The organism is Paenibacillus sp. 1_12, assembly GCF_900114475.1.
GTDB lineage: Bacteria > Bacillota > Bacilli > Paenibacillales > NBRC-103111 > Paenibacillus_S.
In genome coordinates, this window is sequence record NZ_FOTE01000001.1 from 1 (window position 1) to 115,343 (window position 115,343).

The 115,343-nt window shown below is 44.4% G+C and carries 90 protein-coding genes; 18 read left to right on the forward strand and 72 right to left on the reverse strand.

The window, feature by feature from the left end:
- Nucleotides 1-356 precede the first annotated feature (356 nt).
- The 4 genes from BM210_RS00005 to BM210_RS00020 form a co-directional block, all read right to left on the reverse strand.
- On the reverse strand, nt 357-1,955 hold the full coding sequence (locus tag BM210_RS00005; RefSeq protein WP_091163370.1) for a response regulator: 1,599 nt from the start codon (nt 1,953-1,955) through the stop codon (nt 357-359).
- 9 nt (nt 1,956-1,964) lie between these two features.
- Complete coding sequence (locus BM210_RS00010; protein WP_091163372.1) at nt 1,965-3,785, reverse strand: sensor histidine kinase; 1,821 nt, start codon at nt 3,783-3,785, stop codon at nt 1,965-1,967.
- Nucleotides 3,786-5,186 carry an ABC transporter substrate-binding protein gene (locus tag BM210_RS00015; RefSeq protein WP_091163374.1) on the reverse strand — a complete coding sequence of 467 codons (1,401 nt, stop codon included), beginning with the start codon at nt 5,184-5,186 and terminating at the stop codon, nt 3,786-3,788.
- 98 nt (nt 5,187-5,284) lie between these two features.
- Complete coding sequence (locus BM210_RS00020; protein WP_091163375.1) at nt 5,285-6,877, reverse strand: hypothetical protein; 1,593 nt, start codon at nt 6,875-6,877, stop codon at nt 5,285-5,287.
- Nucleotides 6,878-7,150: 273 nt separating this feature from the next.
- On the opposite strand from BM210_RS00020, the gene BM210_RS00025 reads away from it, so the two are divergent.
- Entirely contained in the window at nt 7,151-7,351 is a 201-nt protein-coding gene (locus tag BM210_RS00025; RefSeq protein WP_256223227.1) for a transposase, read from the forward strand.
- Nucleotides 7,352-7,757: 406 nt separating this feature from the next.
- On the opposite strand, the gene BM210_RS34180 is transcribed toward BM210_RS00025, so the two are convergent.
- The 4 genes from BM210_RS34180 to BM210_RS00045 all read right to left on the reverse strand — a co-directional run bounded on the left by BM210_RS34180 (nt 7,758) and on the right by BM210_RS00045 (nt 17,354).
- Nucleotides 7,758-13,583, reverse strand: a complete 5,826-nt coding sequence (locus BM210_RS34180; protein WP_143100967.1) for a fibronectin type III domain-containing protein — start codon at nt 13,581-13,583, stop codon at nt 7,758-7,760.
- 793 nt (nt 13,584-14,376) lie between these two features.
- Nucleotides 14,377-15,078, reverse strand: a complete 702-nt coding sequence (sigK, locus tag BM210_RS00035) for an RNA polymerase sporulation sigma factor SigK (RefSeq protein WP_091163377.1) — start codon at nt 15,076-15,078, stop codon at nt 14,377-14,379.
- A 555-nt stretch (nt 15,079-15,633) separates the two neighbouring features.
- Complete coding sequence (locus BM210_RS00040) at nt 15,634-16,893, reverse strand: discoidin domain-containing protein (protein WP_091163379.1); 1,260 nt, start codon at nt 16,891-16,893, stop codon at nt 15,634-15,636.
- Between the two features lie 56 nt (nt 16,894-16,949).
- Nucleotides 16,950-17,354 carry a response regulator transcription factor gene (locus tag BM210_RS00045; protein WP_091163380.1) on the reverse strand — a complete coding sequence of 135 codons (405 nt, stop codon included), beginning with the start codon at nt 17,352-17,354 and terminating at the stop codon, nt 16,950-16,952.
- Between the two features lie 474 nt (nt 17,355-17,828).
- On the opposite strand from BM210_RS00045, the gene BM210_RS00050 reads away from it, so the two are divergent.
- From BM210_RS00050 to BM210_RS00060, 3 genes are all read left to right on the forward strand, one after another.
- Nucleotides 17,829-19,001 carry a sensor histidine kinase gene (locus BM210_RS00050; protein WP_091163382.1) on the forward strand — a complete coding sequence of 391 codons (1,173 nt, stop codon included), beginning with the start codon at nt 17,829-17,831 and terminating at the stop codon, nt 18,999-19,001.
- Nucleotides 18,994-19,683 (forward strand): response regulator transcription factor, encoded by a 690-nt coding sequence (locus BM210_RS00055; RefSeq protein WP_177237561.1) that lies wholly within the window; start codon nt 18,994-18,996, stop codon nt 19,681-19,683. The genes BM210_RS00050 and BM210_RS00055 overlap by 8 nt, the downstream gene beginning before the upstream one ends.
- A gap of 218 nt (nt 19,684-19,901) precedes the next feature.
- Nucleotides 19,902-20,900 (forward strand): ABC transporter substrate-binding protein, encoded by a 999-nt coding sequence (locus BM210_RS00060; protein WP_091163385.1) that lies wholly within the window; start codon nt 19,902-19,904, stop codon nt 20,898-20,900.
- 62 nt (nt 20,901-20,962) lie between these two features.
- Here BM210_RS00060 and BM210_RS00065 read toward each other — a convergent pair whose 3' ends face one another.
- From BM210_RS00065 to BM210_RS00160, 19 genes are all read right to left on the reverse strand, one after another.
- The gene (locus tag BM210_RS00065) at nt 20,963-22,048 is read right to left on the reverse strand and encodes a Gfo/Idh/MocA family oxidoreductase (protein ID WP_091163387.1); all 1,086 of its coding nucleotides are present in this window, start codon (nt 22,046-22,048) and stop codon (nt 20,963-20,965) included.
- Nucleotides 22,049-22,138: 90 nt separating this feature from the next.
- Nucleotides 22,139-23,245 carry a rhamnogalacturonan acetylesterase gene (locus BM210_RS00070; protein WP_091163389.1) on the reverse strand — a complete coding sequence of 369 codons (1,107 nt, stop codon included), beginning with the start codon at nt 23,243-23,245 and terminating at the stop codon, nt 22,139-22,141.
- A 43-nt stretch (nt 23,246-23,288) separates the two neighbouring features.
- A complete protein-coding gene (locus BM210_RS00075; RefSeq protein ID WP_091163391.1) occupies nt 23,289-23,645 on the reverse strand; it encodes a hypothetical protein in 357 nt (118 codons plus the stop codon).
- Nucleotides 23,646-23,850: 205 nt separating this feature from the next.
- Complete coding sequence (locus tag BM210_RS00085) at nt 23,851-24,258, reverse strand: YxlC family protein (protein WP_091163394.1); 408 nt, start codon at nt 24,256-24,258, stop codon at nt 23,851-23,853.
- The gene (gene sigY, locus BM210_RS00090) at nt 24,245-24,784 is read right to left on the reverse strand and encodes an RNA polymerase sigma factor SigY (protein WP_091163395.1); all 540 of its coding nucleotides are present in this window, start codon (nt 24,782-24,784) and stop codon (nt 24,245-24,247) included. The genes BM210_RS00085 and sigY overlap by 14 nt, the downstream gene beginning before the upstream one ends.
- A 314-nt stretch (nt 24,785-25,098) precedes the next feature.
- Nucleotides 25,099-25,944, reverse strand: coding sequence for a carbohydrate ABC transporter permease (locus tag BM210_RS00095; RefSeq protein ID WP_091163397.1), 846 nt, complete (start codon nt 25,942-25,944; stop codon nt 25,099-25,101).
- A gap of 1 nt (nt 25,945) precedes the next feature.
- Nucleotides 25,946-26,845 (reverse strand): carbohydrate ABC transporter permease, encoded by a 900-nt coding sequence (locus BM210_RS00100; protein ID WP_091163399.1) that lies wholly within the window; start codon nt 26,843-26,845, stop codon nt 25,946-25,948.
- Between the two features lie 156 nt (nt 26,846-27,001).
- Nucleotides 27,002-28,042 carry a S66 family peptidase gene (locus BM210_RS00105; RefSeq protein ID WP_091163401.1) on the reverse strand — a complete coding sequence of 347 codons (1,041 nt, stop codon included), beginning with the start codon at nt 28,040-28,042 and terminating at the stop codon, nt 27,002-27,004.
- A gap of 349 nt (nt 28,043-28,391) precedes the next feature.
- A complete protein-coding gene (locus BM210_RS00110) occupies nt 28,392-29,732 on the reverse strand; it encodes an ABC transporter substrate-binding protein (RefSeq protein ID WP_091163403.1) in 1,341 nt (446 codons plus the stop codon).
- Nucleotides 29,733-29,936: 204 nt separating this feature from the next.
- Complete coding sequence (locus BM210_RS00115) at nt 29,937-31,265, reverse strand: ABC transporter substrate-binding protein (protein WP_091163404.1); 1,329 nt, start codon at nt 31,263-31,265, stop codon at nt 29,937-29,939.
- Between the two features lie 106 nt (nt 31,266-31,371).
- A complete protein-coding gene (locus BM210_RS00120) occupies nt 31,372-32,922 on the reverse strand; it encodes a response regulator transcription factor (protein ID WP_091163406.1) in 1,551 nt (516 codons plus the stop codon).
- A complete protein-coding gene (locus tag BM210_RS00125; RefSeq protein WP_177237562.1) occupies nt 32,915-34,702 on the reverse strand; it encodes a sensor histidine kinase in 1,788 nt (595 codons plus the stop codon). The genes BM210_RS00120 and BM210_RS00125 overlap by 8 nt, the downstream gene beginning before the upstream one ends.
- A 228-nt stretch (nt 34,703-34,930) precedes the next feature.
- Nucleotides 34,931-36,508, reverse strand: coding sequence for an extracellular solute-binding protein (locus BM210_RS00130; protein WP_091163408.1), 1,578 nt, complete (start codon nt 36,506-36,508; stop codon nt 34,931-34,933).
- Nucleotides 36,509-36,666: 158 nt separating this feature from the next.
- On the reverse strand, nt 36,667-39,009 hold the full coding sequence (locus BM210_RS00135) for an AraC family transcriptional regulator (protein ID WP_091163409.1): 2,343 nt from the start codon (nt 39,007-39,009) through the stop codon (nt 36,667-36,669).
- A gap of 121 nt (nt 39,010-39,130) precedes the next feature.
- Nucleotides 39,131-39,997, reverse strand: coding sequence for a carbohydrate ABC transporter permease (locus BM210_RS00140; protein ID WP_091163411.1), 867 nt, complete (start codon nt 39,995-39,997; stop codon nt 39,131-39,133).
- Nucleotides 39,998-40,030: 33 nt separating this feature from the next.
- The gene (locus BM210_RS00145) at nt 40,031-40,945 is read right to left on the reverse strand and encodes an ABC transporter permease (RefSeq protein ID WP_256223228.1); all 915 of its coding nucleotides are present in this window, start codon (nt 40,943-40,945) and stop codon (nt 40,031-40,033) included.
- Nucleotides 40,946-41,015: 70 nt separating this feature from the next.
- The gene (locus BM210_RS00150) at nt 41,016-44,372 is read right to left on the reverse strand and encodes a glycosyl hydrolase (RefSeq protein ID WP_091163414.1); all 3,357 of its coding nucleotides are present in this window, start codon (nt 44,370-44,372) and stop codon (nt 41,016-41,018) included.
- A gap of 190 nt (nt 44,373-44,562) precedes the next feature.
- Nucleotides 44,563-45,300 carry a DUF429 domain-containing protein gene (locus tag BM210_RS00155; RefSeq protein WP_091163416.1) on the reverse strand — a complete coding sequence of 246 codons (738 nt, stop codon included), beginning with the start codon at nt 45,298-45,300 and terminating at the stop codon, nt 44,563-44,565.
- Nucleotides 45,301-45,314: 14 nt separating this feature from the next.
- Nucleotides 45,315-45,989, reverse strand: coding sequence for an HD domain-containing protein (locus tag BM210_RS00160; protein WP_091163417.1), 675 nt, complete (start codon nt 45,987-45,989; stop codon nt 45,315-45,317).
- Nucleotides 45,990-46,121: 132 nt separating this feature from the next.
- On the opposite strand from BM210_RS00160, the gene BM210_RS00165 reads away from it, so the two are divergent.
- Entirely contained in the window at nt 46,122-46,784 is a 663-nt protein-coding gene (locus BM210_RS00165; protein WP_091163419.1) for a hypothetical protein, read from the forward strand.
- Between the two features lie 380 nt (nt 46,785-47,164).
- Here BM210_RS00165 and BM210_RS00170 read toward each other — a convergent pair whose 3' ends face one another.
- The 13 genes from BM210_RS00170 to pdhA form a co-directional block, all read right to left on the reverse strand.
- Nucleotides 47,165-48,994 (reverse strand): hypothetical protein, encoded by a 1,830-nt coding sequence (locus tag BM210_RS00170; protein ID WP_091163421.1) that lies wholly within the window; start codon nt 48,992-48,994, stop codon nt 47,165-47,167.
- Nucleotides 48,991-50,145 (reverse strand): ABC transporter permease, encoded by a 1,155-nt coding sequence (locus BM210_RS00175; RefSeq protein ID WP_091163423.1) that lies wholly within the window; start codon nt 50,143-50,145, stop codon nt 48,991-48,993. Before BM210_RS00175 ends, BM210_RS00170 begins: the two co-directional genes overlap by 4 nt.
- Nucleotides 50,126-51,331, reverse strand: a complete 1,206-nt coding sequence (locus BM210_RS00180) for an HlyD family secretion protein (protein WP_091163425.1) — start codon at nt 51,329-51,331, stop codon at nt 50,126-50,128. The genes BM210_RS00175 and BM210_RS00180 overlap by 20 nt, the downstream gene beginning before the upstream one ends.
- 27 nt (nt 51,332-51,358) lie before the next feature.
- On the reverse strand, nt 51,359-51,952 hold the full coding sequence (locus tag BM210_RS00185) for a TetR/AcrR family transcriptional regulator (protein ID WP_091163426.1): 594 nt from the start codon (nt 51,950-51,952) through the stop codon (nt 51,359-51,361).
- A gap of 245 nt (nt 51,953-52,197) precedes the next feature.
- The gene (locus tag BM210_RS00190) at nt 52,198-52,569 is read right to left on the reverse strand and encodes a response regulator (RefSeq protein WP_091163428.1); all 372 of its coding nucleotides are present in this window, start codon (nt 52,567-52,569) and stop codon (nt 52,198-52,200) included.
- 65 nt (nt 52,570-52,634) lie between these two features.
- On the reverse strand, nt 52,635-54,332 hold the full coding sequence (locus BM210_RS00195) for an ATP-binding response regulator (protein ID WP_177237563.1): 1,698 nt from the start codon (nt 54,330-54,332) through the stop codon (nt 52,635-52,637).
- A gap of 5 nt (nt 54,333-54,337) precedes the next feature.
- Entirely contained in the window at nt 54,338-54,883 is a 546-nt protein-coding gene (locus tag BM210_RS00200) for a heme NO-binding domain-containing protein (RefSeq protein WP_091163431.1), read from the reverse strand.
- A gap of 1 nt (nt 54,884) precedes the next feature.
- Nucleotides 54,885-55,946, reverse strand: a complete 1,062-nt coding sequence (locus tag BM210_RS00205) for an HD domain-containing phosphohydrolase (protein WP_091163433.1) — start codon at nt 55,944-55,946, stop codon at nt 54,885-54,887.
- A 22-nt stretch (nt 55,947-55,968) separates the two neighbouring features.
- Nucleotides 55,969-58,413, reverse strand: coding sequence for a bifunctional diguanylate cyclase/phosphodiesterase (locus tag BM210_RS00210; protein WP_091163434.1), 2,445 nt, complete (start codon nt 58,411-58,413; stop codon nt 55,969-55,971).
- 206 nt (nt 58,414-58,619) lie between these two features.
- Nucleotides 58,620-60,038: a dihydrolipoyl dehydrogenase gene (lpdA, locus tag BM210_RS00215; RefSeq protein ID WP_091163436.1), complete on the reverse strand. Its 1,419-nt coding sequence runs from the start codon at nt 60,036-60,038 to the stop codon at nt 58,620-58,622.
- A 3-nt stretch (nt 60,039-60,041) separates the two neighbouring features.
- Nucleotides 60,042-61,451 carry a dihydrolipoamide acetyltransferase family protein gene (locus BM210_RS00220; RefSeq protein ID WP_091163438.1) on the reverse strand — a complete coding sequence of 470 codons (1,410 nt, stop codon included), beginning with the start codon at nt 61,449-61,451 and terminating at the stop codon, nt 60,042-60,044.
- A gap of 168 nt (nt 61,452-61,619) precedes the next feature.
- Nucleotides 61,620-62,600, reverse strand: coding sequence for an alpha-ketoacid dehydrogenase subunit beta (locus BM210_RS00225; protein ID WP_076231752.1), 981 nt, complete (start codon nt 62,598-62,600; stop codon nt 61,620-61,622).
- Nucleotides 62,601-62,619: 19 nt separating this feature from the next.
- On the reverse strand, nt 62,620-63,693 hold the full coding sequence (pdhA, locus tag BM210_RS00230; protein ID WP_091163439.1) for a pyruvate dehydrogenase (acetyl-transferring) E1 component subunit alpha: 1,074 nt from the start codon (nt 63,691-63,693) through the stop codon (nt 62,620-62,622).
- Between the two features lie 210 nt (nt 63,694-63,903).
- Between pdhA and BM210_RS00235 the strand changes: the two genes are divergently transcribed.
- Nucleotides 63,904-64,629, forward strand: coding sequence for an alpha/beta hydrolase (locus BM210_RS00235; RefSeq protein ID WP_091163441.1), 726 nt, complete (start codon nt 63,904-63,906; stop codon nt 64,627-64,629).
- A gap of 678 nt (nt 64,630-65,307) precedes the next feature.
- Here BM210_RS00235 and BM210_RS00240 read toward each other — a convergent pair.
- Both BM210_RS00240 and BM210_RS00245 read right to left on the reverse strand, forming a co-directional pair.
- Nucleotides 65,308-66,153: a lipoate--protein ligase family protein gene (locus BM210_RS00240; protein ID WP_091163442.1), complete on the reverse strand. Its 846-nt coding sequence runs from the start codon at nt 66,151-66,153 to the stop codon at nt 65,308-65,310.
- Between the two features lie 75 nt (nt 66,154-66,228).
- A complete protein-coding gene (locus BM210_RS00245; RefSeq protein WP_091163444.1) occupies nt 66,229-66,657 on the reverse strand; it encodes a MarR family winged helix-turn-helix transcriptional regulator in 429 nt (142 codons plus the stop codon).
- 249 nt (nt 66,658-66,906) lie between these two features.
- Here BM210_RS00245 and BM210_RS00250 point away from each other — a divergent pair, with 249 nt between their 5' ends.
- The 7 genes from BM210_RS00250 (at nt 66,907) to BM210_RS00280 (ending at nt 76,186) form a co-directional block, all read left to right on the forward strand.
- Entirely contained in the window at nt 66,907-67,341 is a 435-nt protein-coding gene (locus BM210_RS00250; protein WP_091163446.1) for a MarR family winged helix-turn-helix transcriptional regulator, read from the forward strand.
- 24 nt (nt 67,342-67,365) lie between these two features.
- Nucleotides 67,366-68,019: an HlyD family secretion protein gene (locus BM210_RS00255; protein WP_091163447.1), complete on the forward strand. Its 654-nt coding sequence runs from the start codon at nt 67,366-67,368 to the stop codon at nt 68,017-68,019.
- A 37-nt stretch (nt 68,020-68,056) separates the two neighbouring features.
- Nucleotides 68,057-69,664 (forward strand): DHA2 family efflux MFS transporter permease subunit, encoded by a 1,608-nt coding sequence (locus BM210_RS00260; RefSeq protein WP_091163448.1) that lies wholly within the window; start codon nt 68,057-68,059, stop codon nt 69,662-69,664.
- A gap of 44 nt (nt 69,665-69,708) precedes the next feature.
- Nucleotides 69,709-70,938, forward strand: coding sequence for an efflux RND transporter periplasmic adaptor subunit (locus tag BM210_RS00265; RefSeq protein WP_091163450.1), 1,230 nt, complete (start codon nt 69,709-69,711; stop codon nt 70,936-70,938).
- A gap of 27 nt (nt 70,939-70,965) precedes the next feature.
- Nucleotides 70,966-72,714, forward strand: coding sequence for a hypothetical protein (locus tag BM210_RS00270; protein ID WP_091163452.1), 1,749 nt, complete (start codon nt 70,966-70,968; stop codon nt 72,712-72,714).
- Nucleotides 72,715-72,977: 263 nt separating this feature from the next.
- On the forward strand, nt 72,978-73,847 hold the full coding sequence (locus tag BM210_RS00275; RefSeq protein ID WP_177237564.1) for a diguanylate cyclase domain-containing protein: 870 nt from the start codon (nt 72,978-72,980) through the stop codon (nt 73,845-73,847).
- Nucleotides 73,848-73,915: 68 nt separating this feature from the next.
- Nucleotides 73,916-76,186, forward strand: coding sequence for a cellulose biosynthesis cyclic di-GMP-binding regulatory protein BcsB (locus BM210_RS00280; protein WP_091163456.1), 2,271 nt, complete (start codon nt 73,916-73,918; stop codon nt 76,184-76,186).
- Nucleotides 76,187-76,320: 134 nt separating this feature from the next.
- On the opposite strand, the gene BM210_RS00285 is transcribed toward BM210_RS00280, so the two are convergent.
- The 7 genes from BM210_RS00285 to BM210_RS00315 form a co-directional block, all read right to left on the reverse strand.
- On the reverse strand, nt 76,321-76,947 hold the full coding sequence (locus BM210_RS00285; RefSeq protein WP_091163457.1) for a fumarylacetoacetate hydrolase family protein: 627 nt from the start codon (nt 76,945-76,947) through the stop codon (nt 76,321-76,323).
- An 18-nt stretch (nt 76,948-76,965) separates the two neighbouring features.
- Nucleotides 76,966-77,751: an SDR family oxidoreductase gene (locus BM210_RS00290; RefSeq protein WP_091163459.1), complete on the reverse strand. Its 786-nt coding sequence runs from the start codon at nt 77,749-77,751 to the stop codon at nt 76,966-76,968.
- Nucleotides 77,752-77,886: 135 nt separating this feature from the next.
- On the reverse strand, nt 77,887-78,642 hold the full coding sequence (locus BM210_RS00295; RefSeq protein ID WP_091163460.1) for an SDR family NAD(P)-dependent oxidoreductase: 756 nt from the start codon (nt 78,640-78,642) through the stop codon (nt 77,887-77,889).
- Between the two features lie 67 nt (nt 78,643-78,709).
- A complete protein-coding gene (locus BM210_RS00300; RefSeq protein WP_091163462.1) occupies nt 78,710-79,684 on the reverse strand; it encodes an NAD-dependent epimerase/dehydratase family protein in 975 nt (324 codons plus the stop codon).
- A 47-nt stretch (nt 79,685-79,731) separates the two neighbouring features.
- Nucleotides 79,732-80,481, reverse strand: a complete 750-nt coding sequence (locus BM210_RS00305) for an amino acid ABC transporter ATP-binding protein (protein WP_091164600.1) — start codon at nt 80,479-80,481, stop codon at nt 79,732-79,734.
- A gap of 37 nt (nt 80,482-80,518) precedes the next feature.
- Nucleotides 80,519-81,175, reverse strand: coding sequence for an amino acid ABC transporter permease (locus BM210_RS00310; RefSeq protein ID WP_091163463.1), 657 nt, complete (start codon nt 81,173-81,175; stop codon nt 80,519-80,521).
- Between the two features lie 42 nt (nt 81,176-81,217).
- Nucleotides 81,218-82,054 (reverse strand): substrate-binding periplasmic protein, encoded by an 837-nt coding sequence (locus BM210_RS00315; protein ID WP_091163465.1) that lies wholly within the window; start codon nt 82,052-82,054, stop codon nt 81,218-81,220.
- A 591-nt stretch (nt 82,055-82,645) separates the two neighbouring features.
- Between BM210_RS00315 and BM210_RS00320 the strand changes: the two genes are divergently transcribed.
- The gene (locus tag BM210_RS00320) at nt 82,646-83,377 is read left to right on the forward strand and encodes an IclR family transcriptional regulator (protein WP_177237565.1); all 732 of its coding nucleotides are present in this window, start codon (nt 82,646-82,648) and stop codon (nt 83,375-83,377) included.
- A 182-nt stretch (nt 83,378-83,559) separates the two neighbouring features.
- Nucleotides 83,560-84,963, forward strand: coding sequence for a dihydroorotase (locus BM210_RS00325; RefSeq protein ID WP_091163469.1), 1,404 nt, complete (start codon nt 83,560-83,562; stop codon nt 84,961-84,963).
- A gap of 209 nt (nt 84,964-85,172) precedes the next feature.
- Here the strand turns inward: BM210_RS00325 and BM210_RS00330 are convergent, their stop codons facing one another.
- The 6 genes from BM210_RS00330 to BM210_RS00355 all read right to left on the reverse strand — a co-directional run bounded on the left by BM210_RS00330 (nt 85,173) and on the right by BM210_RS00355 (nt 92,657).
- Nucleotides 85,173-85,715 carry a GDYXXLXY domain-containing protein gene (locus tag BM210_RS00330; RefSeq protein ID WP_091163470.1) on the reverse strand — a complete coding sequence of 181 codons (543 nt, stop codon included), beginning with the start codon at nt 85,713-85,715 and terminating at the stop codon, nt 85,173-85,175.
- Nucleotides 85,708-86,937 (reverse strand): DUF2157 domain-containing protein, encoded by a 1,230-nt coding sequence (locus BM210_RS00335; protein WP_091163472.1) that lies wholly within the window; start codon nt 86,935-86,937, stop codon nt 85,708-85,710. The genes BM210_RS00330 and BM210_RS00335 overlap by 8 nt, the downstream gene beginning before the upstream one ends.
- Before the next feature lie 345 nt (nt 86,938-87,282).
- Nucleotides 87,283-87,648 (reverse strand): response regulator, encoded by a 366-nt coding sequence (locus BM210_RS00340; protein ID WP_091163474.1) that lies wholly within the window; start codon nt 87,646-87,648, stop codon nt 87,283-87,285.
- Between the two features lie 28 nt (nt 87,649-87,676).
- Nucleotides 87,677-88,168: a chemotaxis protein CheX gene (locus BM210_RS00345; protein ID WP_091163475.1), complete on the reverse strand. Its 492-nt coding sequence runs from the start codon at nt 88,166-88,168 to the stop codon at nt 87,677-87,679.
- Between the two features lie 2 nt (nt 88,169-88,170).
- Nucleotides 88,171-90,753, reverse strand: a complete 2,583-nt coding sequence (locus BM210_RS00350) for an ATP-binding protein (protein WP_091163478.1) — start codon at nt 90,751-90,753, stop codon at nt 88,171-88,173.
- A gap of 86 nt (nt 90,754-90,839) precedes the next feature.
- Nucleotides 90,840-92,657 carry an APC family permease gene (locus tag BM210_RS00355; RefSeq protein WP_091163479.1) on the reverse strand — a complete coding sequence of 606 codons (1,818 nt, stop codon included), beginning with the start codon at nt 92,655-92,657 and terminating at the stop codon, nt 90,840-90,842.
- Nucleotides 92,658-93,023: 366 nt separating this feature from the next.
- Here BM210_RS00355 and BM210_RS00360 point away from each other — a divergent pair, with 366 nt between their 5' ends.
- Together BM210_RS00360 and BM210_RS00365 are read left to right on the forward strand one after the other, a co-directional pair.
- Nucleotides 93,024-94,064, forward strand: a complete 1,041-nt coding sequence (locus tag BM210_RS00360; protein WP_091163481.1) for a metallophosphoesterase family protein — start codon at nt 93,024-93,026, stop codon at nt 94,062-94,064.
- A 41-nt stretch (nt 94,065-94,105) separates the two neighbouring features.
- A complete protein-coding gene (locus BM210_RS00365) occupies nt 94,106-95,029 on the forward strand; it encodes an NAD-dependent epimerase/dehydratase family protein (RefSeq protein ID WP_091163483.1) in 924 nt (307 codons plus the stop codon).
- A gap of 113 nt (nt 95,030-95,142) precedes the next feature.
- Here BM210_RS00365 and BM210_RS00370 read toward each other — a convergent pair whose 3' ends face one another.
- From BM210_RS00370 to cymR, 16 genes are all read right to left on the reverse strand, one after another.
- On the reverse strand, nt 95,143-97,314 hold the full coding sequence (locus BM210_RS00370; RefSeq protein ID WP_256223178.1) for a methyl-accepting chemotaxis protein: 2,172 nt from the start codon (nt 97,312-97,314) through the stop codon (nt 95,143-95,145).
- 375 nt (nt 97,315-97,689) lie between these two features.
- The gene (locus BM210_RS00375) at nt 97,690-99,696 is read right to left on the reverse strand and encodes a methyl-accepting chemotaxis protein (RefSeq protein WP_371263409.1); all 2,007 of its coding nucleotides are present in this window, start codon (nt 99,694-99,696) and stop codon (nt 97,690-97,692) included.
- A 383-nt stretch (nt 99,697-100,079) separates the two neighbouring features.
- On the reverse strand, nt 100,080-101,360 hold the full coding sequence (locus BM210_RS00380) for a peptidase U32 family protein (RefSeq protein WP_091163486.1): 1,281 nt from the start codon (nt 101,358-101,360) through the stop codon (nt 100,080-100,082).
- Between the two features lie 38 nt (nt 101,361-101,398).
- Entirely contained in the window at nt 101,399-102,328 is a 930-nt protein-coding gene (locus BM210_RS00385; protein ID WP_091163487.1) for a peptidase U32 family protein, read from the reverse strand.
- Between the two features lie 26 nt (nt 102,329-102,354).
- Nucleotides 102,355-103,440 (reverse strand): endolytic transglycosylase MltG, encoded by a 1,086-nt coding sequence (mltG, locus tag BM210_RS00390; RefSeq protein WP_256223179.1) that lies wholly within the window; start codon nt 103,438-103,440, stop codon nt 102,355-102,357.
- Between the two features lie 93 nt (nt 103,441-103,533).
- Entirely contained in the window at nt 103,534-103,839 is a 306-nt protein-coding gene (locus BM210_RS00395; RefSeq protein WP_091163489.1) for a DUF1292 domain-containing protein, read from the reverse strand.
- 27 nt (nt 103,840-103,866) lie between these two features.
- Nucleotides 103,867-104,178, reverse strand: a complete 312-nt coding sequence (locus tag BM210_RS00400) for a DUF1292 domain-containing protein (RefSeq protein WP_091163490.1) — start codon at nt 104,176-104,178, stop codon at nt 103,867-103,869.
- Between the two features lie 5 nt (nt 104,179-104,183).
- The gene (gene ruvX / locus BM210_RS00405; protein WP_091163492.1) at nt 104,184-104,603 is read right to left on the reverse strand and encodes a Holliday junction resolvase RuvX; all 420 of its coding nucleotides are present in this window, start codon (nt 104,601-104,603) and stop codon (nt 104,184-104,186) included.
- A 56-nt stretch (nt 104,604-104,659) separates the two neighbouring features.
- On the reverse strand, nt 104,660-104,923 hold the full coding sequence (locus BM210_RS00410) for an IreB family regulatory phosphoprotein (RefSeq protein ID WP_076231688.1): 264 nt from the start codon (nt 104,921-104,923) through the stop codon (nt 104,660-104,662).
- A gap of 104 nt (nt 104,924-105,027) precedes the next feature.
- Nucleotides 105,028-107,664, reverse strand: a complete 2,637-nt coding sequence (gene alaS / locus BM210_RS00415) for an alanine--tRNA ligase (RefSeq protein ID WP_091163493.1) — start codon at nt 107,662-107,664, stop codon at nt 105,028-105,030.
- A 39-nt stretch (nt 107,665-107,703) separates the two neighbouring features.
- The gene (locus BM210_RS34190; RefSeq protein ID WP_143100969.1) at nt 107,704-108,036 is read right to left on the reverse strand and encodes a hypothetical protein; all 333 of its coding nucleotides are present in this window, start codon (nt 108,034-108,036) and stop codon (nt 107,704-107,706) included.
- Nucleotides 108,037-108,707: 671 nt separating this feature from the next.
- Entirely contained in the window at nt 108,708-109,778 is a 1,071-nt protein-coding gene (locus tag BM210_RS00420) for an AI-2E family transporter (RefSeq protein ID WP_256223180.1), read from the reverse strand.
- Nucleotides 109,779-110,051: 273 nt separating this feature from the next.
- A complete protein-coding gene (locus BM210_RS00425; protein WP_076231682.1) occupies nt 110,052-110,249 on the reverse strand; it encodes a hypothetical protein in 198 nt (65 codons plus the stop codon).
- Between the two features lie 11 nt (nt 110,250-110,260).
- A complete protein-coding gene (locus BM210_RS00430; RefSeq protein WP_091163495.1) occupies nt 110,261-110,785 on the reverse strand; it encodes a PRC-barrel domain-containing protein in 525 nt (174 codons plus the stop codon).
- A gap of 50 nt (nt 110,786-110,835) precedes the next feature.
- Nucleotides 110,836-111,984: a cysteine desulfurase family protein gene (locus BM210_RS00435; RefSeq protein ID WP_371263395.1), complete on the reverse strand. Its 1,149-nt coding sequence runs from the start codon at nt 111,982-111,984 to the stop codon at nt 110,836-110,838.
- A gap of 25 nt (nt 111,985-112,009) precedes the next feature.
- On the reverse strand, nt 112,010-112,429 hold the full coding sequence (gene cymR / locus BM210_RS00440; RefSeq protein WP_076231676.1) for a cysteine metabolism transcriptional regulator CymR: 420 nt from the start codon (nt 112,427-112,429) through the stop codon (nt 112,010-112,012).
- A gap of 169 nt (nt 112,430-112,598) precedes the next feature.
- Here cymR and mnmA point away from each other — a divergent pair, with 169 nt between their 5' ends.
- Nucleotides 112,599-113,690, forward strand: a complete 1,092-nt coding sequence (gene mnmA, locus BM210_RS00445) for a tRNA 2-thiouridine(34) synthase MnmA (protein ID WP_091163496.1) — start codon at nt 112,599-112,601, stop codon at nt 113,688-113,690.
- 115 nt (nt 113,691-113,805) lie between these two features.
- On the opposite strand, the gene BM210_RS00450 is transcribed toward mnmA, so the two are convergent.
- Nucleotides 113,806-115,146, reverse strand: a complete 1,341-nt coding sequence (locus BM210_RS00450) for a hemolysin family protein (protein WP_091163498.1) — start codon at nt 115,144-115,146, stop codon at nt 113,806-113,808.
- Nucleotides 115,147-115,343: the final 197 nt, after the last annotated feature.

Here is a 115,343-nt window from a genome sequence, read left to right on the forward strand (position 1 = left end):
AGCAATTTTTTTTTCTTAGGCTTCCCGTTATTTACGCACAGTCGCCGACTTATCCTGCCGCTACGTGCTTCACGCTTTCGCATTTGGGTCTGCACATCCGCTTGCGGATCTCTCGATTTCCCGCATCTCCTTCAGACAAGTACCTCGCGATATTGCCCTAGATTAAGCTTCTCAAGTCGTACCAGAAAGCTTGAGGAAGGACTCTCACCTTCGAGAAAGTAACTTTCCAAGTTCTCGGCTCGTATTTACCAAGGTAACGTCACCGCCGCTTGTATTCGTTTACTCATAGCACTAAAGCGCTAAAGTTGCGACTGCCCGTCGCACATAAAAAGCAGTCCAATTAACGGACTGCTTCACTACTTCTGGTGGTTCCGGTATTCTTGAGGGGTCTGTCCTATTACTCTTTTAAAAATCTTGCTGAAATAATAGGCGTCAGGATAACCAACCCTTACACCGATCTCATATACTTTGCTGTTGGAATGTTTAAGTAAATGTTGTGCCTGCTCGATCCGAACTTGAATGAGAAAATCGATAAAATTTTCATTGGTTCCCCTTTTAAACAACGAACTTAAATAATTCGGCGTAATGTTGAGGCAATTCGAAACCGACTTTAAGGAAATATCCTTATCATAGTTTTCCAGAATAATTTTTTTGGCGCGAAAAACTATATTTTTTGCATCGTCAATTTGGAGCAATACCGAAATAACCTTAGCTTTAAGCTCGAGAATCCAGTTGCGAAAATCATCCAGCGTCCGAAACTGTTCCAATCGCGATAAGGGTACGGTCTTATCCAAATCCTCCTCAGTGAATTCTTTGCACCTAACAGTGACCATAAACGTTAATGACCAGCAAATTCCACGCAAAGTGTCTTCCGATTTATTAAAGCGTCCGTCATCGATTTTTTGGACGAATTGATCGAAGGCGTTCGTGATCAATCCCCCATCAAGCACATGAAACGCCTTTTCTATGTTTTTAAATTCCTCTTCAAAACCGATAGTATGACTGGAATCGAATGTTTGTTGAAAATGATGAATGGTTTGTTTAAGCTCCGAGAATCCTTGATTCAGCGCCTCGCTTGCTTGGCGGTAGGCGGTTTTCAACTTACGGAAATGAGAGCAGACTTCGCTGATGCCGATGCTGCACTTAAAATTCAAATATGTTTTGAGAGCATTCTCCACGTGCTTGGCTATTTTCTCTGCAACTGATTTCACTTCTCGTTCCGAATCAGACTCAACTGAGAAAACAATAGTAAACTCCATGGAATTGGTCGAGATGACGTAAGCGTGGGGATAATTCTGCAGTATCTCCTCAATGATGTTAGTGATGCCGTAGGTAAGAATATATCTATCATCCACACCATATTTTTCAAATAATTCCCTGTTCTCCACTCTAAGTATCAGACATACCAGTTTGCTGGAATGAAGCTTGATTTCAAGATAATCACACTGTCCTTTAATTTCCTCTTCATTCACGTAATAGCTAAAAAAAAGGTCTTGAAATAATTTATCCCGCAATGCTGACAAATTTCTTCTTTTGTACAATTCATCTTTGACCTGTTCCTTATACATACTACGCTCTGCTTCAATTTTTCCCTTAACCTTGTTTAACAGTGCGATAAATAGGTCAGGCTCCATCTCAAGCTTTAGAATATAATCTTCAGCTCCGATTCTCATTGCTTCTTTAACATAGTCGAAATCACCATAAGAGCTTAGGACAATGAATTTGGTATCCTTTAAATGCTCCCGCAAAGCAGCGATGAGTTCCACGCCGTTTAATATCGGCATCTTGATATCCGTAATGATGATATCCGGCTTCAATTGCATAGCTAAATCCAATGCGACCTTGCCATTCTCCGCCTCGGCAATTAAATCAAAGTCGAATTTCTCCCAAGGAATCAGAGTCTTTAATCCTACCCTTGCTAGTATTTCATCGTCTGCAATCATAACTTTGATCATATGTTCCTCCTATTCTAAACCTGCATCGATAGGAAACCGAATATTAACGGACGTATATTCATCTCTTACACTTTCTATGCGAATCCCGTACTTTTCTCCGTAAGTCAACCGCAGTCGCTCGTCGACATTCTTGATCCCTATGCCGTTAAACCGTTTGCCGTTGCTTTCATCATTCAATATTCGGGCTACATCCATGCCCACCCCATCATCATGCACTACAATTTCCACGATATCGTTGCAAAACTTCATTTGAATACGAATACAACCGATCCCACTTTTAGGTTCAATACCGTGGAATATAGCATTTTCTATGAATGGTTGCAGAATAAACTTAATACATTTAACCTTCATTAAATTGGGTTCGATGTCGTAATCAACATAAAATTTATCCGAATACTTAATCTCTTGAATTTTTATGTAATCCTTTACTATAGTCAATTCCTCTTCAATCGTAATCATGGCGTCTCTTTTACTGGTACAATTAACAAGAAGCCTGCCCAGTGCCTCGACCATCTCTTTAATGTTGTCTGCCTTATGAATCATGGCCATCCATCGGATGGAATTAAGCGAGTTATAAAGAAAATGTGGGTTAATTTGCGCTTGAAGGGATTGGTATTCCATATCTTTCTTCTTCGTTTGCTCTTCGACCATCTCGGTAATCAGGTCTTGAATTCTTTCAATCATATAATTAAAACTTGAGCTTAAAAGACCGATTTCGTCATTCCCTTTATATTCAGATTTTACGGCTAACCCGTCTTCTTTGACACTCAGCATGACGGAAGTAAGCTGCTTGATTGGACGAACAATCCCGGATGAAACAAAATACCAGATAATTCCGGATAGTATAAAGCAGATCAACACAACAGTGATCGAAATATTAAAAATAATTTTGTTATCCTTGAGCAGTTCACTAAGAGGGATACTGTCCGTCAACCACCATCCGTAACGCTCAATGTAATAATAAACCATCAGTTGACCGTCTTTAGTAATAAAAGAACCGTGATCTCCCTTTTGCAATTTCAGCTTGTCTATGTCGGGAAACGTCTTTAATAGCATGTTTTTATCGGGGTCATGCACAATTAGTCCGTTATCATCAACAACCACAAATTTACCTATTTTTTTCATATTACTGTCTTCAAATAAATTGTCAAACAAATCATTTCTAATTTTAATATAAATAACCCCAAGCTTTTCTAATGTTGCGCTATTGCGGAACGTTTTGACCATGGAAGGAGTATAACCGTTACCCGATAAATTTGACCGGCTCGATGTTTCATCCGCATTTCCGAACCAAAACCGAGGTTTATCCATCTTAATGGCTTGCCCATACCAGCTAATTTCCTTCAATTTTTCATCATTTGGGTATATTTCATTCGTAGCGCCCGTAAAGAGAATAATACCGTTGTCCCCAAAAATCTGAATGGAAGCTACGTTTGAGACAGCAAATGCCTGCATTGTAAAATTCGTGAGCGATTGTTGCGCTCCTTCCAGATCGTAATACGCTTGTGTGGAATGCTGGCGAAAATTAGGTGAAAGCACCTTTTGAATATCTGAATTATATAGGATGTAGTCAGCGATTTTTTCAAATTGCTTAAATTCAATACTGATTATGTTCTTGTTGTAAGCAAGATTGTCTAAAAAAGATTCACTGACTTTACGTTTCAACAGGTCAATTGAAAAATAATAGGTGCTAACACTAATAATCGTTGTTGGCAAAAACATGACCAGCATAAAAGAGATGAATATTTTCCGCTGAATGCTCTTTCTGATACCAAACCAGTTTTTAAGAATCATAAGAATCACCGGATTTCTGCGTACATGATAGCGCATTCATGATTTCATATCCGCGGCTGGATTTTTAGAAATAATTAACTCATCTGATCTTTTCTTCATATCTTTCAAAGCGTCATCCACACTCAATTCTCCAAGGAAAGCTTTGGTTACATCTTCCTTCACTACCTGCAATATTTCTTTCTTGGCGGTACTCATTGTGGTTTCTGGCGAAACAAACACCGTATTCAGGTCTTCAAACACCTGCTTGCTCTGATGTTCATCAACTCCTGGTGCGCTGTAAATTAATTTATCCACAGCATGAATAACTTTGGGATCGGATAGTGTCGCGGCCGGCATCATCCCTTTCGGCGCAACCGTTTCATCCGGATGAACGAGACAGTAAAATTTAATGAACTCGAAGGCTTCCTTCGGATGCTTGCTATTTCTGGGAATGCTCAAATCACTGAAGGTAATTAGTGAAACCGTTACAGATTGGGCGTCAATCCTTGGCATTTGGACGACTCCCATTTCAAAATCATGTTTATATTCCGGGAGACTGCTTCTCCATATATTGTAGGTCGGCTCGATAAACATGGCGAACTTCCCTCTAAAAAACAGATTGGTTCGATTCGTTTCGATATCAAGTTTTTGAGCGGGAAACTCGGCTAGAGGCATGATCGACTTATCCTTGTTTTGCATATCGATAAAGAGCTGGAGACTTTGCTTATAACTGGGATGATCAAAATTAGTTTCATGATCGTTTTTATACATGCCGTTTAACCCAAGCGTTTGTATGGCAAGAGTACTCCACCCCACATTTGGGTCCATGGGATAGATGACGGAACCATAAATTTTGTCTGAACCGTTGCCGTTTGTTAATAGTTTAGCGGTTTGCATAAAATCCTGCCAAGTCCAGTCAGCTTTTGGATACGGAACGTGAGCATCATCGAACAGTTTTTTATTATAAAATACCGCAAACTTATTAACTCCATAAGGAATGCTGTAATAATGGTCGTCGATTTTAGTTAACTCGGTTATAGCCTTACCAAACGTTTTTTCATAATCGATATTGTTTTCTTTCAAAAAATCATCGAGAGGTAAATAGAGATTGTTTTTTACTCTCTCTCTTAGATCATCTGGGCTGAACTGGGCGGTTACATCAATGGACTCTTCGGAAATAAGGAGAGAATTGATTTTAGTTGGTATACTTGAGGTTCTTGGAAACTGATGAAATATGGCTTCAATATTATTATGAGACTTGTTAAACGCGTCAAAAGCTGGTTTCATCCCGGGCTCTGCCGTCCAGTGCCAAACATCAATCTTAATCTTATCCCTAGTTGGCGAATTTTCATAATTGTCCGTTACAGCTAATTTATTTTCTGAGATACATGCGGTGACGACGAAAAGGAATATTGTCAGAACACTTGTTGCCTGAATGACAGCTAGTTTCCGTTCCATTGAAAAAAACCATCCTTTCTTTTAATAAAGGTCAAGTGTATCCATATTCCGTTGACCAACTAGCCTTCTCTTTCCTCTGCCTTACGCTACCTCACTGCTTACTTTGCCGGATCGGTCTTCTGAATATACCAATAAGCTGCTGGCATCTGAAAGGAACCTTTCGGATTGGTGACCAAGCTGTATGCCGCCACCCGGTACATTCCGGACTGCTCCGGCAGCATCACCTTTGCGGTAAAGCGATCGCCTTCAAACGGCACCGATACCGGGTCGCCCTCCTGGACGTATTCGTCTCCCTCCTGACGTTCCATTCTAAAGGTCAAGCCTGTGCCATTGATCCTGTCCACCGTTCCCGAGAAGATCATGTCCGAGCTGGAGGTTTCCTGATATGCCTTTTCCGGCGTCACCTTCAAAAGGCGGGTGGAGTCTCCGGAGCTGAACGGCGTGTTCTGGTCCAGGATTGCCGCAAGCTCCCGAATGGGAAGCTCCACAGCATACGCCGCGTCGAATAAAATGCACATTCCCTGGGTCAATCGAAGCTGCATCCGGTTCGTTCCGAGCTCCAGTTTGATGGACGTATCCTGTCTATATTTAGGTCCGTCTTCGACAGCATCAGCCATGCCGCCTGCGCCAACCGGCGCGTGAGACATCTGCCCGTCTGTCTCTTTTTCAAGATCAAGGAAGGGAAGGTACGAGGTTCCCTGCAAAAACTCGTCCACGCGGACAATGTAATTGTAGTTATCCCCACGCTGCTTGAGCCCATGGTCCTCCACAATCAACTTCCGGTATGTGATGTTCTCCAAATGCGTCTCCGGGCTCCACACCGACTCATAGCCCAACAAGTCCTTAAGATCCGGCTCCCTTAGCAGCCATTTGCCGTCCTGCTTGACCGGTTCCTTCCAAACCTCCGCCTTACCTACCGTTGTCCCAAACCAAATCAAGTCCGCATGGTTGTCACCTTCCCTTAGGACAAATCCGTTGGTCCCGTTTTCAACCAGCAGACTGCCGTTTTCCGTTTCTTTCGCTGTATAACCCAACATACCAGCAATCCATGATACATCCAGCATAGGCAAATCATCGATTGTCCGGCCGACTTCCTCCCCGTTCCACGTGATCTGCGGGTCTAAGATCATAATATTGTCCACCTTAACAGTGCCTTTTTCCCGCACTACCAGCGGATTAGCGGTGAACCATCCAGCATCGTCAACGCTTGGAGTGAAGATTATTTTTCTCTCCTTCTCGAACCACACGACACTCCCGAAAGCGGACAAATCGTTCAGCTTGATGACCGTTCTTCCCCCGATATTAATGGAAGGAATCTTACGATCACCGTAATAAGCTGTTATATCCGTAGACAGGACGTCGGCCACCTTTGTGCCTGACGGCTGGGTTGTTTTCTGGACGGGCAGAGGATGGACCTCCTTTTTTCCGCTGTAACGAATAACAATCTTCCTTTCCTGAGGCACCCAAGCCACGTCAAAACCGTATTCCCTTAGATCCTCTGCCGCTACAGCCGTGTAGCCGTTCACATTTAGCGAAGGAATCTCGGTGCCGTTAACATACGCACGAATATCAGTTGATAGAACCTGTCCGGTCACATCTCCGATCTCTATTGCCCGGACGAAAGGCGTGCTGCCTAAGGCTAGAAACGCAGCAATCCCGAGCACAGCGGTTGACAAACTGATTTTCTTCATCCGTATTATTCTCCTTTCGGATTCGTATGCTGCCCGTTGAGCCAAATTAGGGTAATACCAATTGGCGAGTGGTGTTCGACTGGCAATCTGGTATTTATCGATGTTAGGATCGTTAAATCTCTTAACGGACTCTTGCACCAACTCCAAAAATTGTTGTTTTCTAGTACGAAGGTGCTCACCTACTATACTAACCATGTTCCGTTTTTCTATATTATACCATTATTTCATTCTTCTGTTTGAGATTAGCTTAACGCTGCAACGGAAATCGGGACAATTATTAAGAAACATTTTCCCAGTGCTGCACATTTATGTTCATGGGCTGGACTGGTACCTGAACATAAATGTGCAGGAAAAAGGACATCTACCAAAGCCAAAAATGGAAACAAATATCTGAAATCCGCATTAGTTGAAACAGCTCACTCTGTTGCAGCGTCAAAAAACTATCTCGGATTCATGTACGAACCTACCGATTAAAGCCTGCCGTGAAGGCAGACTCTTTAAGGTCTTCCTGTTTCTATTTACACATAATATTTTACGCTCTCTCCCTTATGTTACCGTATCTTTATACAAATGCCGATACGTTTATACATAGTTATTGAAACTAAAAAGGCAAAATAAAAACCCTCAAAGAGGGTGTAATCATTGATATTGGTGGAGATAGGCGGAATCGAACCACCGACTGATCGCTGCCAGCGATCTGCCCCCTCCCTGAACTAAAGCCCCAAATTCATTTTTTATACACCAGACTTTTACCCTGCCAGCAATGCAATCTCTCACTGTTGGTTGGTTAAAATGAATATTAAAAAAAGGCCATACTGCAGCAGCTTTCCATTCTTTTGCAGTATGGCCTTTGCTATAAGTTGCAGGCTGTAGCACAGATTTATATCAAATCCGATTTTTGCAGCAGTCGTTGTATAATCGCTGCAACCTCGGCGCGTGTAATATTCGCCTTCGGCTCAAGCTCGGTTGCGCTTCTTCCCGATACGATACCTGCTTGAATACTATCGGCAATGCTGCTTGATGCCCAAGTCGAAGCATTGGTTGAATCGATAAATGGACGCAATGTATCTTCCGTTACTTTTATTGTAAGTTTGGCTTTCAGATTGGTGATCGTCATCGCTTTGGCGATAATCACCATCGCTTGTTCTCGGGTAATGTTGTCATTCGGACGGAAGGTTCCGTCTTCAAAACCATTGATTAGTTGATACGCATAGGCTGTGTTTATCGCGCTGCTGTACCAATCCGAAGTCTTTACATCCGAGATGGGCGTCGTACTGTTCTCTAGCTTAAGCCCCAATCCGCGAACGATAATCGCCGTAAATTCGGCGCGTGTAATGTCCCGGTTAGGGCTGAACTGGTCATTGCCGCTACCGCTGATGACCATTCGCGAGCCCATGTCGTTGACGGCAGTTTTTGCCCAATGGTTCGCTACATCCTTGAATTCAAGTGGATGCCAGACGATCGAGTACGTGCTGTTGGTCAAGCTGTTGATTTTAGCGTAATATTTGCTGTCAATCATTACGACTTTGGTCGGCACATGGCGTACTGTTCCGTCCGGCTCGACCACAATGCCCGTAGTAATCCTGTTCGGGTCTACACCGTCAGGAATGGCAATCGTGCGTTCCACATAGGCATCGAACTTCGAGACTTCGACAGTCTTTTCTCCGTAAGTACCTATTACTTTAAACTCCACCGGCGGCACGACCAGCGTAAACGAGCCTTGCGCTGCCGCGTTTTCCAACACTTTTACCGTATTGGCGAGCGGAACGGAGATTTCAACCTGAATCTTGATGTCCTGCAAGGCAACAGACATCCCGACTTGATCGGAGATGGCGCTGATATTGATTTGCTGCGCAGGAATCGTGTAAGTTGCAAGATCTGTTTTAATTTCCAAAACCGCTTGCTTGCCTTCCATATTTTTAACCATCTGCCCATTCAGCTCAGCAACGATAACGTCAGATTTGGCATTCACAGGAATCGTCACCACCGCACGCTGGCCTTCCGTCGCAAGCTTATTATCCAGCTTTTTCTGCTCAACCACTATGGTAGTTACGGTTTTGTCATTCCGATTGCTTGTCGTTGCTGTTCCCGCATTTTCCGCTTTACCGTTGACGAGTACATTCACACCCGTATTCGAGGTCTCCGGCGTTGCTGAAGCTTCAGGAGTGGATGAAGCACTATTACTATTACTATTACTATTGGATGATGACATCGGTAAAACCATATTGGATTCGACAGAAGATACACTTTTACCGGCGCCATTGACCGCCTTTACGGTGAACGTATAGCTTACACCGTTAGCCAAACCATTAATAGTAATCGGGCTGGTGGCTCCAGTCACGGTGATGTTCCCTGGCAAGACTGTTACCTCGTACCCAGTAATCACGCTGCCTCCGTTATCAGTCGGGGCTGTAAAGGTAACTGTGGCTTGCCCGTTTCCAGCAAACGCCGTTACATTCGTAGGCGCTGCCGGTACAGCGACTGGCGCTGCGCTTACCTGATTGGATGCCGCGCTCAAGCCTCCCAAATTACCTGCTTTCACGATAAAATAGTAGGCCGTTCCGTTTTCCAAATTTTGCATTTTGTAGTTTGAATACGTCAAGGTCGTCACTGAAGCATTGCCGAATTGACCCAAAGTTGTTGACATATAAAGACTGTAATAGGTCGCTCCCGTTACCGTATCCCAATTTAAAGTAATTTGTCGGTCTCCTCCCCTAGCTGTAAGGTTTTGCGGATTAGCAGGAGCATTCGGCAAGTTGACCACTTGAGTTACGGTAAACGTCACAGGTGTCATACCGTCTGCCGATACAGTGACCGACGCAGTGTACGTACCTGCCGCCAAGCCGGCTTTGGCTGTGACAGTGAAGCTCGTTGCTGGCTCTCCGCTGTTTAATGACAAAGCTGGCTGCGTGATTAAAAAGTTACTTGCATTCGTACCGCTAAGCGTTGCGAGCAAGTTAGTCAAATTGCCAGTACCCGTATTCGCTATGCTGACGGTTTTTGTTTCTTGCATATTCGAATCGTAACCTTGAACAAGTGGTGACACTGTTTGATTGGCTAATCCAGTAATTGTATAAGTTAGTGCTGCGTCTGACGTCACGTTCGCGATGTTTGAGTTGCCCGCGTTCAACCCGCCCGTTACTACTAAACGGAAATCATACGCGCTCGCTGCGCTCAATCCCGTTACTGTCGCGCTCGTCGCATTGTTCCCGATCACGCCGGTCGTGGCGGTGGTCCATGTGTTCGCTCCCGATGGCGACTGCTGGATGATAACCCCCGTTGCTCCACTTGCCGCTGTCCAGCTAAACGCAGCCGTTGTGCTCGTCTTACTTGTGTTCGCAAAGTCGCTGACCGGGCTTGCAATTGTCGTCACGTTCACCACGTTTGAGTTGCCAGCGTTCGTACCTCCCGTTACTACTAAACGGAAATCATACGCGCTCGCTGCGCTCAATCCCGTTACCGTCGTGCTCATCGCATTGTTCGCGATCACGCCGGTCATGGCTGTGGTCCATGTGTTCGCTCCCGCTGGCGACTGCTGGATGATGATGCTCGTCGCTCCGCTCGCCGCTGTCCAGCTAAACGCAGCCGTTGTGCTCGTTTTCGCGGTGTTGGCAAAGTCGCTAACCGGACTTGCATTTGTCGTCACGTTCACCACGTTTGAGTTGCCCGCGTTCGTGCCTCCCGTTACTACTAAACGGAAATCATACGCGCTCGCTGCGCTCAATCCCGTTACTGTCGCGCTCGTCGCATTGTTCCCGATCACGACGGTCGTGGCGGTGGTCCATGTGTTCGCTCCCGATGGCGACTGCTGGATGATAACCCCCGTTGCTCCGCTTGCCGCTGTCCAGCTAAACGCAGCCGTTGTGCTTGTCTTACTTGTGCTCGCAAAATCGCTGACCGGACTCGCATTCGTCGTCACGTTCACCACGTTTGAGTTGCCTGCGTTCGTATCTCCCGTTACTACTAAACGGAAATCATACGCGACTGCCGCATTTAAGCCCGTTACTGTCGCGCTCGTCGCATTGTTCGCGATCACGCTGGTCGTGGCTGTGGTCCATGTGTTCGCTCCCGCTGGTGACTGCTGGATGATAACCCCCGTTGCTCCGCTTGCCGCTGTCCAGCTAAACGCAGCCGTTGTGCTCGTTTTCGCGGTGTTGGCAAAGTCGCTAACCGGACTCGCATTTGTCGTCACGTTCAACTCGTTTGAGTTGCCCGCGTTCGACCCGCCCGTTACCACCAAACGGAAATCATACGCGCTCGCTGCGCTCAATCCCGTTACCGTCGCGCTCGTCGCATTGTTCGCGATCACGCCGGTCGTGGCCGTTGCCCATGTGTTCGCTCCCGCTGGCGACTGCTGGATGATAACCCCCGTTGCTCCGCTTGCCGCTGTCCAGCTAAACGCAGCCGTTGTGCTTGTTTTCGCGGTGTTGGCAAAGTCGCTAACCGGACTTGCATCTGTTGTCACGTTCACCACGTTTGAGTTGCCTGCGTTCGTACCTCCCGTTACCACCAAACGGAAATCATACGCGCTCGCTGCGCTCAATCCCGTTACCGTCGCGCTCGTCGCATTGTTCGCGATCACGCCGGTCGTAGCCGTTGCCCATGTGTTCGCTCCCGCTGGCGACTGCTGGATGATAACCCCCGTCGCTCCACTGGCTGCCGTCCAACTGAATGTAGCCGTCGTGCTCGTCTTCCCTGTGATTGCAAAGTTACTAATCGGGGTCGTATTGACTGAAGTCATAACTAATTTAGAATCACCCGAAATTATAACTTGATTATTCACTTCCATGATCGAAACCGGATACATCGATGACGTAGTCAGGTTCGAATCTTGCCAGGTTTGACCTGCATCGCCAGAGTAATATATCTTTGGCCAGTTATTACTATCCGCTGTCATAACGTAAATGTTATTTCCGTTTCTCCCCATTTGCGCGGAAGAACCGTAGTTGTATTGAGAGCCTGAGATAATCGAAGGGGCTGACCACGCTGAAAGATCAGCGCTTGAGCGCGAGAGCACCTCATAAGACTCAGTATCATATCCTGACAAAACATATTTGCTTCCATCGTAAATAATATTCACTAATGCTTCAGTAGAACCAGGGTAACCGCTGGATTGATTTGCCCACGTCTGCCCGTCTGAAGATGTCCAAATAATTGGCGAAGTAAACTTATAACTTGCATCTATTTTGTTCCCTACAACAATGAACTCGTTATTAATAAAAGCTATAGAATTTAAATAGGAGAACGTATTTGCAGGCAATGTCGGCTCAGACCAGGATACGCCGTCTGCAGATGTTTTAATAACCGGAAGCGTATTAGATTCCGAAGGCTTGGTACCTATTGCAACGAATTTTCCAGCTCCAAAAGCAATATCATAAAGAGAACTGGAGTCGTTAATCGTTGTCTGTACGCTCCAGGCCGAACCGTTGCTTGATGTTGCCAAACCGGTTGTGGTGCCCGCCAACTCTCCAATAGCAACATATTTATTGTTGCCAAAGGCGGCAGCGACGAGAGGCTTCATATGTGACGATAAATTGATAGCACTCCAAGACGCCAAATCCACTGAGGTCCAGATTCCCCCATCATTTCCTTGTTTTCCGATCGCTAAATATTTAGCGCCATCGTAAATAACTTCATAAAAGATACCGCCCCACTTATAGCTCCAATTCTGTCCGTCGGATGAAACCAGCAGCCCTCCGTTACCCAATCGGAAATACTTTCCGTTCACATATTCAACATTTTGAACAACAATCTCGTGCTGAAATGTTTGCAGTGTCCATGTCACGGCATCCGACGACGTATAGACAGCCCCGTAGTATGGATTTTGATAACCAAACAAGTAATATTTACTGCCGTCGTAAAAACCTGTAAACATCTGATTGGCCGTTTGCGCAGCATTTTGCTTAAAAGGGGACCCGACTAAAGTAAATGTCGATAAATCCGTTGAGGTCCAGATGTAAGCGCTGGGATCGGAAATAAAGTAACGATCGTTCATCCAGGTCAACATATTTGTGCCCGATGATGGAATATTGCCGGGTTGCTTTGGATGCGTTGTAGTCCATGCAGTTCCGTTTGTTGTAGAGTAAATGTCTCCCGAATCATTTCCGACAGCCAAACGGGCGCCCGCGTTCCTTACAGTAATTCTTGTCAAATATCTGGCTGAATCTAAACCTGTCGGAACAACGGAAGTCCAGCTAATTCCATCTGTAGACTTTAAAAACTTCCCCTGGGTTAACACATAAAAAGCACTGCTCCCATTGAATGTAAGGTACTTCACCTCCCCGATGGACGTATTTATCCCTGACGTACGTTGAGTCCAGGCCGTACCATCTGTTGAGGTTAATATAACACCATCCCTCCCGGTTGAAACGAAAATACCGTTTCCGTAGGCCACACTGTTAAAGCTAAAAGTGTCACGATTGGTTACCCCTATGTACGTAATATCGGCCTTCGTTTTTACGTTTACCCAGCTTTCCGCATCTACGGATCTAATGATCGAGCCTTCGGAACCGACCGCAATGTATTGATTGTTTCCATATGCAACATCACTCATTGAACCGAACGGCAGAGCGTCATTATTTTTAGTTATGAACGTATCGGGCCCCGAGCTTACGGCGAACGCTTCCGAACCAAAAGAACAAATAAGAGGGAGGAATATTAACAGAAAAGAAATACTTTTTAGCTGCATAACTCCTGGTTTATTCATTGAAATTCCTCCAAATTGATTAAGACGTAAGAACTGCCTCTCCAAAAAAGCGAGTGCCGGGCTAATAATTTGTAGCTTCCTCCTTTCCTACGTATCGATGAAAAATGAGTTTTGCAGCTTAACCGGTCATCGTATCGAAATTCACGTTCTAAAAACTTTCCACCATGAAGTATAAAGTTTTACACAGAAGTGTCGAAATCCTGCAAAAATCCCCCCCAAGCAAACTAAGGTTTGTAGGATAGCCTTTGTCTATTATGCTAACGAATTAATGCTTCTTCCCGATACGATACCCAAGGCGGAGCGCGATAAGATGATTGATACGTTCCAAGCCACATACGGTATGGATCCGGGTATCTTTGTTCTGTCAATAGAGTAATAAATTTAGCCCTCAACTTTGAATTATTTGGGATTTTAAATTTCCATCATGATTTCAATTCAGACCCTACCTCAATTGGTTTAAGGAACACCATTCCTTTAAACCGTTATTATTTTCTCGAACCTATTACTCATTTTACTTACGGGGACACAGTGACTATTTTTAAAACTTAGTATTATTTTCGAAAAACGTCCCAATTGTCCAAACGATTTTGTAACAATATAAGCGAGTAATAATGGTCACAATTTGTGGTAAATGGATATTTATGATATTTCTTGTTTCGTTCAATCGTTGACTTTATACTGTTTATGTTTTTTTCAACAAGTTGTAGTAGCTCGTCCATGACAATTACGTCCTTTCACATATAGATGAGAGCCTGCCTTCAAGGCAGACTCGTTAAAGCTTACTATTTTACAACTATCGTTTCACCTTATAAAACTCATGATAAAGCTTCATCAATGCACGCTTTTCGATCCGCGACACATATGAACGCGAGATACCCAGCGACTTGGCAATCTCCCGCTGCGTCCTCTCCTCACCGCCGGCCTCCAGCCCGAATCGGCCCACAACGACCTCACGCTCACGTTCCTCCAAAATATCCAGATTCCGATAGATTTTCGACTTTTCAATCTTAAGCTGCACGAGATCGGCAACGTCGTCAGCTTCGGACCCAAGAATATCGATTAGCGTAATCTCGTTCCCTTCCTTATCTGTTCCTATGGGGTCATGCAGAGATACATCCTTGCGCGTTTTCTTAAGTGATCTTAAATGCATAAGTATTTCGTTCTCAATACATCGGGCAGCAAAGGTGGCTAACTTGGTGCCTTTGTCAGGACTGAAAGATTCAATCGCTTTGATCAATCCGATCGTTCCGATGGAGATCAGATCTTCCAGGTCCTCTCCCGTGTTGTCAAATTTTTTGACGATATGAGCGACAAGTCGTAAGTTATGTTCGATTAACAGATTACGTGAATGCTGATTACCATCAGCCATTTGACGGAGGTGCTTTTCTTCTTCCGCTTCTGATAGCGGTTGGGGAAACGCATTGTTTTTCACGTACGAAACCAGCAGAACGACCTCTTTAATAAACAAAGCTATTGCCGAGAACAATCCAGGCATACTCAGTCACCCCCACGTTGCGAATAGTATTATTTTATGTGGGCAAGAGCCTATACGTGCCTGTACGTTTAAATTTAGAAAAAATTCGATTTGGCAATCCCTTTTTCTCCGCTTAGCCTTTCTATTAAGTGATTATTCTAAAGCAGGTACTAAAATAATGCTGATTATCAAATCCAATGAGTTCGGCGATTTCTTTGATGAAGAATTCGTTGAAGTCAAGCAGTACAATGGCTTTCTGATCCTAATCTCGGTCATTAAGTAAATAAAATACTGGGTGATTTGATATTCATTTTGTGGTAGAGAGCTTCCCCAAGCTCGCCAATACGATATTTCGCTTGAAATCTTCAATGAGGATCAATCCGTAATGCTTCCGATCTTCGGTCACATAAGACGTCTTGTTGGTTTGGATTTTCACGATTCGTTGGACATGCCAAATAACGGAGGCAACCACAAATGTGTTTATGTGGATGCTCCCGTTATATAGGCTTACCTGATCGACAACGGTTTTCAGAAAGTGACTCCTAAGGATATACCGAATGTATATTAGCAAACTTATTATACCTGTACCGAAATCTGGCGTAATATCATTACAATGTCCTCTTGATTAAAAATCCCATCCTGATTCACGTCAATTTGTAAAGCTGGATTAACAATCATGCGAACAACATCGTCTATACCAATTCGATTATCCAGAGACAGATCGAGATTTTTAAAGGTGATGACTGCTCTTGAAGGGATCGTTTTGTTGATTTCATTATTGTTCGTTTTGAACGCTCCGCTTTGTGAAGATAAAGTTACCATAGTTGCATTCATCAACACGGGTGATGCGAATGTTAGCTTGATGGTTTGATGATTGGAATCTGTAGAATCATAGACTGCGTGCGTAACTGGAATTGAAACTGCGTTTGCGGTAACTTGAAATTTATCCGCTTGCATACTATAGGTTACATCCAATACCGATGATACGGTTAACGTTATTGTATTTCCCGCAGCATTGCTAAAAGCAGATAGCAAAGCTACGTCTTTGACTTTCGGCAATAAGGCCTCTTCCAATGCTGCTATAGCCGCTTCCGCTGCTGTCAATTTACTGAGATTTGTGACCATGCTTTTTTGGTTTACAGTTAGATGTTCATAAGCAGCTCTTGCCGCTGTGATCGTCGGCTTGTCCGTTAAGGACACGGCGGCTTGGATTGGCAATTGTTCAATTTGTGCCATCATAGCGGATGCTGCAATATCATCTGCCGTTTGATGCAATAGTACCTCAAGCTCTACGAGTCCGCTGGCCGATCCGCTTGTATGTGTAATTATTATTTGTATTTTACTGGAAGTGACCTTATCAAAATCCACCGTATTTAAAAAGGCTTGTGGTGTTGCCGGAGTTTTTGTTTGGTTGGACAAACCTACCCAATTACCCCCATTCCAATATTGAATCAGATAACTGGCTGGAGTCATCACACCACCACCATCATCATAGATGTATAATTTGATCTGATTAAACGTTTTAGGCGAGCCAAAATCTATAGCTACCCAGTCCGTTGCACTCCCGGAATAATAACTGGTCCAACGGTCGCGCGGATTATTAGTATAAGAGATAATTCCATTAACGACGTTCCAAACATTATCACAGCCACAAGTGTAGGATGCGGTAACTTGCGGGTAATCCGTTTGGCTTGGATTTAAAGCGAGATTAGTTTCGTCGGCTGCATGAACGTTGCTTGAAGCATAATAAAGCGAAATCACGATAGCGATCAGTAAAAGTACCGGAGTCACACTTTTTTTAAATACCACATCGATTAATATATAAATTCCTCCCATGATTGGTATTCGTTCGCATATCTAGAATCTCGCGATTTAAGTGTCTATTCGCAATTTTATATAACCGCCTCTGGAGAATCTACTCCTTGGCTGTCACATTTCTCTTCACAAAAGTGTCCGAAAGCTTGCTGAGAGATCATTTTTGTCGAATGATTTTCATGATTGGTTAGAACATGATTGAACAGCAAGGAAAGCAGCTTCCGTGTTGATCGAATACCGATCCTTTTCATTATATTAGCTAGATGATTTTTGACAGTTTTCTCACTGATTACACAATGTTCAGCAATTTCACGGTTTGAAAAACCATAAATAGCAATTAATATGAGAATTTCCGATTCTCGCTGCGTAAACTGATAACAATTCAAGAAACTTTGCATGGCGGGATCCATTCTTTGATTCATCCGATCTTTCAAGCCCTCATAGTCCGTTCCGTCATTTTCATGAGACTCTTCGTTTTTCATACGACGATTTCCTACTGTCAATGGGCAGCATCACCTGTTCGGACTTGCTTTCCCTCATTAAACTGATGAGCATATACAGAGTCGAAATTAGAAGAATGCATCCTAATACGTTCCATAAAATCAGAAACATTTGTACATGCCTCCCTTAAAATTTGATTTTTATCTGCAGCTCCCGAACAGATCCACACTCTATTTACGCATCACTGAAATATATTCCCAGTCTATTGGATTCGCATGCTGCAAGTCTGCTAATCATTTCTGGGAGGCAATACCTATTCAAATCATGTAATCAAAAACCATCTAACCAACAGTATTTATTATAAATGAATCTAATGGCCTAACCCAGATGAAGAAATTCACTAAAATATTCGTTTTTTGATTGATTTTCGACATTTCTTTCTAATTGATATGACTTAAGTCATGTTTATGATAAAATGAAGACGATACATATTTCATTTCATGTGAGGGTATAAGATGGATGCTCAATTAAATAAAAGAATCAATCTTATCTTGACCCTGATCGTGGTAACAGCAACAGTCACCTTACTTCTCCACACGACAGAGTTTTCTATGGGTTTATGCCTGCTAACATGTACCTTTGTCGCTGTCGTTCTGATTCGAGATTATTGGCTCAGGATCGATCTGCACCAAATGATCGGCATTCTGTTTTTATTGTTTCAGATAGCATTGGCTATAGTCATATTGGTAGAGTCAGAAGATTTTTTTGCACAGGTTTATATTTTGATTCTTATAGGTGAATTTACCTTTCATCACACTAGAAACCGATCTATTATTTTTACATTAGTGAGCTACGCCTGCTGTGTACTGAGCCTTTGGATTTCACACCAGTTCCCCCCCTATGAACAAATTTATTATGCTTTTCCTCGAATCATTGAATACTTCGCTATTTTTGGAATAAGCTTTCTCGCAAAAATCGCTTTTCAGCAAAAGAATCAATTAGCCAAAGATAATGAACAACTACGAATGGCTTCAATTGAGTTGGAGCGCAAAGCCATCTTACAAGAACGAACCCGAATATCCCGTGAAATTCATGACTCCGTTGGGCATACGCTGACATCCGCATTAACCGGTCTGCAAACAGCAGCACATGCAATAGGGAAAAACCATTATTCGCTAGCATTAGAAATGATCGATAGAACGAGAGAAAATATTCTCAGCGGTCTGGATGACGTCCGAACCTCTGTACATCTGCTGCGAGAAAACATCCTGGATTATCCGTTCATACCCGAGCTTGTTCTATTAATGGATGAAACGAAAAAGCAAACCAACGTAGAAATTGCATACGAAATAGACACTGCAATACCAGATTTGTCACCCAAGATCGAGCTAACCATCTATCGTGCTTTGCAAGAGGGTTTAACCAATGGAATTCGGCATGGCTCCAGCACTTATTTCCAATTTTCATTAACTTATCATGATGAACGCATTCGATTTATGTTATCCGATAATGGTAAACCTCCATTCCAAATTGTTTATGGCTTTGGTCTGAATGCCATGAAAGAGAGGGTAGCGGATGTCGGAGGGGAATTGTCGATTTCTAACCAGGAAGCTACCAGCGGTGTAACACTGGAAATAACCATACCGTTTCAGACGAGAACGATCGAAAGGAATGAGCAAAATGTCTAAACAAACCATTCTTATTGCAGACGATCAACCTTTAATTCGTGACGGGATAGCGGCTATTCTCAACATGGAGGACAACTACACGGTTGTGGCCAAAACGGGCGATGGTTTGGCAACGATAGCTCAAGTACAATTGCATCGTCCGCAGCTTGTTTTGATGGACATCCATATGCCGAAAATGAATGGTCTGGAAGCAACCAAGCAAATCAAATCGGAATTCCCTGATATTAAGGTGCTGATCTTGACGACTTTCGAGGAGGAAGAATATATATGGGAAGCGATTCGTCATGGAGCTAGCGGATTTTTAGTTAAGGGGGTTGAGACTGAAAAAATGCTTTCTACGATTCAGGACTGTTTGGATGGGAGAATCAATTACCCATTCAGTATACAATTACGCCTTGCACAGGTGCTCCAATCATCAGAACAGCATCAAAAACAATCGTCAAATGAAACAAACACACTCTTATCCTCCGATCCCCAGTATGACGATAAGTTGAAAGACTTGTCCGTGCAGGAGCGCAACATTGTAAAAAATCTGAAGCAAGGCAAGTCCAATCAAGCTATCGCTTCTGAATTATTCTTGACTACGGGAACTGTAAAAAATTATTTAAGTGTAATTTACAAAAAACTCAATGTTTCCAGCCGATCAGAAGCACTCGCTTATCTTCATGAAAATGATCTTTAGTAGTTTCCATTTGCAAATTACATACGGACTATTAATTCTTACTTTAATCCTAAATCGATCCGTTCTAATCTCAGATTTTATGGGATAAGTGAGCTTATGATCCATATTTATTTTTAGTATTTGACGTCTCACTCGATATCACTTATATTTTAAATGATAATGATTACCATTATCATTTTTTTTGTTTAGGCACATCATTTTTTAGAGGAGAGAACATTATGCGATTGTTACCTAATTTTACCCGAACTCCATTATTGCTTCTAGTCTCGATTATGATACTGATGACAGCTGCAGGCTGTGGAAACAATACCCAAAAAACGATTCCCACTGCTGCATCAACACCACCTATATCTATAACACCACAGGCTGAAGTCCCCCGAGTCATTAAACACGCGATGGGTGAGGAGACCTTAACAGGTACACCTAAACGCGTTGTTATTCTTACAAACGAAGGAACAGAAGCATTGCTTGCAGTCGGCATTAAACCCGTGGGCGCCGTCAAATCCTGGTATGGAGAGCCCTGGTATGCTCATATTAAAGCAGACATGCAGGATGTCATCGCGTTGGGTGACGAATTACAACCGAATATCGAACTGATTGCTAGTCTTAAACCCGATTTAATTATTGGCAATAAAGTCAGACAAGCCAAAATCTATGATCAATTGAAGAGTATCGCTCCTACCGTATTCTCAGCTGATATATCAGGGGATTGGAAAACGAACTTTAAGCTCTATACAGAAGCCGTGAACAAGAAGGCAGAAGGTGAGCAATCGATAGCTGCCTTCGAAAAACGTGTTGCGGATGTAAAGGGCAAGCTTGGAGCTAAAGCAGCTACCCAAATATCACTTGTGCGTTTTTCTGCTGCAGAGGTGCGTATTTATCAAAAGCAAACCTTTGCTGGTCTTCTCTTGTCTCAGCTTGGATTTGCCCGACCTGCTTCTCAGGATAAGGATGCCTCCATCGAGAAAATGACCAAAGAAACAATTCCCAGTATGGACGGAGATGTTCTGTTTTATTTTGTAACAGAAAATACTGGAAAGACCGATGCTGCCAATGTGGCAGATAATTGGTTAAAGGATCCTTTATTCAAAAACTTGAACGTTTCCAAAGCCAATAAAGTCGTAAAAGTTGATGATGTGATCTGGAACTCGGCTGGCGGTATTCAAGCGGCTAACTTGCTTTTAGATGAAATCGTTACCTATTTTGCAGTGAAATAACGAGTAAAAAACCTCTTCATCCGCCTGATCTTCCGACCAAGGGATGTGAGAGGTTTTAGCTGTTAGATTAATTTTGCCCATGGCTGCACATCTGCAGTCACCGTTTCTCCTGTAGCAATCGCCTGCTGAATCATCAAACCGAGGTATTGATCCTGCGAGGCTTCCCGCAGCCCGTAAGAACTTGGACCACCGGCCGCATATTCAGCCATTCTTGCCAAGCAAGTGGAGATAGCGATTTCATCATCATTCAGACGGGATCCTACAAAAGGATTATGGTACATCCACTGATCACCAGCCATAATTCCCTGCAGGAAGTAGCCTTCCAGGTTGCCGTTTTCACCTTTATTAATTCGTTTGAAATCTAGATACTGCGGGGTCGCATAATCAGCCAACACATTAATGCGCTGATCCACTATTTCTCCACGTTCGCCTCTTACACTGACCGTGCACGAACGAGCCCACGACCTGTACTGATCATTGCAAAAGTCATAAATGCCTAGCTTGCCATCCTCAAATTCAATCCATGCCAAATCACGCTTGGATTGAATGATCGTTTCTTCAGTAGGAGGGCCGCTTCGAGTGGGACCGCCCATCAGCGGTGTCTCATGCCGCATGGCACGGATCGTGGCTTGTCCATAACCGGTTCCCAGCAGCTTACGCATCAGGTTCATCCCGTGATAATCATGGGCTGTTGAAATATAAGCTTCTGAAATCGTACCCAATCGTCCTGATTCGACGAAGGCTAACCTTGCCGCATGAAGAGGCTGATCATGGTACTGCTCGGCGACCTGAATACGTGCTCCGCTCAGCGTTAGCTCATGCAGCTTGAGCAGTCCCTCCACATCGGAGGCAGGTGGCGTTTCCGTCAAAGCCGGAATACCTTTCTTAGCCAAGTCGAATAAGAAATCCGCACATACCGTCCTTGCTACTGATACGACAACAAAGTCCTGTTCTTCCTTCTCCAGCAGCTCTTCCAAGGTACGATATGTATTCACTTTCCACTGCTGCTCAATCTCTTGCCCTTTGTCCTTATCCCGAACAACTAGACCGGACACCTCAAAGCGTTCAGGTAATGCTTTGGCAATTCGCATGAACGCCTGAGTACGGAAGCCACCGCCGATGATACTGAATTTAGTCTTTTTCCCCATTGTTGTGACACCCTCCCTATTCACTTGTGCTGCTTGTACAAGCTATAACTTAACATAATTTCAGGACAAATCATTATAAACTTTCATTTTTTAGTGCAGAAACAGCATCAGCGGATTAAGATGGGCTTGTCTGATCCCCTCAGCTACCAGCTTAGCAATTTCAATGGCACCGCGCTCCTGAAAATGCGTATTATCGGCCGCACCCGATGGATGGTTTGGAAATTCGCCGGGTACCGACCAAAGGAACAGTCTTTTGGAACGTTCAGCACCATAAGCCTCATAAAGCTTCCGCGTTTTGTCGGCAAGATCAATAACCGGAACCTCTTCGGCTTCTCCAAGCTCCTTAACCGCCTGCAAATAGTCCCCGTGTGAATTAATAATCAAGCCATTCTCATCAAATAAACGACGATGCACTGCTGTGACCAGGACCGGGAACGCGCCGCGCTCGCGAGCGCCATCGATATATTTTTTCAAATAGTGCTTGTATGTGGTAGCAGGCTCGGTACGCCGCTCCAGATCAGGTTTTTGATCGTTATGTCCAAATTGGATAAATAGGTAGTCATTGGGGCGGATAAGCTGCAGGATTGCTTCCAATCGTCCTTCATCAATAAAGCTTTTGGAGCTGCGGCCGGATTTAGCATGATTGGCAACTGCGGCGGAAGCGTTCAGGCAGTGCGGCAGCATCTGTCCCCAGCCTGCATACGGATAGCCCTCGGCCTCTTGGTCCGTGACAGTGGAGTCACCTGCCAGAAACACCGTGACGATCTGGGAGGAAGCTGTAATCTCCAGCGAATTAAGCCGTGGCGCAATGCCAGAAAATGAAAGAATGAGCTGCCCTCCACTTACATGTACAGCCAAGCTGCGCTTGACGAATTGACCTGCTGCCGTTTGCAGACGATGAAGCAGCAGACGGCCCTCGCCCGATTTTACTGTTGTCTCTGTAGCTGTTAATGTATCCCCCACCATCAAGGTTACATGGTAATTACCGTCAGGGATGTCGACGATAAAGGCGGTATTTAAAGGGATGCAAAAATCTCTGCGCAGCCCGCCTGCTTCTTCTCTATCAATAGCATATACCTTATTCACATCTGCAAAGCCATATCCCAAAGATACATCATATAAGGTATCTGCCCCTACTTTCACGTAGCTGCTCTTTGCTTCTCCCAAACCAAAATCAAACTTCAATGCTGAATCCATGCATGTTCCCTCCGCAATCATCCTATTTTACAATTTACTCGCTCTACATTTTATACTTCAGCAAATGCTTTGCGATCAGTCTCTCCGTTTCCACCGGATCTTCAATTTGAAAAACAACCTGTTTAAATTCATGATCCTTTAATTCAAGCACAATGACGTCATTATGATTTTCATAGGAAATGAAGCACCAGGACCCATCAATTAAAAATCGGCCTTCTCTAACGTCAGCGATTGACGTGCCCACTCGAAATTGGAATAAAGATATTTTAAAATCGCTGATCGATGCCTGAATAATTTGTGAGTAAGGAATTTCGACTCTGCGTCTTAGAGCCCCCACACTCGTTAATCCAGTTAAATGTAGAATAAGCCTATCACTTGTAAATTCGACAGATCTGGACATATTCACAACCTCCTCTTAAAAATTTTACGTGCAAACAACAAATAAATCAACGTTGGCAAAGGAAATTGAAACAATCCCCACACGCCCCAGAACCATGGGTACAACCCTCGTTTACGTGCATCGTAGAATAACCAGATACTTTGTGATAGCAGGATGGCACCAAGTAAGATCCATACCCAAATTGGCACATCTGAAGGCTCGAGCTTCATACAAACACCCGCTTTCTGCGCAGCGATACCAGCACGAACGGAACAATCAGAACCGATATGAGCTGGATAATCACAAAAACTATGGGCGTCCATAGAGTCAAGGATATAAATACAGTCAATAACACAACTGCCAGAGCCAAAAACAATCCCAGTTCGAAAACCATTTTTTTGCGGTTGCTGGCTTGTCGTTCCTTGATCTGCTGTTGAAACCAGTCTAGTTCCGGCGTGTATACGTCGATATGAGAATCCAAATGGCCCCATCCTTCATGAAGTACCGCAGTGATCTCTTCATCAGCCGTATCCAGAAGCTTTTGACTTCCAGTCATTTCTTGATCGTTCCAGCCATCCCTGCCCGGTTTTTCCATGTTCTTTGATGTTTTCTTGTCAGTCTCAGACTTCTTCATGCTCATTAAGCTCCTTTCGAAGATTTCTTAATCCGTTATGGATACGGGATTTGACTGTGCCAACGGGTACATCCAGCATATCGGCGATTTCCTCTTGGCTGTATCCATAATAATGCTTTAAAATAATCGGTATCCGGATGTCGCTCGACATGCTGTGCAGTGCATTCAAGACATCAGGCCATTCGACACCGCTTTGCGTTAGCTGCCACTGCATAATGCGGACAGACTGTAGGTGCTCCTGTTCCTGCCAATTCCGTTCGCGTTTCTTCTTCCTGAGTTCATCCATATACAGGCGGGTGGCAATTGTGATCAGCCACGAGGAGAACTTCGATTTTCCATTGTAAAGATGCAGCTTTTCCATAGAGCGCATCAGTGCTTCCTGTGTCAAATCCTCAGCGGTTTGCACATTCATCGTCAGCTTGATCAAATATTTTTTTATATAGCTGTAATGCTGTTGGAATAGCTTTGACAGCGCAATGTTATCACCTTTTTGCGCTTGATAAACCAGTTGCTGTTCGTCCGTCATCACGAGCCATTTCCCTTCGACTTATGTTCGAAACACCTATTATACGACTGAGCAGTCCCGAAAGTTCATTTCAATAAAAAAAAGAAGCCGCGGCACAATCAGTCCGCCAGCCTCTTATGATATTACCATTCCTGACGCGCAAGCCATAGTGTTCTGGAGAGGCGCAGCGCTCGCCTTTGTTCAAGGGTTTTCACCGATAAATCCCTTATCTAATGAGAAAACCCGTGAACAACAGCGATCGTAAGAACACTATGGCCGCGCAGCCACCTCCACACTTCCACTCTTCCACACCCACCAAACCACTCAACTCACTTTTAACCCTTCAATCCACTCGTGCTAATTCCCTCAACAATAAACTTTTGGAAAATAAAGAACACAATCAGAATAGGCAATAGAGACACCGTGGACATTGCGAACATACCGCCCCAGTTGTTAAGCGAATCGCCATCAAGGAACAGCTTCAGCGCCAGAGAAACCGGATATAAGGTAGGTTTGTTCAAGTAAAGCAACGGATTGATAAAATCGTCCCATTTCCAATAGAATGAGAAGATCGCAGAGGTCATTAATGCAGGGACAATCAACGGCACGATAATCTTGAAAAAGATCGAATATTTGTTGCAGCCGTCCATCTTCGCCGCTTCATCCATCTCTGGCGGAATTGTCCGAATAAATTGCATAATCAGGAAAATGAAGAATGGTATCCCGAAGAAACTTGGTACAATAACAGGTTTAAAGGAACCCAACCATTCCAGCTTCGCAAACATAACGTATTGCGGAATAACAGTAACATCGTGCGGCAGCATCATCGTGAACATGACGCATGCGAACCAAAAGGATCTGGCTTTAAAGGGAATTCTTGCTAAAGCATAAGCGACAAGACCTGAGGAAACAACAGCACCGATTGTCGATAAAATAACGATAATGAACGAATTTGTAAAGAACGTGGTGAACGTATTGCCGGCAAAGCCTTTCCAACCAGATGTATAGTTAACCCATTGGATACTGCTTGGAATCAGGTTATAAGCAGTTGAAAACACTTCACTGCTCGGCTTCAGGGAGCTTGCTGCAAGCCAAATGATTGGGTACAGCATAATTAGAGCCAAGCCGCCAATGAATAGGTGATAGAAAGCTGCTTTTACTTGTCTTGTGCTGGACGTCATATTATTTATCCCCCTTCGACTCGTAGTGAACCCAATATACAGATGATTTGAAGATAGCCAGCGCCAGTAAGCCGATCATGATCAGCATTACCCATGCCATTGCAGATGCATATCCCATTTCAAAGAATACAAAAGCTCTGCGGTACAAATAAAGCGAAAATAAAAGTGTATTATCGAGCGGACCGCCCTCGCCTCTTGAAATAATATAAGCAGGGGTAAAGGTCATAAAGGCGCCAATCGTTTGCATGATCAGGTTAAACAGTACAATCGGGCTGAGCAATGGCAATGTGATTTTGAAAAAGCGGTGAAACCCATTTGCTCCATCTACACCTGCCGCTTCGTAGTAGGAAATCGGAATATTTTTCAAACCGGCCAAGAAGATTAGCATCGATGAACCGAATTGCCAAACTGAGAGCGCTATCAAAGTCCACAATGCAGTACCTGGGCTTCCGATCCAAGAGGTATCTGTTTGAATACCAATGACACCAAGCATCGAATTTAAAAGTCCTTTATCGCCAAAAATCTGAATCCACATAATCGAAACCGCAACACTTCCGCCTATCAAGGAAGGCAAGTAGTAAGCAGAACGGTAAACACCTATTCCACTGATTGCTTTATTAAGCAGCATAGCTACGAATAGCGCAAAGCCCAGGCGCAGAGGCACACTGGCAAATACATAAGTGAAGGTAACCTCCAGAGACTTCCATATTTTATCGTCTTCCCACATCTTTTCATAATTTCCGAGCCCAATCCAACGTGGAGACTCCATCAAATTGTATTCGGTAAATGAATAATACAAGGATGAAACAATTGGAAATAATGTGAAAATGAGAAATCCGAGTATAAACGGAGCTGCAAACACGTATCCGACGACATTGTCCTTTTCCCACAGCTTTGTCATGATCTTCAACCCCTATACAAGTAGTATGCAGTATGTTTTTGCTTTCCTATATATTCTATTATAAAGATTTTGAGAGGGTTAGGAATTTAAAAAACCGTTCATTTTGTTCAAAATACAGACTCTCAACACTTTACCGCTGCCTCAAAATAGTAGATATCATATATAAGACATGGTTATGCTTCCCCTGCCTGCTATGCTGGACACATTGGCGAAGGCACCATTTACCAACGTCAGCTGAGGAGGGACATGACCTATATCCACCTCATAAATGACAGGAATATGCCTATCGTCAAATACTTGATGCAGCGCGTCCTGCAATCCAAAGTTTTGTGTAGGAGAATAACCTGCGGGTCTCCCAATAAGCACTCCATTCGTATTTTCGAACCAACCGCACTGCTTCATTTGCCACAAATGCCGATATAAATCAGCCGCTTTCATCTCACAGCTTTCCAGGTACCAGACCATTCCGGTTTCATGGCAATATTGCTCTGAAAAAGCTTGCAATGGCGCATAGGGTGTTCCAATCAGGATCGATATCGTATCCAGACAACCGCCTATTAATCTCCCTGCCATCAGTTGTTCGTAAGCCGGATCATCTTCATTACCGAGTATTTTCCATGCTGTCGGCGTATCCAATTTAAAGCCGGCTTTCGGGAAATCCCAAGAAGATTGGTATAAATCTGAAGATAACTGCTCTACAGTTTCATTTGGCCCTGTACCCAGCACTTCAACCCAGCGCGAGCTAATCACACCAGGTCCAGCAGAGCGAAGATCGATGTAGTTCGTTCCGTGTGCGGTCGCACAGCCTGTTAATAATGTATACGCAAACAAAAAAGTACTGATATCCGAATAACCGAGAATCCATTTAGGTGGCGTCGCCTTCAGCAGCTCCCAATCCATCAATGGAAGGATCTCCATCAAAAATTCGCCGCCCCAGGGAGGAATGACAGCGCTAACATGTTTGTTCAGCAAAAAATTTTGCAGCTCTAGCGCTCTTAACTCCTTCGAAGCACTGACGCATTTATACTGAGTCCAGATCGTATTTCCCTCCACAACCGAGTACCCAAACTCTTCTACCGCACATTTAGCTTGTTTGAGTAAATCATGTAAATGCTCGCTAACCCCGCTGGAGGGAGCCGTAATTGCTATTAAATCACCTTTAACCAATGCTTTGGGGTAAGTAATCGACGCTGACAAAAGCACACCACCCTGGAATTATTTGTTATACTTCATTATGTGTGAATCTTATCGTAAAAGACGCAGAGTGTCCATATGTTTCCAAAAGTAATATAAGCCACGAGCCCATGCTGACCAGGAGATTTGTTTTCTGTAATCGGAAGGAAAACAGCCCGTATGTTCTTTAAATAGCTTGGTGAAATGCAGGGTGCTTAAATAGCCCATTTGCTCGGAAACCTTTTGTACCTGAGCATTGGGCATAAACTATGATAAAAGCGCTCATTTGTACACCAGACAGCTTCTTTATCAACCAAAAAAGATCAGGACATGAGCTTTTGTTAGCTGCTCATGTCCTGATCTAATTAAATCATTATTTTTTGTTTTTAATAAGGATGGCATTCGCTTCTTTACGGAACTTCGCAGCCCCATCTTCAACGGAAATTTTCTTGTAGAGAATTTGCTCGCCCACATCCTGTAGAACCTTCAATACTTCAACGGAACCTACTGGGTATGGAGGATCGTTAGGACTGCTGTTCTCTGCGGCCCAAGCTACATATTCAAATACTTTGGTTTCTTCCGGTTTTAAGAGTGGTTTCAGAGCTTCCTGAATTTTGGAGTTAATCGGAACGCCACGCTCACCCTTCATGATTTTGTGAACTTCAAGATCATTGATGAAGAAGTTAACAAATTTGATGGCTTCTTCTTTATTTTTGGAATTTTTAGTAACGGATAAGCCTTGGCTTGATTTCAGGAATAGTGCTTTTTTGCCTGTGTTGCCTGGAGGTGCGATAATTTCAGTTGGCCGTTTAGCCGCTGCAGTCCATGCAATATATTGGTTTGACCAAGCGAATGAAGCGCCCGCATTACCCAATACCATTTCGTCATCTTCTGGTGTCAATTTCTTTTGTGCCATCTTGTCCAGCGTCAGCACATAACCGGCATCATACCATTTTTGATAACGTTTGAAGAAATCGATAAACGGTTTGTCATCGGTATATCCAAGCGCCGTACCATCAGCTGTATAAATTCTTTGATCCACACTGCGTAGGTAGTAAGGGAAGAATGTTTTATAATCTACACGGTCACTGAATAATTTGCCGTTATCTTTAAGCTTTTTAGCCAATCCTTCCATGTCATCCCAAGTCCAATCTCTTGCAGGAATGGGAGCACCGATTTTTTTCAACAAATCTGCGTCAACTACCGGACCCAATGCATTAACACCCAATGTTAATTGATATTGCTTACCGTCAAACTCACCGATCTTCTGGTAAGCTGTAGAGATATTGGTTTTATCAATTGCTCCTTTATCCATATAAGGACGCAAATCCTCAAGCTGTCCGCGACCACCGAATTGGCTAATATAAGCGTCATCCATTTGGATAATGTCAGGCAAATCATTAGCGGCTGCTTGCGGAGCAAGCTTTTTCCAATAGTCGTCAAATGCGGCATACTCGGCTTCGATCTTGACGTTCGGATTTTTTTGCTGATACAATTCGATAATTTTCAGTGTATAGTCATGTCTTGCTTGACCGCCCCACCAAGAGAAACGCAATTTCACGGGATCTTTGCTTGCTGTTGCTGCTGGTGCAGGTGCGGCTGCATCCGGTTTTTTCGTTGTATCGGCTCCGGCTGATGGTGTAGAGGTCGCTCCACACCCCGAGGCTGTTACTAGCAATGCTGCAGATAAGATTAATGTTAGCGCTTTCTTCATATCTGTATCCTCCCTTTATTTCGAGTTCTACAAGAACTATTATCACTCTTTTTTAACGAAATAAGAATTTAAAAAACCGTCATCCTTGTTTAAAAAACAGACATTTCATCCCAATCAGACATTTCGGAAATGACGGCACCTTCTCGTTTCAAAAAAAATCAGATCCTAGTTCTGCAAGAACTGACCTGTTTCGTACTCCATTCATTACTTTTTATTTTTATCGAGAATCGCGTTGGCTTCATGGCGAAACTTGACTGCTGCATCTTCTATTGAAATTCTCTTATACAGAATTTGCTCACTGATGTCTTTTAACAGCTTTCCCACTTCAATCGAGCCAATCGGATTAGGTGCATCCGCGGGACTGCTGTTAGCTTCTGCCCACGCTACATAATCAAATACTTTAATTTCTTCAGGATTAAGCAGCGGCTTTAAGGCTTCCTTGACCTTTGACGAAATCGGAACACCTCGCTCGCCTTTAATCAGTTTGTTAGCTTCGATGTCATTAATAAAGAAGTTAATGAATTTGGCCGATTCCTCTTTTTGTTTCGAGTTTTTCGTGATCGATAATCCCATACTTGCTTTTAAGAACAAGCCTTTTTTGCTGTTGGGTCCAGGTGGCGGAAGCAGCTCTGTTGGACGTTTGGCAGCCGCTGACCAAGCCACATACTGATTGGACCAGGCGAAGGATGACAACGCGTTGCCTAGTACCATTTCATCATCCTCGGGGGTGAACTTCTTCAAAGCGAGCTTTTCCAAGCTCAGGAAATAACCAGCGTCGTACATTTTTTGATATCGTTTGTAGTAATCAATAAATGCTTTATCATCGGCATATCCCAGTGATGCACCATTCGGATCAAACAATTTTTGATCGATTGAACGCAAGTAGTAAGGGAAGAATACATCGTATCGCATGTAGTCACCCAATAGCCTGCCGCTTGCTTTCAATTGTTTGCCGAGAACCTCCAGATCATCCCAGGTCCATTCCTTAGATGGCATCGTTACTCCCGCTCTACTCACGATCTCGGGATCAAGAGTAGCACCCAGCGCGTTAACACCAACTGTAATTTGGTACAGCTTGCCGTCGTACCTTCCGCTGTTCAGTGTATTAGCCGCGACCGAGCCTACATCAATGGTATGGTTTTGCGTGTAGAGAGTTAATTCCTCTAACTGTTTTTTTTCGGCAAATTGACTCAGATAAGAAAGATCCATCGAAATAATATCTGGCAAATCGTTTGCTGCTGCTTGTGGAGCGAGTCTTTTCCAATAATCGTCAAATGCCGCATATTCTGCTTCAATCTTGACGTTTGGATTTTGCTTCTGATACAACTCAATAACTTTAAATGTATAATCATGTCTGGACTGACCGCCCCACCAAGCAATCCGAAGTTTGATCGGTTCCTTGGCTGATCCTGCTGCTGCCGTCTCCGGCTTTTTGACTGTGTCCGTGGCGATTGTTGTTATCGTGGTATTACCCCCACAAGCTACTGTCAGTAGTAAAGATGCGGAAACCAGAAGCAGGAATATTTTTTTCATTATAGTCTCCCCTTGTTTCTACTTTATTACAAGGTCTATTATTACGCTTTTTCGCTCTAAAATGAACCTAATAAACCGTTCTACATGTTAAAAAAACAGAGATCAATCAAGTAGCCTTGATATATTCGGAAGGTGTACAACCTGCATATTTCTTAAAAACCTGACTAAAATATTGAGGATTATCCCCAAAACCGAGCATTTCGGCCAGCTCAAATATTTTGATATCGGACTTCTGTTCGAGCAATTCAGTTGCTTTGGCAATTCGCACCTTCATTACGTAATTAGAAAACTTTTCCCCCGTTCTTTTCTTGAACAGTTTGCCTAAGTAATCGGAGTTCATATACAGCATTTGATGAGCTACCCAATTTAGCGAAAGATCCGTATTGCCCAAGTGTTCATTAATAATGTCCAGCACTTTATCGATAATGGCACAATGCTTATTCTTGGTATGCTCGTAATGGCTGAGCGTAATCTCGCTGGCCACTTCCTTGAAGAAGCTCTGGATCGATTGCAAGGTTTCCAAGTCCATTAGCTTGACTAGATGATCTCGATAATTGATGATGGCATCCGCATCTCCAAGACGAATGATGGCCATAAACAATTGAATTACATAAGATTTAGATGTCGAAATATTGGAGCGAAGACCTGCGAGTTTTTGAAAAAACAGATCTATCTCCTTATTGGCTTCTTCCCAAAGTCCTGCTTTAATTTGCAGCATCAGATTATCCTCGTCATAAGCAAACTCTCGGGGCTCAGGCTGCTCCACACCTACAATGTCCCGCTTCGTGATCAAGCTGCCTTCCCCCAAATAAAATCGATAATTCAAGCATTCCAGTGTCTGCTTGTACAGGGTCCGTGCCCGGATAATTTCATCCGCTTCACTAAGTGCGATGGTCAAATCAATTTTATAATATCGTAAAAAAGTCTCACGAATTTTGTGAATGCAGTCGTACAGCTCACTGACGGACTCAGCATCTTCAACGACAATAAGCACCTGCCCGCCGACCGTAGAGCTTAGAACCGTCTTTTGCAGCAGCTCCTCGGCAATGTTCTTCACGGCAAACATATGCTCAAATTCAAAAAGCCCTTCTAACTGAAACAGGATCAGCCTTACCTTGCGGTTTTGGAGATCCAGATCGAACAGCTTGCGATAGTATTCCCAGTCCCTGTTGCCGTAGGTTTTGTTTGTGACGAATTCCTTGAGAAATTGCTCCTTAACATGCGGAAGCACCCTCTCCAGACCGTACCTCATATTGTGCACGAACTGTTCCTTTTGCAACTCATGATTCAGCTCATCTACAACCTCGACCAAAGCTTCCAAAATTTTATTTTCATTACAGGGCTTCAACAGATAATGCTTGACCTTGTATCGCATGGCCAAGCGTGCATATTCAAATTCGCTGAAGCCTGATAGCAGGATCAGCTTAATCTGGGGATATTCCTCGAACATTTTTGCTGCCAGCTGCAGACCGTCCATTCCTGGCATTTTAATATCACTTATAATAATATCAGGAGGGTTCTGCTTGACAAATTCGTAAGCTTCGATGCCATTTCTGGCCGTCCCAGCAAGTACCGTTCCCGCTGAATCCCAATTCACCACATTCGATATGCCATCCAAAATAATCCGTTCATCATCAACCAATAATACTTTATACATGCATCTCCCTCGTTTCATCTGGTATCTTAATTGAAATCTGGGTTCCCCCCACAATTTCACTTTCTACTGACACACCATAGCCTTCGCCAAAAGCCAAAATGATTCGTTCCTCTATATTTCTCAATCCAATCCCACTGCCCCGAGTAGGTGCTTCACCTCTGCGGACCTGTTCCAACAGGCTTGATTCCATACCCGGACCATTATCTTCAACCACTATGATCAGCGACCCAAGCTCTCGTTTCGTCCATATTCGAATATGGCAAGGCTCTAGCATGGATTCCAGACCATAGTGGATCGAGTTCTCAACCAACGGCTGTAAGGTCATCTTGGGAAGCAGCAGAGATCTGGTGTCTTCAGCGACATCCAGTTCAAATACGAGCCTTTCTTCGAATCGGAATCTTTGAATCGTAATATAATTCATCACGATATCAAGCTCCTCACCTACCGTAATCAAGGTTTCCTTCAGACTGATTGAGCTTCTAAGTAAAAATCCGAGCGACTCAACCATTTTTGAAATTTGGGGCTGCCCATTGGATTTGGCTAACCAATTGATAGATTCAAGTGTGTTATATAAAAAATGCGGGTTAATCTGTGCCTGTAGGGCTTTAAACTGAGTTTCCTTGATTATGAGCTGCTTGGAGTAATTTTCCGTAATCAACTCGTTAATTTGTTGAATCATCATACGGAATGTCCGCTTTAATTGACCCACCTCATCCATTTGCATCGAGGTCCAATCCGTGTTTTCCATACCTGTGAGACTGAAGTCACCCTTCTGTACTTGTCTCATCCGACCAATCAATTCTTCAATCGGCTTGGTCAATGTTCGGGCAAATTTGATCGTCACAGCCATGATCAGAAGTAAAATAACGACAAAGCTAACGAACAAAATGTTCTTCATTAAATTAATTTTCGTAAAGATTTTATCGAACGGTGTCAGGCTGAGATAGGTCCAGCCCAAATATTCCGAACGAACCTGAGAAATAAAATACTGTTGACCTTTGTATGGCTTGATCTCATACACTTGACGATTGATGTCCGTTTCGACAGAAAGGGGAGTCTGTTCTTCAGATCCGCTACTAATCGGGTATATCACATGGTTGTTGGAGGTAACTTGTAAATCACCGTTTTTCAATTCGGAACCTGCTAACACATTTTCGACAATCTTATCAAAATAAATTCTAACCGTTAAAGTTCCAAGATGATTGAGGTCAAAATTCGTGCCATTGTAAGATCGTATTTCCCGAGCCGCTATTAAATAGGAATCCTCTGCATCAGGTACAATCCAGCGGGTCCCCCCCTCACTAGCAGTCGATTCATTAAGGATCCTTTGTTTTTTGGCGGATGAGGATCGGGAAGACTGACCGGCTACAGCTTCACCACTCAGCACATCCATTATCTCAATCGAATAAATATATTTTTCATTCCCTGCATATTGGATAAGTCGATCGGTGATATAGGAACGGATTTTGTATTTTTCAAACTCAGGTGTGTATTCATTCAGTGAAACCAGCAGCTCCTGGACCTTCAAATCTGTCGCAATATTATAGGAGATACGATCCAGCTTCTTAAGCTCATTTTCGATGCCGCTGGAAGATAAATTCAGAAGCTGTGATGATTTGGAATATAACTGCTCATCATATATCGAATACACATATTGCAGAGACAAGTAAGTACCCAGAAAGCAAATACCTACGACGAGCGAAATGATGGAAAATACCTTATGTTTTATTTTTAAATTAGCATAGTAGGATGGCTTGATTGCATACGTAAATGGTCTCACTAATCACGACTCCCCTCTGCAGCTGTGTCCAATTTCCCTCTATGTTACAATATTGCGTGCTAACTAGCCAATAACCTTCTTTTAAATGTCTTTTAAAATCAAAAAATATGAGAACCGACAGCTAAGAGTTTGCCGATTTCTCATAAATACAAAGAACCTTCAGAACCACTGGATAAGTGGAACTGAAGGCTCTGGGATGCTGCAGGAGAATCTGCAAGCTTTTCCTTATTATTTGCCGCCGCTGCGCTTTTGATACGCTTCGGTCATTTCCTGACTCATTTTGATCATATCAGGGTCTGCTTTCATTTTGGTTACGAACTCATCCCAAGCGGTGATCGGTTCTCTGCCCAAAATGACCTTTGTTTTCAAATCCTGAACTTTTTTATCATATTCAGGAAGCGCCTTCTGTACGGTCGGGGAGAATAGCCCTGTGCTAATATCCGCTACGCTGGTCTTGGCACGTTCATCCTGAATTTTGGTATACAAAGCATTAACTTCTTTAGGAAAGAATACTTTCGTCGAGCTTGCATAAGGGTCAGCCACATAAGCAATCTGGTTAAAATCAGCCCCGTTGTCTGCTGCAAGCTTCTCGGTGTTAATCACCTTGACGCCATCTTTAACGGTGTGATGCGTACCTTCAAAGCCATACTGCTGAATAGCGAATACGTCGTCACTCATCCAGGTATCCATCAATTTAAGAATACGCTTCATTTTGGCTTCAGGAACGGACTTCGGAATCGACATCATGCCGGAGAAGCCTGGACCCTTTGGATTATAGCCGTTAATGTTCGTGATCGGATAAAAGTTTTCTTGTTTGAAGTCAGGCTGAACGACCTTCAGCTTATCATAATAATCAACCATTGTTCCTGCTTTATCAGAAATAATACCCGCTTTTCCCGCTTTAAACAAATCACCGGTTTGCGTCAGCTTCAAAGCTGCAAAATCCTCAGGAATCAGCTTTTCCTTATAAGCCTTTGTCAAATACTCCAAAGATTTACGCGTTTCAGGAAGGAAGCTTGTATGCACAAATTTGCCGTCGACCAGTTTCCATCTTCCGTTTACACCCGTGAAGCTGTTTTCAATCTGCCCTAATGATCCCATATCTGTCGGATTGACGTTTGAGGCAAAAGGTACGGTATCATTTTTGCCATTCTTGTCGGGATCCTTTTCCGCGAACGCTTTCATAACATCATAAAGCTCATCGGTTGTTGTCGGAACCTTCAATCCCAGATTGTCCAGCCAATCCTTACGTATGATGAAGAAATTATCCGCTTCGGACGGACGCGGACGCGGAATACCGTAGTTTTTACCATCCTGCATCTTGGTCAAGTCCCAGGCAGTTTTGGAGACTTTGCTGCTTAGATTCGGATAATCCTTAATATATGGAGCCACATCCCAGAACGCGCCTTGTGTTACGGCATTACGAAATACGGAGGTAAACGGATCATTAATCAGAATCAGCTCTGGGATATCACCGGAAGCGAGCGTTACATTCAGCTTGTCGGCATAATTGTTGCCAGATACCCATTGAATCTTCATCTTGGAATTCGTTGCTTTCTCAATCGCTTTTTTAATTGGATTATCATCTGCAGCTGGTGTAGGCGTGAGCAAAATCGTCATGATGCTGACCTCAAGCGGCGCTTCCACTTTCGCTTCAGTCTTGGCTTCCATCTTTCCATCTGTTTTCCCTGGTGTCGCAGCGCTCTCCTTGGTTGCTCCGGAGCAGCCTGCCATTACGGCCGAAAGTGCCAGGATTGCAGCTATAGAAGCTGCTGCTGTTTTAGTGTTTCGTCTTGCATTCTTCATTGTTGATCCTCCCTTTAGTTCTATATTCGATGGCTCAACATTGACGTTAATCGATTGAGGGTTTGCCAACAATCATACTCTTTTGTAAATAGGGGTTTACACGGGTTGGACTTTGTTGCAGCTATTGCACAGGCCGCTGGTTCAAGCTTTTAGCCAAATCAAGAACGATTAAGTTCACGGAACTGACTAGGTGTAATCCCCTCATATTTCTTGAATATACGATTGAAGTATGTATGCTGATAGCCGACTCGTTCAGCTACTTCATTGATCTTGATTTCGGTCTCACGAAGCAGGCCCTTGGCATTATCGATGCGGATATCGGTCAAATAATCAATGAAATTAACGCCTGAAATATGCTTGAAGGCCCTACTTAACGTATAGGGACTGGTGCCAAACAGCTCTGCGCACGAATCCAACGACAGCATCGTCATGTAATTCTCGCGTAAATGGAGAATCACTTTCTCTACCATTTGCTTGAGATGAAAATCCTGCCGGCTGATCAGCTCTTGTACAAATACGGCTACCAGCTTGTATTGGAACCATTTGAGCATTTCCTCCGGTTCCTTGAGCTGTGCCAGCTGGTCGAACAGGTTAATGCCCCCGAACAAATGTACAGGATTCATACCGGATTGCAGAACCGCATACCGTATACTCCCGAGCAGCTGCAGCATACCCTGCTGAACGGCCAGCTCTGTCGAGCCACTTGCCGATAATTCCTTCATGAATTGTTCAATCAGCTCAACAGCCTCATTTTCCAAGCCATTTCGGATTGCATGCACGATTTCTTTTTCCAATGTAAAAGGAAAAGTGCTTTCCATCAGTGTGCTTGATTTGGACAGCAGCTCCGTCTTGATGATTTGATTGTCGTCAAGCAGATCGCGGTATACCAACGCCTGTCTCGCCTCCTCAAACAAATGCGGAATTTGCTTCACCTGATACGTCGATTTGCTGATTGACACCGTCACCTGCATTTTCAGAATCCGATTGATCGTTTGTGTCGCCTCTTGGCAAAAAGAGCTGATATCGTCCTCGAGCCAGCGTGGGGGATGTTCAAGCGGAAATGAAAGCAGCAAACCTACGGAAAAATTGTGGAAATTGATAACCTCCACTTGCTCATACTGCGTTCCCGTCAGTTCCTCAATAATATTAGCTGCCGTAAAAGTGACCAAATCCTCGTCCCCTGAGGAAAAACGGCCCTGCAGGTTAGAAAATCCCGTTAACTGAAACATTAATGCGATAAACTGACGGTTCTCCGTTTTCCAGCCATGATGCTTCATTCGCTCCCGCAGATCGTTTTCCTGAAGCGAGTAAAAATAACCCTGCACCAATTGCAAGAAAAATCCCTCTCGCAGCAGCGGCAGCTGCTCAGTGAGCTTGGAGCGCATCGTCTCACTCTCTTTGGACAGGTGATTCCATTGCTTCTCAAACAAATCAAATTCATCATTAAGCTCTGTTCCTTTGTCACCAGACAAGAGCCGAACCAGCCGCTCGACAGGGGAATACATCCGATGGGAAACGAACCATGACAACAGCAGAGCAAGCAGCAGTCCAGACAAGCTGATAAATAATATCCACTTGGATACAAGCACAACAGGAGCTGTAATGGATGTTAACGGTGCCGCTGAAATGTAAACCCAGGTTGTTCCCAGTCTTGAGAATTGTCCGTAAGAGACCGAATATGTCGTTTTGTTATGCTCAAACAGGAAGGACTCCGATTTGGAGCTATGCATCAAATATTCCTGCTGCAAGGCTGTATCGATATCCGAAAACTTGCCGATGCCATTGCTCGACAGCTTCCAGCTGCCGTCTCCCGTCAGAAGAATCGTCTCTCCTTCATTGTATGGGGTCAGCGTCTTCAACATTTTAATGAGATTTTCCTGATTAATCGTAGCTACGATAGCACCAAACGTCTCGGTGCTGCCTCCGGGAATTTTATTCACCAGGGACAAGGAATTGGGTACAGACTCCTTGGTAGGTGCCGCAGGATACGCATTCGTCCAGTATACAGATCGTTCCTTCTTAAGCAGTGACTCATATGGTAGAAGGCTTGCAGGCTCGGTAATATACGTATACTGCTGCTTGTTGAAGATCAACGGCCGCGGTTTATCAAGAAACAGCTCAACCCGCTCCAACAGCGGGTGTGCGCCTTCCATTACAAGCAGCGTTCGGAACAAATCCTGAACCTGCTCGAAGTTATATGAAATATTTATCGTTTTCAGTTTTTCATCGAATTTGGAATCAAATGCCCAATGCGAGAAGGTCAGCTCCAAATAAGCCAGCTGGTCGTCAATATTTTCCGCACGCTGCTTAATCTGATTTTGATGCAGCCGCTGCAGCTCACCCTCCATATTGTTCGATGCCAGCCAATAAATACTGACACCGATGATCAATCCGGGAATGCTCGCGACCAGCAGCATCATCACCAAGCTTTTACGAAAAAATCGGCTGTTATATTTATATTTTGTAGCAATCCCAAACCACGGCTTCCAAATTCGATCCAATATCGCTCACCTTCCAACCTTTTGTGGGAGTCTATGCAGGTTTGACAGACTATCCAGCTATTTTCGACAACAAGCCGCTGCTATCCTGCCTGCATGCCTCTCGGTTCTGTTATTCAATCGATCAACCCTTCACAGATCCGACCATGGCACCCTTTGCAAAATGCTTCTGCAGGAATGGATACACGAGCAGTATCGGCACCGTTGCCACAATAACTGCCGCCATTTTCAAGGTTTCTGCCGGAGGCGCAACCGCCGTTATATCAGCCTGCAGATCGGTATTATTGGCATTAAGCAGCATATTTTGCAGCATAACCTGAATCGGCCACTTGGACGCATCCGTCAAATAAATCAGCGCATTGAAAAATTGGTTCCAGTATCCAACCGCGTAAAAGAGGCCGAAAGCTGCCAGAGAGGGAAGCGATAAAGGCAAAATAATTTTAAACCATATCGACAGATCATTGCAGCCATCAATTTGCGCCGACTCTTCCAGCTCGACGGGCACACTATCGAAAAAACCTTTCATCAGGATCACGTTCCAGCCGCTCGCCAGCGCCGGTATAATCAGCGACCATAAGCTATTGATAAGCCCAAATTGACGAACAACCATGTAATTAGGGATAATGCCTGGACTGAACAAAATTGTCAATAAAATCAGCAAAAGAATGAGCTTTCTACCGCGCAATCTTTTACGGGAAAGCGTGTAAGACAAAGCCGCTGTTACAATTAGACTTAAAGCTGTACCAACTACTGCCAGATAGGCGCTGATCCCCAGTGAATTCGGAAAAGCCTTTGTCGAAAGCAAGTATTTATAAGAGTCCAACGACCATTTCTGCGGGAATAAAATAAAGCTCTTCTTCAAATATTCCACCGGATCGGTGAACGATACGATGAATACATAGTAAAGCGGGAAAAATGTCACAATCGTAACCAGAGCGAGAAATGCTATATTTACAATATTAAACATGCGGTCACCTAAGCCAGATCTCATGGAAAGCCTCCTTAAAAAAACTAAAATCGTAAGCTAGTAAACGCCTTCTTCTCCCATTCTTTTGGCGATCCAGTTGGCCATCACGACCATGGCAAGGCCAACAACCGATTTGAATAAGCCAGCCGCCGTACTGTAGCTGAATTGCGCCTGCTGAATACCGACGCGATAAACGTACGTATCGAATACCTCGGCCACTTCGGAAACTGCTCCGTTATACATCAGAAATACCTGCTCAAAGCCGACATCCATCATATGGCCCAAGCGCAGTATAAGCAAAATAATAACGACATTACGGATTCCGGGCAGCGTGATATGCCACATTTGGTGCAGTCGATTGGCTCCATCGATCTTGGCTGCCTCATATACCTGCGGATCAATTCCGGCCATAGCTGCAAGGAACAGGATAGTCCCCCAGCCGCACTCCTTCCAAATCGATTGAAGCGTAAGCATGAGCCAGAAAGTATCTGGATTGGTCAACACATCGATTCGGCTAGCGCCGAGCGACTCCAATATTTTGTTGATCAAACCCTCACCCTTGGCAAACAACAGAAATGTGAGTCCAGCGATAATAACCCAAGACAAAAAGTGCGGCATGTACACGATAGATTGTACCACCCGCTTATAGAGCACACTCCGCAGCTCATTCAGCAATAAGGAAAGTACAATCGGCAGTGGGAAAAACAACACCAGGTTCATAATGTTAATCGCCATCGTATTGCGAAACAGCAGCATGAATTCAGGATTGGAGAAAAAACGTTGGAAATGCTCCAAACCAACCCACTCGCTGCCCATAATCCCAGCGAATGGTGAATAATTTTGAAAGGAGATCACAATGCCTCCCATCGGTATATATTTAAATAAGAAAAAGAACAGCAGCCCCGGAAGCGCCAGCAAATATAAGTACTTATCCCTGCGGAGATCGAGGCCCAGACGCCGGAGACGGGTCATCCGTCTCGCACTTGCAGGCTCTGGGTTCGCGCCGGGGGCAATTCGTGGTTGACGTGCAGCAGACATAGCTTTACCCCTTTCTTTGCGTGATCAGTTTAACAGCATGTTCCTCATAGTCGAAGTATTTCCCTTCCAGCAGACCGATCAACGTATTCGTTACTTTAACTTCCACATGGTTATCGGCCTCTCGCAGCAGTGAGGCAGGTCCTTCCCAGATATAAGGTGACCAGGTGCAGACACCAAGCGACGTCCCATTCACAAACACCTCGGCACAATCATGAAAATGCCGGTCCCAGCCATCGAAGGACAGCTCAAAGCTTGCTGCATCCGATAAAGGTGTTACACTCAAGGATCGAGTAAATGAGAACACGCCGGCATAAAACGGATAACCCTCATATGGTCCTGCTTGTAAAGGCAGCTTTTGCACGGTTGGACTTGACAACACCGCACGGTTAGTCTCATCGAACCGGACTTCGAATGCACCTGTCAAATACAAGGCATCCACAATACCTTCACTATCCTGTCCGATCTCCATATCCACAGTGAGCTGATTTACCCCTTCTTGCAAAAAGCGTGTAATCTCTTGAGATCTATTCATATGGTCATAAACAAAGACCGCGTTGAATTGCTGCATATCCACGATGTGACCATTGATTCGAATGACAGCCGAGCCTGTAATGGCACTATCATCCATCAGCATGTCTACCTGCTCAGGCAGCTGCTTCACTACGAATTCAACTGAATAATGTGCTTGCAGCGGGTAAGCCAGAGAGAGCTCCATCGGCGTCCCAAAGGTTTGCTGCATCATGACGGGAAGTGCCGAAATTTCAGCCAAGTCAGCGCATTGGTCTATGAATGTTTTCACACCTACGTCAGCTCCAACAGCAGCTAAGCTGTCCGTTGAAGATGCTGCAGTGCCAACCGTTAGCCGGAAAGTATCCAGACGTAACGCATTCGCCTGCTGTACGCTCATATCCCATATGTCTGACGCATCCAATGTCAATTTCCATGAATTTCCAAGATTGGATTGCTGCACTGACGGGCTAGTATTGCTGCGAGAAACACGAACAACTTCTATTAGCCTTGATGCAAACGGCGCTATCGACAGGTGCAGCCCCCATGAAGTGCCTATATTGGCATAATTGTCTTTTAGAACAAGAGCCTCGCCGGTATCCAAGGAGAGCTCGCGGAATTCAAGCGAATAGGTTTCAGCAGCTTGCGCTTGCTCACCCCACAAATGGGCTTCGATCTGCAATTCAACCTCGCGCTGGGTTTCTTCTTGATTGCTGATAAACACAAGAGCCTTATCGTCCGCAACAAGTCGTGTCTGCAGCATCAAGCCCCATTCACCACAAGCCGGCAGAAGTCGAACCGCCATCGGTTCCAGCTTATCCAGCAGCTCAGTAAACGGCTCTAGCACTTGTTGTTCCTTAGCCGATGCTGTAAAGGGCAGGTGGTAAGCGTTGTGCTCACCTTTATACCACTCAAGAGGCTGACCATCTTCTAGATCATGCTCTGAATCTGCGCTTGCATCGACTTCCGAACTTGTAATCGAAGCATGCTCCCAGAAGCTTCCCTTTGCGCCGCTGGCTAATCCGAACGCAGCTGTGATTTCAGACAGTTCGGATGGTGTTGAATCAATCGCTTCATACGGCAGCTGCCCCATGCTGATCACCTTGCCTCCTTGCTGCAAAAAGCTCTGTATGCTTTTCCAGGCTCCGCTCTCCAGATTTGTAAGCGGTGGCAGAATCAATGTGGAGTAGCGCGCTTTCCCCAGCTTGATCGTACCCTCGCTGATTTCAGCATCTGCCAGTAGCTCAGGGTCCAGATGATCAAAGTCTCTGCCAACCAGACTGAGCTGGTGAAAGATACGCACCCACCATTCCCTCAAGCTGCTCAGCTGCTGCTCTTCTGCTGTATCGGTTCCCCCATGTGAGAAACCATGAAACGGATTGCCCATACGCGTCCATAGTGAGGTTATCGGCTCCAGAACCGCAGTCGATATGACGGCTTCTCCACTGCTCATGACATAGCTGATACGTCCCGTATAATCACCCAGCTTTTGAAAATGCGTCCAATATGGATTTTGCAAAAACTGCGAAGGCGGCGCATCGTGCTGGGTCAAGCCGTCAACCGTATAGAAAAAAGCATGAAAGTTAAAGAAGTTTGTTCCCTGAGCAGCCATTCTGTCAATCATCCAGCGTGCATCCTGCAGCGTCATCGACCATCCTACGCTATGGAAGCATTCGATCAGATTCCGTTCCCGTCCTAATTGACGTGCCAGAGAGCTGACCATCTTCGCACTGCTGCGGAATTCAAAGGCCTTATGTTTAACTATCCACTCCAGCGATCGACCTAGCTTCTCATGCGCTGTATCCCCTGCAGGCACATGGCTGAACAATTGGGTCGTGTGTCTGACCGAAGGTACCTCTGCAACATATTCAAGACCGTGCTGCTCGCACCAATCATGAACCTGCTTATGATAAGATTCTCTCAACAGCAAATGGACTGCTTGATAATAATCGTAGCGAATCTTAGCCGTACCCTCGGCCTCAGGATCCAGCAGCGCATGCAGGTGCTCCAGCAAATCATAACCATTGCGCTCGAGAAAAAATCCAGCCAGCTGCGGAGACCAGGGTATACGTCCCAGCAGGCCAATTTCATCAGTGAACATCCCCTTGATTGTCTTGCCAAAAAACTCACCCAAATACTTGGCGTATTTGTCATGCGTCAGACGAATAAAAGTCGCCATGGCTTCCCGATTGCAAGGGTCAACAAACGTACCATAATATTTGAAATCTTCGATTTCTTTTTCCTGTGCGATCCATACCTCCCACGCTCCCTCAGGTGCGGTCCAATCCAGCTTTTGAATGGTACGGTAGGTGAAAAATCGCTTTTGATTATAGGCAGTCAGTCCGGTTTTTTGAAAAATTGAATCGGCCTGGAAGTTACCTATAGAATCACGGATAGGTATCGCTTCACTCCAATTCCTGCGACCATCCGCAGATATAGGGACTGCTTTGGCATAAACTATACGTGCCCAAGGCAGCTCCAGCGATAGATGCTCACCACCTTGCGCTTTTTGTGTCGTATGCGTCAGCGTGTAATGCTTCGCCTCTGGATGCTCCAGCGTAACCTCTCCGCCAGCAATACCACTCGGATACGGATACTCATCATATAGCCAGACGTTCAAGCCACGTTTCTCTGCCGCTTCAACCGCAACACGCACCTTTAGAAACCACGCCTCTGATAAATAAGGAATTTTCAAACCTTGTCTGGCACATATAAAAACACCACCCAGACCTTTATCCGCCATTTCATCGATTTGAAATTGAATTTGCTCATCTTCCATTTCACCATTCCAAAACCAAAACGGATGAATACGATCTGCTGCCGCTGGTTGTTTAAACCTTTGCATATCAAACATGAGTGAGCTGCCTCCCTAATCTATAAATGAGTTATTGTAGGTTCACTATAAAATACAACCATGGGATCAACAATCATACTCTTTTGTATCCTTTGCCAGCTTCATGAGATAGCCATTTAGACATTCTTGCACACCTTCAACATCCTTGCAGTATCAAAGTCATTCCGCTGCTTAAAAAGCAAAAAAAGCCCTATACAATAAGGCTTTTAGAACCATACACAATTTGCATAGGGAGTCCCGTTTCATCCCTTTCCATGACCGTGGGGACTGCCAACATTTCCCCTCTGTTCAGCAGTGCGGAAACAGCTAGCACCAGTGCATCCACGACATCATCCCTTGCCACAGCCTTTCGTGGGTAAGCTTCCAGCGTTTGATCAACAATTGTTCTGGCTTGAGGATACAGCTGCCCTAACAGCTGTATGCGTTCTTCATAGCCAGTTTCAGTCTGTTTATTATACTGCATCGGCGAGCCGGACATAGCCGAAAAGCATAGCTCTGGATGAGACTCACAAATCTTCTGGCGAGCTGTCTGATTGAGCTGCAGCAGTTGATCCAGCTCACGAATTTTGGCAATGATATTCCAGGTTTGCTTTGATAACCCACGGAATGTCAGCTGTTTGCTAAGCGCGTTGGCCTCTGGATAAGAAGATACCTCCAGCAGCTCACGAATCGGTGCTGGAAATATACTAGCAGCCCGCTTAGGTCTCAGCAGCTGTCTCGCTTCCTTATCACATGATCTGACAGAAGTCTTAGTAGAAGGAAGACCTATCGGCATATCGATCAACAGCAGCTCTGCTTCACCATGCTCCCTCCAAAGTTCATTCAGCTCCGCATACACTCTCGTCTTCCAATCACCATCTATGGATAACGTAACAGCCATCCAACCTGACCTGCACCCATCAATACCGACAAATCTATTGATCTCCATCTCACTTATCCTCTTTACTTTGCGGATTTATCTAAGCGTAGGGATGTTTGTCCATCCCATTCCTTATGAAACTGCTCCAAAAACTGTTCCATCACACGATGCCTATCTTCAGCGATCTGTTTGGCACTGTCGGTATTCATCAAATCCTTCAATTTCAGCAGCTTCTCATCGAAATGTGCGATCGCTGTTGATTTGCCGCTGCGATAAGCCTCAGCTGTCATTTCCTTACGTGGTGACAACTCAGGATCGTGAATGAGCTGCCCTTTCCAGCCTGAATAAGCGAACGTTCGTGCAATCCCGATGGCTCCAAGCGCATCCAGACGATCAGCATCCTGCACCACCTGTGCTTCTTTTGATACGACGGGAGGATTGTGCCCGCCTTTATACGAGATACTACCAATAATATCCATAACCTGATTTATTGCTGCAGAATCGACTTCCTTTGCAACCAGCCAATCGCTAACCTTGGCCATTCCGGCCTCCAATGAAGGATTCAGCTTTTCATCGGCAACATCATGAAGCAAAGCGGCTAACTCACAAACGAAACCATCTGCGCCTTCTTTGCTGGCAAGAAGTATCGCCATCCGTGTTACCCTATCAATATGCCACCAATCATGACCACTGGAATCCTCTCCAAGCTGTTTCCTGACAAATCGTCTTGCTTCATCTAATACATACTGCTGATCCATAGCAATCCCCTTTTTATCCTATTTATAATTCCCAGTACAACCATCCAAACGGACATATGAGCAAGCGCATATGGTAAAGAAGTATAAATTACCGTATCCGTACAACTATGATCGACAAGGAGTGAGCAAATCGTGGCAAGTGGCGTCGTAGACATTCAGGTCTCCAAAGAATTGGCTGAGAACACGATGGTTATTATTTATAATTGCGAGGGCGGGCTGGCCAACGATCTTCACCTCATTCGCGACGGACACGAGGTCACTCTCCAGCGAGCCGATCTCGAAGGCAGAGTAAGAATCGTCCATGAACAAGGAAGTGACTGCTCGTTTAACTATATCGAAGTCGACCCTCTGACTGCAAGAAAATTTCGCATGCGCAATGGCAGCCGGTTTACACTGAACTACGATCCGGATGTCAATCGGCTTCGTTTACGCAGAATCACGACAAGCCAGGCTTATGGGCTGCTTAAAACGGAGCCGCGCAAGCACCGGGATGGCAGTATCATTATCGGTTATACCCTATTAAGCTGGCTCGGTATCCCAAGCTTACCGAATCAGATTATTACCTTGGCGAATGGCTCCATTAGCAAAAAGCTGAAGGTCATCATCCCGGACAACGAGTTGGAAACCGACTTCCACCTTACTGCAGTGAATCTACGTAGATTCGGGCTGGCACCCGGCAAAAAATGGGCTCTTTCCTATAATCAATTGACCCAAACTATGAAGGTTTTGCCTGCCGCTGCAACGGCTTCACGCCGGGCAAAGCCAAAGACTGCTAAGTCTGTACGCCGTCGCTAGATTAAGAGGAATTCAGTATTTCAGCATAAGACAATATACACGAGCATCCGTATTCATAACTAATACTTAATAGTTAACGAGCTTCGGTCCGTCGCTGCTCTGCTGGTTGAGGAGCCACGACGGGCTTATTAGTGATGCTATTGACGACAGCCGTTACAGCCATCGCTATTATCGAACCGTATAATGTAGCTAATGCATCCACATCCCACTATTTTCTTTCTCGTCATTATACATCACTAATCCAATATATGGTAATCACACATATATGCTATCAGGATGACCCCATACATCTCGACCATTCATAAATTTTATAATAAAAAAACAGACAGCTCTCGCTGCCTGCCCTTCCCAACTATGATAAAACAACACTACATTAACCCTCATTGCTCTCTCTCATGCAGCACCGTCATAAGACGTTTGACTTCGCCTGTCGGGGTTGCTATCGTTTCGTACACGTTAATGCTCAGCGGATATTCCTGCTCGTCGGTACGTAAGTTGTCGAAGGTAATAAACTGCATACCGCTAACCAATCGATTAACGCCGGTAAAATTCAAAGTTTTGACCGATAGCAGCTTGCCGGTTGGATCTATAAGCTCCAACGACATTTTGGAAAAGTCTTTATCGGCAATGATTTTCTCCTCTCGAGCAATATCCAGGTTTAGCTTAAGCCTATACGTATAAGTAATAGGTGATGTAGCCGAAGGTGCACTAGTGCGGGCCATTAAGGACCACTCATTTAATTTCACTTGAAATGGATAAAACGAAAGTTTCTCCGTATCCAAAACATCTGGCTGTAAGGCAACAACGTAGGCGCCAATTGTACTCGTCACGGGAAATGTTGCCGTGGCCGCAGTCACAGCCCCTGTAGAGCCTTTGGAATCAAGTATCTTCAATACGAAGCTACGATCCTTGATGTCTATTGGCATCCGATAGGAATAGCTCAATATATACGAGGTGCCTGGCATTATATCCTGCGTGCTTGTTGTTTGTCTAGCTCCGCTAAAGGCTGTTCCCGATTCGGTCTCCAGCTTTGTTTGAAAAACAGGTAGAGGTATAGGTTGATCTCCATTGTTGCTAAGCTTGAATTTGCCAACTACCGTATTGTAGCCTTCTCCTTCATTCTCGTGCATATGTAGTTCTACCATAGAGACCGACATATAAGGATCAATCGTGTCCGATAAGCTGTCAAATGTGAAAGGAGTGTCATATTGATAAGCAATGCTTTGTACTGGATGGTCGGCTTGACCGCCAAGTGGCAGCGCTATTTGAAGCCTTCCTATCGTAAAAGCCGTCTGTGATAGCCTTCCTTTTGTATCCATTTGCTTAAAGCTTTCGACACTTAACACATTCAAGCTGCTTAACCGTGTATCTTTATCTGTTGGAATCAGAAAATACAGATACTGCTTTTCTCCAGGCTCCAAAGCTACGCTATCCTGCTCAGAATTTTTTCCATTGAATAAAGTCGTATTCACACCGGCAGCAGCTCTACCGTCCATACTAAGCACGGGCAGCGACTCTTTTTTGGTGGAGCGATTCTCAACCAGCAGCTTTACTGTATAGACGGTTCCTTTGGGAGTGCTCTCTTTATTGATCGCTGCTGGCGTATAAATCAGAGGTGAATCCATATTCGGAATTTGGAAGGATTCATCCCATGTCTTATTGGCAGCTGGGTCTTTTATCAAGGATAAGGAGCCATTCCAGCTGCGTCCCGATACCGGGATGGCCAGCAGCTCGGTTTCCGTCCTCGGATACGTATACCAATCTACAGAGAACCATACAAGCTCCTTCAGTTCGATCTGATCCTTTCGATCAACCATGACCATATAGCTCAGCTCTTCATTGGTTTGAGGACGAATGGCATGTGCATTGAATACACTTGCCTGCAGCGTATATTCCGAACCATCCGCAGCCTTCACTCGCAGCTCCATGTCCGGGATACTGACCACTTTTGAAGCTGTGCTTTTGGCACGAACCACAACAGCAATTCGTTGTCCTTCCGATGTTGTTTCGTTCAATATACTTTTTACTTCTACCTTTAAGTTATCATTTAAAGTATATAAGATGGGTTTTGTTACTGCCTGTGCTGATCCGCCAATAGGTGCTGCTGCTGCAACAGGTTCAGCCGATTCAGCCTCAACCATAGGAATAAAATGAAATAAAGAAAGGGTAAAGCACATTGCGACTGCTGTAATCTTCCATTTTGTACTCATGCTGTGATCTCCTTCATCTTGTTATTCATGATTAGCTTTCGGTTTTCTCTCATTACCATCAGTCCGACACCTAATGACAGCAAGCCCAGCATCAGAACGAGCACGCCGATTTCACTCGTATAATAAGTTAAGCTCCCGCCACGATAACCAATGCCTCTGATAAATTTGAACAACCATGTAAGTGGCAGCAGATTGCCCATCATTTGTGCCGAGTGAGGCAGCATTATCGATGCCACCTGGAAGCCTGACAGCATAAAGGACGGATATACGATAGGATACGTTCGTAAGGTAACCTTCGCAGGGTCTGCAGCTGTCCAACCCACGAGCATTCCGATAACTGTCACTACTAGCGTATACAGCAGCAAGGGTACAAGAAATGCCAACGGACTGCCGGCAAACCGCAATCCTCCCACCTGCTTCAACACCCCGAATACAAGGAGCAGACTAATGGTTGAGCTCATTGCATAAGGCAGCACCCTAAGCCACAAGCCGATCGGATGCGTGAGCTCCTCCGACAATTTCCCTTCAAGGCGCAGTCTTGGCACAATCGCTGCTGCACCGCCAATCGTAATCCCAAGAGCCGTAACATTCACAAAGCCGATAACCATGAAGGCTATGAAATCGGACGTTGGATTATACAGCAGCCTTTGCTGCATGGAGAGTGGGGCAATAATCGCAGCAGCAGCTTCATCCGATACCCCCATCGCTTTCAGCTTGCCCATCGATGTCGTCGTGTTCTCTACAGTAAACAGCTCCTGAATACCATTTCGGATATTGCTCACTGAAGCAGGCATCGAATTATCGATCAGAACTCCCACATTTACCTGTTTGCCTTGAAGACGAAGCTGCTCCATACCGCGAGGCAAATAAATAACGGCCATGTACGCTTCATTCGCCATCAAGGTGTCCGGTGATACCACATAATGGAATACATCCACGACATTCATATATTGTGAGGCATTTATTTTATCTGTGAACTGCCTGCTGTACAGGCTATTGTCTTCATCAACTACGGCGATCGGCGCTTCATTAATTTGGCTATTCTGAAACAGGTAACCAAACAGCGCCGATACGAGCAGAGGAACTATTAATATGGTGAGTATAAACTTGCCTTTCAGCACAAACCTCCATTCATCGAGCAGCGATTTCATTGATATTCACCTCCGCCGTCATGCCGGGGAGTAATGGATCAATACGATCGACCTCAATACGGGCCTGAAACATCGTAAGATCAGCTGTTCCTTTCTCCCGACTCATCCTTAATCCCGCAAACTGTGGAGCTGCCGTCACAAATTGAACACGTCCATTCACTTGATCCGGAATCGCCGCAAAGTGCACCGGAACCTTGCCTTCGGGCCGCAGCTTATTAACCTGTCGCTCATCTACATACATATCAAAGAATAATTTACCGGTTTCCAGCACGATTACCGGAGTTCCTGATCCGACATTTTCACCCGCTTTAGGAATGATTCTAGCTACTTTCCCATTAACGGGAGCTTTCAATACCATCCGTTCCTTTTGAACCTGCAAGGATTGTAAAAGAATTTGCTGCTGCTCCTGCTGTTTGATTAGTGCATTCAAACCGATTCGTTGATTCGTAATATCCTGCCCCGCCAGCATGTTCTGCTCCAATATCGCATTAGCTTTATCCGTCATTAGCGATGCTTGCTGCTTATCCTGCTGTGAGGCGCCGTTAAGCATTTTGTTCAGAGCCTGCTGCTGCTGGTCACGTGCGTTTTCCAATGTGGAGAGCTGGGTGCGCGCATTTTCCAGTGCATCCCGATGATCTTTATAGGTGTATGGATTTTTATCATATGTATCTTCTGTATTGAGCAATTGATTGTACAGCTTCAACGCATGGGTATGTGCTTCGGTTGCTGCTGCGACTGCGAGCTTTTGTCGTTCGATATCCTCAGAACGCGCTCCTTCAAGTACCTGCTCCTGTGAGGTCTTCGCCTGCTCAACACCAATTTGTGCCTGCTTTAGCGCATTGTTCAGCTTGTCTTGAGCTACATTCAATGCATCCTCACTTTGTTTGACCTTAATGGCCGTCACCTCGATATCGGCCTGAGCCTTCTGCAGCTGCAAATCAATATCGGTTTGATCGAGCGTCATCAGAACATCGCCTTTGTTTACCTTTAATTCTTCTTTTGCCGCCAACTCCACGATTTTGCCTCCCACACCTTGAAACGATACATTGACCTGTTCCGCCGTCAGCAGGCTCCCCTTATGATTCGCCGCCAGTGACACCGCATCTTTCCCTTCGGCAGCCATCAGATACCCGCCGCCCCCGAGGGCCGCTCCTAACACCAATAATAATATCAAATTCCGTTTCATTCGATGATGTCTCCTCTCTAGCTGCCTCTATGATCTACTCTGTAATCCCTTAAAAATAAATCGGGTCGTATGCTCAACCACCGTATCCAACTCAGCATTATTCTGAATATCATACTGCTCGAACACAGGATCAAAAAAGGAGCTTACCCGCGAGTGAATGAGTATACCTACTATAAAATTCAGCGTATGCCTCAAGGAGTCAAACTCAAACCGTCCTTGTTCCTTACCTACCTCCAAAATTTCCTTTAAAGGTACCCACAATGCAAACACGCATTTCTGCAACCTCTCTGCTCGCGGACTTTGCATCATAATTTCCTGCTGTAAAATATTGATCAATTCCGGTTCCTCCATACGGAACTTTACGAATTCTCCAATGAATCTCCGTAAATCCTGTTCAGGATCAGACAATACGAAAGTTTCATTCAAAAATTGCGGTGCAAACGTATCATACAACGCAAACAATACGTTCTCCTTACCCCCAAAATGATATGACACCAGTGCCAGCGCGACTCCCGCTTGATCACAAATTTGACGGACCGTGGTTCCCTCGAAGCCCTTTTGAGCAAACAGCACCTTCGCACCATCCAAAATTTTCAGCTTTACATCCTTGCTATCCTGCATAACTTCAGCCTCCTCCGAAATATCTACTTTCCAAACTATCCCTCATATATTTGAACATTTGTTTTGAACATATGTTTTGAACGTTTGTTCAAATTACTTATAATTGGATAATACACCCGTTGAAACCACTTGTCAATGTATAAATCCGCATAAAAAAGAAGCACCTCCGCTGCTTTCCTGGAAGGTGCTTCTGCTTGCCGCTTATTATTTCTTTTTTTAAAAGCCTAAAATCTGTACATTCAAACTTATCCACGCATGGCTAAAGCCGCGGTTATCTTCTCCAGCAATCGACTCAGGTCAATCGGCTTCGTATCAAAATCATCACATCCGGCTGCAAAGGCCTTTTCCTGGTCTGATATCATGGCATGAGCAGTTAAGGCTATGACAGGAATACCTCTCAGCTCCGGGGATTGTTTTAATATCCGTATAGCCTCCCAGCCATCCAGCACAGGCAAACTCAAATCCATCAAAATCAAATCAGGATGTTCCTGAGCAGCAAGATCTATCCCCTGCTGACCATCCTCCGCCATAATGACCCTATAGTCCTTCCGAATCAAACGTCTGGATAGCATATCCCGATTCATCTCGTTATCTTCGACTAAAAGAATTGTATGCATACGAGACTCCTTAATCATTATCATTATCAATCGTAAGAATAATTGCAATGTGTACTGTCTGCTTGTTAGCTTAGATCAGGTGGTCGTCCAGGTATCAATCCACGAATCTCCTCTATGAGCGACTCCTTATCAAACGTTCCTTTTTGTAAAATATCCTTCACGTAACCGTTTAACTTCAATCGTTCCTCTGCCGTAACCGATTTGGCCGTAACCACCACAACCGGAATATGACGCCAATTTTCATGCTCACGCAGTTCAGCGAGAAATTGAAAACCGTCCATTTCTGGCATCATCAAATCCAATAGAATCAAATCAGGGATTTTGTGCTTCATGCCATTTAGCGCAGTCCGGCCGTTATTAGCCTGGGTTACGTCATAGCCTTCTTTTGATAAAATTTTTGTCATCATTTCACTTGATACCACATCATCCTCGATGACCAGTATGGAATGATCCTGATGATTGGAAATATACTTGTCCAATATCTTGATCATCTGATCTCGATTCACCGGCTTATTTAGAAATTCCGATGCACCCAATGTATAGGCCAAATGCTTATCATTCGTTAATGAAAGGATAATAACAGGTATATTTCGCAATTCGGGATCATCCTTAAGCAAGGATAGTACCGTCCATCCATCCATGCTCGGCATCAAAATATCGAGACAGATCACCTTGGGGCGAATTTTTCTGGCCAGATTTAAACCTTCCTGCCCGCTTTCGGCAAAAGCTAACGTCCAGCCTTCCTTGGCCAGATAGCGCCGCATCAGCTGCTGGTTGGCAGGCTCATCATCAATGAGGAGGATACTGGCTTGATCAGCTGGTTCCTTTTGCAGGTTGTGCAGGACTGAAGGTGCTGTATAGGACTGCTCAGCAATATGAAGAGGAAGCCAGCAAGTGAAAGTACTTCCCTTGCCCGGCTCACTGCGAACCGATATCGTTCCTCCCATTAATTCGCAAAATCGATGGCTGATCGCTAAACCCAAGCCAGTCCCACCATATTTACGGGTAGTAGAAGAATCAGCTTGTGTAAAAGGCTGAAACAGCTTGTCTATTTGCTCAGGTGTCATGCCGATTCCCGTGTCTCTGATACTAAAAGAGCAGCCTGACTGGTTATTACGGGATTCGTAGCTGACATCTATTATGACAGTGCCCTCTTTAGTAAATTTGGCTGCATTACTCAATAAATTGAATAAAATTTGTCTTAGCTTCGTAACATCACTAATAATTTCACCTTCAACGGTGTGAATGCCTACACGATTTCCATTCGCCTCCAGAAGCGGCTTCACCGTTGTCATGACATCTTGAATCAAGTTGGCCAGATCACAGGGCTCAAAGTACATATCCATCTTACCGGCCTCAATCTTCGAAATATCCAAAATATCATTAATAAGCTCAAGAAGATGCTTACCCGACTTGTTAATTCTCCCGAGATCCTCCACGAAAGTCAATTCGCCGATTTCCTCAGCTTCTTCTTTCAGCATTTCACTGTATCCGATAATGGCATTCAAAGGTGTCCTCAGCTCATGACTCATGTTTGCAAGAAATTGACTTTTGATCATATTCGCTTGAATGGCTTCATCATGGGCTCTTCCCAGTTCGGCTGTGCGTTCGATTACGAGATCTTCCAGATTATCATTCAACTGTCGAAGCTCCTGATTGATGTAATAGATCTCACGAGTTTTTTGCTCGGTAATTTTTTCGGCTTCCTTGCGAGCAGCCTTCTCTCGCTCGAGCTGTCTACGAAGAAGTGCAATTTCATCCAAGGACATCACCCCCGCTTCGTTAGAGTAAACCGTGCCGCATTTACTGGACCATCTGATATATCTTCCCGTTTCAAATCCACAGCTTCACCGTAATGTTGAATGGAGCCGAGAATTAAGCCTTCAGCAAGATCGGCGAACGGGCGTGAGGAGCGATAGATCATAACCAATGCTTCAGGATCACTAGTGTCATATTCGAATCTAGGCAGCTCGGCATCCGGATACAGCTTCAGCACCTCGACATGGATGTAGCTGTCAATCTTCAGTAAAAAACCAAACAAGGTCCGATTGCTGTCTACAAATTGTGGATACATGTCAACCAATTGAACGAACAAATATTCACCAAATACTCGAACCAAATCAGCAACAGGTATTCCGGTTTGTTCACTAAGCTTAACAACAAGCTGAATCATTTCACTATGGTCATACGTGCCTAATGTTGTATAGCTGCCGCCAGAAGGCAAGTGAGCGTTAGTAATGATCGTATCGAGAGTTTTCAACGAAAACTTTTGCTCCACCATTTCAATAAATGTCGTGAACACAATCCCCTTCAAATTAAACAACCTCCTCGTTCAAAAATTCAACATCCCGAGCGTAAAATAAGTCAATGAATATATCTACAACCTTGGGGTCAAAATGCTTCCCGCGCTGATTCTCCACTTCCGTGATCGCTTCCTGAGGCGTCCAAGTTTTTTTGTAAGGACGATCATGCGTCAATGCATCATAGAAATCGGCAAGCGCGACAATACGTGCTTCTATCGGAATGGCTTCACCGCATAAACCTTCAGGATAACCGGTTCCGTCCCATTTTTCATGATGAGAGCCAGCAATAATTTCTGCCATTTTCAAAACTGTAAAATAGCTTCCTTCCAAAATACTAACGCCGATTGTCGTATGGAGCTTCATTCGTTCAAATTCTTCAGGCTCAAAACGTCCCGGCTTTAGGAGCAGCTCATCGGGAATGCCGATTTTACCAATATCATGAAGCGGTGCCGCCATTCGGATCATGTCCACCTGACGAGCAGGAAGTCCCAATCGTTCTGCAATTAATCCCGACAGCTTCCCTACTCGTTGTGTATGCTGTCCGGTCATATCATCACGATACTCAGAAGCGCGGCCGAGCAGCTGCAAAATTTCGGCTTTCGCTTGCTGCAGCTCTTTCATTCGCTCCTGTACCCGCTCCTCTAGTGTCTCCTTCTGCTGCTGAAGCTGTAGATGAAGATATCTCGTTCTTAACAAATTATGAATGCGAAGTACAACTTCCGTTCGATCAAAGGGCTTTGTCAAAAAATCATTTGCCCCTGCTTGCAGTGCCATTTTTTTGGCCTCTGGTGTAATATCAGCGGTAAGAACAAGAACTGGTAAATAACTGTCTTCTCTTAAATACTCACGGATTAAGCCCAGCACCTCAAAGCCATCCATAACGGGCATGTGCAAGTCAAGCAGCACAATATCCGGGTCCAGTTCCTTGATTAAAGGTACAGTCTGATGAGGATCCATACTACTGTACAAGTTCTTATATCCTGCACGGTCCAGAATCCGTTCCAGGAGACTGATATTGTATTCCTGATCATCGACAATCAATATTTTTGCCTGCTTAAGGCTTGCCTCTTCCATTCATTTCGCTCCATTCGGTTCTTCACTTGCCTATTGACTCGGTCATTCTCATAGGTACAAAAAAGGCTTGCTCCACATCGCCAGCAGATAAAGGCTTACTGTAATAAAAGCCTTGTATTTCCTGGCATTCATTATCCATCAAAATATCAAGCTGATCCTTGGTCTCAATACCTTCAGCAATTACATCCATATTGAGGTGCCGCGCCATCGAGATGATCGTAGCTACGATTGCCTTATCATTGTCATCATTCGTAATATCGGTTATAAAAGAACGATCAATTTTGAGCTTATGGATCGGTAACAGCTTCAAATAGCTTAGCGATCTGTAGCCTGTCCCAAAATCATCGAGGCTGATTCGAATACCGCATGCACTCAATTCATTCAAAATCCCTGAAGATATCGAGGCATCCATCATCATGCTTTCCGTTATCTCCAGCTCCAGATATTGCGGCTCAAGCCGTGTTTCTTCAAGAATATTCGTGATTTGAGACACTAGATTCGTCTGATGGAACTGCTGGGGAGACAAGTTAACGGAAATAGGGATCAACGGTCCTCCAGTATCATGCCAGGCTCTCATCTGTGAACAAGCCTCACGCAATACCCATGTCCCCAGATCATAAATCATCCCTGTTTCCTCGGCAATAGAGATGAACATTCCCGGAGGCAGCAAGCCTTTGGACGGATGCATCCACCTTACCAATGCTTCAACGCCTATCATACTATTGTCGCTCGGGCGAATTTGCGGCTGATAATAAAGCAAAAGCTCGTTACGCTCGATAGCTTTTCTCAAATCACTTTCAAGCTCGATTTTTTCTTGAAGCTCAAGATCCAGCTTGTTAGTGAACAGGAAGTACCCGTTTTTCCCGTTTTTCTTAACCTCATACATCGCGGTATCCGCATTCTTGAGCAGCTGCACATCATCCGCACCATGCTGTGGATACATCGCAATCCCAATACTTGCCGTTATGTAGAAATCATTGTCCTTAAGGCGATAAGGGAATTGAACAGACTCAATAATTCGTTCTGCTATCTCAATGGCTTCGCTTTCTGTATAACTATTGTCGCATAGCAAGGTAAATTCGTCACCACCAATTCGAGCTAGTGTAACTTTATAGCCTTGTATACTTGTGCTAATGCGTTCACACATTTCTTGCAAAAAAATATCGCCGTAAGTATGGCCCAAAGAATCATTAATGAGCTTAAAACGATCAATATCCAATACCATAACGGCAAATTTCAAGTCCGTACCCTTCGTCTCCTCGATGGCTTCAGCAAGCACTTGATTAAACCTTCTCCGATTTGGCAATCCCGTTAATTCGTCATGATAAGCAAGATGTTGAACCTTCTCCTTAGACTGCTTCTCCTCTGTAATGTCCTTGGCAATAATATGATTGCCGACAAGTTTTCCCTGAATCTCTACAGGCACATTAATAATGCTCAAATCGACACGATTACCATTGGCTATTAATACGGTCTCATAGCTTTGCGGCTGCTTCGTAAACGACTGATAGTAAAAATTTTTGGTGTTTTCCCTTTCCTCTTCTACAATTTTCAAACCGATATGAGAAATATGCTTATTAATGAAGTCGGCTTCCTGCAGACCTGTAATTCGGGTCACAGCAGCGTTAAAGCCCATAATATTGCCGAAAATATCGACCGATACAATACCATTTGAGTTGTTCTCGTATAGGGAATGGTACCATCTCTCATGCGTTTGAATGGTAGAATCTTTATAGGATAAACGCTTGTTTATGTATACGACGAATAATGTGAAACCAATGGTCATTAGCGCGCCCAACGCAATAATATAGGCCAGAATTCCCTGCTCAATCTGCATACCCGTTGCAATCACAGTGTTTTCGCCATGATAAAACTCTGCCGCAGCCATACCTATGTAATGCATGCCAGCTATGGCTGCTCCCATCAATAGCCCGCTGCCCAGCTTATATAAGACGGCAAAGCGGGATTGATTCTCACGAAAATAAAACAACAACCAAAGTGCAGCACTGGAGGTTGCGGCAGCTACCAAAATCGAAACAGCAACCAGCCAGACATTGTAAATAATATCTACCATCATTGCAGCCATGCCGATATAGTGCATTCCCGATATACCCGCGGCTAGCAAAATACCACCAACAACTAACCGGCTGACCCGCTGCTCATTGCTGCCCACAACATACAACGCTATGTAAGAGGCTGCGATTGCCAGGATAACCGATAATACGACAAGCTCCGAATGATAATTAACATTCATCTGCAAAGAAAACGCAAGCATTCCGACAAAATGCATGGACCATATACCCAATCCCATTGAGCAAGCTCCGCAAATCAACCAAAGAGCTTTTGTCCTCCCCTTAGTAAGGCTTATCGTTCCGGCTAGATCCAACGAAGCGTAAGAGGCTGCCGCTGCTATTAAATAAGAAATAATAACGATTAATGGGTTGTATGTCCCATGAAGATGTTCCATTGTGTTCCCCTTTCAAAAAAAGCACATGCTAAAATCCATTATACACGATCATTCTATAAAATTTCTGAAATTTTGACTTAATTTTTACGTAAAAAAGCTGCTCTTAAGTCTTTAGACTCATTGAGCAGCTCTCTATTTTTATTTTGATCCCTCTCGAGCTCCAAAAAAAGCTCGGAGCTGTTTGGCCCCGAGCTTTAATGAAAATGTTATTTTTTGGATAATACGTGAATTGGATGACCGAGCAATACTTCAGCAGCATCCATCGTGATTTCACCTAATGAAGGATGCGCATGGATCGTAAGCGCGATATCTTCAACAGTAGCACCCAACTCGATGGCCAATGCCAGCTCTGCAATCATGTTAGAAGCTTGCTTACCGACAACCTGTCCACCCAATAGCAGCCCTGAATCCTTATCGCCGATCAGCTTAACAAAACCGTCTGAAGTATTCATTGTCATTGCGCGGCCATTAACACCAAATGGGAACTTGCCCACGGTTGTATTTTTGCCTTGTGCTTTGGCTTCAGTTTCACTCAAACCAACGCTCGCAATTTCCGGATCGGAGAATACTACAGCTGGAATACATTTATAATCGATCACGCTTGGCTGTCCAGCGATCACTTCAGCAGCTACCTTACCTTCGTAAGAAGCCTTATGCGCCAAAGCAGGTCCGGCAACAATATCACCAATAGCGTAAATATGCGGAACGTTGGTTTGGCATTTATCATTGATTTTGATCAAACCGCGTTCACCCACTTCAACGCCTGCCAGTTCAAGCGACAGATCGCCATCGGTGTTCGGGCGACGTCCAACGGTTACCAGCACGTATTGAGCCGTAACCTTTTTCTCCTCGCCTTTAACAGTGAAGGTAACCGTAACGTCTTTATCCGTTTGCTCGCAGCCTTGAGCCAATGCTTCGGTGAATACCTCAACATTGCCTTTTTTCAAGCCGCGACCAACCAGATTGGACAATTCCTTTTCAAAGCCTGGCAATATGGAGTCAGAGCCTTCTAGAACTGTAACCTTAGTACCCAGTCTCGAATACGTTTGTCCAAGCTCGATTCCGATGTAGCCGCCGCCGATAACGATCATGCTTTCCGGAACCTCTTTAAGATCAAGCACTTCGGTGGAGGAAAGGATACGTCCACCATAAGGGAATGCTTTTAATTCAATCGGACGTGAGCCTGTTGCAATAATGCAGTCGTTGAAGCGGAAACGTGCTGTTTCGTTATCATTAAAGCAGCGAGCTTCATTTTCATTAATGAACAAGGCTTCGCCATTGAACACCTGAATGTTGTTGCCTTTGAGCAGTTGGCCTACGCCACCTGTCATTTTCTTCACAATACCGGATTTCCATTCCTGTACCTTTGTAAAATCAACCTTGACCCCTTCGGAAACAATTCCGATAGATGAGTTATGGCTTGCTGCTTCAAACTCTTCTGCAGCATGAATTAAAGCTTTGGATGGAATGCAGCCACGGTTTAAGCATACGCCTCCGACTTCCGACTTATCTACGATCAGAACACTTTTGCCCAATTGAGCGGCACGAATAGCAGCCACATACCCACCGGGACCTGCACCGATGACCAACACGTCGATTTCTACAGATGCATCGCCTACTACCATTTGTTACACCTCCATAATTAATAGCTCAGGATCAGCCAGCAATTGCTTAATATAGTTCAAAAAGTTTTGAGCTGTCGCTCCATCAATAATGCGATGGTCGAAGCTTAGGGAAAGAGCCATCACTGGAGCAATTACGATCTCACCATTCTTCACAACTGGCTTCTCTGTAATACGTCCTGTACCCAAAATAGCTACTTCAGGGAAATTGATGACTGGAGTGAAGAACATACCGCCAGCAGAACCAATATTCGTGATCGACAGCGTACCGCCTTTCATTTCTGCTGCTGATAGCTTGCCATCACGTCCACGTGCCGCCAAATCCTTGATAGCTTCGGCAATTGTCCAAATATTTTTACGATCCGCGTCCTGGATGACCGGCACGATTAATCCGTTATCCGTATCGGTTGCGATACCAATGTTGTAGTACTTTTTGTAGACGATCTCGTTCTTTTCTTCGTCGATCATCGCGTTCAAAGCCGGGAATTGACGCGCTGCAGCAACCAGCACCTTTACAATGAAAGGCAGGTAAGTCAGCTTAACGCCTTTTTTCTCAGCAATAGGCTTCGATTTTGCACGAAGAGCAACCAGCTGTGTTACATCTACTTCATCCATCAGGGTTACATGTGGTGCTGTGTACACGGATTTAACCATAGCGTTCGAGATCGCTTTACGGATACCTTTGAATGGTACGCGTTCTTCGATGCGTTCACCGCTCACTGCAGCTGCTGCGCTTGAAGCAGCTGTTTGCTTGCTAGGTGCTGCCGTCGGAGCCGCTTCCGCTGCTGCTGGAGCTTCGCCAGCTGCTGCAGGCGCTGCAGAGGCAGTACCTCCGCCTGCGGCAAATGCGAGAACATCTTCCTTGGTCACGCGGCCGTTAGGTCCGCTAGCTGTGACCAGCCCGATGTTCAAGCCTTTTTCGCGAGCGAGCTTGCGCACGCTTGGCGTAGCCAAAGCCTTGCCACCGGCTGCTGCGTCGGCCTTCAGAGCCGCGCCTTCAGTCGATGCTCCGCCTGCTAGAGGCGTATCCAGCTTCGAGTTCGCGACATTAGCCGCTACCGCTCCGCCTACCGCACACTCAGCAGCTTGATCATCGCTCTTAGCTGCTGGAGCTGCCTCAGCAGGTGCTGCCGGAGCCGCGCTCTCGCCGTGGCCAGCTTGTTGAGGAACCTCTCCAGCAACCTCGATCGTTGCGATCAAATCGCCAATCGTACAGACCGTACCTTCAGCAACTTTGATTTCAACAATTTTACCTTCAACCGGTGAGGGCACTTCTACCGTTGACTTATCGTTTTGAACTTCCATAATGATGGTCTCATCATTAACGACATCGCCTGGCTTTACAAGCCATTTGACGATTTCACCTTCGTGAATACCTTCACCAAGCTCTGGGAATTTATATTCAAATATCGCCATATTTTAACCTCCTTAGAGTTTTGATAAGGAAACTTACTTTGTAAGCATTCTCTTAGAGTTTTCGTAGAAAACTTACTTCATAAGCATTCTCTTAAAGTTTTACAAAGCAAAACCCACTACGTAAGCGTTCATGAGTTTGCTTAGCAAACTTGCTTAACCATAGCAATCCTAAAAATCCAATACTTTGTTCAATCCAGCGATTATACGTGCCGGGTTTGGAAGCCATTGGTCTTCAACCTGCGAGAACGCATATACGGTATCCGGAGGTGTTACACGAAGTACAGGAGCCTCAAGGTGAAGAATCGCTTTTTCATTAATTTGTGCGATGACTTCAGCAGCGATACCAGAGGATTTTTGTGCTTCCTGAACAACGATAGCACGGTTCGTTTTCTTGATCGATTCAACAATCGTATCGATATCAAGCGGCATCAAGGTACGAAGATCAATAACCTCAACCTTGGTTCCGCGAGTTTTTTCGATTTCCTCAGCAGCCTTTAATGAAGTATGCACCATAGCACCGTAGGTAATAATGGTAACATCAGAACCTTCACGAACAACTTTCGCTTTACCAATTTCCACTGTGTAATCGCCTTCCGGCACTTCAGCACGGAAAGAACGGTACAAGTTCAAATGCTCCATGAAAAATACAGGGTCATTGTCGCGAATAGCCGCAATCAGTAATCCCTTTGCATCATACGGATTGGAAGGAACAACTACTTTGATCCCTGGTGTTTGAGTTAATAATCCTTCTAATGGATCTGTATGCAATTCAGCCGCTTTAACGCCGCCGCCAAAAGGAGTACGGAATGTAATCGGCGCATTGTAACGACCGCCTGAGCGATAACGCATCCGTGCCGCTTGCACACAGATTTGGTCTAATGCTTCATAAATAAAACCGACGAATTGAATTTCGGCAACTGGACGAAAGCCTTGAATCCCCATACCCACTGCCAATCCACCGATTGCGGATTCAGCCAAAGGCGTATCGAATACACGTTCCTCGCCAAATTCAGCCTGCAGACCTTCCGTTGCACGGAATACACCACCGACTTTACCAACATCTTCACCGAATATGACTACGTTTGGATCGCGTTCCAACTCAACGCGCATTGCATCCTTGATCGCTTGAATCATTGTCATTTGTGCCATGGCTTACTCTTCCTCCCTTTTACTTTGAATAATCTGCTTTTTGCTCTTCCAAATGGGACGGCGTAACTTCGAACATGCTATCGATCAAGCCGGGAATTGTCATTTTCTCCACAGCTTCTGCTTTTTTAATGGCGTCAGCGACGGCTTGCTTCGCTTCTTCTACAACCTTGGCTTCTTCATCTTCCGACCATAAGCCCTTAGCTGTAACATATAAACGGAAACGGTTCAAAGGATCTTTGGTTTGTTCCCACTCTGTGCTTTCTTCTTTCGTACGGTACTTGGACGGATCGTCACCGGACATGGAATGCGGCAAGAAACGGTATGTGATCGCTTCGATCAATGTCGCACCTTCTCCGTTACGTCCACGCTCAGCAGCATCTTGAACTGCTTTCACTACCGCAAGAACGTCCATACCATCTACCTGCACGCCTACAATACCCGCTGCCACAGCTTTATGGGCAACAGATGCTGCTGCTGTTTGCTTGGAGAATGGAGTCGTGATCGCATAGCCGTTATTTTGCACAACAAAAATCGCAGGCAATTTAAAAGCGCCAGCAAAGTTCATGCCTTCATAGAAATCGCCTTCTGACGAACCACCGTCACCTGTATAGGTAATAGAAACGCGCTTTTCACCGCGTTTTTTGAACGCCATGGCTACACCCATTGCATGAAGAATTTGTGCACCGATAATGATTTGTGGCATAAGTACATGTACATCTTCTGGAATTTGTCCGCCGTGCTGATGACCGCGGGAATATAGGAATGCCTGATACATCGGAAGACCATGCCAAACGATTTGTGGCATATCGCGATAACCCGGACATACAAAATCATCTGAATTCAAGGCAAACTCGCTGCCGATCATTGTTGCTTCTTGACCGGATACCGGAGCGTAGAAGCCAAGTCGGCCTTGGCGGGTCAAGTTAACAGCCCGTTGATCCCAAGTACGTGTAAATACCATACGTCTCATTAATTCTTTTAATTGCTCATCATTCAATTTCGGCATTTCTTGCTCATTTACGACAGTGCCGTCTGGCGCTAGAACGGATAAAGGCTGTACCTCGGTTACAGCTACTTCATACGGCTTACTCATGTACATTCACCTCAATAGTAGGATTTCAATGCCATTAAAGCTGGATTTCTGTTATAGTAGTATTATAAACCTGTTTTCACTCATAACACAACTACTTACTTGAAAAATATGATTTCTATCTTGCCAAACCTGTATAACAGTTTTCAAAATTATATAGTACAGATTAATAAAATCCACAAAACTATACTAATACAATAGGAGTAACCCCCTATGGACGACGCCCTTTATTATAAACGAACGATTGTAAAAGAACTGGTTCCCTCAGCCTCATTAAGTCAAGAAAGACCTGTTCGAATCCTTTTACCCCCTGGTTATCAGGAGCTAAACACGTATCCCGTCATATATTGTCAGGATGGCGAGCAGTTTTTTAACTTCGGGCGAATTGCCACACTCATGAACCATCTAATTTATGATGAGGGCATTCAGCCTGCAATCATCGTCGGTGTCGATGTGGACATCGCAACGAGAACCTCCGAATATGCTCCTGGGGAAGCACGTTTTAATGCCTATACGCACTTTTTCTCACAGGAGCTGCTGCCCTTTATAGAAAGCCGTTTTCCTGTCGGCAGTACAGCCAAGGATCGAATCATTGCCGGAGATTCCTTGGGAGGAACCGTCTCTTTGCATCTGGCCTTAAATTATCGTAGCCTATTTTGCAACGTCCTATCCTTATCCGGTGCATTTTTGCATCAAACGCAAGAGCAAGTTGCCAAGGAAACCGATTTGTCTTGGCTGAAGCTGTACATGCTGATTGGAACGGACGAGCTCGAAATCGTCACACAGGGAGGCACCTACGATTTTTTGGAGGCCAATCGACAAACCAAAAAGCTTCTCGAAGCGAGGAACTGCAATCTCACTTATATTGAGAAGCCTGGCAAGCATGTATGGGGCTTTTGGCAAAAGGAGCTTCCGGAGGCGTTGAAGCTCTTCCTATAAGGGGGGGCACCCTCCCCACCCTCCCTTGAAGGGAGGGCCCCAGAGGGCTTGGCCCTCTGGACTCCCCTGGATCGGACACGACGGCTGTTGTGTTCTCGGGACGCTTTCGTCCCTGACGGGACACGCTAGGGGCTAGTTTGGATGGGTTCGATCGCACGCAGACTTTTGTGTTCTTGGGGCGCTTTCGTCCCTGTGGGACACGCTTGGGGCTGGATTGGATGGGTTTGATCGTGTGCGGGCTGTTTTGTTCTTGAGACGCTTTCGTCCCTGACGGGACACGCTTGGGGATGGATTCGATTGGACGAGACTTGTAGTGTTCTCGGGGCGCTTTCGTCCCTACGGGACACGCTTGGGGCTGGATTGGATGGGTTCGAGCGGGTGCGGGTGTTGTGTTCTCGAGACGCTTTATTCCCTGTGGGCAGGCCTCGTGAGTAGAGCTATTTCTTCACGAGGGGATTCGTCCCTTACGGGACATTACCTCCGTGTACTTATGTTATATGGTGAATATAGAGCGGAGCGGCCAAATGATCCTGGAGAAGCGCAAGCGCTCGCCTTTGTTTCCGTACTTTTACCTCTAAATATATCTTATAGAATCAAAATAATACGGAAACAACAGCGATCGGAAGGATATTTGGCCGCGCAGCGGGACTTATTCACCGGACTTTTGGTGCTTTTTTATTATTTTAGTCCATAGCGGCTTCGCAGGGTTTGGACCATTGTAGCTATTTCGGCTTGATCGGGCAGATCAAGGGATGCCTGTTTATCAGACTTTTGTTTGTGCGATCTGACCGACTCTTTGATAGAATCAATAAAAGCCTGCTCGTCCTTTAATCCGATCAATTCCTCCAGACTTGCCATGCTGTCTTCCGTAACTTTTGGAAAGCACAACCCTCCCGTATCACAGGTACCTTCGACTGCCTTCTCACCTGTCGCAATATTGTAAAATTGCTTGGCCAATTCAGCCTTATGATTGCCAACACCACGTACAACGACGAATGCTTGTACCGCAATAGCATGCGCTTGGCGCCGCTGGGCAATCCCGCAAAATTTGCGACCCCTAATACTTAAATCATAATCGCCCGGACAATAGGAACCAATGATTTCGCCTTTCGATACATCCGAAGTTACCTTATGCAGGGCTTCACTGATTAAACGGAACATCGTTTCAAAGTCATGACGAAAATCTATATTTCCCTGACGCTTGGGCAGGATCAGTGTGATATTGATTACACCTAGATCAAGCGGCACCGCGGCGCCACCGGAATTTCTAACGATTACCGAATAGCCCTGTTCTTCCAGCCACTCCATGGCCTGTAAAGCATGAGGCAAGCGACTGTCACGCAAACCCATGACAAAAGCTCGCGGATGCCTCCAAAGATGCACAATCGGCGCACCTCCTACTCCCACTCTTCTGGACAACAGCTCATCCAGTGCAAAGGGGACAAGCACATCGCTATGCTCTGTCTGCTCGGTCCGGTCCCAGATCAACATGTCCCCCGGCAATGACCATTCCTCTAAATCCATGTTGTTGTAAGCCTCCTTAAGTCTGTAAATCCATCTACATTGAATGCATCTTCCCTAATTTGTCCAAGTGGGATTCTATACTTTTTCTTTATAAACGACTTCCTTAAATATCCGAATCAAGTGCTGAATATCCTCATCCGCCAGATCACCGAAAAAAGTTTCAACATTTGCTCTACGCTGCAATCGGATCGTACCCAGCATTTGTCGTCCCGCTTCTGTAATGCTTAAGTAAACGACTCTCCGATCTTCATCGGTCCTCTCCCTTTCGACCAGACCTGCGGCAATCAGCTTATCAGATAATGTTGTAATCGCTCCTGGCGTGTAGCACAGCATATCGGCGATCTGAGATGCTTTAAGAGGCCCCTCAATTTCAAGCCTCTCCAACAAAAAGCCCTGAGCAGGTGTCATACCATTTTCATTAAACTTGGACCATGAGACCGATATTTTACGAAATAGTTGTCTCGCTGCCTCTTCCAGCTCTAAGAGGTTGCGGTGATCAGTCATTAGCTTTATGCCCCTTTATTTATTATTAATTAACGTTGTAATGTTCATTTTAACATGCATGGAGAACTTGCCCAAGCTTTTGTTCTGCACAGGTCTTTATGCCTAAATAATTGTGTTGACGATAGATTGGTAATTGTGATATTTTTTGGTATATAGTTTTAACTTAAAACTAATTAGCATAAAATATCTTTCATGCAAGCTAATTATCGCTTAACAATTGCATTCACTACTGGATAAGGAGGTGACCTGATGGAGGATTTGGAACAAAAGCTGGATCGAATGGAAGAATTGATTTTAATGGCCATGCACCGAACGAATAAATGGGGATCGGTCAAATCGATCAAATTTTCCAAGCAGCAGTATTTGCTTCTTATCACTCTGGATAACAAGAAACGAGCAACTGTCAGTAACCTTGCCGACGAGCTTAACCTCTCCCCTAGCGCAACTACGCTTGCAATCAATCGGTTAGTTCGTGACGGACATGTCGCACGTAACCGAGATGAAATCGACCGCAGAGTCGTCTGGGTTGAGCTAACACCTGAGGCGAGAGTGCTGGTCCACGAACAAAGGGAAAGACGCAGAAAAGTGCTTCGCTGCATGATGAGCAGTCTCGAGCCTGAGGAAAGCGAGCAGTTTATTACAATCGCCCGCAAAATGCTGACTAATTTACAAGATCCAATATAAATAGAGAGGAGCTATAACCATATTATGAAGAAAAAAATTATTATTTTAACCGTTCTAGCTATTATTCTTCTTGGAGGCGGTGCTGGCGGAACTTATTATTTTGCGATGGCCAGCAAGTTTATCAACACCGAAGATGCCAAAATTGCAGGTGATTTACGTGCAATCGGCACGCCCGGAGCTGGAAAGCTGATTGAGTGGAACTACAAGGAAGGCGATTCCTTCAAAAAAGGAGATATCCTCGGGATGGTAGAAACAACGCCTGCTCGTGGCAATACGCCTGCAATATTACAAGAGATTGTCGCTGTCGAGGAAGGTACGATTATTCAGTTTAATGGCGTAAAGGATCAAATGGTTTCCCCCTCCAGTGCAATTGCAATGAGTGCGAATCTCGACAAGCTGTATGTGACAGCCAATTTGCAGGAGACAGAGATCGCCGATGCCAAGATTGGCAATAAGGTCACGATTAAAGTAGACGCCTTCCCGGATGCTGTGATCACGGGTCATGTGGAACGCTTAGGACTCGGAACCAACTCTTCCTTCTCATTATTATCGTCATCAAACGCAAGCGGTAACTTTACAAAGGTGATTCAGCGGATTCCCGTCAAAATTTCGATTGACAACTATCAAGGTAAACGACTGGTGCCAGGACTGAATGCAACCGTCAAAATCGAGAAGTAACCGCTAAACCCGCACCATAGAGAAAGGAGGAAACCGAGTGTCAACAAAGGACCCATCTACGGATGCCCCTATTTTACATACAGCTCCCAATAAAGCCCCTGAAGGTAAAAGCAAAGGTTCAGGTCTCGCCATGCTTGCTGTCATCATTGCCGTTTTTATGGCTATTCTCGATATGAGTATTGTGAATGTTGCCATTCCCAAAATGATGTCCGTTTTCGGTGTCAATCAATCCGAGATCGAATGGGTTGTTACAGCTTATGCATTAGTGAGTGGTGCCTTGGTTCCGGTAACCGGTTATTTGGGTGACCGCTTTGGTTATAAGCGTATCTTCCTGCTCGCGATGATTATATTTACCATCGGCTCAGGACTCTGCGGGATTGCTTGGAGCAACAGCTCGATGATCATCTTCCGCATTATTCAGGCTGCTGGCGGAGGTGCGTTGATGCCTATCTCCATGGCTATGATCTTCCGGATGTTTCCTGCAGAAAAGCGCGGTATGGCTATGGGCTTATTCGGAATTGCCGTTATGTTCGCACCGGCCACAGGTCCTACACTAAGCGGCTACATCGTCGAATATTTGGATTGGAGACTTATTTTCACCATTAATGTACCTATTGGTATTCTTGATTTTTTTCTAGCAATGGCGGTTTTGAAGGAATTTAAATCTCCTGTTGCCAGTAAATTTGATCTTTGGGGCTTTCTTACCTCCAGTATTGGGTTAGCGTCCTTACTGTATGGGGTCGGCAAAGTAACGGAGAAAGGCTGGACGGATCACGAGGTCATCGCCTTCATAGCATTAGGCCTGGTGTGTCTCCTTATCTTTGTAGCTATCGAATTAACGATCGACTACCCATTATTGGATTTAAGCTTGTTAAAAAACACCACGTATACCCTTTCCCTTGTCATTTCCAGTATTTCGACACTGATCATGATGGGCGTTTTGTTCCTGCTTCCGGTATTTTTACAAACTCTCTCCGGTTTATCTGCCGTACAGACGGGTTTGATTTTGCTGCCGCAGGCCGTTATGTCGGGAATTATGATGCCCATAGCTGGTGCTCTATTCGATAAGTTTGGTGCACGTCTGCTGGCTATCATCGGCCTTCTCCTCACAGGAGTAGCGCTGTACCTGACCTCGGCATTGGATATTACAACCGCATTTTCCACACTCATTTTCTGGCTCGTGTTCCGTGCAATGGGAATGGGCTTGATGATGATGCCGATTCAAACCGTTGGAATGAACACCATTCCGATGAACAAGATGGGCCAAGGAACAGCGCTGTCCAACACTGTCAGACAAATCAGCTCATCCTTCGGTATCGCTTGGCTGGGACTGCTCTATTCAGATCGTCGAACTTTTCATATTGCAGATCTTTCCGATCAATTGAATATGTTCTCAACGAACGTCGCAACTCAATTCTCACAGCTGCAGAATCAGTATATAAGTATGGGACAATCAGCTACTCAGGCGAGCTCAAGCGCATTGGCGTATCTGAACGGTCAAGTACAGCTGCAGGCAACCGTCATGGGCTTGGATGATGTATTTATTATTACGGCTGTGCTCTCTGTTATCGCTGCTGTGCTTTCCTTATTTTTGAAAAATACCAAAGTTAGCGGCGCACCCAAACAGCACGTGATGGGCGAATAATTAGCTGTTATTACTGATTTTATTGTAAAGGGGCATCTATTCAAATGAACAACTATCCCATTCAGTGGAAACGATGGATACAAACCGGACTTATCATCGCTTTAAGCGGAGCCGTTGCAGTCGGCTGCTCAACAACAAATGCCAGCAGTAATCAAGCCAAATCAGTCAAAACCGCACCTGCTGCCAAACAAAAAATGGAAGATAAAACCGAGCTCGATGCGGATGTAGTCTCCTCAACCCAGGTCAATATGCTGGCCAAAGTAAGTGGTGACGTGAAAGAAATCCTTAAAAAACGCGGTGATTCCGTTACTCAAGGCGAGGTTGTACTCGTTCTCGATTCTGTAGATGCTTCCAGAAACAAAGAAAAAACCGATCTTACTTTACAAAATCTGCAGGCCCAAATTAATAAAACCCGTGAAGACATCTCCACAAATCGAGGCGTACTTACCAACACTGTTCAAAAGCTCGAAATCCTGATTGCCGATCAGGAAAAAAGCTACAATAATACCCGCAACGATTACGATGCAGGTCTGGCTACCAAAGCCCAGCTTGAGAAGATTGAAACCCAGATTAAGACGAACCGCCTGGATCTGGACACAGCCCATAAACAGCTGGCTAATTTGGATGCAACCGATCCGCTGGCAACACTGCGTATCCAACAGCAAACAACTGAGCTTTCCCTTCGGGATATTGACAAAACCTTATCCGACTTTGAAGTGAAAGCACCGATTAGCGGCGTTTTGACCGATCTGTTCCCTGAGCAGGGTATCACTGTGCAGGCAGGTTATGTAGCCGGTGTTATCCAACAGCTTAACCCCATTAAGGTCCACGCCGATTTAACCGAAAGCTCGATGAAATATGTTCAAGGCAAAACGACGATTCCATTCGTTACCCAAGGAAGCAATACCTCGATGACAGGCACGATTACTTATCTGGCAGATGTAATGAGCCCACAAAGTAAAACCTACGTACTTGAGCTAAGCGTGCCCAATCCCGATCAAAAGCTGAAATCAGGGATGAGGGTCAAGCTGCAGCTTGGAGGCGGCGCTTCTCAGGACGTCGTTACAATCCCAACCGCCAGCATCGTCAAGGAAGGCAACGACAGCTACGTGTTTGTTGCGGCTAACGATCAGGCAGAAAAACGCAAGGTTTCCTTAGGCCGAGTTGCCGATACGAATCGGGAAGTTGTCGATGGGATCAAGGAAGGCGAGCAAGTCGTCGTCTCCGGAACTCAGGATTTAAAGGACAAGGACAAAATTGAATTAAGAAAATAAGTTTGAATTGTAAATGGAGGCTATCTGATGAAAAAAGTTAGAAAACAAGCTTTATCTGTTATTTTGATCTCATCGCTTCTTCTATCACTTCCTTACAACGCCGTATTTGCTGATGAGCCGCAAGCCTCTGTCGTAGATACGCGTTATCCTTCCGTACTGACCGGTTCTCTTCAGGTGAAAATCAATGGTTTGCTAAGCGAGCACACCTTAACCGGAACACGGATTGGCACCACTATCAAAATGTATAATGTTTCCAATGATACAGTGAGAGTCCCGGATTATGAGATTCGGGTCGTAACGGGCAATGGAGCACGCTATGTGCTCCGCGGCAGCTCGGACAACGCCATTTCGGTCCCTCCGATGTCCAATATCGAGCTTAGCTATATGGCTCAGGTTGAATTAGCTGATAATCTGAAGCCAACAAGCATCGTTTGGGTCGACGTGAACAAAGACGTGTATCCGAAGGTCGAAACTACAATGCTTGATCTGCCTGTTTCCAATCTGGTGTGGTATGGTGACCAATCCGTAATCTCAGATCCAACGCTCATTAAAAAATGGGGCGAAGCCTTTACGATCCCTTCTCTGGATTCGGCGTTAACCTATACGCCTATCAACCTGACTACAGATTTCAAAGATCAGACCCCTGTGCAGGTCATCAAGCTGCTTGTGCAAAATCCAGGTAAACAAACCGAGGTTATTCCCGGATTTATCATCGCGGGCAAGTCCAGCACCCAAAACTACAAAGGAGCCAGAGCCGATCAAAGCGTCAGCTCCCTCGATCCTGGAGAAAAGAAATACCTGTATTGGACGATTCCCACCGACTTGGACACACAGCTTAACAGCTTCACATTATCGACACCGGAAGCTTTTAAAATTCCGAACCGGTCGGATGCTTCAGCCAACCTTACCTATTATATCGGTCGTTTAAGCTTTGGCGTACCTGCTGCAGATCAACAGTTGTCAGATAGTACAAATGCCTCATCCTATTTATTAAATACACAAATTCCAATCGATCCGATCAACAATGTTGTAAACCCGAACATCAATGTGTCTGTCGCCGATTTTCAGATTTATGAAAATAAAGGGATGGGTTATAGCACCGGGATCGTCAAGATGAGATTTTCCAATAAAGGTGATAAGCCGCTGCCTATTCCCCAGTTTGCCGCAGAGCTGATGGGTAATGGTCCTATCTACGCCGGGAATCGAATTAATGCATCAACCAATTTGGTCGTACCTGGAACGGATTATCTCGTAAACTACTCGTTCGTGCTTCCCGTTAGCGGTACGATGGATCAATATAATCTGCGATTAATTGATAACAAAACAGCAGCTCCATACAAAATCAATTTTGCACAGGCAATTTTGACCGTCAACAAACCATTACAAGATACAACGAAACTTATGCTATATCCTTATGAGGTTACGATTCATGATTGGGCTTTATCCAATATTGCTCTTTCCAATCCCACAACGTTGAGCTACAAATACAGCTACAAGCTGCGAATCAATATGGACTTACAAACACCTGCACCTTTGATGGTGGACAGCAACTACAACAAGCTTTTACTTGAATTGGAAACCAAGGATGGCAGGCGCATCGCAACCAACACGCAAATCCTCAATGGTGAAGGTCGTTTGACCTCAGGTGAACAGCTTATTTATTTCACAGATTCAACCTCGGATCAATTGGAATACCCAATCGTACTTAAAATTTACGAGGTCATCGAAACACCAAATGGTCCCGTAAGAAGACTAGCTGCCACATTGAACAACTAAATAGGTTTCACTTTAATTAGACTACCCTTGGGCAGAAATATGCTCTTGCAGGTAGTCTTTTTATGTATATTCAACTTTAAAAACTTATACAAAAATTCGTTGCAGTTCCTTATGCTATCGTTTATCTTAATAAAATAATTTGTTGCATTTCGTTTTTTGTTTTTAAAAAAGGTAAATTCATAACCTTTGGGGAATATAGTTATGTCGAAACCTGTAATAGCCTCATGTATAAATAAGAATGATTTGGAGGGAGAATGGAAGATATGAAACCATCAGACAGATTATACGCCAATATTTTTCTTCAAGTGCTTTCCATTGGGTTTCTAACTCTTTATCTCATAATGACTAGCCAGGTTTATCCAACGAATACGTTGTGGTTTATAGTAGCTGTACTATTGGGAGTATTCGGTTATTTTCGCAGAACGGATCACACCTTGATGGTTACCTTTTTTGTTATTGCAGTTTACGGGTGTTCCATTATATATCAATTATACGTGCGCAATCATATAGCGACAGTCGGCTGGAACGAATTGATTTGGTTACTCTGCTTTCCCTTTTTCTCGCTCATAGGGGGAATAAGTAAACGAGGCGTTCAATCCAAAAACAAAGGCAGAAGCTCGCTGATAAGCAATAGAAAGGACAGTGAGTCCTATATGGATGAACCTTTTGTCATTGCCGAATCCTTGGGTTTTGTTAATCACGATGTATTTCTGAGACAGTTTGAGGAAGCCATATTTATGGGTGTACGTAACAAGCGCAAGTTATCCCTTATGATTGTCGAAATTAATCAATTCCACGATTTTTTAAAGGAATATGGTTACGAGCAGACACAGCTTTTTCTGGAAAAGGTTGCCGATCTAATAAACGATATCATGCCTGAAGTTGAGGTTAAAGCTTACTTGGAGGACGGACAATTCGCCATGCTTCTTTCGGGAACGGAAAGAGCAAATTCCAGCATAGCAGAGCTTTGGCTGGATGATCATTTTAACTCGATGCTGCTAACTCGTCCTCGCGGTAAAGGTTCCGTTACTGCCAAACTTAGACATAGTAAGGTAGATTGTCCTCCACATGGCATGACCTGCTATGAAATTTTGGAGAAAGCTCAGCAGGAATTAAAGTTTAGTGCTGAGTAACAGGTTACAACACACCGGCCGAACCGAACGTACCCGTTAAAGAAATCCCTAAGGAAGTGACTCATTCGATGAAATCTTTATTGCGTTCAAGTATAGGTATGTTAGTGCTTATGGTTATTTTAACCACAATGAACCCGCCCTTTATCTGGGCTTTAGAAACCAATACCGTATCAGCACCTGATGCAACTGGCGCTTTAACACCAACTGCTGCTCCTTCCAGCAATAATCCAGCAGTGCCTTCTGCTGCTCCGTCAAGTAGTCCTGTCATCTCATCTTCAACCCCAAAAAACATTGAAGATTCCCCCATTTTTTTGGAGGATCATACGCTTAAGGGAGCCAATGCCCGTGAGGACGTTTTTTTTGAGATAGGGAAAGGTCGAAAAGTACTTCCCGGTTCGTTCGTTGATATCGAATTCGGACATGCAGCGACACTGCTCTCCAAAACCTCAACATTAACTTTATTGATCGATGATACTCCTGTAGGTAATGTTCTTTTGGACAATTCCAATAAAGAGAAGGCGCGTTTGCGTTTGGATGTCACTAATTATGTTACAAATTCCGGTTATCATAAGCTTTCCTTCATCACACACATGGAAATTTCCGGAAACGTTTGTCCAGACCCGAATAATCCAGCCAATTGGCTAACTATAAGTAAAAATAGCAGTATGCACTTGAATTTCGGAAAAAATTACGCGAACGTTGATCTAACCTGGTATCCAAGTCCTTTCTTAGAGCGGGGCAGCCAGCAGCCTATTCAAACCATCCTTATCGTCCCCGACGATATTGTGCAGGTAGAGTTCACCTCAGCTGCTAGGCTGGTGCAATTCTTTTCAGCCCAAGCATCGGCAACTCGAATAAACATTCCGATCTATACGGAATCTGATCTAACAGACACTCTTTTACGTGAGAACAACACCATTTGGATCGGTCAAACTGGACATTGGAAGGAACGTGGTCAATCCATAAATGATGCCTACCGTAAGCAGGCCGACCCCGCACTTCAAGGACAAGGCTTTATAGGTGTAGGACAATCCTTATGGAATCCGGAATTAAGCGGTTTGGTCGTGACGGGTAAGGAAGAAGAAATCCAGAATGCAGTATCCATATTAACGGATGAATCGCTATACTCTCAACTGCTTGGCACAACGTCCTCGATTCCTGCTTCTATGAAAAAACAGGAACCGCTGAATGAGTTCAAATTAGGCACTCCTTATACGGTGAGCTTTGAGAAAATTGGTTATGCTAATCTTTCTATTGGGGGTATGCAGCAGGTCAGCACCACGTTTAACTACAATCTTCCCGCTTATGTGGATATTCAGAACGGCGCACGACTTACATTAGCCTTTAAGCACTCCAAGTCCATTGATTTAGGAAACTCTATTATTACTGTGAAGTTAAATGGTACACCTGTTGACAGCCATAAGCTCAGCGAAGCAACTAGCGATTCAGGCTTACTGGAAATTGATTTTACCCAAGATACTATTGGAGCTTCCCGAAGGCTTGAGATTGAAGTAACCTTTCAATTTGCAAATCATACGCAGAAACAGCAGCAGGAAACTTGTGTAGATCCGAATTTGATTGGGAACTGGGCCGTTATTGATAATGCTTCTTCATTAACATACACACCTGTTGAAAGAAAGAGCTTTAATCTGCAGTCGATACCCTACTCATTTGTTATGAACAACCGTTGGAACCAGACTACATTCCTTTTTCCCGACAAAATCGGAACGAAAGAGCTGAATGTAGCAATGACTGCTGTTGGAATTATTGGCAGAAGTGCACAGGATAATACGGAATTAACTATAGCCAAAGTATCAGCGGCAGGGCTAAAGGATCTTCTGAGGGATCGTAATATCCTTTATGTTGGTACTGGCAAAGATCTCCCTGAATTCATGAATGGTTTTGCTGATAGCTCGGTACAATTTAAAGAAGAGCAAGTCAGCTCGCTTGTCAAAAATGTAAAATTGTTAGGCAATTTGCAGAGCCGCTCAGCCGTTATCCAATTGTCTCGCTCACCGTTGAATGAGAACAAAAGCTTGCTGTTAATGGCCGCTACATCCCCAGATCGAGTAAGCTCGATTAGCGAGGTACTGACAAGTCCTACAGAAAGCGGTAAGCTATCCGGTAAATTCGTCGTTATCGACAGCCAGAATAAAGTTCATACCTTTGAAGAACCGGCTCCCCCTAAGACAACCGCCAAACCTAAATCCAATCAGATCCGTGATTTTCTCACAGGTCGTGATCAATATGAATTGGACGGTTCGATATTCATCATTGCCTTTGTCGGTATGCTTGCTGTGATTGCCGGTGTCATTTGGCTGACGCTAAGGCGCAAGTAAATCGTGTTGTCGGACCACACACGCTTGCTCAAACATATGAAAAGGACCTGATGGTAAATTTACCATCAGGTCCTTTTCATTTCCTATAGTAAGTCTTGTTCGTTACTTGGCTGCGGAGGTAAGCTGGATCAATCTCAAGCCAGATGCACTGTACATTCCCCAACGATTTGGCCGCCCCATAGCAGGCTCATATGGTCGCCATCAGCAATCTCACCCACGCCTTCAGGTGTTCCTGTAAAAATGATATCTCCTTCCCCAAGGCCAAAATGTTGCGCGGAGAAGTCAATAATGGTCTGTAAATCAAACAGCATATGTTGAATGTTGCCTTGTTGAGCTTTTACCCCATTCTTGATTAGCACGAAGTCCATAGACTTGCATCGCTCAACCCCAGGGAAAGTAACAAACTTGCTTACAACGGCAGAATTCGGAAACCCTTTGGCCAAAAGCCAAGGATAGCCTCTTTTCTTCATTTCGTTCTGAATATCACGCAAAGTAAAGTCAATGCCTATGGCCAATCCATTCACCAGTTCATCAACCGCGATTCCTTTTTCATAGGGTTTGCCTATACGAATAACAAGCTCGGTCTCATAATGAACGGAACCACGTTCACCTGGCAGCACAATTGTGTTGCCGTTTGCTTCCACTAGCGCATGTGTGGGCTTGGAGAACATGAAGGGTGAGGTAGGAACCTCATTATTTAATTCCTTAGCATGCAATACATAGTTTCTGCCTACACAATATATGTTGCGAATACTGCTCATACTGCACACCTCATCCTTTTATATAGATTTAATCATTCCGCCGTCTATAAGTATCGAGCTGCCTGTAATGTAAGAGCTTGCACCTGAAACCAGGAAAGTAACAACCTTTGCAAATTCCTCCACAGTCCCATAACGACCGAGCGGGATGGCTTGTTTGGACATTTCCTCTACCTGCTCACGCGTTTTTCCGGTTTTTTGTGCTTTTAGGTTATCAAGAAAGGCAACACGCTCTGTGGCTATACGACCAGGCGCAACCGTATTGACAAGTATATCGTAAGGAGCCAGCTCTTCAGCTAATGTTTTGGTTAAACCTACGATACCGGCACGGAAAGTATTGGACAGAAGTAATCCCGGTATCGGCACTTTAATAGAAGAAGAAGCCATATTGATAATGCGCCCGCCTTGCTTTTTCAGATCAGGCAGAGCTTCACGGATTACTCGGATATAACTTAATAGATTGAGCTCAAAAGCCGCCTGCCATTGCTCATCCGAGAACTGTTCAAACGACCCTGATGGGGGACCACCTGCATTATTGACGAGAATATCTATTCTTCCATAAGTATCGCGGGTTACTTGTACAAGTTGTTGTATATGTGCCGGATTCGTTATATCTGCCGGATGGAAAGCCACCTTACCTGTACCAAGCTGCTCAAGTTCATTTTTAACGGTTTGAAGCTTCTCCTGATCTCGACCAGTAAGCATAACGTTAGCGCCTTCCTTTACCAGTTCGGCGGCTATCCCCTTGCCTAAGCCTTGACTGGAGGCAATGACCAAAGCTACTTTTCCTTGCAGATTTAAATCCATATGATCTTCTCCTTCATAAGTTATCGGTTTAATCAAACAAATCAAGCTGCCTTTACAGAAGATACACTTCTACTTATAAGTCAGCCTCAACGCTATCCGATAGTGACACGTGATGAGGTCTTGAGGCCTTGGTTGTTACCGAGCTGTGTAACCGCCGTCCGCAACCAGCGTTGCTCCCGTAATAAAGGAAGCCTCATCGGAAGCAAGAAACAAAGCAGCATTAGCAATTTCCTGCGATGTACCGAAACGGCCCAATGGGATTTTATCGAGCGACAACATCCGAGCCCTTTCCGGATCGGCCTGCCTTAGAAATGAGGCATGAAGGAACGGCGTATCAACGGGCCCCGGGCAGAGGCTATTGACCCTGATTCCATCCTGTGCATGATCCAAAGCCATCGATCTCGCCATATTTACCACAGCCCCTTTAGCGGCTGAGTAGGCTATGGAATCTTGCGTGCCGACAAGTCCAAGCTGGCTGGCAATGAACAGAATTGCTCCACCCTCTCTGGAAAGCAGCGGTACGGCGGCCTTGCTTAAATAAAATACAGAATTCAGATTGACATTAAGGATATCAAGCCAATCCTCCTCCTTCATTGTCGTAACCGTACCTTTTCGCGATATCGCAGCGGCGTGAATGACGGCATGCAGACCTCCGAAGGACTCTAGTGCTGTGTTGACCATTTGGTTGCAAGCAGACTGATCACCGACATCACCGATAACGACAGCTGCTTGTCGGCCTTGAGCCCGAATTTGTTCGACAGTCTGAACCACATTATCCGATATATCCGATGCAACTACGGATGCCCCCTCCACTGCAAACAATAACGCTATTGCTCGGCCAATTCCTGATCCGGCTCCCGTGACAAGAACAGTCTTTCCTTGAACTCTCATGATGCTCCCTCACTCCATTTCCTGTATCCGTCAGCCTCCGGTTAGCTGCTCAGCCAGTTAGCTTTCACTAAAATTCATGCTTCTCAAGCCATTTCAAGTAATCAGCTAATCCAGAGTTAAGATTATAGATAGGTACGAAGCTTGTACCGTCTGTGAGCCTTGCAATATCCAAGCGTCCTGCGCGGCTGCCCTTTTTGGCAAATAAAACATCGTCAGATTGCTCTTCAGTCACCCGTATTTCTGTTCCGGGGATCATCCCTGCTACAGCTTCCGCTAATTCCAACAACGAATAGCCGCTCCCACCAGAAATATTGTAAACATCATGCTCCATATTCGGAGCGAGCAGCAGCTCAACAATACCTTCAGCAATATCCTTGACATAGCTGAAATCAAGTCTATAGTCTGGGGAGCCCACAAGAAGCGGCTTTCTATTCCTGGCCCTGTGAACAGCCTTCCATACTTGAGACATGAGAGTCCGCGCACCAGTATTTCGTTCTAGCGGACCATAACAGGCCGCAATCCTCACTGAAGCAGCTTCCATTCCGGAGCATTCAGATAAATAACGCGTCATCCATTCACCAGCTACCTTCGTCAACGGATACAACCCTGTTTGCTGCAGCCGATCCATTTCTCCCAGAACGCAGTGCGGATCCGTTATGGGTTCATATATGGACGCTGAACTCAGATAAATAAACCTTTTGACGCCATGTCTGGCAGCCGTGTTTATAACGAGCGAGCTGCCCACGACGCCAATGTGCAGAATACGCTCCGGTTCCTCCTTTTCACGATCAGCGGTAGGAGTAATCATTGCCGCATGGACGACACCCTTCGCATGATTGCCGGTAAAAAGCCCAATCAAAGATTTTTTATCCGTGATATCCACCTGTTCAAACCGAATGCGTTGCCGATAAGGCTCCCAAAGCGACTTAACGGGCTGGGCAGGCTCATGCAGATCTACGGCCAACACTTCTTCTCCACGATGAGCTAGACGTTCCACGATATGACTGCCCACAAATCCGCCGCCGCCGGTAACAATGATCATGATAATCCACCTGCTTCATATAGGGTACGGGAATCAACTGTCTATCCTTACAGGACGGAAGACAGGAATCTCCGTGTTCTTTCGTGCTCCGTATTTCGGAACACCTGCTGGGGAGTGCCTTGCTCGGCAATAACGCCTCCGTCCATGAATAGTACCCGGCTAGATACATTCTCGGCGAACTTCATCTCATGAGTTACAACAAGCATCGTCATTCCCGCCTGGGCCAAATTGGTCATGACCTCCAATACTTCCCCAACCAGCTGTGGATCAAGCGCAGAAGTCACCTCATCGAAGAGCATCACATCTGGCTCCATGGCCAGTGCTCTTGCAATAGCCACGCGCTGCTGCTGGCCTCCGGAAAGACTTGCGGGATATTTATCAGCTTTGTCGATCATTTTAACCAATTCCAGAAGATGTTTGGCTTTATTAATTGCTTCTGCTTTTGCTATATTCCTCAATAACATCGGGCCCTCAATAATATTTTCCAGAACACTTTTGTGCGGCCATAGATTAAATTGCTGGAAAACCATACCTACCCGGGTGCGCAGCCTCGTTATTTGCGGGTGATATGTTCTTGCCTTCGCTTTGGAAGTCAAGCTTTCCACCTTCTCATCGCCAAGCCAGATCGAACCTGCTGTCGGCTCCTCCAAGAAATTGATACATCGAAGCATAGTGCTCTTCCCCGTTCCGCTCGGACCAATAACAGCGATAACTTCTCCTTTATTAACCGACAAATCAACGCCTTTTAATACCTCATGATTCCCATATGATTTCCGCAACCCTTGAATCTGTAGAATCGGTTTCATGTCAACAGCTCCTCTGCATCAAAATCCATTAGCGGTTATAATAGGACAGCTTCTTCTCGGCCCACATCTGAAACCACATCAGAAGACTGGTCATCGTTAAATAAAGCACGCCAGCTGTACCCAGTATCTCAACTGGACGGTAGGTTGCGCTGTAAATTTGTTGGCTGTTCAGCATTAAATCCGTTACTGTGATGGATGATACTAATGCCGAGTTTTTGATTAGCAAAATTGAATTGTTAATGTATGGCGGAATGATAATCCTAACGGCTTGTGGAAGAACGATACGTCTCATCGTTTGTCCATAGCTCATCCCGATAGCCATCGCCGATTCGATTTGCCCACGTGGAATGGCCTGTATACCAGAACGTATAATTTCTCCCTTATACGCTGCAGAATTCATCGACATGGCCAAGATCGCAGCTGCGAACGCCGGAAGACGAATACCCCAGCTCGGAAATGCGTAATAGACGAAAAACAGTACGAGCAGCAAGGGTGTTCCCCTCATGATCCACATGTATACCATGGATATGGATCGCATAGTACGATTACTAGAGATGCGCATAAGCGCCAGAAATGTTCCCGCAATGGTAGCAATAACCATAGTTAGCAAGGAAACCTCCAATGTAATTAGTGCACCCTCCAAAAGAGCCGGAAAATAAGTGATAATAACGTCCCACTTGATCATGGCAATCTACTCCTTCAACTGATTTTGAGCGCTATTACGGATTTATTGAGAGAACGTAGAACCTAACCATTTTTGGGCAATTTCTTCATATTTCCCCTGCTTTTTGGCTGCAAGAATCGCTTCATTAATTGCATTTTTCAGATCTGGCTCGCCTTGCTTCATGGCTACAGCCAGCTTACGGCCTTCTAATCCTTTAGGAGATACCATATAATCCTTGCCTTCTGTTTTAATCCAATGTCCAGCCAGCATTTTACCGGTAACCATGACCTCGATACGACCGTTTTGCAAATCATGGAACGCTTCAGCTTGTCCAGGATAGGTCTTCAACTCTTTGTACCCACCGATTTTACGAGCCGGAGCATCACCATTGGAAGAGCCTGTAACAACACCAACAATACGTCCTTTAATATCTTCAGGACTGTTAATACCGGTTGTTTTCTTGTTATAAACCGCAACGACCTCGTCATAAGCAATATGTTCCGAGAAATCCAACGTTTTAAGCCTCTCTTCAGTTACACCGATACCGGACAAGCCGATGTCAAAGTTACCCGTCATTAAACCTGGAATAATTCCGCTAAAATCCATACGCTTCCATTCAATTTTGACTCCTAGATGGTCCGCAATAATTTTTGCCCATTCTGCATCAATACCTACCAACTCATTCTTTTCATTAGGAAAAATAGTCGGTGCATTGTTGCCGCTTGTAGCAATCACGATCGTACCGCGTTTCTTTATATCAGCCAGGAGACCTTTTACATTGCTTGACCCCGCATCAGATTTTCCGTTAGCTGCCGGTGCGGGAGCTGAACTGGAACAAGCGCTGATCAGCAGCACCAGGGAAAGAATAAGAACGAGTACCAAGGAAGTTTGTTTTTTCATATTGTTTTGCCTCCTAAAATGATTTGTTATCGCGTAAGCTTGAACAAGTGCATGATCTGATACAAAAATGAATCCGTGCTTCGACCCCCGTTTTACAGTTTCCCAACCCCCATTTGGCCCGACAAAATGCTAGAGCATATACAAAAGCTGCTAAATATTTTGTCGAATTTTGTGTTTTCATGTAGTGAAATATAACGTGGGTCTTACTTTACAACACCTAAAATAAGTTGTCAATAATTTTATGTCATATTATATAACACGTAAATCACAAAACGACTAATAATAAAACGATGTGATATTTTGTGTTATGTATCATAACATCGATGAAGCGTTATCATTTTAAAAATAACTGAGGACGTTCTTTCTTTATCTTTTTTCACTTTTGTGATCTAATAAATGGAACAGCGTGGAAATGAGCTTTTGTCCCTCCCTGTATGAAGCATTTTAATGATTTTCATTGTAATTATCAATTATTGATAATATAATACTGATAGTTGATAATTAAATCGAATTAACAACATTATATTTCGTCTACCCTCAATTTTCAACATAAGAATTCAATTTAAAATATTAGTCGGAAGGATGAAAGAAGTGAGTACACGAAAAACATTAGAAATTTTGGATTTGTATACACTGGAAACAAAGGAGCTTAGTGTCCCTCAGATTTCTGAAATCATGAATATTCCTCAAAGCTCCGTGTACCGTTACATCCGCATTCTCAAAGAAAAGAAGTATCTTCTGGAGACGAACAGAGGGACTTACCGTTTGGGACTTCGCTTTCTGGAAATGAATAATATGATTAACTTAAACAACGAGCTCTCTCTCGCAGCTACGCCGGTTATGACGAAATTAATGAATGAAACACAGGAAACAACGGTATTGGTTATTTTATCCGGCTTTCAAACGATTTGTATTGAAAATATTTCATCTTCCTTTCACATGGTTAAAGTCTCTTCAGAGCCTGGGATATTCATCCCACTTTATGCAGGCGCTTCCTCCAAAGCCATCCTTGCCTATATGGGCAATGACGCCGTTAACAAATTGTTCAAGCATGGCATTGTTCAAAAGCATACGGAAAATACAATTACCGACAAGATTGCACTTCTGGATAATTTGAAAGCAATAAGAACGAATGGTTATGCTGAATCTGACAATGAGCTCGACGAAGGCGTGTATACGTATGCGGTACCGATCTTTTCAACCCATACAATCATCGGCTCACTTAGCGTCGCAGGTCCAAGAGAACGAATGATTCAGAAAGATAAAGAGCAATTAATCACAAGCTTAAAAAAGGCAGCCAAGCAAATCGAGCAAAACATATAGTCCTACGCTGCACGGAGCTGTATCTTCTTACCAGAGGATACGGCTTTTTTGTTGTATTAAAATTTCGATGTTGAAATAATCCAAATAATCATTTATGATAATTATCAATTAATAATAATTAATTATCATTATATGATAATAAATAAATTCCAATTCTACTATTTTCATTTGGAGGCCTAAACATGAAGCTTGATCTATGGATAAAAAACGGGCTCGTTTACCGATTGGAAGAGAACTTCCAGTTAGCCAATATCGGAGTAAAAAATGGCAAGATTCATATCATTACGGAGCCCCATGTTCAGTTTGACGCAGAACGTGTTATTGATGCGGAAGGTTTATATGTATTACCAGGCATGATTGACGCACATGTTCACTTCCGGGAGCCTGCCAAAGATCCTTCTTCTACTGAAACATTTTTTACCGGAACTCGTGCTGCGGCTGCTGGCGGGATCACAAGCATCATTGAAATGCCGAATTCTTTCCCATGCACCTATAACACAGACCTATTAAATAATCGTAAGGAAATATTAAAATCGGAGGCCTTAATCGATTACGGATTGTATGGAGCTGCCGGCAGTGACCATCTGGATGATATCATCCCGCTCTCAAACGAAGGGATATCTGCATACAAAACATTTATGCACAAAGCTCCAACTGGTAGAGAGCTGGAATTCGAAGGTTTCACAATGACGAGCGATCGCGATTTGTATGAGGGCTTTAAGCAAATCTCGCAAACCGGTTTGCCGCTCGCTCTACATGCCGAACATGAAGAACTGTTAAGCTATTTCTCGGAATTTGCAGAACGCACGTTTGTCGAGGGCGATTATAACAAGCATTTGTTAGCCAGAAATACGCTCGTAGAAACCAGCGCCATTAACAGGGTCGTATTTTTTGCCGAACAGTTGCATGTTCCAGTCATCTGCTGTCACGTGTCAAGTCCTGAAGCGTTAAAAATCATTAAGCGTGCCAAGCAGGACGGTATTCGTATTTATGCCGAAATGTGCCCGCATTACTTAATATTTGATGATAGCTATCTGGAGAAGCTCGGCCCTTACGGCAAATGTAATCCTCCTCTTCGCAGTCCCCAGCAGATTGAAGCGTTGTGGAGCTATATCGAGGACGGAACCATCGATTATATTTCGAGCGATCATTCCCCTTTCCCGAAAACTCTCAAGGAGCTTGGGTATACGAATATTTTGAAATCTCCCGCTGGTTTTCCCGGTACAGAGCTAACTCTTCCACTTATGCTGGATCAAGTTAATAAAGGAAAGCTTTCCATGTATAAGCTGGTTGAACTCATGTCTGTGAATCCGGCCAAAACCTTCGGAATGTATCCAAACAAAGGCACTCTCGGAATTGGAACCGATGCCGACATTACTATCGTCGATATGAGTGCACAACGAACCGTAAATATTCATGAACTTTATACGGTTGCTCGGGAAACAGCCTTACTCTACGAAGGATTGAAGCTTCGAGGGCTCCCGGTCTATACCATCGTACGGGGCAAGATAGTGGCAGAGCAGGGTAAAGTTGACGATAAGGCGAGAGGATGGGGACAATTCATACCGCGAGCCCAGCCGAAATGAAGATTAAACAACAGACATGTTAACAGGTTAAGAACCTGACCTTGTCCATATGATAGGTGAATGAAGTTGAACGTGGGATATCAAACACTGATTAAACGCTAAAAAGGCACCCGTCGGGCGCCTTTTCCTTTCCCTATATCCATGATGAGTTTCTTTAATAGAAAGGTGAATCGGCGTTGCATGTCGTTCCGGCATCTCCCACTCACCGTTTACGAGCGTGTCGCTTCCTCAAGCCCATCAATTCTTGCTTGTCCCCAAGGGGCAATCTTCACTATCACAATCATATTGCGGGCCTCACTTTCGAGCTCTTTTCCTGTACCTTCCGGTACATAGTAACGCTCCAGTCCGTATTCAACACGAATCGTTTCATCCCAGCTATAAACGACGGTTCCCTTCAACACAGCCTGACCCGCTTGCGTAGATGGCTTGCTCCGGTAAACTCCTGCTGCTTCATACAGTCCGTTGGCAGAAGGCTTCAGCAGCACATAGACAGCTTCTCCCTTACTAGGCTTGTTTCCAGCATCCCTCCATAATTGGGGATTCAATGTACTAATCTCGTAACCAAGTGTTACATAATCACCGTATAAAAAATCACGCGGATCGACGGGTACGGTTTTAATTTTGACTTCAGTACCCCACCAGCCAACAGCGTAGTAGGAGGTTGCAATTCCGCCGAGGAACAACACTTGAAGTACAACTACGATAAGAAGAATCGTTAAACGGCGTTTTGTTTTCATCGGTTGATCACTCATTGCGGTTCCCCCCATCTTTAGTTTCTTGGAGAACAACTTTTTTCCTGCGATTTAAGAACCAGCTTAACGTTAGCAGCAATAAACCACCAATAATAAAAAACAATGATTTATCCATAAAATCCCACGTTAATTTAAAATAAGCTACCATTGTCGTACATATAAACAGCACCGTGCCAAAATTAATCTTGAAGCGCCACTGCTCCATATACCCTCTCCATAATACGTAAAAGGAGAAGGTGAACAGCGCCAGCAGGTACATGACTGCAATGCCTGAATTCAAGTAGATAAAGGGCACTGCCAAAATCCATTCAAACGCACTGGAGATCCGTTTATGTTTCCATTTTCCATACAGAGATATAGCGAATATGACCAACAAGGAACCCATGAAATAAGGAATCTGCGCCAGCAGTTCAAAACGGTCGCCTCGAGTAAAATCATCAAAGACAAGCACCATCACGATTGCAAATAGAAATGCTGACGCAAGCGGTACGGACTGTAGTGCAAATCCTGAGCTTCGGTCTTTTAACCAGTCGCCCAGTGCATACAATAGCATCACAGGCACAAACACCCATAGGAATTTCCATTCCTGTTCGATGACAAGCATCAATGCTTGCAGAACGAAGCTTACCGCAAAGCACCAGATCACACCGACATGCTGTCGTTTCCAGCTATAATAGCCTAATCCAACCACCATGATTGCAAAACAGACAAAACTAAACTGATGATGCTCTATGATCCCATACAGCTGTGCAATCGTGAAAATCAGCAAACTCATCAAGTACAGCAGCTTACTTCGATACAAATACGTCAGCAGCGTACCTACCGAACCCCAGATGATAAACGACGTAATATCGTAGGAGACCAAATGAAACATTTGTGCAATTAAAACAATACCTCCACCAAAGCAGACCAAACCCAAAGCCGTCATGGCAAGCCCAAGCCGATCATGCTCATTTTTACGGAACAGCTCTCCACCTGCGTAGAAAGCGACCATTAGCACTATAATCATAACCAGTCGGACTAATTGAGGAATCTCCTGCCAATTCGCGGCTATAAAGCTTAAAATCCCCAAACCGACCAGTATACTACCGAGCAGCGGAAGTACCCCTATAGCATGCTTTTTATCATCATATAATGCTAATATTTGTTCATATTGCTCCCGGTTTATAATCTGTTTATTGACCCACTCAGGCCCCTCATGCTCCAGCCATTTTCTGCTCATTGTGCACCACCTTAGAGTTTTCGTAGAAAACTTACTTCGCAAGCATCCACTGCGTTTTCGTAGAAAACTTACTTCGTAAGCATCTACTCCGTTTTCGTAGAAAACTTACTTCGTAAGCATCTACCGATATTTCGTAAAAACCGATTTTAGTGAGCTTCTTGATAGAGCTTTACAAGTAAGCTCCCCTTTCGATTACCATATGATTAGTATACCCGACCCTTATAGGAAAAGAAGTACTATCTTTCTCTAGTACCCCAATTGACTTTAGTAGACGCAAACAAACAGCCGTCCTCAGAATCTCTCTGCAGACGGCTGCTTCTGGATCTACCTATGTATAATTGCTAATTACCCGGCTAACAATACTTTTTCGATGATTTCCAACAGCTTATCTGCCTCAAAAGGCTTCACAACATATGATTTGGCACCCGATCTAATTGCGTCCAATACCTGCTGCTTCTGTCCGACCGCACTGATCATAACAACCTTTGCTTGAGGAAATGACTTCAGCAAAATTTGCAGCGCTTCAATGCCATCCATATTGATCATCGTAATATCCATCGTAACCAAATCCGGTTTATGGTTTATGTAGCTGGCCAATACTTCTCTGCCATCCGTCGCTTCGACCACAACTTTATGTCCAGCCCGCTCAAGAATGAGCTTGATATTTCTCCGCATTACTGTAGAATCGTCCACTATCATAACGTTAGCCACAACTTTGAATCCTCCAAATCTAGGTAGATTAGATTGCAAGTATACGAGCAAGCTCGGATTTATTTTGTGAAGGGATATATATACAATAAAAATTACCCGAATCCGTTTGGAATCTGCTAACGAAAAAATTACTGAATTTTGATCGAAGCTCCGCTTTTTTGGTCACGATCACTAAGGGCGCTCCTAAAAAAATATCATGTTCGTCACGGTCTGTCAAAGCATTTCCGGAAATCACGTTGGAAATTTCTGCAACTACCTCAACCCCGTATTGTGCCGCTTCCTCCTCAGTAATCTCCTCCAGCATAAATTTGCGAGCAAGTGCCCCAGCCAAAGAGTGATCAACAGTAAGAATGACACCACCTTGAATAACACCACTAAGCTGAATAAAGGAAGTTACATCTTCCAGATATAACCCTTCTTCTGGATCTTCAAGCACCCTCAATCCTTGAATGCCAAGCCCCGTTATATATGCTGCCGATGTAGCAGTAAAAGCTTGAAAATATTGTTCTTCGTGACTCACAGTTAACCGACCCTTTCCACAGCACTAATATCTTCGTAAGGCAGCTTCACGATAAAAGCAGTTCCTCTTCCTTTTGAAGTGGATACCCGAACCGTGCCACCAAGCTTCTCTGCTTCAGCTTTCACTGCCGCCAGGCCAATTCCTCTGCCCGACCATTCCGTTGTATGTTTTGTCGTCGATAGCTGATCTTTGAATATCAAATTGGCAATATGCTCGTTCGACAACGGCGTTGTATCATTATGAGTAGGCAGCAGGCCACTGGACTCTGCTCTCGATTTCACCGCTTCCAAATCAATGCCACGACCATTATCAGATATGGTCAAAGTCAGCTCGTTCTGTTCTTGTTCAATGGAGAAGCTGACTGTTGCATATTCATCCTTGCCTTGCTCCACCCGTTCCTCCGGTGACTCAATACCGTGAATCACAATATTCCTTACGATATGAATAAGAGACTGCGTCAGTCCATTTAAACGATCCGGATCAACAGGGATGTCGGCACCGTTTAGCTCAATGGGATGTAAAAGGAGTCCGTTACGCTCGGCCAACTCCGACAAATAAGCCGGATAGTGCTGTATCAGCGCCTTTAACGGCTTGAAGCGCCACTTCCTGAGACCTGCAAGCCATAGCCTGTCCTCTGCCAAAGTCAGCCTCATTATTAACTCACGCTCCAAATGCTGCCATTGTTCTTTTGTCAATTTCACCTCATATTCGATTCCCATCTCCGACGTCGCATCACCAAGAGCTTCCTTCAAAACCAAGCTGTCCTCTTCAAGCCATTCATTTAAGCGCAATGAACGTAGCCACAGCTCCAGCTCCCTCCAAGTCGGTTTTACCTCTCGCCCGAGCAGCTCCATCAGCTCTGATTCCAGCTCATGTAGCTTCGGGACGATATGCATAAATTGCAGCAAGGCAAAACTTCCTTTGAAGGTATGAATCGATTTATAGATCTCAAGCAATTTATTCTCAACCGATTCATTTCCACCGGATAGCTCAACAAGCTCCGTATTGCAAAAGGTTTCGAAGCTTCTCGTAATTTGCGCGTAATCCTCAGAATGAGTGATGACATGAACGACCATTTGCAGTCTTTTGCGCTCACGATTCATTTGCTCTTCCAATCTACGGGTTTCCGTAATATCCGTAAGCATCACCATGATAGCTCCGCCCACAGCGGTTTGTCCTGCGGCGGACTCAACATCAGACAAATATTTGAACTCGACCTGGACAACCATTCCCTGTATGAGTACCTCGTCAGGCAGCAGGGAAAAAATCAATTCTCTCTTCCATTCATCCTGCTCACTGTAAAATTCAGCAAGAATCGATTCCAGCAGCGTCGCTTCCTCCACATCGGCCGCATAGAACAGTGCCCCAAGCTGTAACCCAGCAATATCCTGTTTGAAAATACGGGTACACTCCACACTGTATTCTTCCTTCACCCGCAGGTCAGGTCCAATCGACATAAAGCCTTGTCTCGCATTATCCAATAAGGAACGAATAGAGCCGGTTCGCTCTGCGACGGTCCGCTCCAGCACTTGATTCCACTGCATAATCTTATCAATGGCTCCGACAATTTGTGCTTCCGCATGCTGGACATGCTTAGGCAGCTCTTTAACCGTACGCCCTGCTGCCACCTCCTCCAGAGTTAACGTGAAGTGGCGTAATGGCAATATAATTCGCTGCCTAACCATTAGAATAACGAGGCCCAACAGCAGCAGCATACCGCCAAGCGAACAAAGCCCCAGGATACGAAGTCGGTCAGCAGCCTCTGTAGTCGAGCGTGTGGGCAGCTCCGCATACAGCGCTCCGATCGTTTTTCCTTCCATATCCAGAAACGGCGCTGCTGATTGTGCGACCAATAGCTCGCCGCGGCGCTCTAAATTGAAATGCTCCCCGCCACCTGTTTTCATCCCATTCATATAAATCTGAAGCTGCTCAGCAGTTATCTCTTTTGTTGAAGTAAAGAACTGTCCAGAGCTGACAAGTAAGGAAATATCAGCTTGCAGCGTATCCTTTAAGCCAACTATAATTTCATCGGAGAGCAGTCTGCCAAATATAACAATGCCAACCGGGTCCGCTTCTCCCTTATTACTCGTAACGGGGGAAACCGCAACAATGGCAAGCCCCTTTGACGTATTCAAGATTCCGGAAAACTTCGATTCTTTTTGAAACTTAGCCAGAATAAAAGGAAACAAAACCTTCGTTTTAAGCTCCTCTACATCCCCGGATTGCACGAGGACATTGCCTTGTAAATCCGTTTCCGCTACAAAATCAATATTAGGTACCACATCGGGGACAACACCTACATTGTCCTGAATCCACACCAAGTCATGATTCAGTACTGCTTGTCGGTTATCCTCCCAATACCCGTTCGTAACCGTAATTCCCAGAATGGTGTCTCCTAGGCGTTCAACCAGCTTTTGAGCCGTACGATTGGTGAGAATCGATTTCTCTTGCTCGATCTTATTCATTCCGGATATTTCATGCTGATAAAAAAGAAAGGATACGGCAACCAGTGGAGCAACTATAAGCAGCACAACCCAGATCAACAGTTCTCTCATAAAAGAACGCCGCTTGTGTATTTGATTCATTCGTAAATATCCCCCATCAACACGTTAGTAAGCCATTTAATTCCATGTTACCTGATTCTTTGATTTAAGAAAAGACAATTGTTGACCTAACGGTGCAAATGAAAGGGGACCGTGGCGATAACGATGTCCTTTTGTTGAAATAAATACGCACGGATCAATAAACTCGTTTGATTATGCAATATATTTTGCCACCAATACTTGGTGATGAACTGTGGGATCAATACCGTGATATGATCAGTGTCTGCGGTTTTCCACTCGACGGTCTCGATAAACCGGATCAGCGGCTTCATCACACTCCGGTAACGTGACCTTAATATAATCAGACGCACACCCGGGTTCCACTCCTCCCACTTCGCCTCCATCTTCTGAATGTCCTCGTCATCAAAGCCTACATATACCGCCACCACGTTGTCTGTTAGTGATTTGGCATAGCTAATTGTATTAAGCACTACACGGGTAATACCTGCGACAGGAATCACGATTGTGCTTCCCTTGATAACAGGCTTATCGATATCAATTTGAATCCGCAGTTCATCTGCCGTATTCAAGTAATGCTTATGAATGCTGTAGAAAATGAATATAACGACTGGCAAAAAGATGAAGACCATCCATACCTGACTGAATTTCGTTATTATAAAAATAAGCGTAATGGCCAGTGTGGTGAGCATCCCGATTGAATTAATGACCAGCTTCAAGACCCAGCCGCGCGGCTTAAGCTTGATCCATTTGATCATCATCCCTAGCTGCGATAAAGTAAACGGAATGAACACACCGACCGCATACAGCGGAATCAAATTTTCCGTATCTCCATGGAATACAATAACGAGCAGCGCGGATAGCACACCCAATATAATAATGCCATTGGAAAATCCGAGGCGATCACCACGAACCATAAACATATGGGGCATAAACTTATCCTTGGCTAGCATAAATGCCAGCAGGGGAAAGGCAGAGTAGGCAGTATTCGCAGCTAGAAACAAGATTAAGGCAGTAACACCTTGAATGATGTAATAAATCGTTCCCCGGCCAAAGGTAGATGCCGCTATTTGTGAAATAACGGTTTCCTTTGCGATAGGCTGAATCCCGTACCAATAAGCAAGCAGGCTGATTCCGATGAACATGCTTCCTAGAATGGCACCCATCATCATAAGCGTTGCTGCCGCATTTTTCTCAGCAGGCTGTTTGAAGTTAGGGATTGCATTGGAAACCGCTTCTACCCCCGTTAACGCCGAGCAGCCTGAGCTGAAAGCCTTTAACAGCAGGAACAAGCCGACACCCGACATCGTCATTCCAGATACCGGCTGTGGGGTACTGACCCCACCCGTTATATAATTATAAATTCCACAAACAATCAAAACAAAAATGGAGCATACAAACAAATAAACCGGCAGCGCCAATACAGAGGCAGACTCTGAAATGCCGCGCAGGTTCAATACAGTCAAAAATGTAATCATAATTAAAGCAATCAGTACACGATGGTCATGAAGACTTGGGAATGCTGAAGTAATGGCGTCCGTACCCGCGGATGAACTAACGGCAACGGTTAGAATGTAGTCAACAAGCAGAGAGCCGCCTGCCATCAAGCCTGTTGACAGACCCAGATTATCTTTGGCTACAATATAAGCTCCTCCACCAGCAGGATAATTGAAAATGGTCTGCCTGTAAGATAGGATTAGAATCGTAAGCAGTCCCAACACCGCTACAGATATGGGAATCGAGTACCATAAAGCAGCCGCTCCCACTGTCATGAGAACGAGTAAAATTTGCTCGGTTCCGTAAGCAACCGATGATAGAGCATCCGATGATAATACAGCTAAAGCCTTTAATTTACTTAGCTTTTCTTCACCCAGCTCTGCTGATTTCATAGGTCTTCCAATAAAAAGACGTTTTACTCTACTTACCATGTGATTGAATTCCTCTTCTCCCTAAATAGGTCACTATAACCTGATACATACGCACATGAATGTATGATACAATCACGGGGCTCTTAACGTAAAGACAGGGCAGTTCCTTAAAAATTACATTTAATACCGTTATAAGCCTGAAAGAGTCCAATAGAGCGTATTCATCATGTTCTCGCTTACTATATTGTCAATTATCATCCCTTTATCACCATTGTTTGAAAGTTTAATTTTTAATTGATTTCTATTTAGATTGAGATCATCCTAACGTATAGCTATAATAGAAGAGAATATCCATTATTAAACAAACTTTAGGGTGACCTGCCAGACCAGAATTCATGCAGGCCCTGTACCGATTGGGTGATACGATTGATAACTCGCAGAAATTTTATCAAAAAAAGCTTACTTTCCTTAGGATTATTATCTGCTGGAGCTGCAAGCTCCCTGCCTTTTGTTCGTCGATTTACCGTTCATGCAGAAACAGCAGCAGATTCAACCTCTGACTTCATTGAAGCCGTATCCAATGAACCTTTGATTTCATTATTCGTGCTTAGCGACTTACACATCACGATCAATGAATCATCCATGTCAGACAAACTGCATTTGGCACTTCAAGACATTACAAATTGGGAAACAAAGCTCGATGCTATCGTGCTTGGGGGGGATTTAACCGATTTCGGACGATTAAGTGATTACATGTTATTGAAAAAGATTTTGAATCAATACGAGCTTCCACAGATCTATGGCAACATGGGCAATCATGATTATTACGATGTTTGGCTTACTGCCAAAGGTCAATTTTCTACAGAAACTGTACCAAACGGCAAGACAGACGCGATGTCTCGATCACGGTTCATGAACTTTTTAGCTTATGGGGCTTATGGGGATAAACCTTATATCGACGCATGGGTAAATGGGGTTCATTTGATCATGGTCTCTCAGGAAGCTTATGTCGAAGAAAGACCCGAGGTAGGCGAAGGAGCATGGTACTCGGACGAGCAGCTTAATTGGCTTCGTGACATTATGAAGTCCCATAAGGACGGTAAGCCATCACTTGTATTTATTCATCAGCCGCTGCCGCCTCTGGGAACCGATGGACGAACCCACCAATTGATTCGCGCGAACGAATTTACCGATATTTTGAAGCCCTATAAAAATGTATTCGTCATATCCGGGCATACACACAGAAGTTTTGAAAGCGAAGATCACTACAACTGGAAGACACCCTTCCATTGGTTTAACAATGCATCTGTAGGTCGTACCCGGAGTACATTGACAGGGCAAACGTCCTCACTCGCTCAAGGTATGTATATTCAAGTATATCCACATCAAGTCGTTATCAAAGGAAGAGAATTCAGCAACCGCACCTGGATCGACAACGCATCATGGACAGTACCTCTGCTAAAGTAGCTTTTATTCAGAATTGCCAATTTATACTTGGAGGTTTACTCATGAAAGTTCTTGTAACTGGAGGCGCAGGCTTCATCGCTTCCCATATTGTAGATCAGTTGATTGAGAACGGACACCACGTGCATATTCTTGATAACCTCTCTACAGGCAAATCAAGCAATATTAACCCCAAGGCATCATTCTATCAAGTCGATTTATTGGACGATCAGCTATCCAAGGTATTTGCCGCCATACAACCAGAAATCGTTATTCATCATGCCGCCCAAATCGATGTCCAGACCTCTCTAAAGCAGCCTCTCCTTGATGCCAAGATTAATATTTTGGGAACCATCGCAATACTAGAGCAGTGCCGTAATCATGGAGTGAGGAAGCTAATCTATGCTTCTTCCGCAGCTGTATATGGAACACCGGAATATTTGGGTGTCGATGAACGTCACCCCTTAAAGCCACTTTCGTTTTATGGGATCTCAAAGCACACACCTGAGCATTATATTGAAGCTTTCTCATCTTTATTCGGATTGGATTATACGATTCTACGTTATGCAAATGTGTATGGAATTCGTCAGGATCCCAAAGGCGAGGGCGGTGTCGTCTCCATATTCGTGGACAAGCTGCTGCAGAAACAGCAGCCGTTGATCTTTGGTGATGGTGATCAAACGAGGGATTTCATCTACGTTAAAGATATCGTTAGAGCCAATATGGCTGCCCTGACACATGGAAGCAGGGGCATTTACAACATTAGCTGGAATGTTCAAACGACTGTTGTTGAGCTTCTTCAGCTGATGTGCGAGCTATGCAATACTCCCTATTCACCCAAATACGAACCACCACGCGCTGGCGATATTCTTCACAGTCGTTTGGATAACACAGCAGCCAAACAACATCTGGGATGGGCACCAGCATATACTTTGCGACAAGGATTACAGGAAACATGTGATTATTACAGGACTGTCTATACGATTTAACGACTGTCCACGCTCATTGCTTCATAAGGTAAGAAGACCTATCCTTAAACATAAAACAACCCTCCATACCCACATGAAGTGGATTTGGAGGGTTGTATATGTTTGATACGTTATTATACATCAAATTTGGAAAGGGATTCTTGCAGTGAGTTGGACAACTGCTCCAGCTTGTCTGACAAACGAACCAAACCAGAGCTAATATTCAATTGCTCGGAGCTAAGTGATGCTACTTCCTGGGAGGTCGCTGAGGATTCCTCTGCTACTGCACTTACGTTAGTCATCGCATCATTAAGAACCAGTTGTGATGCATCCAGTTGGCTGATTGATTCAGTTACCTCAGATAACTGTCCAATAAATCCACCCATATGATTTTGCACTTCTTTAAAAATCAGATCCGCTTCTTTAACCGACAAAATCTGTTCCTGGAAAATAGGGTACGCATTGGATAAAGCTTTAACGGTTTCATCAATTTCTTTTTGAATCGTCTCGGTTATTTGTCCAACGATAGCGATCGATTGACGGGATTGATCAGCAAGTTTGCGAATCTCATCAGCAACGACCATGAACCCTTTACCCGCTGCACCCGCACGAGCAGCTTCAATTGTCGCGTTAAGGGACAAGATATTGGTTTGCTTCGATACATTGCTCAACACTTCAAGAATTTTGCGAATGGATCGTGTGCTTTCCTTCAAATTATCCACTTTCTCAACCATATTCCGTGTCATTTCTTCAGTAGCATTCGTTTTCAGAATCAGCTCGGACATATATTGAATACCCTGCTCACTAGATTTCTGAACATCTGAGGCTGCTGTACCCATTACAATATTGGAATTGACAACGGCTTTCATTTGCATTCCGATACTATGCGTCAGTTCATTCCCACGTTCCGATTCAACCGCCAAGCTCGATGCTCCACCAGCAATTTCTTCTGTAGCTATCGCGATTTCTTTAGCAGAAGTAGCTGTTTTCTTGGAGGCATCCGACAGTTCCGTTGCAGTTTCTAGAACTTCTTGAGCGGATTGATTCGTTTGCTGTACAAGTACTGTAATTTTCTCCATCATCTGATTGAAGCTATGACCTAATTGGCCGATCTCATCCTGTGATTGAACATTCATACGAACGGTCAGATTGCCCTGCTCGCCCTCTTTCATCAGGTTACGAAGCAGAATCACAGGTTTTCCTATCATATTGGCTACAATAATACCAATACCGACCGCAATCAATGCTGCTACGATAGCCATAATCCACGTTATATTGGAAATAGCTTTTGCATCCTTAACAAGCTCGGCAATTGGCATCGCGCCCAGTAAGTACCAACCCGTTTTGACGGATTTATAATAGACCAGTTGCAAATCTTTTTTGCTATTCATCGCACTGCGCGCATCATCCTTCAAAATATCCTGAGAGATGTCCAAAGTGGTGGGTTTACCAATAGCAGCTTTATCTGGGGCATAAGCCATTTTCATATCAGGGGTAATAATGACAGTCTGTCCACCTTCACCCATTTGAATATCGGCTAATTCCTTTCCGACAGCATCCACGTTGATTTCCATAAGCAGAACGGCTTGTGTGCTGTTGGTAGATGTATTTTTCAATACACGTCCAAGCGCGAAGGACGCTGTATTGCTGCCCGCGGAGGTATCTACAAAGCCGGAGGTTCTTGTCGGGATCCAAGTGGCACGACCATTGTCTTCCGTAATTTTTTTGAACCACTCTTCATTCACCAATGTTTCTTTGCTCGTAGAGCCTCCCGAAGCGGCGATCGGTTCGCCTGAAGGACGGAATAAATGCAAAGCTTTAAGGGTTTTATTCGAGTATGTATACACATTTAGTTTGTCACTGATTTTTTGGCGTAATTGCAAATAGTCATAGCTTCCTTTAGCGACGACTTCCAATTCAACAAGAAGCTTCTTCATCTCATCATCCAACAAAATTTGCATCGACAAATCCTCATAGACCGTGTACATAATATCCAGCTTTTGACCTGCTTGAATAATCGTCTGTTCAGAGGCATCGGCTACCTTTTTCTGAATCACACCTTTGGAAATGTTGTAAGACGTAAATCCTACAGTCAATACAAAAAAGAGAATGCTGACGAGAAAAATCAAAAATAGTTTCATGCCGACTGATTTAATTGGATTTTCCAAACGAAGATTACTCATCGAATTTTTCATACGCTGTGAACTCGAAGCTCCTTTGTCGGATTCATTTTTTGAAGCAGGATTTTTTGAAAAATTACTAATTTTTGCTGTCCATTCTTTCAACACAGACAGTATTCCTTTCAAAGGAACCACCACCCTAATCTGATATAGTTTCTTCTGCACGATAGTGATGACATAATAACATTAGAAATGATATTCGACATCTTTTTCCTATTTCCTTTTTATTAATCGCTTTCATTTACAATAAATTAGTTCAAATGCTTCATTTTATAGTTTTTTGTCGTTTTTCGCATTTTTTTGATCATTTGGATCATATTCCTTTTTTCCAAATATGTCCATGGGTATTATGACCCTAGACAATGAAAATACCTCGCAGCATCCTTGATATGAATCATTGCATTGATGCAAAAAAAAGCCTCAAGCTAGAGGCTTTTTGTCAATTTTAATGCTTTTTGCAGTCTTGTCCATAAGTTCGACAACTGCTTCAGCTTCATTATTCTATACATCAAATTTGGAAAGAGATTGCTGCAGCGAGTCGGACAACTGCTCCAGCTTATCCGATAAGCGAACCAAACCGGAGCTAATGTTCAATTGCTCGGAGCTAAGTGATGCTACTTCCTGCGAGGTCGCTGAGGATTCCTCTGCTACTGCACTAACATTGGTCATCGCATCGTTTAGAATCAATTGTGATGCATCAAGCTGACTGATTGATTCGGTTACTTCGGATAACTGTCCAATAAATCCGCCCATATGATTCTGCACTTCTTTAAAGATCAGATCCGCTTCTTTAACCGACAAGATTTGCTCCTGGAAAATAGGATAAGCATTGGATAAAACTTTTACCGTTTCATCTATTTCCTTTTGAATCGTTTCGGTTATTTCTCCTACGATTGCGATCGACTGACGGGATTGATCAGCAAGCTTGCGAATCTCATCAGCCACGACCATGAAGCCTTTACCCGCAGCACCCGCACGGGCTGCTTCGATTGTCGCGTTAAGGGACAAAATATTTGTTTGCTTGGAGACATTGTTCAGCACCTCAAGAATTTTGCGGATAGAACGTGTGCTTTCCTTCAAATTATCCACTTTCTCAACCATATTCCGTGTCATTTCTTCGGTAGCATTCGTTTTCAGAATCAGCTCGGACATATATTGAATACCCTGCTTACTAGATTTCTGAACATCTGAGGCTGCTGTTCCCATTACAATATTGGAATTGACAACAGCTTTCATTTGCATTCCGATACTATGCGTCAGTTCATTCCCACGTTCCGATTCAACCGCCAAGCTCGATGCTCCACCAGCAATTTCTTCTGTAGCAATCGCGATTTCTTTAGCAGAAGTAGCTGTTTTCTTGGAGGCATCCGACAGTTCTGTTGCAGTTTCTAGAACTTCTTGAGCAGATTGATTCGTTTGCTTTACAAGTACTGTTATTTTCTCCATCATCTGGTTGAAGCTATGACCTAATTGGCCGATCTCATCCTGTGATTGTACATTCATGCGAACGGTCAGATTACCCTGCTCGCCCTCTTTCATCAGGTTACGAAGCATAATCACAGGGCGCCCTATCATTCTTGCTACCATAATCCCGATCCCTACCGCAATCAAGGCGGCTATAACAGCCATAATCCAGGTAATATTTGCAATCACCTTAGCATCCTTTACAAGCTCATCAATCGGCATTGCGCCAATCAGATACCAACCCGTTTTAGCGGATTTATAATACACGAGCTGTAAATCCTTTTTACTATTCATCGCGCTATGCTGATCATCCTCCAGAGCATCCAGAGTGATGTCCAAGCTTGTCGGCTTGCCGATAACCGATTTATCTGTGGAATAAGCCGTTTGCAGGCCGGGCGTAATAATAATTGTCTGACCGCCCTCACCCATTTGAATATCAGCCAACTCTTTTCCGACAATATCCACGTTAATTTCCATAAGCAGAATTGCTTCTTTGGTGGCGGCAGTATTTTTCAATACACGTCCCAGTCCGAAGGCGGCCGCATTGCTACCACCCGCAGAATTTTCCAAAAAGCCTGATGTTCTGGTTTCGATCCAGGAGATTCGACCATTATCTCCCTTTATTTTTTTTAACACATCTTCCTTGATCATAGTATCTTTGGTTGGAGAACCATCCGTTGTCGCAATCGTGCCACCTGTAGAATGGAATAAATGCAAAGCTTTAATGGTTTTGTTAGAGAATGTGTATATGTTGAGTTTTTCGCCGATTGCTTGGCGTATCCTCACATAGTCATAGCTTCCTGGATTGACAGTTTCCACTTCAGCTAGCAGTTTCTTCATCTCTACATCCAGCAAAATTTGCATCGACAGATCCTCATAGACGGTATATACAATATCCAGCTTTTGACCGGCTTGAATAATCGTTTGTTCAGAGGCATCTGCTACCTTCTTTTGAATAATATCTTTGGAAAAGTTGTAGGATGTAAACCCTACTGTCAATACAAAAAAGAGAATGCTCACAAGAAAAATTAAAAACAACTTCATACCGACTGATTTAGCGGGATTATCCAAGTGGAGAATGCTCTTCGTATTTCTATTGTTCTGTGAACTCGAAGCTTCTTTGTTGGATTTATTTGACCCCACATTCTTGAATACATTCCCAATTTTCGCCGTCCATTCGCTAACTGCAGACAATTTCCCTTTCATTAGAACACCACCCTAATCTGGTATAGTTTCTTCTGTCCAAAAGTGATGAAGTGCTAATGACATATTATGTACTCAATATTAACCTTCAATCGCTTCAAATAGAATTAAAATAGTTCAAATTAACCTAAAGAATCATAATATTTTCTTCCATATATGTCCATGGGTACATTGTACCTAAACAAAAAAGCCTCAAAATTGAGACTTTTTAATCAGATCTCTTTCTATGCTTTTCGCATTCTTTTACGCATCATATCCATAGGTTGGACGGGCTGATCCAGCTTCATCCGAATGGCTTGGAGAGGGTGCCTCGCTGCATCGAGCTCTTGGCCCGATTCATCATAAATGGCAGGAACGTTTTGTTTAAAAAAGGTGCCTCTAGGTCCAAAAAATTCGATCTCCTGACCAGGCTTAAAATGATTACGCTGCTGAATAGTAGCTATACCACTCTCCGCGTCATAGGCAGTCACTACACCCACAAAATCATAAGGCGCTGCTTTATCCTCGGGCTCAAAGATATGGTCTTCATGATCAGGGTGCTCATAGAAAAACCCGGTATTCAACGGTCGATTGGCTGCCTTCTGGATTTCATAAAGCCATTCAGGCTTCATCTCGTAATGCTCAGGATCGGCAAAATACGCATCAATCGCTTGCCGATACGCATTCACGACGGTTGCCACATAGTGAACGCTTTTCATGCGACCTTCGATTTTAAAGCTATCTACACCAGATCGTACAAGCTCAGGCACATGCTCAATCATCGACAAATCCTTGGAGCTCATCGAAAAAGCATCGTCATCAGCTTGAAACAAAGGAAGCTCCTTAATCCCGATCTGCTGATCCTGCTCCGTTGTAAACAAATCATATTTCCACCTACAGGACTGCGAACAGCCGCCACGATTAGAATCACGGTCGGTAAAATGGTTGGATAACACACAACGCCCTGAATAGGAGCTGCACATCGCACCATGAACAAAGACCTCAATCTCGACATGAACGTTCTTTTTGATGTCTTCGATCTCCTTCATGCTCGCCTCACGTGCAAGCACGACACGGTCTACGCCCTCTTCCTTCCAAAATTGCACGGCTTGCCAGTTCATCGTGGACTGCTGCGTGCTCAAATGAATTTCAAGCTTGGGTGCGACCCGTTTACAGGTTTCAATAATAACCGGGTCCGCGACAATAATCGCAGCTACACCGGCATCCTGAATACCTCGCAAATAAGCCTCCAACCCATCGATATCCTCATTATGGGCATAAATATTCGTAGCAACGAACACCTTCGCACCATAACGAGCAGCAAATTCCACACCCTCGCGCATTTCATCGAATGAAAAATTGTCTGCATTGGAACGCAGTCCATACTGCTGGCCCCCAATATAGACCGCGTCGGCTCCATAATGCACGGCAAATTTCAGCTTTTCCAGATTACCGGCTGGTGCCAAAAGCTCTGGTTTATCCAAGCGAACTCGCTTGCCAAGAAGCTGCTGCTGTATCATCGTCATCACGATCACTCCATTTCTTAACTGTTCTGTTCGTTAGCTTAATACACTTGTTCTTTATAAAAAAATCCATACGTTAGCTCACGTCTTGGGTCCTGCAGCTCACGAATTGCATCCAGCCATTGCTCATCAAATACATAACTTTCCGGGTCAGAGCAGAACGCATCTATGACTTGACGATAGCCTCTGACTACAGCTTCGTTGTATTCAGGTGATTTTAACAAGCCTTCAATCTTCAGGCTATCGATTTTTCCTTCAAGCAGCTCATGCAGGTTTTCAAGCATACAGATATCATCAGAGCTCATAATATGCGTTCCATTCTCATCTTCATACAAAGGGTAGCGCTCATCCTTACGCTCCTGCTCAATAAGAAACAATCCATCCTCAAGGCCCTTGGAAGTACCTTGTGAGTCTCCTTGATGATTCTCATAATTGGTCACCAAACTGCGTTTAGAGTGGTAAATATTTGTTATTCCATGCACCTGTACTTGTACTTCCATGTTAGGCAGCTTGCTTTTTATTTCAAGGGTTTCGTCCAGATTCAGTTCACGGGCCAACACGACCCGCTTTGATCCCTTAGAACCCCAATAGTTGGCTGTTTCATAATTTGTCGAGGTCATTTCGGCATTCCAATGCAGCGACAAGCCTTGTGCAGCTTGGCGAACGGCTATGAGTACGGCTGGATCGCCAAATACTACCGCATCGGCCTGCAGCTGCTGTACACGCGCCAAATAGTCGGGTAGCTGTGGAAGCAGCTCATTATCGATAATTTTGTTAACCATTACATATACTCTGGCCCCGCGTTCATGGCACCATGGAATTAAATCGCTCAATTCGTCGAGCATGACCTCTCCCGACAGCCGCATACCAAAACGGTGCTCACCGACGGATACCGCATCAGCTCCGGCCTCAACATAACGCCGCGCTTCTTCTGCGGTTCCGGCAGAAATGTACAGCTCTGGTTTTTCCATTGTATTCTCACCCTTCAATAAAAAAATTACTTTTTAAGCATACTTTCATTTTTCTTACTGACTGCAATATTTTTTTGATGCTGATCAAACGTTTCACCAAAGTAGTGCGCTTTAGTGCCATCCTTTTTCGTGACGTAATATAGGTAACTATTATCTGCGGGGTATAACGCTGCTTTAATGGATGAAAGACTCGGGCTCGCAATGGGACCGGGCGGTAAGCCCTTATGCAAATACGTATTATAGGGACTATCCATTTGCAAGTCCTTTTCAAATAATCGATCCTTCGGCTTATCAAATAAATATTGGACAGTCGCATCAATCTGCAGTTCCATATTTTTACGCAACCGATTATGAATGACGCCGCTCACTAGGGGACGTTCTTCGTCCAGTACAGCCTCACGCTCAATCAACGAAGCGATCGTCAGCATCTCATGAAAGCTTTGGCCACGATCCGCCAGCTTTTGCTGCCAATTATCCGGAAGCTGCTCAAGCTTTCTATCGAGCTCGAGCATCATATTATTGAGCATATCCTCAACTTTAATATCTTTGCTCCATTCATAAGTCTCAGGAAATAAATAGCCTTCCAGCCTGCTTCGCAGCTTGTCATGGTTCGTCACTTTATTGAATACTTGGGCAGTGAAGCCATTGTCCTGCTGTTCCTTTTGCATGAATATTGCGGGATCGATACCAAATTGCTGATGAACCTTATCTGCGATTTGTTTAACTGTGTAGCCCTCAGGAATTGTAAGCTTGATCCCCTGCTCTTTAACAATTAATCCTTTATTAAACGTATCGATAATTGCATCGTTGGTCATGCCGGGCAGCAGTTCATATTCGCCTGCCTGAAATTTGCTTCCCTGCTGAACATATTTCAAATAATAAGTAAAAGCTCTTGCACTGCGAATCAAACCTTGTCGTTCCAGTTCCTGAGCAATGGAAAGCGGACTCATTCCGGGTGGGATCGAGATATTTTTGGGTTCGGAAGATTCTGGAACAGGCTGCAAAGCTTGCTTCACATACCAAACAAAGCCTGCTGCTGTGGCTATAGCTAATACTAATAGGATCACGATTAATGTAACAATAACGGTTTTTATTCTCCTAAATGGTGCCACTTATACTCCTTTCGACCAAGTCCGCATAAACAACGAAAAAGAGCGGATTGTCTCCGCTCACTCCGTTTGAAAGCATTGAAAGCAACATGCTGTTTACAACGTACTATCATCAGAAAACGTCATCTCATCATACAGCTCGGTAACGTTCTCCCATTCGTCATCATCATCTATGGTTTCCAGCTCAAGCTCTCCGTCAAGTCCTATTGTAACACGAAAAACCTCAGGCTCTCCAACAACAGGCTGATCCTGCTTCACTACCGCATAGCCTTGATCACCCAACTGAAATTCAGTGAGCAGCTTATAAACAACGGATTGTTCATTATCATCATACAAAATAATATCATCTCCGTAGGTGCTGCGCAACTGACTTGTTAATTTTACATCTTTTAATGTGAACAAAAAGAACGCCTCCTGCTGTTGGTTCAATTAATTGGAGTCTTCTTCTTCCTCTTCGACATCCTCATCCATCAATGTATTGAACGTTTCTTCAACTATGTTCCACTCTTCTTCATTATCGATCGTAAACAACTGCAGGTCGTCTCCGTCTTCTTCATAACGGAAAGCATACACCTCATCGGATTCCTCATCCGCGTCGACCGGTACAACCATCATATACTTTTTGTCGGAACCGTCAACCTCGAACTTCATAATGACTTCAAATTCTTCTTCATTACCTTCATCATCCGGGATATAAATAATTTCCGGTTCTTCTTCTTGAAGTTGTTCTTCTTTAGTCACACCAATCACCTCTTCGTATTGGAATCCATATAATTTTGCAAAATGAGCGCAGCTGCCATCTTATCGATGACTTGCTTTCTTTTTTTGCGGCTGACGTCAGCATCAATCAGCACACGCTGTGCAGAAGCTGTAGTCAGCCGCTCATCCCATAAATGAACGGGCAGTCCGAAAATCTCTCGCAAGGACTCGGCAAATGCCATACACAGCTCTGCACGAGGACCTATGGTATTGTTCATGTTCTTGGGCAAGCCTACGACAAGCCCGTGAACGTTGTACTGAGCAATCAGTTCACGAAGCCTTGTCATATCCTTCTCTGAGCTTGTTCTCCGAATGACCTCAAGACCTTGAGCTGTCCAGCCCAGTTCGTCGCTAAGGGCGATACCGATCGTTTTGTCTCCGTAATCCAAACCCATTAAACGTTCCATCTTATACTAAACTCCCAACGGTAATCGTGTTATATCCTGATTTCCAACCCTGCATCTTATGATTTATGCTGCTGCAAATACGATCTGACCAGCTCTTCAATCAACTCGTCACGTTCTCGTTTGCGAATGATGCTCCTAGCGTTATTATGGCGTGGAATATAAGCCGGGTCGCCGGATAAGAGGTAGCCTACAATTTGATTGATCGGATTATAGCCTTTTTCCTGCAGCGCGTCATATACCGCCAGTATAACTTCCTTGGGTGATGTTTCGATTTCTTCCGCTTTTACATTGAACTTCATCGTTTTATCCATCGAGCTCATCCCTACACCCCCTAGAAACAAAAATGATGAATAGTAACTAACAAAACACGTTACCTTCTTAGATATTCGCTATTTGTCGAAAAATTCCTCTTGACAGTGCAAATTTATTTTTTCATCATTGCTTGATTTTCTACAAATTGTCCTACCTGGTTCAGTGCTGCCGACAATTGGGAAGCATCCTTACCACCCGCTTGCGCCATATCAGGACGGCCTCCACCGCTACCTCCGACAATCGCAGCTGTTTCCTTGATCACCTTTCCGGCATGAAAACCTTGAGCTACAAGGTCCGGTGTTACAGCTGCGACCAGATTAACTTTATCATCGGCAATCGCACCCAGCACAATGATGGCTGAACCCAGCTTAGCCTTCATTTGATCAACGATACTCCGCAGCGAATCCATATCCCCTGCATTGACCTGCGCCGCGAGCACGGGCACTCCTGAAATTGTCTTCAGTTGATCTGTTAAAGAACCGGCCTCAATTTTACCGAGCTTTGACTTCAGAGATTCGTTCTCTCTAGCCAATTCCTTCATTTGAACAAACAGGCCCTCGATGCGCTTTGGAACCTCTTGAATGTTGGATTTTAGCAGCCCTGACGAATCACGCAGCAATTGCAGCTGTTGATCTATATACATATAAGCATTACGGCCAGTTACGGCTTCGATGCGTCGAACTCCGGAACCGATACCCGATTCGCTGACAATTTTGAACAGCCCGATTTGACTTGTATTCGCAACGTGGCAGCCGCCGCACAACTCCAGGCTGTAGCTTCCCACTTGCACAACACGGACGACATCGCCATATTTTTCACCAAACAGAGCCATTGCTCCCATTGCTTTGGCGTCAGCAATTGGTTTTAACGTAATCGACACCTGTGTGCTTTTCCAGATTTGCTGATTAACTCGTTTTTCGACATCCTGCAGTTCCTCAGCCGTAATGCTGCCAAAATGCGAAAAGTCAAAACGCAATCTCTCTGGAGCAACCGACGAACCAGCTTGATTCACGTGCTCACCCAATACCTCTTTCAAGGCTTTATGCAGCAAATGTGTGGCCGTATGATTTTTAATAATATCTTCACGCATTTCTTCGCTGACGGATGCCTGCACGGTATCACCCTTACGTAGCACACCAGACTCCACAATCACACTATGAACATGTTGACCATGCGGCGCTTTGCTGACATCCACAACCTTCAGACGAACATCTCCTGAAGCCAGATAGCCGTGATCGCTTACCTGTCCACCGCTCTCAGCATAGAAAGGAGTAACGTCCAGCACCACCTGACAAGTCTCGCCCAGTCCGACCAAATCGACAAACTGATTCTCATGCACCACAGCTAGTACTTTAGCAGTAGTTACCAATTCAGTATAACCAACAAACTCACTTTTAACCGTCAACTCAGCAAGTGGACCACCTTGTACCTTCATGCTGTCCGAATCCTGGCGAGCTGCTCTGGCACGATTGCGCTGCTCCTGCATGGAGCTGTCAAACCCTTCACGGTCTACCGTCAAGCCTTTTTCAGAAGCAAAATCCTCTGTTAAATCAAAAGGGAAGCCATAGGTGTCATACAGCTTGAATGCATCTGCGCCGCTGATCTGTGTTTTGCCTTCGGAGCTGGCTTTTTCCGTTAGTTCAGCCAGTATAGCCAAACCATCGGACAATGTTTCATGGAAACGCTCCTCTTCGGTACGAATCACCTTCTCGATGAATTCACGCTTATCCACAACCTCTGGATAGTACATGCCCATAATTTCACCAACAAGCGGTGTCAGCGTGTGCAAGAACGGTTTATCCAAACCGATCACTTTACCATATCGCACAGCACGACGCAGTAAACGACGAATAACATAGCCGCGGCCTTCATTAGAAGGAAGTACGCCGTCACCTACCGAAAAAGCAACCGTACGGATATGATCGGCAATTACCTTCAAGGCTACATCGGTTTCCGCATTTTCATGATACTTCACACCGGCAAGCTTAGCGGTTTGCTCAATGATCGGCATGAACAAATCTGTATCAAAATTGGAGTCCACATTTTGCAGAATGGAGGCCAAACGCTCCAAGCCTGCGCCTGTATCAATATTTTTATTAGGAAGCGGTGTGTAGCTGCCATCTTTGTTATGGTTGAATTGGGAAAACACCAGATTCCAAACTTCCAGAAAACGTTCATTTTCCCCGCCAGGCCAACATTCCGGATCACTCAAATCACCATATGCATCGCCACGATCATAAAAAATTTCTGTACATGGTCCGCAAGGGCCTTCACCAATGTCCCAAAAGTTTTCCTCAAGCTTATAGATCCGTTCTTCGGGCAGACCGATTTTTTTGTTCCAAAATTCAAAAGCTTCGGTATCCTCAGGATATACCGTCACCGACAAGCGCTCAGGATCAAAACCGATCCATTCTGGACTCGTCAAAAATTCCCATGCCCAGGTAATGACCTCTTCTTTGAAATAATCACCGATAGAGAAGTTACCCAGCATTTCAAAAAACGTATGATGCCGGCGTGTTTTTCCGACATTTTCAATATCATTGGTACGAATACATTTTTGCGAATTGGCAATTCGTGGATTTTCAGGAACAATACGTCCGTCAAAATAAGCCTTAAGCGGCGCCATGCCTGCGTTGATCCATAGCAAGGACGGATCATTGTGTGGAACTAGCGGAGCGCTTGGCTCAATGCGATGTCCTTTACTTTCAAAAAATGCGAGCCATTTGGAACGGATTTCACTGGCTTTCATATAGATACCTCCTAAGTTTTTTACCCTCCCAAACCCTCCCTATAGGGAGGGCTCCAAAGGGCTCTGCCCTCTGGACTCCCTTGGGAGCGGTGCGGACTGCTTTGTTCTCGGGCCGCTTTCGTCCCTGCGGGACACGCTCGACTGTCGTGCTTGTGCAAGTACGGATGCCTGCTCAGTGCTGCTGTTGTGGATCTGGAGCCGCTTTCGTCCCTGCGGGACACGCTCGACTGTCGTGCTTGTGCAAGTGCGGATGCCTGCTCGGTGCTGCTGTTGTGGGTCTGGAGCCGCATCGTCCCTGCGGGACTCGCTCGATGAGGTGCTTTTGTGTTTGTAATGATAAGTGCGGGAAGCTTCGCGCAGCGTGGGGTTCACTACTCCATCCCCTATTGGGGATGGAGTAGAAGTTTTGCCCCAAGCGAAGCAGGTAAAGTTCTTCCGCAGGATAGGAATTTTTGCAAATGGGTCCCGGAGGGAGCAAGGGATTGTGCCGCAGAGTTTACGTACCGCCTTTGAACATGGATGATTACCGCTTCGTCTAATCAAGATCATCCATGTTCAAGAGAGGCCGAAGGCACATCCCTTGCGCACGTAGGGTACTATAGCATTTGCAAAATTCCCTGCATTTGAACTTTGCCGCTCCGCTCAACTAAACCTGGACTCCACGCCCCAAAACCCCTTTTAAACAGAAAAACGCCCCTGCTGACAGGGACGAATTGATCGCGGTACCACCCTGGTTACTGCACAGCTGTCAATTAAGACGTAAATCTGCTGAACAATCTCCTTGAACAAGACTTGTAACGAGTCCATCCGGCGGATTTGGTCCGCACTCCGAAATGAGCTTTCAACCATCCTTCATTAGTAAGGTTCTCTCAGCTAGCCTCATGCAAGCAGCAGTGGGCCATAACCTATTCTCTGGATAATGGACTATGGTTTACTTGATTTCATCAACGCTTTCAGTTATATACTTGTATACGATTATATACGCTTCCTAAAAGGAATGTCAACCGAATGCGTCCAGGACGCGTCTACGCCAGTTATCCTCTTTAAGTAGTTTTCCGATGCACATAATATTGAAAAACGTGCTGAACAATCACCTTGATGACAGCAAACAGCGGAACCGCCAGGATCAATCCGATCACACCCGCAAGTTCCCCTCCTGCAAGCAGTGCAAAAATAATCAGCAAAGGATGCATTTTCAAAGAGCGTCCCACTACCTGAGGGGAGATTACGTTACCTTCAAGAATTTGACAAACTGTATTCACCACAGCGACCATGAGCACCATCTTCAAGGAAATGGTTGAGGCCATAATTATAGCCGGAGCCGCCCCAAAAAAAGGCCCCAAATAAGGGATAATATTAAACACTGCAACCAGACAGGCCAGAAGCAGCGCATACGGCATTCCAACCAGCCAGTAACCCAGATACGCCAGAACTCCAATAATGATACATACCAAAAACTGTCCGCGAATATAATTACCCAAAGCCGTATCGATATCCACTAGAAGCTTGAATACCTGCTTGCGCTTCGCCTTGGGCACTGTAGCCAGCACCGTTTTTTCAATTAACTGAAAGTCCTTTAGCATGTAAAATGCCAAAAAAGGAACGATAAAAGCAATGAAAATCATATTGATTGTATTACCGATGCCGTCAATGTACTTCGAGATAGCTAGCGAAATACCGTTTTCCATCTTGACCAGAGACTTATCAATACCCGTACGAATCGTATCAGGTACAAATTGCAGGCTATTCATCGTATCGACAACGCCTTGAGCTTTCATTTCAAGCTGGGGAATGTGTTCATTAAACTCATTCAACTGGTTAATAAACATCGGTATCAAATTCATCAGAATGACCGTTGTAGAAACAATAAAAACCGCGTAAATCAGCAGGACTGCCACCGTTCTTGGAACTTTTCGAGCGTTGAGCAGAGAAACGACAGGATTCAATACATACGATATAATCATAGCGATCATAAAAGGAGCCAGTATCTCAAGCAGAAAATGATAAATGCCAAGCCAAATGGGTTTTATTTTCAATAAAACAAGCAGGATCAGCAGACCTAGCAGCATATACACCATGATTGAAAATGCTCTGCTTTTGTAAAAATGATTCACGCGTTCTCACCCGCCTTAGTTCCTTGTCCGATTACCCGCTAGTCCAAGCAATCCATCTTTTTATTTCAAAGGCCTCGTATCTTTGATAATTACGTGTTCAAAAAGCCTGCTATTCAACACTGCTAAGCTTCTGAACAACCTTTATAAGTATATGTACAACCCTGCTTCTTAATCCCCCAGGATAACACAAAAAATCGTATTCGCTTCCAGCCGCTGTGTGATTCAAGCGATTAGGGCGAATACGATTCTACGTACATTAGATCTATCCATTTATCAGTTTGCATGAATATGCGGCATTTCCTCTTCAAAAAACAGATCGTCCAGAGAGCTTAATGTACCATCTTCTTCAACTTGATATACAGACATCTTTTCTCCGTTCACACTGAGTTCAATAAAGCAGCCCCAGCAATAAAACTGATGCGAGCCTATTTTGCCAATATCCTTCGAATTACAATTCGGACAACGTAACATTTGGTATCACCCTATTCTTCATTAGATTTGACTATTTCAGTCAACCATTCATTACAGTGAACGGGGACAATAATTGCATCCTCACCCATTGTTACAGTATCCGGTAAGGGCAGCCATTTGCGGCCCTCTTTCAGATCGGAAATAAAACCTTCGGTCAATTCATATCCTATTACTTTTTTACCCAACTCAGGGTCCAAATAAACATCGTCCACAATACCCAAATGCTGACCATTCACGGTTACAACAGGCATACCCTTCACCTTATGATCCCCGTTCAGCAGCGAGATGTATAGTTGATCCTGATCATCCAGTTGGACTACAGCCTCTTCGTTGTGAATCGTAATAGCATCTTCTCCTAATGCAATTACGTCTTTCCAAGCTACACAGCTTGCTGTAGAAAACCAATGCCTGTTCTCAAGAAGTATGAGCTCAATCTGCCAGGCTTCATCCAGCAATAGATCCTTGACTGTACCGACTTGTTTGCCTGTTTGCACACAAAGAATCGGTAATCCTATCACATCACGAGCTTTTTTCAAGCGCTGTATCCTCCCGATGCAATAGCTGAATTCAATAAAATACGCTCTTACTAATAATTATTACGTATACGATTGACAATGGTTACAATTTTCTCAGCGCATGTAACAATATCTTGCAAACTGCTTGCGGATCCAAAGCTGAATCGGACGGCCGAAGCGGTAACCTGCTCAGATAATTTCATGGCTTGCAGTACATGGGATACCTCAAGTGACCCTGACGTACAGGCAGATCCACTTGCTGCAGCAATTCCTTCCATATCCAGGCTCATCAGCATCGTTTCGGATGATATGCCAGGAAAGCTTATATTAAGAATATGCGGCAAATAGTCTGTAGGATGTCCATTAATTACTACTTGTTCAGATCCCAATTGCTTTTGCAACCTTGTTACCATCTCTATACGTAGTTTTTCCATCTTTTGTTGCATTTCATACCTGTGCTCGATAAAAATTTGTAATGCTTTCGAAAATCCTGCAATTCCGGGTACATTCTCGGTGCCTGCACGCCGCTTTCTTTCTTGACTGCCGCCATGCAAAATCGGCTCCAGCTGAATATGTTTAGCTATATAAAGGGCTCCGATTCCTTTGGGTCCCTGAATTTTGTGCGCAGAGAAACTCATTAAGTCAATTGGAAGGCTACTCAGACTAAGCTCAATAACTCCCAGTGCCTGAACAGCATCAACATGGAACCAGATCCCTTTACTTCTGGCCAGCTCCCCAATCTTCACAATCGGTTGAATCGTCCCTACTTCGTTATTGCCATACATCACACTGATTAGGATGGTTTCGGGTCGAATCACCTCTTCAAGCTGTTTCAAATCGATCCGTCCGTTATTGTCAACATCCAAATAAGTAATCTCATAACCCAGCTTTTCCAGATGCTGGCACGTATGCAGCACAGCATGGTGTTCCGTCTGAACCGTTATGATATGCTTGCCCAAAGAGGAGCGCGCAGCGGCAGCACCTAGTATAGCCATGTTATTGCTTTCTGTACCTCCACTTGTAAAAACAAGCTGTGTAGCAGCACAGCCAAGTAAAGAAGCCATTAAATCTCTTGCTCGTTGAACAACAGAACGTGCTTCTCTACCTGCGCTATGCGTGCTGGAGGCATTTCCATAGGAATGTGTGTAAATCGGCAGCATGGTTTGGATAACATCGGGATGAACCGGTGTTGTTGCCGCATGGTCCAAATAGATCGTCATGATAACTCCATTATCTTCATCTGAATTAAATATAGAACATGTAGCTATCGCTGACCCCTTCACCTTTGAAGCTGATTAAATCCTTCAATGTGGTGGAATCAAGCACGGTTGCGATGCTATCCCGAATACGTACCCACAAATCGCGTTTGGCTGGATCATCCTCTTCGGTAAAATCAACAGGGCTAATGGGTCCTTCCAGCACCCGAATCACATCGCCTGCAGAAATGTCTTCTGCCAGCTTGGACAAAATGTAGCCGCCATAGGCTCCTCGAATACTTTTGACTAATCCTGCATTTCGCAAAGGAGCAACCAATTGCTCTAGGTAGTGTTCAGAAAGCTGATGCTTCTCGGCAATACTTTTTAATGAGGTGGGTCCTTCTCCGTACCTGGACGCCAGTTCCATCATAATTGTTAAACCATATCGGCCTTTGGTAGAAATTTTCAAGTCGAGCACCTCATTTACATTTCAATACATTATGGTATCGTATATATGGTATCATAAATCCGTGTATATTGGGAGAAAAACCGTGTCATATTCATGAAATATTTATTATTCGGGTCAACCTATGTATAATACAAGATAAACGTAAAGCAGCAAGGAGAGAATATCCATTATGAATAAGCAAACACGAGTCGTTCTCGGGATGTCGGGCGGTGTCGATTCCTCAGTATCAGCTCTTCTTTTAAAAGAGCAAGGATACGAGGTTATCGGTGTTTTTATGAAAAACTGGGATGATACCGATGAGTGGGGCCACTGCACCGCTGAAGAAGATTCTGAGGATGTCCGCAGAGTATGCGATCAAATCGGCATTCCCTATTATACGGTAAATTTTGAGAAACAATACATGGATAAAGTATTTCAGTACTTTCTGGATGAATATCGTAAGGGTAGAACACCGAATCCCGATGTCATGTGCAATCGTGAAATTAAATTCGGTGAGTTCTTGAACAAAGCGCTTGAGCTGGGAGCAGACTTTATTGCAACTGGGCACTACGCACAAGTAGATCAGCAGGATGGCATTTATCGTTTACGGCGCGGGGTCGACAGCAACAAAGATCAAACGTACTTTTTAAATGCACTCAATCAATACCAATTGTCTAAGGCGATGTTCCCGATCGGACATTTACCGAAGCCTGAAGTTAGAGCCATAGCAGAGCGCGCAGGTCTTGCTACTGCAAAAAAGAAAGACAGTACAGGTGTATGTTTCATTGGGGAACGGGACTTTAAGGAGTTTCTGAGTGGATACTTGCCGGCCAAGCCTGGCGATATGCAGACGTTGGAAGGCGAAGTGAAGGGTCGCCATGACGGATTGATGTATTACACTTTAGGGCAGCGTCAGGGCCTTGGTATCGGTGGCGGCTCCGGCAGCGGTGAGCCCTGGTTTGTATCCGGTAAAAATCTCGAAACTAATGTGTTATATGTCGTGCAGGGGGAGCAGCATCCCAGTCTGTATTCATTAGGCTTGAAAGCCACAGATCTGAATTGGATTAGCGGAACGCTGCCGCAGCAAGAATTCCGATGTACAGCCAAGTTCCGTTATCGGCAGCCCGACCAAGGAGTTAGCGTCACTTTTAACGAAAAGGCACGTACCTGCGAGGTCACTTTTGACAAGCCGCAAAAAGCGGTCACACCGGGCCAATCCGTCGTATTTTATGATGGCGAGCTTTGTCTTGGCGGTGCTATTATCGATACGGTCATTTCTTAAACAGTCTATACTTTTGAACAAAAATTTTCAGAATGAACACAAAAAAGCGGACTATTCGGTGCAGTTACTCTGATAAGAGTACAAGCTGCATTCGGATATCCGCTTTTTAACGTATTTACATGCTCATGGGTAACGTAACCTCTTGTTCATCATGCTCACTGCGTTTAATAACCAAAATTCGTGCGATCCGTAAATGATCGGTTTCATCAATTACAAATTCGTATTCATTATTGTAATCAATCCGTTGGCTTCTTTTCGGAGGCATTTCTACCTGAGCATAAATCCAACCGCCAATGGTGTCATAGTCATCGGATTCGATTTCAACGCCAAAATAGCTGTTTACCTCTTCAATCAACATACGCCCATCGATAGAATGTGTTGAATCATCACGTTTTTCAATCTGAGGCCGTTCTTCATCGAACTCATCCTGAACTTCGCCGACAATTTCCTCAATAATATCCTCGAAAGTAACTAATCCTGATGTGCCGCCATACTCATCAATAAGCAGCGCCATTTGCGTTTTTCTTTTTTGCATCAGTTTCAGAAGCGCACTGATTTGCATCGATTCAGGAACTTTGGTAATCGGACGAATAATTTTTTTGATATTACCGATTCCGCGGTCTGACTTCAACAAATCCTTGATATGAACAAAACCGATAACGTTATCTTTGTCAGGATCACAAACCGGATAACGGGTATGCATTTCAGTAACAGCAATTTGTCGATTTTCCTCGTACGATAGATTCGCGTACAAACAAATCATCTCGGTACGGGGAATCATAATTTCACGAGCATTCGTTTCCGAAAACTCAAAAATATTGTCCATTAATGTTAATTCAGCATTATCAATGAGTCCGCTTTTATTGCTTTCCTTCATCAAGCCGCGAATTTCTTGTTCCGTATGTGCGGATTCATGCTCATCTGTAGGCTCTATTCCAGATTTGCGCAGCAACCAGTTGGACGTACCATTCAGAAACCAAATAAATGGATACATGATTTTGTAGAACAGGATCATTGGTCCTGCAGCCATCATCGTAATTTTCTCTGGCATGCGAATCGCGTAGGTTTTGGGAAACTGTTCCCCAAGGGTAATATGAAAGGATGTGATGATCGTAAATGCAATAACAAACGAAATCGTATGCTGGATCGTTTCAGGGATTTGCAGCGGCTGCAACACCGGTTGGAGCAGTTTAGCTATTGCTGGTTCACCAATCCAGCCAAGCCCTAAGGAAGCAAGCGTAATTCCTAATTGGCAGGCTGATAAGTATCCGTTAAGGTTTCTCATGATGATTTGAGCAAACTTGGCATTGCGGTTACCTTCCTTAACCAGCACATCAATGCGGCTATGACGAACCTTGACCAAAGCAAACTCTGCTGCCACAAAAAAGCCGTTTAAGAATACCAAAAGCAAAACTAAACTTAAATTCCAAAGTATCGGTAATGGGTCACTACTCAATTAATTTCCTATTCTCCTCGTTCGAGATGAATAGGTACACCTCCCCTAAATTCACAATTTTTTTGAGACACTTGAAGCTAATATATATGAGATCTTTTAAACATAAATATGGATATCATATGCAAAAAGTGATTCGATGCTTAATAAAAAAGCCTTCCTAATCCTTTTATGAGCATCATATAACTCTATAATTAAAT

Bases quoted from the DNA above. Each gene is read 5' to 3' on its own strand.
- BM210_RS00005 (WP_091163370.1), bottom strand. From the start codon at position 1,955: ATGATCAAAGTTATGATTGCAGACGATGAAATACTAGCAAGGGTAGGA.
- BM210_RS00010 (WP_091163372.1), bottom strand. From the start codon at position 3,785: ATGCGCTATCATGTACGCAGAAATCCGGTGATTCTTATGATTCTTAAA.
- BM210_RS00015 (WP_091163374.1), bottom strand. From the start codon at position 5,186: ATGGAACGGAAACTAGCTGTCATTCAGGCAACAAGTGTTCTGACAATA.
- BM210_RS00020 (WP_091163375.1), bottom strand. From the start codon at position 6,877: ATGAAGAAAATCAGTTTGTCAACCGCTGTGCTCGGGATTGCTGCGTTT.
- BM210_RS34180 (WP_143100967.1), bottom strand. From the start codon at position 13,583: ATGAATAAACCAGGAGTTATGCAGCTAAAAAGTATTTCTTTTCTGTTA.
- sigK (WP_091163377.1), bottom strand. From the start codon at position 15,078: ATGCCTGGATTGTTCTCGGCAATAGCTTTGTTTATTAAAGAGGTCGTT.
- BM210_RS00040 (WP_091163379.1), bottom strand. From the start codon at position 16,893: ATGGGAGGAATTTATATATTAATCGATGTGGTATTTAAAAAAAGTGTG.
- BM210_RS00045 (WP_091163380.1), bottom strand. From the start codon at position 17,354: ATGAAAAACGAAGAGTCTCATGAAAATGACGGAACGGACTATGAGGGC.
- BM210_RS00050 (WP_091163382.1), top strand. From the start codon at position 17,829: ATGGATGCTCAATTAAATAAAAGAATCAATCTTATCTTGACCCTGATC.
- BM210_RS00055 (WP_177237561.1), top strand. From the start codon at position 18,994: ATGTCTAAACAAACCATTCTTATTGCAGACGATCAACCTTTAATTCGT.
- BM210_RS00060 (WP_091163385.1), top strand. From the start codon at position 19,902: ATGCGATTGTTACCTAATTTTACCCGAACTCCATTATTGCTTCTAGTC.
- BM210_RS00065 (WP_091163387.1), bottom strand. From the start codon at position 22,048: ATGGGGAAAAAGACTAAATTCAGTATCATCGGCGGTGGCTTCCGTACT.
- BM210_RS00070 (WP_091163389.1), bottom strand. From the start codon at position 23,245: ATGGATTCAGCATTGAAGTTTGATTTTGGTTTGGGAGAAGCAAAGAGC.
- BM210_RS00075 (WP_091163391.1), bottom strand. From the start codon at position 23,645: ATGTCCAGATCTGTCGAATTTACAAGTGATAGGCTTATTCTACATTTA.
- BM210_RS00085 (WP_091163394.1), bottom strand. From the start codon at position 24,258: ATGAAGAAGTCTGAGACTGACAAGAAAACATCAAAGAACATGGAAAAA.
- sigY (WP_091163395.1), bottom strand. From the start codon at position 24,784: ATGACGGACGAACAGCAACTGGTTTATCAAGCGCAAAAAGGTGATAAC.
- BM210_RS00095 (WP_091163397.1), bottom strand. From the start codon at position 25,944: ATGACGTCCAGCACAAGACAAGTAAAAGCAGCTTTCTATCACCTATTC.
- BM210_RS00100 (WP_091163399.1), bottom strand. From the start codon at position 26,845: ATGACAAAGCTGTGGGAAAAGGACAATGTCGTCGGATACGTGTTTGCA.
- BM210_RS00110 (WP_091163403.1), bottom strand. From the start codon at position 29,732: ATGAAGAAAGCGCTAACATTAATCTTATCTGCAGCATTGCTAGTAACA.
- BM210_RS00115 (WP_091163404.1), bottom strand. From the start codon at position 31,265: ATGAAAAAAATATTCCTGCTTCTGGTTTCCGCATCTTTACTACTGACA.
- BM210_RS00120 (WP_091163406.1), bottom strand. From the start codon at position 32,922: ATGTATAAAGTATTATTGGTTGATGATGAACGGATTATTTTGGATGGC.
- BM210_RS00130 (WP_091163408.1), bottom strand. From the start codon at position 36,508: ATGAAGAATGCAAGACGAAACACTAAAACAGCAGCAGCTTCTATAGCT.
- BM210_RS00140 (WP_091163411.1), bottom strand. From the start codon at position 39,997: ATGAGATCTGGCTTAGGTGACCGCATGTTTAATATTGTAAATATAGCA.
- BM210_RS00145 (WP_256223228.1), bottom strand. From the start codon at position 40,945: ATGACCCGTCTCCGGCGTCTGGGCCTCGATCTCCGCAGGGATAAGTAC.
- BM210_RS00150 (WP_091163414.1), bottom strand. From the start codon at position 44,372: ATGTTTGATATGCAAAGGTTTAAACAACCAGCGGCAGCAGATCGTATT.
- BM210_RS00155 (WP_091163416.1), bottom strand. From the start codon at position 45,300: ATGGAGATCAATAGATTTGTCGGTATTGATGGGTGCAGGTCAGGTTGG.
- BM210_RS00160 (WP_091163417.1), bottom strand. From the start codon at position 45,989: ATGGATCAGCAGTATGTATTAGATGAAGCAAGACGATTTGTCAGGAAA.
- BM210_RS00170 (WP_091163421.1), bottom strand. From the start codon at position 48,994: ATGAGTACAAAATGGAAGATTACAGCAGTCGCAATGTGCTTTACCCTT.
- BM210_RS00175 (WP_091163423.1), bottom strand. From the start codon at position 50,145: ATGAAATCGCTGCTCGATGAATGGAGGTTTGTGCTGAAAGGCAAGTTT.
- BM210_RS00180 (WP_091163425.1), bottom strand. From the start codon at position 51,331: ATGAAACGGAATTTGATATTATTATTGGTGTTAGGAGCGGCCCTCGGG.
- BM210_RS00185 (WP_091163426.1), bottom strand. From the start codon at position 51,952: ATGCAGGATAGCAAGGATGTAAAGCTGAAAATTTTGGATGGTGCGAAG.
- BM210_RS00190 (WP_091163428.1), bottom strand. From the start codon at position 52,569: ATGCATACAATTCTTTTAGTCGAAGATAACGAGATGAATCGGGATATG.
- BM210_RS00205 (WP_091163433.1), bottom strand. From the start codon at position 55,946: ATGGAAGAGGCAAGCCTTAAGCAGGCAAAAATATTGATTGTCGATGAT.
- BM210_RS00210 (WP_091163434.1), bottom strand. From the start codon at position 58,413: ATGGAACATCTTCATGGGACATACAACCCATTAATCGTTATTATTTCT.
- lpdA (WP_091163436.1), bottom strand. From the start codon at position 60,038: ATGGTAGTAGGCGATGCATCTGTAGAAATCGACGTGTTGGTCATCGGT.
- BM210_RS00220 (WP_091163438.1), bottom strand. From the start codon at position 61,451: ATGGCGATATTTGAATATAAATTCCCAGAGCTTGGTGAAGGTATTCAC.
- BM210_RS00225 (WP_076231752.1), bottom strand. From the start codon at position 62,600: ATGGCACAAATGACAATGATTCAAGCGATCAAGGATGCAATGCGCGTT.
- pdhA (WP_091163439.1), bottom strand. From the start codon at position 63,693: ATGAGTAAGCCGTATGAAGTAGCTGTAACCGAGGTACAGCCTTTATCC.
- BM210_RS00235 (WP_091163441.1), top strand. From the start codon at position 63,904: ATGGACGACGCCCTTTATTATAAACGAACGATTGTAAAAGAACTGGTT.
- BM210_RS00240 (WP_091163442.1), bottom strand. From the start codon at position 66,153: ATGGATTTAGAGGAATGGTCATTGCCGGGGGACATGTTGATCTGGGAC.
- BM210_RS00245 (WP_091163444.1), bottom strand. From the start codon at position 66,657: ATGACTGATCACCGCAACCTCTTAGAGCTGGAAGAGGCAGCGAGACAA.
- BM210_RS00250 (WP_091163446.1), top strand. From the start codon at position 66,907: ATGGAGGATTTGGAACAAAAGCTGGATCGAATGGAAGAATTGATTTTA.
- BM210_RS00255 (WP_091163447.1), top strand. From the start codon at position 67,366: ATGAAGAAAAAAATTATTATTTTAACCGTTCTAGCTATTATTCTTCTT.
- BM210_RS00265 (WP_091163450.1), top strand. From the start codon at position 69,709: ATGAACAACTATCCCATTCAGTGGAAACGATGGATACAAACCGGACTT.
- BM210_RS00270 (WP_091163452.1), top strand. From the start codon at position 70,966: ATGAAAAAAGTTAGAAAACAAGCTTTATCTGTTATTTTGATCTCATCG.
- BM210_RS00275 (WP_177237564.1), top strand. From the start codon at position 72,978: ATGAAACCATCAGACAGATTATACGCCAATATTTTTCTTCAAGTGCTT.
- BM210_RS00280 (WP_091163456.1), top strand. From the start codon at position 73,916: ATGAAATCTTTATTGCGTTCAAGTATAGGTATGTTAGTGCTTATGGTT.
- BM210_RS00285 (WP_091163457.1), bottom strand. From the start codon at position 76,947: ATGAGCAGTATTCGCAACATATATTGTGTAGGCAGAAACTATGTATTG.
- BM210_RS00290 (WP_091163459.1), bottom strand. From the start codon at position 77,751: ATGGATTTAAATCTGCAAGGAAAAGTAGCTTTGGTCATTGCCTCCAGT.
- BM210_RS00295 (WP_091163460.1), bottom strand. From the start codon at position 78,642: ATGAGAGTTCAAGGAAAGACTGTTCTTGTCACGGGAGCCGGATCAGGA.
- BM210_RS00300 (WP_091163462.1), bottom strand. From the start codon at position 79,684: ATGATCATTGTTACCGGCGGCGGCGGATTTGTGGGCAGTCATATCGTG.
- BM210_RS00310 (WP_091163463.1), bottom strand. From the start codon at position 81,175: ATGATCAAGTGGGACGTTATTATCACTTATTTTCCGGCTCTTTTGGAG.
- BM210_RS00315 (WP_091163465.1), bottom strand. From the start codon at position 82,054: ATGAAAAAACAAACTTCCTTGGTACTCGTTCTTATTCTTTCCCTGGTG.
- BM210_RS00325 (WP_091163469.1), top strand. From the start codon at position 83,560: ATGAAGCTTGATCTATGGATAAAAAACGGGCTCGTTTACCGATTGGAA.
- BM210_RS00330 (WP_091163470.1), bottom strand. From the start codon at position 85,715: ATGAGTGATCAACCGATGAAAACAAAACGCCGTTTAACGATTCTTCTT.
- BM210_RS00335 (WP_091163472.1), bottom strand. From the start codon at position 86,937: ATGAGCAGAAAATGGCTGGAGCATGAGGGGCCTGAGTGGGTCAATAAA.
- BM210_RS00350 (WP_091163478.1), bottom strand. From the start codon at position 90,753: ATGAATCAAATACACAAGCGGCGTTCTTTTATGAGAGAACTGTTGATC.
- BM210_RS00355 (WP_091163479.1), bottom strand. From the start codon at position 92,657: ATGGTAAGTAGAGTAAAACGTCTTTTTATTGGAAGACCTATGAAATCA.
- BM210_RS00365 (WP_091163483.1), top strand. From the start codon at position 94,106: ATGAAAGTTCTTGTAACTGGAGGCGCAGGCTTCATCGCTTCCCATATT.
- BM210_RS00375 (WP_371263409.1), bottom strand. From the start codon at position 99,696: ATGAAGTTGTTTTTAATTTTTCTTGTGAGCATTCTCTTTTTTGTATTG.
- BM210_RS00380 (WP_091163486.1), bottom strand. From the start codon at position 101,360: ATGACGATGATACAGCAGCAGCTTCTTGGCAAGCGAGTTCGCTTGGAT.
- BM210_RS00385 (WP_091163487.1), bottom strand. From the start codon at position 102,328: ATGGAAAAACCAGAGCTGTACATTTCTGCCGGAACCGCAGAAGAAGCG.
- ruvX (WP_091163492.1), bottom strand. From the start codon at position 104,603: ATGGAACGTTTAATGGGTTTGGATTACGGAGACAAAACGATCGGTATC.
- BM210_RS00410 (WP_076231688.1), bottom strand. From the start codon at position 104,923: ATGAGCTCGATGGATAAAACGATGAAGTTCAATGTAAAAGCGGAAGAA.
- alaS (WP_091163493.1), bottom strand. From the start codon at position 107,664: ATGAAAGCCAGTGAAATCCGTTCCAAATGGCTCGCATTTTTTGAAAGT.
- BM210_RS00425 (WP_076231682.1), bottom strand. From the start codon at position 110,249: ATGTTACGTTGTCCGAATTGTAATTCGAAGGATATTGGCAAAATAGGC.
- BM210_RS00435 (WP_371263395.1), bottom strand. From the start codon at position 111,984: ATGACGATCTATTTGGACCATGCGGCAACAACACCGGTTCATCCCGAT.
- mnmA (WP_091163496.1), top strand. From the start codon at position 112,599: ATGAATAAGCAAACACGAGTCGTTCTCGGGATGTCGGGCGGTGTCGAT.